Below are 109138 nucleotides of genomic sequence, written 5' to 3'. Positions count from 1 at the left end.
GTTCAGATGTCGCGGGCAGCGTTTGGCCCGCATGCTTTGGGCCTTTGCCTGTCGCCAGCCAGTCCAGCGTTACGCCGCCAGCGTCTGCGATCTGTATGAGCTTCTCCAGCCCAGGCATTGTTCCATTCAAGTACTGCCGGAACGTCGAATCGCTGATTCCCGCCTTTTTCGAAAAAGCGTGAACAGATTCCCCATCAACGATCTGCCCTAATCGTTCTGCGAACGTTGTTCCCATAATTACGTCAACTCTGACCCTGTGCCAGACATAGAAATTTGCCAGCGAAATCAGAAAATGCGCTGTGCAATCAATACGTTGGCTTGGTACTCACGTAATTACGCCAACCAAATAAGTCTGACCGCAAATATTCGCGGTTTTACGTTGACTTATTCGCATAATTACGCGAATATCCGTTGCGACACTGTTTCAACACCTACACCCAAGCCAACCGACCTCTTGCACAGGTCAGAAAACAGGGAGCAACCATGACGAACCCAAAAAAGTGGGACCGTGCAGCGATCAAGGACGAGCTACTGCGGCAGAATAAAACCCTGACCGGAATAGCTCGCGATGCTGGCATGTATCCCGCAGCTTGCCGTGCCGGAATCATTGGAGCCAGTCGGCCTGGAGCGGAAGCGATTGCCGCTGCCCTTGGCGTTCCGTTCCGCGAGATGTTTCCCGACATGTACACGCGCGGTCGTCATGACGGGGTGGATAGTAGCAGCAACAAGTCTGGCGGCGGAAGGCCAAAACGTCACGCGAATGCTGACGGTGCACAGACAGCTGCCTGACGGTTCCGTCAGCCATTTTTACCATCCTGACAATCGAAAGCATCTAACATGATTATTGCTGACATTAACCCGTCGCTCGTGGACGTTTCCGCTGAACACAAGAAGGTGTCGCCAGACGCTTCCTTCGCCATTGCTGAAGACTTCAAGGTTCGCGGCCAACGCCAGCCAATCGAAGTGATCGAACAGAAGAACGGACGCTACCAGCTGGTTTTTGGCGCGAAGCGTCTTGCAGCTGCTGCGCTGCTGAAGACAACCGTAATCGCGGCGATACGCCAGCCGGACGAATTTGCGGACCAGGCTGAAATTCGGCTCACCGGTATTGCGGAGAATTTCTATCGCCACAGCCTAACTGTTCTGGAGCGCAGTGTAGATGTTGCCGATTGGTGCGCGATCTGGCGGGCTGCTCATCCCGTAAAGCGCGGGCCTAAAACACAGGCGCAACCGGAAACGGAGTTTAGTACCAACTTGGTACTTAATTCGACCGACGCTGAAATCATGGAAGAAAGCGAGACGTTTGCGCTGAGCTTTTCCGAGGCAGCGCAGCGCTTCCTGAAGATCGGTCGCAACGAAGTTTTCCGCTCAATCAAGATTGCGGGTATCCCGGCCGACCTGCGGGACCGTATGGCGATATTCGTTCCGCTTTGCGACAATCAGCAAGCGCTTCTGTCCCTTGCAAACGAACCATATGAGCGCGCATCGGCGATCATTGAACTGGTGCTTGATGGCAAGGCGCAGACCGTAACTGAAGCAATTATCCAGATCGATGGTACGCCGAAGCCGAACGAACCGGCCCGTTGGGAAAAGATCGCTGACCGTTTCGCACGGCTGAAGCCTGCTGAGCAGGATCATTTCTTTGCGCTGCATGAAGCGGCGGTGCTGCGCTGGTTCGCAGAGCGGCAGGCTGCACATTAATGACCAAGCGCCGCGACCCTCTCACCAAAGACTTGTTCGAGTGGACGCCTCCCCAGGTGGCAATCCGCTACGAAGAAGGTGTGACCGGTCGCGGCTCGCTCGATAATCAGATTGCCCGGCTTGTAGCTCGCGCTCTTCGCGATGCGCGTGACGACAACAAGGGTCGCTCGGAAATAGCCGCCTCCATGACCCGATATCTGGATCGGTCGATCTCTACCGCTATGCTGGACAAATGGGCATCCGAGGCAAGCGGAGAACACCGCATACCGCTCGATGCCTTCATCGCGCTCGTTCACGCTACTGACGCCAAGGAACTGCTCGGCTTCGTTCCCGGCATGTTCGGCCTGACGGTTATCGAAAACGAATACGCAGACCTGATCGAAGACAGGTTGCTTGAGGATCACATTGAAGAATTGCAGGCGCGACGGCAGGTGCTGTCAGCGAAGCGAAAGGCACGTCGATGAACGAGCTAACCCGTATTATTCCAGCGCCGGTCGCCGCCATGAAGGAATGGCTGACTGCGAAACAGATTGCAGAAGAAAAATTGCCCGGCATTCCGCATTCGGAGAGTGGCGTAATTCGCCATGCGAAGCGGCACAACTGGAGTTCTTACCCTTCATTATGCCGTGGTCGTGCCGATGTCGGCGGCGGTTTGCAGTATCATTATCGTTTACTGCCTACGCTCCCGCAGATTGCCTATGTTCAGCGTTACATGGTCACGGGCCGTGTCGAAGCACTACCGCAGGCCGAGGCAGAAATCCACCCAACAGCACCCTTGAGCGACCGCGCCCAACGTGAGCGGGATGCGCGCCTTGCTGTAGTTGCGGCTTTTGAACTGTTCTTGAAAGGCCTTAATCTGAGCGTTCAAGGCGCTTTGTTCGTATTCTGCGACCGCTACAACGTTGGCATGATCCAGGTGGACCCATGGGTCAAGGAAACCCTGCCGCGCATTTCGCAACGTTCAGTTTTCCGTTGGCGAGCGACCAAGGCAAAAGGCGCGAAAGATGCGCTTGCCGTTGATCGTTCTGAGGCCCGTAAGGGCAAAGGTTTGCTGGAGACCGCCAATAACGGCGAGGTTCGAGCATTCATTCTCGCGTGGCTTGCGTCCAATCCGCACCTGTCCGCCGATATCATCCGTGGATATTGCGAAGACCATTTCGGACCCGAGCTAACCGACCGCAACGGCGAGGTGAAGCCTTTGCCGCCAGTTCGTACCTTCCAGCATTTTATTGCAAACCTGAAGGCGGCTGAAAAGGTGGTCCTGACCAAAATTACGGACCCAGACAAGTTCCGCTCCACGATGAAGCTGTCCGGCACCGGAACCTATCGCCATGTTGATGAACCTAACGCGCTCTGGATGATCGACGCATCGCCCGTTGATGCCCTGTGCGTGGATGGGCGCTATTCGATGTATGCCTGCATCGACATTGCCACACGCCGTCTGGTTATAACCCTATCGAAAACGCCGCGTGCATCGGCTGTTGCCCTGCTGATCCGCAAAGCCATTCTGCAGATGGGTGCCGCCACCGTTATCAAGACGGACAATGGCTCCGATTTCGTAGCCATCGCGACCAAGCGCCTCTTCGACAATCTCGACATCACCGCCGACATTTCGGACGCCTACAGCCCTGAGCAAAAAGGCCATGTTGAGCGCGTTATCAAGACGTTCCAGCACAACGTCTGTCCGCAGCTGCCGGGTTACATCGGGCACTCTGTCGCTGATCGTAAGGCAATCGAAGGCCGGAAGAGCTTCGCACAGCGCCTTGGTGCTGACGAACACGAACTGTTCGAAGTTTCGCTCACTGCCGCGCAGCTTCAGCAGCATATCGATGACTGGCTTGAGTTCGTCTACCAGGAAAGCGCGCATAGCGGCCTGAAGGGGCGGACACCGAACGAAGTCGCCCAGGCTTCCACCACGCCGATCCGCCGCATCGACGAACGTGCGCTCGATACCCTGCTGATGCCAGTCGCTGGTAAGAACGGACTGCGCAAGATGACCAAACAGGGCATCAAGGACAACGGCCTGCATTACGTCTCCGGTACGATCATGGTTGGAACCGAAGTGTTCTGCCGCCGCGATCCGCTCGACATGGGCAAGATGTACGTGTTTTCCGCTGAAGGCGGTGAGTTCCTCGACGTGGCGATCTGCCCAGAGCTGGCAGGCGTCAATCCGCAGGAATTCGTCAAGGCGCAGAAGGACATTGCCGCCGATATCGTTCGTCGGCGTGAACGCGAGATCAAGGCCGATATACGCGAGCTGAAAAAAGGCCCGTCGGGTATCGAGCGCACAATCCGGCTTGCAAAGCGTAAGGCTGCTGAGAAGGCCGGACAGACCGCCAACATCATCCAGTTGCCGAAGCGCGAAGAGCAGCACACCACACCGGCCATCGTCGCCGCCATTGATGCCGCCACACTTCCGCAAGCGGGTATCCAGCCAAAGCCGCTCAACGAAAAGGCGGCAGAGTTGCATGAAGCGATCAAGCGCGAAGCTGAGGATCGGAAGGTATCGACGGTTGTCCACCTCGATCCCGATGCGGGCCTAAGCGCCAATGCGCGCCGCTTCAAATGGGCCATGGACCTCGAAACCAAGATCGCCGCTGGCATCGAACTGGATGCAGACACTGCCGCGCAGCTCGTCCGCTTCCAGGCCACGGCCGCATACCGAACCATCAAAGACACAGCAAAGGATTTTGGACTGGAGCAAGCGCTGAAGATCGCTCGCTAAAAAATAAAACCCCGTTGGCGCGGGGTTTCAGAAAGCACTTCCCAAATGACGAGGTTAAAAAATGACTGGTAGCGAACAATTTGTCAATGGAGGCGACACAGCGCCGATCAAGAATGTGGCTGCATGCCTCACTCTGGTCCGCTCGCTGCAAAATCGTCATCCGTTGCAGCCAAACCTAGGCGTCTTCGCCGGTTTCTCCGGCTATGGCAAGAGCGTGGCCGCGCTCTATGCCATGAACAAGACGGCTGCGGCCTATGTCGAGGTTTCCGACACCTGGACGAAAAAGAAGCTGCTCACCGCCATCCTGTCGGAGCTAGGCCATCCGGATGCACGCGGTACGCTTTCCGATCTGGAAGACGACATCATCGGCATCCTGGCCCGTGACCCGAAGCGTCCGCTCATCATTGATGAATCTGACAAGCTGGTCGATCGGAACATGATCGAGCTGGTGCGCATGATCGCCAAGAAGAGCAACGTTCCGGTGCTGCTGATCGGTGAAGAGCTGTTCCCGAAGAAGCTGGAGCGTGTCGATCGGTTTCGCGACCTCGTTCTGGAATGGGGTTATGCGCAGCCTTGCGACCTGGACGACACGCGCACGCTCGCCCGAACGTTCTGTCGTCACATCGATGTCAGGGATGATCTACTCGATCAGGCGCGCATGGAAGGTGACGGTCGCGTCCGCCGCATCTGTAACACCCTCCATTCCATCGCCAACACCGCCGACGAACTCGGCCTGAAGGAAATCAGCCTTGCGCAGTATCAGGAGCATGGCGCGGGTTATTTCTGCACCGGCGCGGTTCCCTCCCGCAACCGGAGGGCCGCTTGATGGGCATCGTTCTCAAGGTTACCGCCGTTAAGGGCAAAAGCCCCAAGCGTGGCTTCGATCACTACTGGACGGTCATGATGGACTACGCAGTAGCCGACCGCAGCTTTACCGCTCGCGACGTGTTCAATCGTTCAGACGCGACACAATCGGACATCAACGATTTCATGCGGCGTCTGGTGAAGGCAGGCTTTATCGAGCCAGTTGTTTCAGACCGGGATGGTGAGACGTTCAAAGTCGCCATCCGCCAGTCAATGACCCCGAAGGTGCGTCGCGACGGCACCGTGATAGAAGGCGTCAGCAAACAGAAAGCCATGTGGAACCACATGCGCATGAGTGCAGGCGCACAAGGTTTCACTGCGCAGGATATTTCCATCTGGGCTTCGACCGATGAAACTCGCATCGGCATCGAGGCGGCGAAATCTTACATCAAGTTTCTGGCCAAGGCTGGCTACCTGATTGAGATGCAGAAGGGGAAATCCGGCAACCTCGGTATCTATCGGCTTTCGCCGGACATGAACACTGGACCGCTACCGCCGATTATCCTGCGCGCCAAGGGCGTCTTTGATCAGAACCGGCATGAGATTGTCGGCCCGGTTGTCACCGAAGAGGTGCAACCATGATCGCCGCCAAGCTTTCCAACATCGACAAGGCGCGCACCGCCTGGGGAGACATCATCCCGGACTGGATCGTCATTCTGGCGGAAGCCTGTGATCGTGAAAGCCAGTCTGCGATTTCTCGCAAGGTTGGTTATTCGGCTTCCGCCGTCAGTCAGGTTCTCTCCAACAGCTATCAGAACGGCGATATCGGCCGAGTTGAACAAGCTGTTCGTGGGGCTTTGATGGCGGAGACCGTTGACTGCCCGGTCCTCGGCGATCTGCCACGCAACACCTGTGTGCTTTGGCAGCGCAAGCCTTTCGCAACAACCAACGCCCATCGCATCCGCATGTTTCAGGCATGCCGGAGTGGATGCCCGCACAGCCTTATCAAGGAAGGAGCATAACCATGGATGCCGATCTTTATGCCTTGAGTGACACGCTTTTCGCATGGCGTCGGTCGTTCCTGAAGTACGAGACGCAAGGCGTTTTCCTCACTCCGGCTGATGTCCAGAATTTCAACGCAGCGCTCTACGAATGCGGCGCTCTCGCAGTCAAGCGCGAGCATGAGATCAGCCGCCACCGCTGGAACGGCATGGGTCGCAGCGATGACCGAACCAGACAAACCCTGCTGGACCAACTCTACCAGGGCGAAACCAACGTCGTCCTCTTCAAACCCAATTTCACCCTGCGCGCCGACCGCGCTTGAGCCTCCCGAACGCAAGGAAAACGACAATGACAGAAGTAATTGCCACTGCTGCTTTCGCAGGAAACTCCGAACAGGGCGTGACCATGGTTGGCGACAAGCCTTACATGGCCGATGCCAAGGGAAACCTCGTCCCTGTGGAAGCGATCAAGCCCGCTGACAAGCTGGAAGATGAAGTTGTCCGCAAGGTCATGCGATACGCATCCAGCCTTTCAGAACAAATCAGCCGGTTTCGCGGTCACACCATGACCGACCTTGGCGAGTTTGATGCGCTTCTCCAGCAGGAGTACGGCGTCACCAAGGGTGGTCCGAAGGGTAATCGCACTTATCAGAGCTTTGACGGCCTGAAGCGTGTCACAGTCCAGATAGCCGATTTCGTGGATTTCGGGCCGCAACTGCAGGTCGCCAAGCGCCTCCTGGATGAATGCCTGACCGAATGGGCCGCTGACAGTCGGCCGGAAATTCGCGCAGTCATTACGCGAGCCTTCAACACCGACAAGGAAGGCAAGGTTAACCGCTCCGAAATCTTCATGCTGCTGCGGCTCGATATCGATGATCCGCGTTGGCAGGAAGCCATGCGGGCCATCCGCGAGGCGATGCGCATCACCGGCTCCAAGGAATATGTGCGCTTTTACGAGCGAGCATCCATCACCGATCAGTGGCGTGCAGTCACGATCGATATGGCCAAGGCGTGAGGTGCGGCAATGGGCAGTAATTGTTTCCAAACAAAGCACACAGCCATCGGAATGATTATCGATGGCGTATGCATCATTTGCACAGGGGCCGGAATTCAGTTGTTCGCTGTACCTTCAGGCGTCGATGGACGGGAGTTCCTTAAAGAACTCCTCAATCAGCACAATCATTCTCTCGACCAATCGAAGTTCGATATCTGGAGGAAGCGAATTTTCGGAGTGCGCGCCTTTAGCCGCATTTTTCAGCTCTTCGATCAACGCAGCAAGTTCTTCTTGGCGCGGCTGCGTTTCAAGCCAGCGAACCGCAAGCTTCCGAGCCACGATATTGTAAGCCATCGTCCCGGCCATCAAGTCCAAGTTTGCCGTCCAGGTCATCATCATCCCCCTCGATCGAATGTTGAACACATCGCTGAGTCTCGGGATAATCACAAGGCAGGTGCAGCATGAGCAACCGTCCTCAATCCACCACCTGGACCGAAGATCGCAAACTAGTCGTCGCCGAGCTGCTCCGCGAAGGTCTCTCAGCAGGGCAGATGAGCAAGCGCCTCGGTATCAGCCGCAATGCGATCATCAGCGTCATTCACCGCGACAAGATGCTGAGCGAGATCGGGCTTCGGTCCGGTGTAGGCGCCGCGCGCAAGCCGAAGGCGGAATCGTCGCCTTACAAGTCAGGCCGCATGAAAACAGCGGCTCGGTCTCCAGCTCGGCAGGTACAATCTGCACCAGTCGTCGAGCCAATTGCAGAGCCGGAGCTGGTTTTCGTTTGCGACGATATTTCCGAAGTGGAAACGCCCGCTAATCCTCTCGGCCTGCCGTTAGCCGATTTGAACCTTCGTCAATGCCGGTTCGCGGTCAACCACGCTGCCAAGGGCGAACAGCACCTGTTTTGCGGCCATCCCGTCAAAATCGGCTCCAGCTTCTGCGAGCATCACCATCGGCGCGTCTTTGTGCGTCCAATGAAGGCTGGTGTGGCATGAGAGTTTTAATCTTCATAGATTTTGCGCAAGCCATCCTGCCATGCTTTGATTGCTCCCAGTATACGTTTCACCGCTTCGCGAGTTTCTTGCAGAAGAAAGTCGACTTCAGGATCGTATCCGCTGGGAACCATGACAGACTTATCGAAACCATCGGGGATCGTATTGGGAATTTTCTCTCTCAAAGTTGCAATACGAGCTTTCGCGTATCCAATCTGAAGCAGAAGATCACTTGGCAGTTCATTGAACGATGCCTTCACCAATTCATCGTTCAGCGCTTCGCCCATGTAAAAGGCCCCATCGATTGCCATCCAAAATGCTTGACGTTTTGGATAAGTCCATTCGTCCGCATTTTTCGGTCGAACCGTTTGGTACTGGCTAATATAGGCCTCTGTGAAGAAAAAGTACTGCGCGAAGAAATCGTGCAGTCTCTCAGCTGTCACCAACTCGCGCCGAAGTCCCGTAAAAAGCAGCTGTCGGTGCCGCCTCTCCTGGAGCTGATCGGACTTCATCATCTGCAGTACGGTGTATGCAGCTGCGATGACCGCAGCAGTGCCGGCGATGAGGGTTTGGTAGTCGTAGACCCATTTCGCCCAGGCGTCATGGTCCCGGTCATGGAACATGATTGGCAAAAATATAGCCACGGCAAAGATGAACAATCCGAACTTAATACCGTGCTTCATTATGTTTCTTGCCCCTCGCCAGAATCAATTCAAGACCATTCTGCTGGAGGTGTAAGATGAAATCCACCGCCGCCATACACGTCGCAAAAAAGCAGCTGGACCTTGATGACGATACCTATCGCGCGATCTGCATTCGCGTCACCGGCAAGCATTCGTCTGCGACCATGACTGAAGGCGAGCGGCTGAAGCTCATTGATGAGTTTCGTCGTCAGGGCTTCAAGCCCGCTTCAAAAGGCTCTCGAAAGCGCCTTGAAGGCAAGTTCGCCGGAAAGCTCCAGGCTCTGTGGATCGCAGGCTGGAACCTTGGGGTTTTCGATAACCCTGCTGATGAAGCTTTGCTGGCCTTCGTGAAGCGCCAGACGAAAATAGATCATGTCCGTTTCGTTCATGATTGGGCTGATGCGCGCATAGCGATTGAGAGCGTCAAAAAGTGGATCGAACGCGAAGTCGGCCCGGTCTGGCAGGAAGATATGTTCATGCAGGGCTGGAGGCGCGCACACGGCGCGAAAGTTGCGGCAGCGCAATGGAGTGTGCTTTCGCAGCAAGGAAGACTGCCGGAGCCGGGTAGCTTCACCCGATACGTCCGGGCAGTTCTCAGCCTTGATGACCAGTTCGATTTTGAAGAGCTCAAGCCGCAGCAATGGCAACCGGTCATGAATGCGCTTGGCGCAGAGATCAGAAAAACGGCGCGGCCATGATTTTCACGATCCGCGCCACATCAGAAACGACATCAATTCGCCGGGACAAATCCGGGCGGGTGGCGCGGCTATTTGGTGAAGCCATTGTATTCGGCGTAAGCCTTGGTGTTTTTGCAGTAAGTCGACAATTGCTCTGCAGAACCGCCTTCAAGCCTCGGGCGAATGGTAAGGTACAGTCCGGCCATCGTGCGAGAAAATTCCTCCATGCGCGAGACCGGCACAGTAGCGACAACGAACTGGGCCACCGCGCCTTCATCGTATTGAAGCGCGCACAAATCTTTCGCAACCATCAATGCGACCTGATCTGCAGCCTGTTCCTCAAATCCCTTATCGGATGCATGAGCAGCCACGCAGCAGGTGCCTATCAACAGTCCAGCCAGTATCAGTCTCATATCAACCCCCAGAAATTTCCTCCAATAAAGCGCGCCGTGCGCGTTTTGGCAATGGTGAGGGCATGATGATGGTTCAGCAATCCGCACCTCTGGTTAATCTGCCTCTGTTCATCGCGCCAGAATTGGCCGAGATCGAGCGGCTCCAGAATGAGCGCAATACCCTTCAGCGACGTATCCATGCGCTCCGGCCACATTGCCATAAGCGTGTCGAGCTGGAAGCCCGCTTGCGTCTGGTCACCGCGCAACAACTGGCGCTTTCCGCCGAGATCGGGAGGCAACATTGAAGGATCATCGTCTCGTAGCAGAACTGCTCGGTCTGCTTGGTGAGGACGGCCTCATCCGCCTTGCAGAAGAGCATGCAGGTATTCGCCTTTACGTTCCGTCGAATATTGATCGCTCGCAGCTTATCGATAGTGTCGGGATCGATATTGCAAACAAGCTCTCACGTCGCTATGGCGGTGACTACATAAGCGTGCCATTGGTGCGCGATCTTCGCGCGCGCCGCTATCGTGACGACGATGGCTTGTCGAATGCACAGATTGCCCGTAAGTTGGGCATCACTGAAAACGGTGTTGAGAAGCTGTTTCAGCGCTCGCCGGTGAAATACCGCACTAAAAAGACTGACGACCGTCAGATCGATATGTTTCCCTCCGAATAGATAATGGTCGCGCCTTCCTTCTACGGCATGATTAGCAATCGCGTGCCCGCGTAAAACTGTCTTGAACCGGCCAATCACGGCCACGGCAACAGCCAAAGAAGACAGTTTCGCGGAGGGCGTGATGTGACCGACCTTGCATCCCAGATCAATCACACGGTGCTGGCCGCGCTCGCTCCGCGTGTCGCGGTCAAAAAGATTGCACAACAGCAATCCATCATTTCATCGTTTGGACCCTTGCTGCCGGAACTGCTGAAGCGGTTTCAGGTTACGACCTCACTTCGCATCGTCCATTTCCTCGCACAGCTCGCCCACGAGAGCGATGGCTTTTGCGCGATGGAAGAATACGCCAGCGGTGCCGCCTATGAAGGTCGCGCCGATCTCGGCAATACCCAGCCCGGTGACGGCAAGCGCTTCAAGGGCCGTGGCCCGATCCAGTTGACCGGCCGCGCCAATTATCGCGCCTTCGCAATGTGGATACGGCAGTACCACTCTGATGCGCCGAACTTCGAACTGAAGCCCGAACTGGTGGCGACGTGGCCATGGGCTGCATGGGCTGTCATTTATTTCTGGTCCACCCGTAATCTCAACGACCTTGCCGACCGCGATGATCTTGTCGCTATCACCAAGCGCGTCAACGGTGGCACGAATGGTTTGAGCGACCGCGCAGCTTATCTCGCCAAGGCCAAGGACATTGTTGCGGAGATCAGCGCCGACGCTATCGCCTTCCAGCCGGGAGACACCGTGCTGCGTCATGGCATGCGGGGTCTTTCCGTTGCTGATCTCCAGCGCGGCCTTCGTACTGCCGGTTTTTACCATCTGTCGATCGACGGGATTTTTGGGCCGGGAACCGAACAAGCCGTGAAGGCATTCCAGCGCGATCATCGTCTGGTCGCCGATGGCCTGGTCGGGCCGAAGACGATGAACAGCCTTCAGCGATTTATGCCGGAGGATGTGGCATGAGCGAGCCGATCAAGGAACCGGGCTATACTTCCAGCCGCCGCTATCTCTGGGGCAGTTTCTATCTCGCCTGGACTGTCATCATCATTCTGGTCGGCGCTGCATCTGTCGGCTCCGAACAGGCCGTTGCGATTGCTCCGATCGTGGTGCCTTCCATGGTCGCCCTGATCGTCGGCGTTCTCGGCGTCCATCGGGGCTTCGGGTCTGTCGATTATTGGGCGCAGGCAAAGGCTCTGTTCACCGATCGCCGGGAGGACCAGCCATGATTGCAGCGCTCTCGGCATGGTTCGGCAAGTGGACCTCCCAGATTGTTGTTGCCGCCATCATAATGCTGGCAGCAGCGACCTTGGCTTTCGGTGCTGCCCGCGCGCTCCACGATACGATCAGTGATGCGGTTGCAACCGCTGAAAAAGCCCGTGATGCGGATTGGTCTCGACAGATCGCCGAGGCCAATGAAGCTGCCGCGAAAAATATCATTGAGCAGATGAAAGCCTCCCAGGCCGCGCAGGAAAAAGCCCAGGCCGAAATCAACCGCCTCAACAACAAGGTCCTAGAACTGGAGGATGCCAATGCGGCACTTTCTGACACTCCTGGCAGTGGCATCGATGTCGATCGCTCACGGCTGCTCAACAACCAGTTCCTCGGAGGAAAAGCCAATCCTCCGTACTGAGTTCGTCAGGGGCCAAGTGCCGTCTGAAGCGCGCAAGCCATGCGATCCGCCTGTCACTCTGCCTGATCGCGCGCTGTCGGCGAAAGAGCTGACACCACTTTGGGGCAAGGATCGCGCCGCACTCGCCGTCTGTGAACAGCGGCGCGGTGCAGCCATTGCTGCGATCGAAGCGGTGCCAGTTCCTGCGGAGCGGCCAAAGTGATGGAAGCGGGTAACAAGGCACATGAGCTGGCCGATCTGCGCGCCGAGCAAGAGCGGGACGCGGGAATAGCTGCCGCGTCAGCTGCATTGATTGGAGACGGATCGGACATCTGCGTCCGCTGCGGCGAGGAGATCGAGCCGGAGCGGCTTGCAGCCCTGCCATCGGCGCGCCGGTGTGTGGACTGTCAGAGCAAACTTGAACGCGAGCAGTCCAGGGGGCGTCGTTAATGCTGGAGAATATCTCACTCGCCCAGATCGGGCAGCTCATCAATTTCTTGCTGGCGGCTGCGGCCTTCCTCGGCGTGGTTAGCGGATACATCGGTAAGGGCGCGAAAGAGATATCGGCCAAGGTTTCGGATCACGAGCACCGACTGTCGAAGGTCGAGAATGATCTGTCACACATGCCGAACACTGAAACCGTCCATCAACTCCAGCTCGCGATCACCGAGATCAAGGGCCAGATGGGCATAATGGCGAAGTCGTCAGAGGCGACCGAACGGACGACACGCCGTGTTGAAGAATTTTTGATGCAGAAAGGACGTTAGGAATGACGGCGGGTTACAAGGATTTTGTCGATCAGAATGTACGCCTCATTATCCTGAAGGCGCTCGCGATGGAGACGAATGCCAGTCTGAACGACAGCCTGCTTGAACGCGAGCTGGAGGTATTCGGCTACAAACGCACCCGCGAATATCTGCGCAATCAGATGCGCTGGCTTGAAACAGAAGCCGGCGCTGTACGCATCAATGCCGCAGGCACAGCCCTTATCGCCACATTGACCAGGACAGGCCGGGATCATGTCGAGCGCCGCCTCGTCCTCGAAGGCATCCAGCGACCGGGCGACGTGGAGTGATGAGCCATGACAGAGGATAGGCGTGGCCGTTCCAGGCTCGACAGCCTGGAGTTACTACCGGAAGACGCCCAGGACGATGTTGTCTGGGCAATCAGTCAGCTCAATGAACGCCGCCGCAGTCAGGCGGATATTCTTTTTGAGCTGAATGATCGTCTGGAAGTCAAGGGCATCGGACCGATATCGAAGTCGGCTTTCAACCGTAAAGCCATGCGCTTGTCCCGCCGTGCTTCTCAACTGGAAGAGCGCCGTTACATCTACGCTGGCATCGCGGAGAAACTCACGCCCGAGGAAATCAGCAAGTCCGATATTGTTCTCGGCGAGTTCCTCAAAACCCTCATCGATGAGCTGCTCGACGGCGATGGCCTCAATTCCAAGAATGCCATGGAACTGGCGCGCGCCTATAAGGAAACCGTGGTTGCGCAACGCCATTCTGCCGAACATCGTCGCAAGGCCGAGGAAGAAGCCACAGCCAAGCTGGCGAAGGCTGTCGGTGATGCGACCGACGCCGTCGAGAAAGCAGGCCGCAAGGTGGATGGCGAAGAAATCCTGCGCATGATCCGTGAAGCTTATGGGGCATCCTGATGACACAGCCTTTGCTTTACGGTTATCAACGCCGCTGGATCACGGATAAAAGCCGTTTCAAAATCGGCAAATTTGCCCGCCAAACAGGCAAGACGTTCACCACAACACTTGAGTGTGTTGATGACAGTTTTGAGCATGCCGTAAAGAGCCAGCGTACACGATGGGTGATATTGAGCCGTGGGGAACGTCAAGCTCGTGAAGCCATGTTGGAAGGAATATATCCTCACGCCAAGGCTTACGGCATGGCATTTGACGCCAGCGAGTTTGATTGGAAGGGTGACACCGGCAGCTACAAGGCGCTGGAAGTGACATTACCGCATGGCACCCGTATCACGGCTCTGCCAGCAAATCCTGACACAGCGCGCGGGTTCTCTGCCAACGTTTTTCTGGATGAGTTCGCCTTCCACAAAGATAGTAACGCGATCTGGAAGGCGCTCTTTCCGGTAATCTCGGCCAACTGGAAACTGCGTGTCACGTCGACACCGAATGGCAAGAGCGGGAAATTCTTCGAACTGGACACCGCCAATGACGATACCTGGTCACGGCATGTTGTCGATATCTATCAGGCGGTCAGGGACGGCTTGCCGCGCAACATCGAGGAGCTGCGCGCCGGTATTGCCGACGAAGATGCCTGGGCGCAGGAATATGAGCTGCAATATCTCGATGAGGCGAGCGCCTGGCTATCATACGAATTGATCTCATCGGTCGAAGACGACAATGCAGGAAGCCCGGAGGGATATCAGGGCAACGCCTGCTATGTCGGGCGCGATATTGGCCGACGCAACGACCTTCATGTGATCTGGGTATGGGAAGAGATCGGCGATGTCTTGTGGTGTCGCGAAATCATCGAACAGAAGCGCGCCACCTTTGCCGACATGGATGCTGCCTTTGATGACGTAATGATGCGTTATCGTGTGGCGCGGGCCTGCATCGACCAGACCGGCATGGGCGAAAAAGTGGTCGAGGACGCGCAGCGCCGCTACGGTCGTCGTGTCGAGGGCGTCCTGTTTAGCACCGGCAGCAAGCTGATCATGGCGAATGGCGGCAAGGAGCGTTTCGAGGACCGGACCGTTCGCATTCCGATGGGCAATGTTTCGCTTCGCTCCGATTTGCACAAACTGCGCAAGGTCACATCTCCGACCGGCGCGCCGCGATTTGTTGCCGAGAGAGATGACGATCACGCCGACCGGACATGGGCTGCGTTCCTTGGCATCCATGCCGCCAGTACGCCGCATATGGCATACGGGTACGAAACACGCCGCAATGTGCCGTCCGATGGCCGCAGCCGATCCGATGATCGTGAGCGTTCGATTAATCCACAATTGAGAGGTTCGCTCTGATGGCACAGTTGGTCGATCAGTATGGCAATCCGCTGAAGCGGCAGGAAGTCACCAGACCCTATGCCGGGCCGACAACCGGCGGCGTTCGTCCCGTCATATCCGGTCATCCGGCCGAGGGGCTTAACCCACGTCGCCTTTCAGCCATTCATCGCGCAGCTGCTGAAGGTGATCCGCTCTCCTATCTGGAGCTTGCAGAGGACATCGAGGAGCGCGACCTTCATTATTTCGGGGTGATGTCCACCCGCAAGCGTTCCGTGGCGCAGCTCCCGATTACAGTGAAGTCAGCCAGTGACGCGGCCGATCACAAGAAACACGCCGAGTTCGTGCAGTCGTGGATCAATGATGATGTGCTGCGGGCATGTCTGTTCGATATGCTCGATGCGATCGGCAAAGGTTTCTCGGTTATGGAGATCGATTGGCAAACCCGGCTTAGCCGGTGGGAACCGCGCGAGATTACATACCGGCCGCAGCGTTGGTTTACATTTGCCCGCGCAGACGGTGAAACGGTTGTGCTTCGTGATGATCCGGCAGAAGAACCGTTACCGGCTCACAAGTTTATCATCCACCGGCACCCGTCGAAATCGGGGCTGACGATCCGTTCCGGCATTGCCCGCGTGGCATCCTGGGCATGGATGTACAAGAGCTTCACGCTGAAGGACTGGGCGATTTTCGTCCAGAACTTCGGCATGCCGATCCGCATCGGCCGTTACGAAGGTGACGCCAAGGAAGAGGACAAGGATGTCCTGTGGCGCGCAGTGACGCAGATCGCTGGCGATATGGCCGCGATCATGCCCGACAGCATGAAGATCGAGTTTCAGGAAGTGGCTGCGAAGGGCACTTCAATCGACCTTTACGAGCGTCGCGCCGACTGGATGGACCGGCAGGTATCGAAAGCCGTTCTTGGTCAGACGACCACGACCGACGCTGTCGGCGGGGGACATGCGGTTGCTCGCGAGCATCGCCTCGTCCAGGAGGATATCGAGCGCGCGGACGCAATGATGATCACCGCGACCATCATTCGCCAGCTTATTCCAAACCTGATCGCCATGAATTTCGGGCCGCAGGATCATTATCCGATCGTCCGTATCGGGCGTCCGGACGAAGTGATGTTGAAGGAGTTTGCCGAAGCCTTCGACAAGTTTGCCAAACACGGTCTCACGGTTGGCGCATCTTATATCCGCGAACGCCTCGGCGCTCCGGCTCCAGTAGAAGGAGAAGAGGTTATCGGCGGGCGTCAGCCTTCCGTGATGGATCGCTTGTTTGAATCGGACGGGCGTGCGCCTGAGCTTAACTCGATTCGCAAGATGCTGAACGCTCGCGAAACGAAATCGCCGACTGAAGACATTATCGGGAAGCTGACTGACCGGCTTCAGGATGATGCGGCGGGAGCACTTGCGGGCCTTACCGAAGAAATCCGCACGGCGCTGATGTCGGCGGAAACGATTGCCGACGCAGCCGACGAGCTCGCCCGGATGAAACTTTCACCGGATGAGCTTTCACAAGCCATGGCACGCGGAATGGCTTTGGCGCATCTCGCCGGACAGGCCGCTTTGATCGATGACATTGCCGGACGCAAATAAACCGCCACAGACGCGCATCAGCTTCTTTTGTGAAGCGATCCCGCAAAAAATCGGGAATGCGCGTCTATGGCCTTCAAATGGCCTTCAAATTTGATGGTTCGGGAGCTTCCACGATGACAGATACGGTATCGGCCCTCGATCTGCCCTTTGATGAAGCAATCCGCTTCTTATCCGGCAAGACCAACGTCAAGACGCAAGTCTGGACAGATGTTTATGCTACAGCTCATTCGAGAGCTTTCATGGTTGCCGGAGCTGCAACGGATGCGCTGCTCGATGACTTCCGTCGCGAGATCCAACGGGCACTTGAAGAAGGCACCACAATCGAAGAGTTCCGTCAGTCTTTTGATGCAATCGTGGAAAAACATGGTTGGGATTATCGCGGCAAACGGAACTGGCGCACCCGCATTATCTTCGACACCAATTTGCGCACGGCCTATGCAGCCGGTCGCTATGCCAAGCTTACGGAACCCGAAACGCTCGAAGCATTTCCGTATTGGCAATATAACCATTCCGGTTCACTTCATCCGCGCAAGGAACATTTGTCCTGGGACGGTATGGTGTGGCGCGCCGACGATCCGTTCTGGATCACGAACTATCCGCCGAACGGCTGGCGCTGCGGTTGTTTTGTGACGCCGGTTTCCGAAGGTGGGTTGCGCCGCCAGGGCAAGGCTGGCCCTGATCCTTCACCCGATCTCGTCTTTCGCGCCGAGGAAGTCGGCGGGCGCACTGTTCGCGTTCCCCAGGGCGTCGATCCGGGCTTCGAATATAATCCCGGCATGAGCTGGCTCAATGGAGAGGCGGAATGAGCGGAGTTTCCATCAATGTCCAGATCGAGGACAAGGCAGTCCACCAAGCCTTCACCCGGCTGATTACCGTGATGGGCGATACAACGCCGATCATGAGCGCCATAGGTTCCGGCCTGGTTGGGTCGACACATCGCCGGTTCGTCTCCCAGAAGTCCCCCGATGGCGTGGCGTGGAAGACTCTGAACTCCGAATACAAGAAAACCAAGCGCAATAGCCGTATCCTGACGGAAAGCGGCCGTCTGCGCGACAGCATCAATCATCGCGCAGGCCGTGACCAGGTGACGGTCGGAACCAACGCCGTCTATGCTGCCGTTCACCAGCTCGGCGCAACCATCAAGCCGAAAAGTGCTTCACATCTTGTTTTTCGTCTGGCATCTGGCATTGTGCTGGCAAAGTCGGTTACGATACCGGCGCGTCCTTATCTCGGTATTTCCGACGATGATCAGATCATGATCTCCGAGACCGTTTTCAGCGCTCTTCAACGCCGCATTTAAAGCCTCTTAATGGGTGCCCGCCGTTGCGGGCATGATAAGCTTTTGCTGGACGTGGTTTTCTCACGTTCATGAAAAAGCGTCTGACCTCCCTTATGATGAACCTTCCGGCCGTCGATGACGTGTCGGTGACCGCTGTGCCGGAATGGGTGCACCTCATGCCCGCTGGCACGTTCAGCGGGGCAGACGGTCGCGGCCCTTACGTTGCCGGTGATCTCCAGCAGATCGTTGCGCAGTTTCGCAATGCTGGCCGCAAGCTTCCGATCGACATCAATCATTCCACAGACAAGCTTGGAACGCAGGGCTTCGAAAGCCCGGCGCTTGGCTGGATCGTGGACATGGAAGCTCGCGAAGATGGCATCTGGGGCAAGGTTGAATGGAACGCTCGCGGCAACGCGGCCGTCAGTGGCCGCGAATATGGCTACCTGTCGCCAGCGCTCTTCGTGACCGAGGGCAAGCCGCACCGTGTCCTTGAGATCGGCCGGGCCTCGCTCACCAACGATCCGAACCTCAAGCTGAATTCCCTCCATACAGCCAACCTAACCGGAGAACCGGACATGGAAGAAGAACTGCGGAAGGCGCTTGGCCTTCCAGAAGACGCCGACGCGGCTGCGATCCTCGCCGCCGTCACGGAAAAGACCTTGCATTCGGCAACGCTTGCGAAGGTCGTGGAAACTGCCGGTGTCAATATCGATGCCTCCGGCGACCAGATCGTCACCTCGCTTCAGTCCCGCCAGTCGGGCGACGATGCCGAAAAGGTCGAGTTGCGCAAGACGGTCACGGACCTTCAGTCGAAGATTACCACCCTGACCAACGGGGCGGCGCGCGATAAGGCGGAAGCGGTTGTCAATCGCGCTGTCGAAGACGGCAAGGTGGTCCCGGCGCTCCGCGAGCATTTCATCAGCCGTCACATGAAAAATGCGCAGGAAGTCGAGGACGAGATCAAGCTTCTCCCTTCGCTGCATTCGGCAACGCTACGCAACTACAAACCGCAGGAAAGTGGCGATCCGGCACTCTCTCCCGAAGATCAGCAGATTTGCGAGCTGATGGGCATTGATCCTGCCGAGTTCGCAAAGACCAAGAAGTCCCACAAGGAGTTGTTCTGATGGCCGCTACTCGCGATCTCGAAATCCCGAGCCGCGACGGTACCCGGTTCGGCTATCCGGTCAAGGCGGGCATCCGCTTTTTCGGACGGGCTATCGTCGCCGTCACCGCTGCCGGTCTGGCAGTACCCGCAGCCCATGCCGATGCTGTTGCGATCGTTGGGCTGGCAGAACTCCACATCGACAACCGCGACGGAGCTGACGGCGATGTGACCGTTATTGCCATCCGCGACACGCGCGGTTTCGAATTTGAGGCCACTTTCGCCGACATCGGCAAGCCGGTCTACGCCGCCGATGATGCAACTCTCACGCTCGACGCTACGGGCGGCAAGCTGAAGGTCGGCACCATTGCCGGTCTCGGTGACGGCCGCACGTGGGTTTCTGTCGGCGCATAAGGAAAACGACCCATGGATATCACTCCATCCACAATGCGCAGCCTCTATACGGCCATTTCGACGGCCTTCAATACCCGGCTGGAATCGACTTCTACGCACTACAAGACCGTTGCCATGACGGTCAATTCCACCACGTCTGCCAATGAGTATCCACGTATGGACGATCTCCCTGGCATTCGTGAATGGATCGGTGATCGCATCGTTCACGATCTGTCGGCCCAGAACTACCTTATCCGAAACAAGGAGTTTGAGGGAACGATTGGTATCCGCCAGTCCCAGATCGAAGACGACCAGGTCGGCTTTCTTGCGCCCATGGCTGAGCAGCTCGGCCAGGATGCGGCGGAGTTTCCAGATCAGCTGGTGTTCCCGCTTCTCAAAAAGGGCGAAACCACCAAGTGCTATGACGGCCAGAACTTCTTCGATACCGATCATCCGGGTTACGATGAAGACGGCAAGGAAACGTCGGTCTCCAATTTCGCTGAGGGTTCATCTCCGGCTTGGTACCTGCTTGATGACAGTCGCGTCATCAAGCCAATCGTGTTTCAGGATCGCAAAAAGTTCCGCCTTATCCGCAAGGATCAGCCAACCGACGACACCGTGTTTTTCTCCGGCAAGGCCGTCTACGGCGTCGATGGTCGCTGCAACGCCGGTTACGGCCTTTGGCAGCTGATTTACAAGTCCAAGCAGCCGCTCAATGCCGAGAACTACGCTGCCGCCCGCGCCGCGATGACCACCATCCGCAAGCGCAACGGCCAAGTCATCTCCATCAATCCGCGCAAGTTGCTCGTTCCGTCCACACTGGAGGGTGCAGCCCGCAAGCTGCTGCTCAACGAGCTGGCCGCGAATGGAGAGAGCAACGAGTGGAAGGGCACGGCCGAGCCGGTCGTCATCCCGCTGCTGGCCTGATCCAGCGCGTCCCAAGAGTTCCGCCCGCACCGACAGCGGGCGGCGCATACCGGACTACCCCTGTCACTGCACTTGAACCCGGAGTTTTACCATGAGGAAAGTGGGTATTCTTTTCAGCAGCATGTTGGCGATGATGGCCGTCATGGCCTTCACTTCGATTGCCCCGGCATCGGCTGTTGATGTTCCCGCCTATGAGAAAATCCTCTCCAATCCTGTCGATTTCTATCTTGGCAACCACGAAGCGCTCGTGCCCGTCACGGCACTGGTGGCGACCGTCAGTCAGGATGCGAGCCGTCAACCGGCCTCTGGTCTGGCCTTCGTCGCGATGTTGCGACCGACAGATGTGTCGATCCTCGCCAAGTCGAAAAGCATGGATGTGCGCCTGCCACTTCCAGTTCCCCGAACGCTCATCGAATAGCTGATCGAGAAGAACTGAAAAGCACTCCCGCCATAACGGGCGGGAGGGTTTCTCAAAAGGGTCTCAAGGCCCCTTTGAAAAGCCCTGAAGAAACGGAGCAACATGATGGCGAAAGCTGCAAAGCCCACCGAAACCACCACAAAGGTACCCGCTGCCGAGCCGGTTGGTGGCCCTCTGCCAAACACCCCCGACAACACCGGTCACAACGGCGGTGCCGTCCAGGGTGACGCAACGACAACCAATACCTCCCCGGCGACTGCGACCAGTGACGGGACCGGCAATCCGGTCGGTCCCGTCAACGATCACACGGCGGCAGCTTCGGAGATCGACATCGATGCGATTGTCGCTGCATCCGTCCAGGCCGCGAAGGAAGCAGGCTTTGATTTCATCGCAGCTGCTGTTGAAGCCTACGTCGCCAAGCACGGCAAGTTTGCATGTAACGGCATTCGCATCACGGCAAAGGTCGAGGGCATCCGCCGTGGCGGTCGTCGTCACACCGGCACGAATGAATATTCGGTCACCGCATTTGAGCCTTTCCAGCTCAACCAGATTTTGGGCGATCCCGATCTGGTCGCGGAGCTGATCGAACTCGAAGACTAATAACGGGCCGCCGCTGAAACAGGCCATGACCCGGAAGCCGTCGCGGCAGGCGGCTTCCACCCCAACTGGAGAACGGCACTTGTACGCCACAGTCGCAAATATGGTCGAGCGTTTCGGCAACACGGAAATGGTCCGGCTCTCCATGCCGGAAGACCGTGAAACCGAAACCCTTGATCCGGCCAAGATCGAAGTTGCCCTGGCAGATGCCACGGCGCTGATCGACGGTTATCTGCGCGGCCGCTACAAGGTCCCGCTTGCCGAGGTTCCGAAAGACATCGTGCGCGCCGCTTGCGTTCTCGCCCGTTATGATCTTGCGAAGGGTGAGCGTACCGAGCCGACCGAACAGATGCGCCTTGAACGCAAGGAAGTCATTACCTGGCTGGAGAATATTGCCAAGGGGCTGATTTCCATTGAGGCCGCATCGGCCGGAAACTTTGGGAAGTCCAATGGCCCGCGCTTTTCCGGTCGTCCCGCCATATTCTCCGATGAATCGCTGAAGGGCTGGTGAGATGGCTGAACCCGAACTCACCAAAGCGCCGATCCGGGTCATGGAAGCCGCCATCATCGCGCGGCTGCGCCTCGCATTCCCGGAAAAGAAATTCCAGATCGATCGCGTTCCTGCCGTTCTGACCGTCAAGGAATTTGAACGCATCGTTCGCCTGAAGCCTTTCATTGGTCTTGCGTGGATGGGCCTTCAGCCCGATCGGGACCACGGCCGCTTGCTGTCGGGTGCTGCCAACTGGCGGCTTGTCCTGGTCGTGAAAGCATCGAGCAATCTTGATGCCCGCTTCAAGGGCGATCGGTTCGATATCGGCCTTGATGCCATGATCGACGTCTCGAGTGTCCTTTTGAGCGGCTGCACCTTGTCTGACATTGGCACTTGCACGGTCACACGTGCCGAAGCGGTCTATGCGGACGGATGGGCTGACGACGCCACCGTCCTTGCCCAGGTCGATTTCGATGTGCGCTTCACGTCGCCGCTTTCCGCCTTCCAGATCAAGACTGCCGACGATCTGAAATCGCTCGGCATCACCTGGATCACGAACGACGCGGAAGAACCCGTCATCACCGAAACCATCAACCCCGAGGAAAGCCATGCTTGAGAAAAAGCTGAAGCTCGCACCCGGCCGCACCGTGCCCATGGAAGATGGCCGCGACTGGCCTGAAGGCGGCGCGACGGTTCCCGTCACTCTTTATATACGCCGCCGCATCGCGGACGGCGATCTGGTCGAAGTTGGCGGCAAGGCCCCGGCCGCGCCAGTGCCGACCGGCACTGACAGCAGCGCGAACGACGACACGGCCGCGAAGGCCAGGAACGGAGGTAAATAATCATGGCTGACTTCGTTTTTGACGAAATCCCGACCGACTGGCGCTCTCCCGGCACCTATCTTGAGGTCAAGCCGAACTATCGCAACAAGGGGATTTTCGATTATCCGGTGCAGAACCTGATCATCGGCCTGAAGCTTGCGACCGGCACCTTGCAGCCTGGCACCATCACGGAAGTCGTTCGCGACACCGAAGGTCAGGCGCTGTTCGGTATCGGTTCGATCGGCGCCGAACAGGTGAAGGCGTTCCGCAAGGCCAACAAGACCCAAAGCCTCTTCGTCATGGCGATCGCTGACGATGAAGACGCAGTGAAGGCCAGCGGCACCATCACGTTTACCGGTGCTGTCTCGCAGGCTTTTGTCCTTCGCTTCAAGATTGCCGGTCAGCAGGTGCGTTTTACCGCGCAGTCCACTGCCACCGTCGCACAGCTGGCCGCATCGCTCGCCGCTGCGATCAACGAAAACGCCAGTCTGCCGGTTACCGCTGCGGCCGCTGCCGGTGTCGTCACTGTCACCAGCCGCCATGGCGGTGAAGTCGGCAACGATATCGATCTGCGCGTCGACATCGAGACGCAGCCGCTGCCGACCGGCCTCAACGTTGCAATCGGCAAGATGGCGGGCGGGTCTGGCAATCCCGATCTGACGCCTGTGCTCGATGTGATTGCCAACACCTGGTACACGGCGATCCAGCAGCCGTTCAGCGATCCGACCAATATGGGCGTGTTTGCAGACTTCCTGACCAATCGCTTCACCGCGATGTCGAAGCTCGATGCGCATGGTTATGTCGGCAAGAGCGGTACGTTTGCCGATCTCGGCACCTGGGGCCAGCTGACGAATTGCCCGTTCATGACGGCAGTGGGTCTGAATGGCTCTCCGACCAGCTCGTGGGTGTTGTCGGCGGCAGTCATGGGGCTTGCAAGCTTCCACCTTGCCAACGATCCGGCCCGCCAGTTGCGCTCGCTTGTTGTTCCCGGCGTTGACGCGCCGGGTGCTGCCGAGCAGTTCATCGAAACAGAGCGCGATCTTCTGCTGCGCCGTGGTGTATCGACCTTCGAAAGCCTTTCGGACGGTTCGGTCACCATCTCGCGCCTCATTACCACGTACCGGAAATCCAACCTCAACGTGGAGGATGATGCGTGGCTCGACATCATGGTGCCCGCCACCTTGTCGCGCATCCGCTACGACTGGAACTCCTACGTATCGCTGCTCTATCCGCGCGCCAAGCTCACGGATGATGACGACAGCGCGGCATTCGCGACCAATGTCGGCAATGACGAGGAACCCGGTTCATCGGTTGTCACACCGCGCCGTATGCATGCCTCCTGGGCGGGCCGCTGCCGCCGCTATGGCGATCTGGTCTGGATACAGAATGTCGAGGCCACCATCAAACAGAGCGCCTTCCAGCGTTCGCCCAGCGACAAGGACCGCCTCGAAAGCCGACAGCAGATCAACATCGTCGGCAATCTGATGGTGCTCGCCGGTTCGCTGGAATTCCAGGTCTAAAGGTAAGGAACGAGAACCATGGCACAGGTACTTGGCATTGTGGACATTGTCTGGCGGGGCCGAAACATCCCCGTCGAAAAGGGCGCGAAGATCAAGGTGGGTGGCATCAAGAACAATGCCGTCACCTATGGCCGCAAGGTCGGTCGCGCCCAGGAGTTCGAGGCTTCGGAAGTCACCGCAACAACGAACCTCGAAAAGGGACAGCGCTATGGCGGTCTCTGGGATGAGGGCGAAGGCGAATTGCAGGTTGTCTGCGATACCGGCCAGACCTTCATTTTCGCTGACGCCTTTCTGACCGACCATCCGGACATCACCGGCGGCGAAGGCGGCAAGATTGAACTCAAGTGGGCGGGCGGCGCTCCTGAAGAGGTGCTTTAATGGCTAAGAATGTTGTCGATCTCGATCTTACCGACGAAGAGCGTCCGGTCACGGACGCAGTGGTGGACCTGGACAGACCCGTTTCCACCAAGGCTGGCGTGGTCGCCGATGTCGATGAGGACATCGATCCGAATGATCGCCTGCCGGATCATGCCATCCAGAATGACAATGGCTCGGTCACGCTGCCCCTGCTTTATCCTCGGACACTGGAGATCAAGAAGGGCGGGAAAGTACGCGAGGAAAAATATTCCGAGCTGACTTTCCATCGTCTGACCGGCGCTGATCAACGGGCTATTTCCGCCACCTCCGAAGATTCGATGAACGTCGTCGCGTTTTCGCGTTCGACGCGGATCAGCCAGGCCATCATGAACGTGCTCTATGACAGGCTTGATGCGGCCGACATCACCGCATCTGCGCAGGTGCTGTCCTCTTTTTTGGCGAGTGGCCGGAAGACTGGCAAGTAATCCTCGGCGGGATCGCCGATGGATCGGGCTTCTCTGCCGCTGAACTCGACATGATGGATGCGGCAACCGCCACCTTCTGGTGGAACAGCATCATGGCGTATCGGAACAGGATCAAAGAGGCAGAGGGCTAGACCATGGCATCAAAATCAATGGCGCTCGATGTTCTGGTCCGGCTTCGCGATCAGCTCTCCAGTCCGATGCGTCGCCTTACTGGCAACCTTCAGAAATTGACCGGCTTTGCGCGCCGTATCGGGATACTCGGTACGGCGGTTGCCGCTATTTCGTTCATGGGGCCGGTTCAGGAAGCTGCAGCCTTCCAGCAACAGCTGCTCGACATTGCAGGCACCGCCGAACTCTCCGGCAAGGCCGCGTTTGATTTCGCGGCCAAGGCCAAGGTTGAGTATGAAGAACTGGCCCTTGTCATCGGTCAGGCGTCGGAAACGATTGCGGCCGGTGCAGGCCAGATGATTGCTGCGGGCGTAGATCAGAAGCTGATCGACGCCACCATTGGCGATATCGGCCGCGCTGCCACGGCTGCGAATGCGGAATTTTCCGACATGGCTGGCGTTGGCACCGCCATGCTCAACAACCTGAAGCTTCCCGCCGATCAGATGCGCGACAGTCTTGGTGCGCTTGTGATCGCCGGTAAGGAAGGTTCCTTCGAGCTGAAGGACATGGCGCAGCATTTCCCGCGCCTGACTTCGCAGGTGGCAAAGTTCGGCGTGAAGGGCCGCGAGGCTGTCAACTTCCTCGGCTCGGCACTCCAGATCGCCATGAAGGGAACGTCCGATCCGTCGATCGCGGCGAACAATCTTTCGAACTTCCTGTCGAAGGCACTGTCTGAGCGCACCATCAAGAACTTTGCGGGCATGGGCGTCGATATTCAGGCCGTCATGCTGGACGCTGCATCCAAGGGCATCAACCCGCTGGAAGCCATGCTGCAGAAGGTCGGAAAGCTCACCGGCGTCGGCGAAGAGCAGATCGGCAAATACATGAAGGCCGCAGAAAAGAACGGCCTCAAGGGTGCCGAGGCGCTTGCCTATGTTCGCCAGCAGCTGGAAGCGATCGGCGCAGCCAGCAAGGTTTCCGAACTGTTCTCCGATCAGCAGGTTCTGGATTTCATCGTGCCGTTCATGGCGAACGTCCAGGAATACAAGGACATCAAGGAGAAGGTCGCCGCCGCGACGGGTGCAGCGATCGATACCGATTTTGAGACACAAATGGCGGGCATGAACCGGCAGCTGACGATCCTCAACGAAATTGGCACACAGTCCATTCGCGAGGTCGGCTTTGCTTTCGGTGAATGGCTTCCGACCATCAATGAATGGCTGCTCGCCGGTATCCGCTGGGTGCGGCAGATTGATCAGGCAACAGGCGGTTGGATGAAAACCCTGCTGACTGGCGCAGGCGGTGTCGTTCTCCTGGTCACGGCGCTTGGCGCGCTCGGCCTTGTCCTTCCGATTATCGGTGCGGGGCTTGGTGCAATCGGCGCGTTGATCGGCGTGATCCTGTCACCGCTTGGCATTGTGATCGGCCTGCTGGCTGGCGCTGGCGTCCTGATTGCCAAGAACTGGGACAAGGTCGCGCCCAGGCTCATGAAGTTCTGGGACGGCCTGAAGGACCGCGCCTCCAAGGCATGGGAAGGCACGAAGCGTCTGTGGGGACAGGCACAGCCTTATCTTTCCCGCGTCTGGTCGCGCGTGTCGGACGGCGCGGTTCGTGCCTGGAACTATGTCGCGGATGCTGCGCCACGCGCATGGTCGCGGATTTCGAACGGTGCCCGCTCGATCTTCGCCAATATCAATTTTGACAGCCTGAAGGTTAGCAGTTTGAAGGTGCTTCAAAGCGTCTTCAACGGGCTCAAAACGGCCTGGGATGATTTGAAGGAAATCGGTTCCGGCATCGAACCATCACTGGCGCCGATCGGTGAAAGCCTCCGAAGCGCGTTTGCTTCGATGGGCGATACGTGGAACAGCCTGAAGGAACTCGGATCGGCGCTCGGTCTTCTCGGTACGAACCTCATGAAGCTTGCAGGCTTCAAGACGTCAGACGGCTCATTGAAGACGATCGGCAATTTCATTGGTGAGCTTGGCCAGATTGGTGGCAAGGGCATTGAACTGTTTGCAAAGTCGATTTCCATCGTCGTTCAGGGACTAGCCGATCTGGCCAAATGGGCGGCTACCGGCGAAAAGCCAAACTGGATCAGCATATTTCCTGACGCTGCAGGTCAGGCTGTCAATCTTCTTGCCACAGGAGTTGAAAAGCTCTGGAGCCTGTTGACGACACCCATTCAGATACCGGCCCTTGCATGGGACATGCTGTCGAGCGGATTTGACGTTGTGCGAGACAAGATTATGAGCGGCATTGACACCATTCTCGCAAAACTACAGTCGCTAGCAGCGGCAATAAAAAGTCTCTGGAGCGGTGCGACGGTCCAGCCGGGGCAAGCTCTTCCTAACGGAAGCACTTCGAACGGCAACCGGGATAGCACAATGGACGATTACCTGAAGGGGCCGACCTTGCGGCCATCTTCTCCCGCCAACTCCAATGAACCGGAAAAGCGCGCCAGTCTCTCAACGCCAACACGCCTTGCAGCTGTTGCCGGTCCGGCGCAGTCGGTCAATGTCGGTGGCGATATCCGCATCAAGGTCGATGGTCCGGGCAGGCTCGCAAGCGCCACGTCTGACAACAAGAATGTCGGGCTTACGACCGATCGCGGCCGCGTCATCGGCAGGGCATAGGTGTAATCATGATCTTCGACAGCATCAGCGACGTTCTGCCAGGACTGCTTCCAGCTTCATATCGTGGGATTTCGTTCCACGTGCCCGATACCTCAACACAGGTCGGCCGTCGCGTTGCCGAGCATCTGTTTCCCGGTATCGATCAGGCGGCGTATGACGATTTCGGCCTTGCAACCCAAACCGTCCAGGTTGAAGGGCTGATCGTCAGCGATTCCTATATTGCCCAGGCACAGGCTCTGAAGGCCGCGTTCGAGACACCGGGACCGGGTACGCTTATTCATCCATGGCTTGGCCCGATGCAGGTCATCATGGAAGACACGGCCGAGATTTCCTTCGCCGCGCACGAGCTGCGCGTCGTCCGCTTCAGCGCCACCTTCAAGCGCTATAATGGCATGGGACTTTCCGGCTTTGCTTCAACCGCCTCGGCATTGATCGGTGCTGCCCTTTCGCTTGTCTCGCTTGCCGCGTCTCTCACCACATCGACATCGAGGCGAACCCTGTCGCGGCTTCGCACCGACGCCACACAGCGCACCGCCCGACAGGTTGTTTCCTACTGGCAGTCCAGCGCCGGTCGGGCCTCTGCGATGATCTCCGCAGCCCTGCCGCAATCCTTGCCTGCCACGCCTGAAGCCTTGTCCAGCGCTGCCAGCTCGGTAACCGACATGATCGTCAATCTCGTTCCTGATCTCGCCGGAACACCGGCAGTTGCTCCGGCCGCAGAGGTAATCAGCTCCTCCACCGGCCTCTCTGCGCGTCAGGCGCTCGATATCAACGCCAGTGCCGGTGCTGCTTTTGTCGTTCTTGCCGGTGATACCGTATCGCGTCCGGACACGGTGCTGTTGGCCGGAACGGCGGGCGATGCGCTTGCCAAGGCTGGACAGCTTGCGGCCTATGTTGAGTTTGGATCGCGGGCGGAAGCAAGCGCGCTGCGTGATAGCCTGGTTGGTCAACTGGACGCCTATACCGATCTGCTATCCAGTCTTTCCGATTCCGATTTTGCAGCCGAGGCCAGTGCCACCATTCGTGCCACCCGCGATGTCCGCTTGTGCCTGATTGCGGATATCAATGAAGCGATCGGGCGTCTGCCAGCATCTCGGATTATCGAGACCGATCGACCTTCCGACGCTTTCCAGATCGCCAATCATATCTATGGTGACGATCCGTCCACGATCGAGGATGGCTACCTCTCGATCATCGAGCGCAACCGGCCGCGCCATCCAGCCCGCATTCCTGCGGGCCGCGTCGAGGTGACGGAATAATGGCGCGCTCGATCTGGCTGAAGGTGAACGGGCAGATATTCGACCAGTGGACGAATGCCAACATCACCCGCGACCTGAAGGATTTCAGCGGCTCCTTCAGCTTCGAACTGCGCGATTATAGCCGGGCGCTGTCCACCTTCGATTTTGCATCGCCTGCAAATGCGGTGTTCAAGCTGAAGCCCGGTATGGAAGCGGAAGCCTATGTCGAGGATCAGCTCGTCCTGAAAGGCTATATCGAAACCGTTTCGCCCGATATCGATGAAGAGCGCGCCATGGTCTCGATATCCGGCAAGGACAAGGCGGGCGATCTGGTCGACAGCACGGCCGCGCCGACTGGTCCTTCCGAATTTAACAACATCAAACTGGAAGAGGCGGTCAAGCGCATCGCAGAGCCATTCGGGCTATCCGTCCGCTCCGAGATCGATACCGGCGACGCATTCCCGCGCTACGGTATCGATCTTTCCGAAACCGGCTTGAGCGCCATCGACAAGGGTACACGCCAGCGCCATGCCCTTGTCATGTCGGATGGTGTCGGCGGTGTCGTCATCACCCGGACCGGAGCCAATCGCGCTCCGGCAGCACTTTCGCTGCCTGGGAACGTGAAAGGCTCCTCCGGCCAGTTCACCCATAAGGATCGGCATTCCAAGGTTATCGTGCGCGGTCAGTCGGAAAAGGCTGCTACCGTTCGCGACGGTCGTGCGGCACCGCTTCTGGGCGGCAGTGCTCCGATAAAGCCGGAAGACAGGGAAGCAACTGACGGTTCGGCAACTGAACGCGAACGGCGCGGCGTTGTCGCCAGTGGCGAGGCGACTGACGACGAAATCAGGCGCTATCGTCCGATTGTGCATCTGGCCCGCTCCAAGGCCGACGACAAGGGCTGCAAGGATGAAGCCGACTGGCGCATGCGTACCAAGCGCGGCGAGAGCGAGGAAATCTCCTATCGCGTTCATGGCTACAAGGCGAACGGGCGTCTGTGGCGCGTCAATGAAATGGTCGAGGTCTCCGATTCCTTTCAGGACGTGTTTCGCGACATGCTTATTTCCCGCGTGACCTTCCTGCAGCAGGAGGACAGCGGCTGCGAGACCGAAATCGCAGTCACGTCGCCGGAAGCATTCGACAACAAGCCTGTAAAGGGCCGTCGAAAGAACGTTAAGGGCCGCAAGAAGAGCGGCAAAAAGAGCAAGGGCAAGGGATCGGGCGGGCCGCTGGACGGCACTGCATCGGCCCTGTGACTTGGAACAACGTGAGGTCAACCATGGATCATGAAACTGCCAGCAAGGTTCGTGGGATCGTTCGCCGCGTCGTTCTGAAGAACGTCAATGACGATGGCGAAACACAGACCGCCTCTGTGGAAGTTGCTCCTGGCATCTGGCGCGACAAGGTCGAGATCATGCAGCCTTACGGGCTGGCGACCTCGGCACCGGAAGACGGCGCGCTCGCCGTAGCGGTGGCCATTGGCGGCAATGAGGATGACATCGTACTGTTGCCGGTCGGTAATCCATCCGCTCGTATGGGTGGGCTGAAGCCGGGTGAAACGGCACTTTATAATCAGCACGGCGACGGCATTCTTGTAGGTGCAGACGGAACCGTCAGCATTCAGGCCGGAGCGTCGATCGTTCTGAAGGTTGGTGGCGTTACCGTGACGGTCTCGCCGGGCGGTGTTGATATCGATGGCGGAACGATTACCCACGATGGTGTGGTGATAGACAAAACCCACATACACATTGGTGTGGTTCCCGGAAGCGGGACCAGTGGACCTCCCCAAGGTTAATCTGTTTCGTGCCCGCGTCGGTGGGCATGATGGTTTTCGCGCGCGCGCGATAGAACCGGGCCATGTTTTACGATGTGGCACTCATCTATGACCCGGAAACCCGCCGCGCTGATCTGGAGATCGGTGCGGATGGCGATCTCGTCATTGATGAAACCCCGATCACGCCGGTGCTTCTTTCTATCGGCCTTGATCGCCGCGCCAATCCAGACGATCCACTGCCCGAAGGTCGATCACAGTTTCTGACAGGGTCTGGCATCGATGTCCGTCGCGGTGCTGCTGCCGATGCGCTCGATCCCTATGGTGAGCGTATCGGTTCGCGTTGCTGGCTGCTTGATCGCGCCAAGGAAACCGAAACCACCCGCCTTCTTTACCAGAGCTGGCTTGCCGAAAGCCTTGAATGGGTGACCTCCGATACCGGCATTCCAGCCGAGATCGAGACGGAATGGGTCGCGCCGCAAATGCTCGGCTGGCGCGTCCTGGTCGATGATACCGCTCTTTCCGGCCGGAGGACTGCCTGATGCCTTGGCCCGTTCCATCCGCAAAGACCATCGCTGAACGTATCGCCTCGGCCATGGAGTTCAGCATTTCCGTTGTGCGGCCTCTGGTCGATCCACTGGCGATTTCCCGTGCCGTTCGTTCGGCACGCGGAACGCTCGCCATGATCGGCCGCGCCGTCGCACTGGAAGCGCGCGAGATCCACGATCATGTCGCATGGTGGGGCAGACAGTACTTTGTTGATACGGCCGAAGATGAGTTCGTCCCACGGCACGCCGATATCTGGGGCGTTGTCGCTCGGCCCGCGACCTTTGCCGTGGGTAAGGTCGATATTGAAGGTGCGGCAGGCACTCAGCTTCCCGCTGATCTGGAAATCGCCGGTTCGGATGGCACGATTTTCAAGACCACGGAAACAGCGGTAATCGGTGCCAATGGCGGCGTTTCGGTTTCGGTCATTGCAACAGTTGCCGGTCCTTCGGGCAATCTGGAAGCTGGCATCCGGCTGCGCACCGTGACCGCGTTTCCTGAAATCAACCGTATCGCGATCGCTGATGGCGGAATTGCCGGTGGCGCTGAGGCTGAAACGCCAGAAGAACTCGCTGCGGCCACCATGGCCTATATCCGCCAACGTCCACACGGCGGGGCTGGCTTCGACTACCGGATGTGGCTCCGCGAGAAATTCGACGTTCGCGCCGTCAAGCCCGAGACGGACTGGATCGGTCGCGGGTCGGTTGGTGTCATCGTTGCCATGAAGGACAATGCGTCCGCCCGCGCGCCGACTGAATCGGAAATGACCGAGATGCTTGCCTATCTGGGTGGCCCCGGTTCCTCTTCTGGCGTTCGTCCGGTCACGGCTCATGTCGTCATTGTGCCTGCTGAAATGCGGGCCATCCCGATCACCGTCCGCGTTCGGCCCGATACCATCGCAACACGCGCCGCCGTTGAAGAAGCATATGCGGCCTTTATCGCAACGATCGGCGATGAGAGCGACGATCAGAACGACAGCCCGATTGGTGCCCGCATCGAGCCATCACGTATATCCGAGGCGATCTCGGCCGCGTCAGGTGAATACGCTCACGATCTGATCGTCCCGTCAGCACCGTTCACACTGGATCGCGATCAGTATCCGCTTCCAGGTACGATTACATTTGAGGACCCGCAATGACCCGGCCGCAGTCCTCCATCCTTGCCAGTCTGATCGGCAAGCTGCCGCGTGGCTTTGCGCTTGGAAAGCGTGAAGGCGTTCTGGACGCCATCCTCAACAGCATCGCCAAGGTGCTTGTGCAGGCTGAAGCCGATGCGCAAAACCTGATGGATGAGGTCGATCCGCGCACTGCCAATGCCCTGTTGCCGGATTTCGAGCGTGTGCTTGGACCTGATCCCTGCGGGCGCGATCTGGGCAGCCAGACGCTTGAGCAGCGCCAGCGCCGAGCACACCAGCGCTGGATTGCCAAGGGCGGAGCCAGCATTCCCTATTTCGTCAAGCTCGCCGAAAGCCTTGGTCATACCATCGAGATCGAGGAATTCTGGCCTTCCAAGGCCGGAGTACTTCGCGCCGGTCAGGCGCTGATTGCCGATGGTGAGCAGTTCACGTGGCGTGTGAAGCTTCAGCTTATCTCGGAATGGATTTTCCGCGCTGGCGTCAATCAGGCCGGTCAAACGCTCGGCGGTATCGAACTCAGCGATGTCGAATGTGAGCTGCGCCGCCTGAAGCCCGCTCACACGCAACTTGTTTTCTCGTATCTGGAGACCTGACATGGAACGCATCAACGGTGCAGATACCGTCGATATTGGTGGAGGCCGCAGAGGCTTTCGCTCTCAGAATGCGCAGGCTGGCGTCAGCGGCACCGAAGTGACCGACAAGTTTCTCAATGACGTACAGGAGGAACTTTGCAAGGTCATTGAAGCCTCTGGCATCGTCCTGGACGAAGGCAACCAGCAACAGCTTTACGAAGCGCTTCTGCGCATTGTTGCTCCGGGCTTCGGCAATCGTGTCGCGTGGATGCCGGTGAAGTCCCTGACTGTCACTGCACCTCCGGCCGAGCCTGAAGTCGGTGAAGCCTATGTCATTCCAGCCAACGCGACCGGCGCGTGGGCGGGAAAGTCGCAGAGCATCGCTGAATGGACCGGAGCGGCCTGGAATATCTTCGCGGCCCGCAACGGCCACGCCGTGAGCCTTGCTGACGGCCGGGTATTCATGCGCCTCAATGGCGTTTATGCCGAACTGACTGCCAGCAAGACGCTTGCCGGTCTCATCAAGCTTGCCGCCGATCCGATGGATTTCGATGATGACAAGGGGGCCTTGACGCCGTCGGGATTGCGCCAGGCCGTTGTGCCGCCCGCTGGCCTCGACAATCTGATCTTCAATTCGTGGTTCACGCACTCGCGGCGGTTCCCAATTGCCTCCCGTCAAAACTTCACCTGGGCTTCAAACAGCTACTGGTTCGATCACTGGAAAAACGTCACGGGACAGGCCATCACGGCCACATGGGAAGTGAACGGCTTGAGCCAACCGCTTCTGACCTTGCCCGCTGGAGCCAAGATAAAGACCATCCTTGAAGCACCGAATTTTGACGCGGGCGTGCTGTCGGCGCTCGTAACCGAGGGGACCGTGGACATTACTTTTGCCGGTTCGCAGTTAGCGCCGACGACGATCCACCTTGACAAGAATGATGCGCAGTCGGGCCGAAAATACTGTGTTTTCGATTTCTCGAACTCGCCTATCGGCCCGAATCTCGAAATCACCATCGTGGCTGTGACCGCGATCAAGATCGGACGGCTGAAATGTGAGCGCGGGAAGAAGCCCACGCTCTACGCACCTAATCAGCCGTACATCGAGAGCATGATCCTTGATCGCTACTACCAGCGGCTTCGGCGACGCGTCACTTTCACCGCAACTGCGGCCAACCAGTACTTCAGCGACATGGTCATGTCCCGAAACGAAATGATGCAAGCACCACAGATTGGCTGGAATGTCTCGACTTCGTCCAACGCGAAAAGCATCGCTGCGGCCGCGTCCTATCCATCGGGCGTGCAGATTACCTTCCAATCGGTGGCGGCAGGCGATGTCGTGCTGGAATACGAAATCACCCTCGACGCGGACTTCTAGGAGCACTCGATATGAATTTCAGTGAGGCAAAAACGGCGTGGGTCGATGCGGACGGTGCGCTTCAATGGCGTTCAGATACCGGAGGCGGTGTCATTCCTGCAGAGCATCCATCTTTTGATGAAGCCCTTCAGGCGCTCGCCGACGCGGAAGTTGAAGTTGGCGACACTGATCCGGCAGTCACGCTCGACGCCATCAAGGCGGCGTTGAAGGCCGATGTCGATCAGGCTGCGGAAGTGGAACGCCTGAAGTACATTACGCCCGGCGACGGTCAGGCCATGACTTATCAGCAAAAGATTGCCGAGGCGAAGGCATTCAAGACCGCCACCGATCCACAGGCGCTGGATTATCCGCTTCTTTCGTCCGAAGTGGGCATTACCGCTTCGACGCTTGCGGAGGTCGCTGACGTCATTCTCGCTGCCTTCGCACAGTGGCAGTATATCGGCGCTGCGATCGAGAGCGCACGTCTTGGCGCGAAACGTGACATTGATGCTGCGGACGATGAAGTTGCAGCACGTGCCGTTGTCGAGGCTGTTACTTGGCCATCGGTGCAGGTGCAGCCATGACGGCCGTTATCGGTGTTTTGCTGGACGAGCTGCGCGGCCTGATGTCGGTCGAGCATGACGGCACCATCACATGGGATGAGCTTCAGGCGTTGAAGAATGAGCATTTCGGCCCTGACGCTGTTGCGATCGAGGTTTATCCGCCTCACAGCCATGTCGTGAACAGTCTGCCTATGCGCCATCTCTGGAAGCTTGGATCGGGCGAATATTGGCCCGATCTGACAGGCCAAAAGCTGGTCGGCGATCTGACCTTGCGTGATCGGGAAATCCTCACACGAACCGAACTGGAGTTTCTCAGCCAGAAGCCGAGCTAGGGACGGCCACGTCAATTCGTGGCAGCGGGGCAATCCGCCAAGATAGAACCCGCCCGACAGCCGTCAGAGATAACCGTCGCATCCTTGCCCATACGGGCAATTGCTTGTGACCGATTCTCGAAAGAACGTACATGAGCCAGAAGGCTGAATTTATAGCTGTTGATCCGGTTTCCCCACCAGCAGCCTATATCGGTGGCAAGCGTCAGCTTGCACGGCGCATCTGTGATCAGATCGCGTTAGCACCGCACTCTATATATGCGGAGCCGTTCGTCGGCATGGGCGGTGTGTTCTTCAGGCGCACCTCGGCACCTCGAGCCGAGTTCATCAATGACCGCTCTGGCGACGTGGTGAACCTGTTTCGCATCCTGCAGCGCCACTATCCGCAATTCATGGATACGCTGCGCTTCCAAATCACCAGCCGTCAGGAATTCGAGCGCCTGAAGGCCAGCGACCCGGCCACGCTCACCGATCTGGAACGCGCTGCACGCTTTCTGTACCTCCAGCGCCTGACGTTCGGTGGCAAGGTGGCTGGGCGATCGTTCGGTGTGAACCGTGACAGCGGCTCGCGTTTCAACCTCACTACGCTCGCACCACTTCTTCAGGACGTGCATGAACGGCTTTCTTCCGTGGTGATTGAAAACCTCGACTGGCAGGTGTTCCTTGATCGTTATGACCGGCCGGAAACGCTCTTCTATCTCGATCCGCCTTATTGGGGCACAGAGGACTATTACGGGAAGGAGCTATTCAACCGGGACCAATACGAGGTGATGGCCGAGCGGCTGGTGCGCATCAAAGGCCGGTTCATTCTGTCGATCAACGACGTGCCGGAAATCCGATCGATCTTTTCCGCCTTCAACATCGAGGACGTGACGCTGACCTACACGGCTGCTGGCGGCAAGGGCAAGTCGGTACGGGAAGTCATAATCAGCGGCGGCTCTTGACCATCCCTTCAAGCAGCCTTTAACGAGCCTCAAACTCAGTTCTTTGACATCGTAAAACTGTTGCCATCCGATCTTGCGCGCGCTGCCACGCGATTTTGCGCGCTACAGCAAATTACGCTTATCAAGTTTGACTGCTATTTGATTACTAGCATCAATATGGAAAATATGAAGAACAGCTAAATTATTGAAATAACTGGTGCCGCTTAGGTGACTCGAACACCTGACCCCATCATTACGAATTAGATCAGGCGAGTTTCCGGATTTTTCCAGTAGTTTCATATCTAGCTGAAAAACAAGGATAAAATTTGTTTGTCGACCTTTCCTGTTTCTTTCTTTTTCAGCCTGTAATAGGCTTCGGTGGCTACTGGGTGGCTACTAGAACGAAATTGATGGGGTCGGCTGATGCCTGTAATAAAAATAAACCAGAAGACGGTGAAAGCAATTATGACGCCGGAAAAGACGACATTCTACTACGATGAAACACTCGCAGGCTTTGGGATGAAAGTAGCACCGACTGGCACAAAATCATGGATCGTGGAATACCGACCAGGCGCTGGTGGACGCTCCGTGACAAAGAAGCGGATGCGCATCGGTGGAATTGAATTGTCGCCAGATCAAGCGCGAACTGCTGCGGAGAAAGTACTGGCATCGGTATCGCTGGGTGGCGATCCGGCTGCTGACCGGGCTGGCGAGCGGGCCGCACTGAGCGTTGCTGAGATTGCCGATCGCTTCATGCGTGATCACGTCAGGAAGAAGCGGAAAGAGAATAGCGTCGAGGGCTATGAGGGGATCATCGAGACCCACATAAAACCGGCCATCGGAAAGAAGGCCGCCGAAAAGGTGACGCGCGCCGATCTAACGAAGCTTCATAACAGGGTTTCGGAGAAGCGGGCCGATGGCACGGGCGGACCGTATGCCGCCAATAAGATGCTATCTGTGCTATCGAAGATGTTCAATTGGGCGGGCGATCTAGGCTTGATCAAGGAGGGGCTAAATCCAACCCAGAAAATAGAGCGCTTTGATGAAACTCCGCGCGAACGTTTTTTGACCGGCGAGGAACTGGAGCGCTTGGGTGCAGCGCTGATCGAGGCTGAGACAACCGGTATCCCATACGATGTAGAAGGCGACGGGGAGAACAGCCGGCATCGCAAGCAGGGGCATCAACGCCATGTCGTCTATGGCCCTCACATAACTGGCGCCATCCGCCTGCTGTTGCTCACAGGCTGCCGACTGCGGGAAATCCTCCATCTGCGCTGGTCAGAGGTGGACTTCGAGCGCGGCCTACTATTCCTGCCTGACTCCAAAACGGGCCGTAAAACGGTCGTGCTGTCTGACGCGGCGATCGAGGTGATAAAGTCGATATCCCAGGTTGGAGAATATGTTGTGGCCAGCGACAGCGCTGGCCTGCCAGACGAAAAACCGCGCCACGATATCAAAAAGCCATGGGCGATGATTTCCGCGCGTGCTGGTTTGAAGGGACTGCGAATCCACGACTTGCGCCACACATACGCTTCAATTGGGGCTGGAGGCGGTTTGGGGCTGCCGGTCATCGGGAAACTGCTTGGTCATTCGCAGGCATCGACGACACAGCGTTACGCGCATCTCGATGTCGATCCGGTGCGGCGGGCTGCTAGGCTCAGGACTCATTGCTTTCCGAGCCAGAATATAACGGCTGCTGCGAGATCTATTGCTGCACGGAACACGACCGGGCAGCGATCATAACGGGTAGCAATTCTTCGCCAGTCTTTCAGTCTGCCAAACATGATTTCGATACGATTACGCCGCTTGTATCGACGTTTGTCATACTTGATAGGCTTCTTACGGTTTTTGCGACCCGGGATGCACGGCTTTATCTCTTTGTCTTTTAACCGTTTTCTGAACCAGTCAGCATCATAGCCTCTATCGGCAAGAAGCCAGTCGACCTTCGGTAACGCCTCGATTAAGGCTGCAGCTCCGGTGTAGTCGCTGATTTGTCCCGCCGTGACGTGTAACCTGATGGGGCGCCCTTGCGCGTCAGTGACGGCATGCAACTTGGTATTCATGCCACCTTTTGTCCGGCCGATCAGTCGTCCATCGCCCCCTTTTTTAACCGTAGGCTTGAAGCCGTGCGGTGAGCTTTCAAATAGGTCGCATCCATCATGACAGTCTTTCCAACCGACGATTTGGAAGACAGACCTTCTAATATCTGAGCAAATATCCCCTTGTGACACCAACGGTTCCAACGATTATAGAGCGTTTTACAAGGCCCGTATTCCCGAGGGGCATCACACCACCGTAACCCATTGCGAAGAATGAAGATAATTCCACTCAAGACACGTCTGTCATCAACGCGTGGTCGTCCATGGCTCTTGGGAAAAAAGGGGCGAAGGCGTGACATCTGTCCTTCGCTCAGCCAGTAAAGATTGCTCATCGTTCAGTCTCCTCAAGCGAAACTGAATCAGCTCTTCATTCTCAAATCAATGGGTCCTGAGCCTAGATCATTATATGACGCAGCTGCTACTGGATAGCCGCATTGCGAAGCGTCAAGAAACCGTTGGTTTATCGCCTGCCGCCAAGGAGAACATCCGAACAAAGCTGCATCATCTACGAGAGGCGTTGGAACGCTCAGAATGCGACGAGCGTACGCGTGCGCGGCTTCGTGCACGCTTGGATGAATTCGAGAAGGATCTTGAAAAGAGCAGAATAAACATTCTTGCAGTCGCGCGGGTGGCGATAGAAATCCTCGCAGTTCCTGGTGCTTTGGCGGGCACTTATGACGTGTCAGTCAAGATGATTAATCAGATCATGCAGACTATCGGAAAAGAAAAAATTGACGAAGACGAACGCCGACGACTGCCACCAGTCGAAAAACCAGCTGCGCTTATTCCGCCTCGCGCAGAAGAGAAAAAGAAATCAGGCCCTGACTTCGGGCGTGGGTTCAGCCGCGATCTGGATGACGAGATTCCATTCTAGATATTTCATCTATCCGCAAAGATCGCGCCTGGCTTTGCTGGGGCGGTTTTGGCTTACACATAAAGCGTTTCAACGAGGAAGTCGCTACACCATAAAGCACGTGAAGACGAGAGCGGCAATTACGCCGCCCAATACTACGATACGATCTGAACAAGATCAATTTCTTCCCGGAGAGTCTTTTAAATGGGTACTGCTAACAAGCCCAGCCCCCGCTGGGCGGGTCATGAAGCCTTATTCCATGTAAGGTATATCTCCCCACTGAAACAGAACAGCAGGCGGTCCATATTCTCCAACGTGGGGATCTGCTTCGCGGCTCCACGCGACTACACCGACATGTTTGCCTTCCAGCGATTGCGCTGCACGTAACGCACGGCTCTCTGTTTCAAATGCCATGGGTTCGAACGCCGGAACCAACTCGCCGTCTGCATTACGGTCGAATGCTGCAACCACGATAAGCCGCGCATTGGTCATTTAATTTTACTTTCCGTTGGTGTTAAGGTCCAACTCCGGATTATTGTCCGCCTTGGTTTGGCTCTTCTTTTTTGAGAGACTGCCAGTTTTAGGTTCTGCAGGGCGGTCAGGAGTGCTCGTAAACTTAATGGCCATAATCGTTTCAAATCTCCATGAGAAATGTTGCTATTTTGTTCTCGTGACGCGTGTATGTCATATATTTTTGCACATGTCCAACGATTGCTAGAAGCACGGCATTGTTCAACACCAAAAGAGCTCGCGGTGATGTATATGCGCATGAACCTAATCATCCCGGAAATCCGTCAAATATTGCAAATCGGGTCATAACGAAGTTGTGTAAGCTCAACGCTACCGGCTATTGCGCAAGCCCTTTTTTGAGGGTGGCGGCATAATGCTCTCCATCTCTTGGCGTTGTTTTCGCAAGCGCAGCGTCTTGGCAACCCGCTCGTCTGCTTCCGCGTCGAGAATAGTACGCACGGCTTTATTGGTGCGTGAAGCGACCGACTCCCGAGAGGAAGGGACGGGCTTGAAAAGAGTATGTTTCGTAAAGGAGCCGCGTGGATCTTGGGGCAATTGTTGTAATCCTTTTTAAAGGTAAATAAAAAAGGTCGGGCAATGGCCCGACCCTAAGTCAAATTCTTTCGACAGTGCCAGTACATCCGTGGTCAAAGGAAAGAAAATCAGCGATTTAAGCAGCTTGCAGGTTGCAGGCCGACATTTTGCCGGACTTGCGATCCTGCTCCAGATCATAAGTAAGCTTCTGGCCTTCGGTCAGCGAGTACATACCTGCGCGTTCAACCGCAGAGATATGAACAAACGCATCGCCGCCGCCATTCTCAGGCTGAATAAACCCAAAGCCCTTTGCTGTATTAAACCATTTAACTGTGCCGGTGTTCATTGGAACCCCTCTCATAGAAATATTGATAGCTGCATTTGAAACAAACGCAGAGATGAAACGATTTTTTAAAGGGAGTTTTCGTCAACGCACGGCGCTAATCGTGCAGAAAGTTAAGCTCAACAAGAAAATCTCGATGCCATCTTTTAGCAATTTTAATAATGTTTGTCAAATTTTTAATATGGTTCAGCTAATTTAAATTATAAAAATACTTAAATATCTTAACATTCCCGTTGTTTTTACGGGGGGTATAACGATTTCAATTTATTATTTGAGAGGCCCTATTTGGGCCCCACCAAACAATAATGGTTAAGCCGTGCCATAAGCGGAAGACGCTTCCGTCCGCGGACCTGGGATCGTTTGAATGTCGCCCATTACTCCAGCCATAAAACTCTTCAGAATTAACGCTGACTCATTATAATGGGGTCCTGGTAGGGGCTTCATCCTGGACGTGAGATAGCCGGCCTTAATAATCATCTGCTTTAGAATGCGATGGTTTGAGTGAAAATCGCCATTATAGATAATGGAAGACATAGCGTCCTCCTTTCAAATTGCGGGCAAGGGCAATTCAACCCGTGTCAGCGAAGCCCGTAATCAATTAAATCGCTGACAACCCATGGTGGACGGATAGTGCCTGGATAGCAAGCGAACAATTAAGGTGACTTAGGGGCAGTGTATCCAATGTCCTGACGCAAACGCAAGGATTTCGTCCGCGCTGGGCTGACTCTACCTAAAAAGAACCCCGCAGCATCAAGGTGCGGGGTTGGAAGTCATATGTCATCGGCAAGCAAATTTTATTCCTCGAAAGGAGAAAATCAAGCCGCGATTCACTCGCGATGTTTTCTCTCCGCAGCCTCCAAGCGCGCCAAAAGCTCCGAAATCGTGTTTTCATTATTGTTGGAGCATGTCACCGCAAAACCGTCTTTCAACGCCTCTGCTATAGCTTGCGATGGAAGATCACGACGTCTCACGCCGGCAGCAAATCGTCTCACCGAATGGCATAGTTCTGTTTGGTTTGTCATGCACCCAACGCCGCAATCATTTTCAGCATAACGAGCTAGCGGTGGCTATGTTCCAATAACGAGCACACCGAAATATATATTCTGCAAAGCCCGTAAATCTCCCAACCAGTAAGGCCACGCCTGGAAAAGGTGGGTACTAGCAGTGGACGCCTGCTCGGCTCGGAAAATTATGTAGGCATAAAAATTCACTTCGGCGCCGCAAGACAACTCAGAATTAAAATGAATAAAGAATTCGCGCGAAAGTAGATTGCGTTGGTGCTATAATCAAAATCCAACGCATAATTATGTGCGTTCGATCATTGAAGATCGGATACCATCATGAACAAGTTTGAATGGTTAAAGCCCGCACTCGGCGGCGCATCGGTTGGTGCCATTGCAGCAATTGCTATCGGGTTTTCCGTAGGTGGATGGGTCACACAAGGCACTTCTGAGCGCCGGATTGCATCCAACATATCCGACGGTGTGGCGCTTGCGCTGACACCTTACTGTCTTGAAAAATCAAGAAACGATCCGGCTGTTGTGAACATCCTGGCTGAGTTTAAGGCTGCCCCAGCTTACTCTCGCCGTACTCTTATTGAGAAGTCAGGTTGGGCCACACCGTTGGGAGCACAGCAACCCAATACCGCGCTCGCTACTGCGTGCGGCAATGAACTCGCCAAGGCGCTTTAGTGTGGCGGGGAAGCCTAATGAGGAGGCTATCATGAAAAAACAACGTAATCGTAACATTGGATTGGAAACTATTTCTGTACGCCCACGTCACGATGAGGACACGACGGCCAGCAGAAGCGACCTAAGAAACGCTCATGAACAGATGACCTCTCCATCAAAGGATTGGACGCAGCTTGCGAACATTCTTCGGCGTTCTTGCGGTGGATTCTCACGTTCCCGGTCGCCGCGCCATTCTTTACCGAGGAGCAAACGCAATGGATAATGACACCACAGCTCTAGAACGAAAGGTTCTTGCACATGAGCAGATACTTCAGGTTCTCATCGGGCATCTGGCTGAAACTGAACCCAAATTTCTGGATCGACTAAAGGCGGTATTCACGCGACATCATATTCTTGGCTCCAATGAACAGGACTACGTTAATACAGCTCAGTATGCTGAACAATTCATTCATGAAATCGAGAGGATGCAAGAGTATAAGGCGACGCGTTGATTTTCTCCTGATCATGAATAGTTAAAAAATTTTTGAGCGGATTATTTCTAAATACATAAATATCAAATGCCTGCTTGCGCTTTAACTCGAAAAGGCGCACTGTTTATTATCCACAGCTTTTGGAACGGGCGCTGTCGTCGGGAGAGAACAATCTCCGGCCCCAAAAATGAAGGGAGACACGCGATGTCTTCCGCTTCACACCTGCCCTACTTTGGCCCTGAAGACTTCCCTTTGCTTCGCGCTTTTCTGCAACGTTCAGGCTATTCGTTGGAGGGGTGCGAAAAGCCAGAGACCCGCCTGGAAGCCGCCAAACACCTTTGTGAGATATTCAGCGACGGGCGCCACGATCCCGTCCAGATGCTGGACATGCTTTTGGCAATCCGCGCCCAACGGCTATCACAATCCAATCAACGAGAACTGGAAGCCTGGGAGAATGAGGGCGGCTATACGATCCCGCAAGTCACTGCAAAATCCTTGGTCTTGCGATGGCCTCCTCGAAAGCGGCTCCGATTGAGGTTGGCCCATGGCTGATACTTTGCGTTCCCCGATATCAGGCATTGAGGTGAGAGAGCGAAGGATTGGGTCTCGCCGTAACCAGCTCTATCCCGCAATCCGGAATATTGTGCGGATAGAAAACAGGGTCCGCGAACCGTTCAGCGCGAGATGTTTAGCCAAACACATGCCCTCGACGCATATACCTTGGTTGAAAAGCTATTTGAGCTCTCATGCGGCAACGTCGCTTCGGGACCGAGAGGCATATTTCGTGAGGGTATGTCGGGGCTGGTATCGTCTCAATGACACGTGATCAATCTGGCGAGGAGAAACTGTCAGTCCCAAAATCGTTGGATCGTAAAGTGAGCGTGTATCTGATCGCGTTCCTCATAATATGCATCGATATCGGATTGGTCGTCTGGGTGCTCGGCTCCTACGTCTATTAATTACCAAGCAGTCATGCGTGGCGCTAAAACGTATGCTTTCCCACAAGAATGAAGTCTGCACTTCCGTGAATGCCGACGTTTTGTACGTCCACCCTCAGCAAACCATCGCCTTTTTCCGACGATAACTGAACGAGCTCGCTTGAATAAGCCTGCCGGAGCATGTCCATGCTTGCCCACATGACGCCTTTTGTAAACGTCCTCTCGCCTTCCGTGAGTACGGAAATACTGTAGCCAACAGAACCGAGACTTTTACCTTCGCAATACAAATTGCCTATTGAACTAAATGTAGACGTTGGCATGATTGTACCCCCGATAGGGGCTGCGTCTCCTCACCAAGCAAAGTGGGAGACACAGCTATAACTAATGCCGTTTGGTTTTGATCAAGTCATTGGCAGGAGTAGGAAAGCGACCTGAAACAACATCTGTTGACGCAGTTTTCTCCTTGACCTTATCTTTCTTTGGCTTTCTTATTTCTCGGTTACTTCTTTTCTGACCACGGGGCATTTTGAAAACTTCCTGTTTTTGAGGAATTAACTAATTCTTTTACCGGACCAATTCAGTGATGGTTCAAATCACCGCTGGAGATACTTCCACATTATTACGGGCATGTTGCCGAGAAACCTGCGGCATCGCTCACGATGGTGAGCGTCCAGATTGAAATTCCTGAATGAGTAGCCTTGCTGCGGATATGTGAGCGGCACGGTTTTCTGCGGTATCGTAAAGCCGATAGCCGGCGCGTCGCAGTATTTCACGCATCATTCGAAAGTCGGTAGGTCCAAAGTAGGGCTTGATAATTTTGGAAGACATTTCGTCCTCCTTGTATTGGGGCTGGAGTATGCACTCGCAACCGACAGCGCCCGTTTCAAAAGCTGTCGAGACATGCACCATGCGCTTTAAATTTGAGCAAAGCAACTGAGGCTGAATTGCGACGGCAGATCGGCTCAATCATTGCATAAAAAGCTACTTCATGTCCTCCACGGTGATGCGATAGGAAGTTTGCCGAGCCTGTGAATAGACCTCGCGAGCAGCATCGTAGATCAGTTTCCGTGAGGCGTCGAAGGCGGCAAGAAGCGATGATTCCGTCGCTGCAATGACGCCATTCTTCTCCAGGGCGGGCTTATCGATTAGAAATGGGACGGAGGTCATTCCATCGTAGCCGACAAATCGCACGCCCAACTCAAGATCATCGAAACTTCTGCTGGGGTTTGGAAATGAAAGGGCCATTACGTTTCGCTTTTTACTGCGTCGCCTTCGTCATCGCAACGATCGACGGCATTTGCCATTCTTCGATGTTTCTTGATAAATTGTGTCAGGGCGATCTGTAGTCGACCTTCGTCACGTGTTCCCTCCTGAAATCGACGTGTCAGATAACGTGCAGCATCAGTGCGCAAATCTTGTGTGTCGCCGGTTTTACGAGCCTCCCTTAGAAGTCGCGAAATCATAGTGATGTTTCTGGAATTCAACGCGATGGAAGACATTTTGTCCTCCTTTGTTGCGGGCCAGGTATTTGAAGCCTGAACGACAGCGCCCGTTTCAATTACTGTCATGATAATTATGATGCGCCTTCTATGAGACGAAAGCAAATAAGGCTGCAATGGAGCTGCTGTTAACTCGGTCCGGGCTGCGTTGCAAAGGACGGCTCTGCAGTCATATTAACTGCAGCTTTCAACTACGGTTCGTTATCGTCAATGCTAGGAAAACCATCGATACGTTGATAACGCTGCACCAACTTTCAATTCGTGTTCCCCAACTTCTCAGCAATGCGCTCTTGGGCGGCGGCCCTAGTTTAACTTGGCGCAAGTCAAGAACCAGTTATTGATGCTGTCACTGGATTGCAGTGATATGCTTGCAGTTACCGGTTCATTTTTTCCAGCACTGCGAGATACAGTGAGTGTTTCCAGTCCTACAATTGAATCGGCCATTGCAAATGCACCAAGAGCACCGTCTTTCAGCAATTTAAATTCCGTTGTATATGGCTTAATTTCTTTGCTTCTACCAACTACAATGAAACTCTGCTTCGACTCAATGATGTCGAACACTTTCTGCATATTCGCTTCAACAAAGTTCTTGTCTGTGGTTCCTTCATTAGAATTGTTAGTGAAATTGCTCACTGTGCACTTCAGCACATCCCCATTTTCTGCCAATGCGGTAGACGAAGCCAAAATTGCGGCCACGCCGATATAAAAAAATGTACGCATATTTTCCCCCTAGATAACGTCATCCAAACTAGACGCACGGAATAGGGGCGGCAAGGTGAATTGATAAGATTGTGCTCAGGTCACTTTCGAAGCTTAGCAGCTCCCTCACGCTGAGAATCATTAATGAATTCGATGCCAGCGGCAATGAACGCATCTTCAATGGCACGTAAGGTGCTAATCCGAGGATCTGTCTGGCCTTTCTCCAGGTTCTTAACACTCATTTCAGAAACGCCAGAAGCCGCAGCCAAGTCGGTTTGCTTCCAGTTTAAAAGCGCTCTAGCAGCGCGAATTTGGTCAGCGGTTATCATGTCTATTAAATAAACCGATGGCGCTTTATCGGCAAGAAAAATATACGTGACGGTTATTTTATGGTTGACGGTTAGTAAAATGTACCTTACGGTTACTTCCATAAGCGAAATAGATATTCCTGATCGATCGCGGCCACAGGTCCTTTGTAACCCAAGATTTTCACGCCCGACCGATCAGGAACACCACAAGAGGAGCCCACAATGCAGCACATCGTGCCAGCAAACGCCACCGGCTTGCCCGTTGCTAACAATATGACGATACGGGCCAGCCACCATCAGCCGCGCAACCTTTGCGCCATGGTCATCGACGGCGAAGCGGTGTGGGTGGACATTAACCGATATGACGAAACTGGGCGCGCCGTAATCATCGAACACGATGGACGCATTCGCCTGATGGACGTCGAACAGGAATATATCGGTTTTCGTCCCTTCGGCGCCAGGACGGCGCTCGGACAGCGCTTTAAGTCGCCGCACGGCGGCGTGGCTCGCAACAGCGTAATCGTGGTCGGGATGGTTATTGACGCTCCTATTCGCGGCGGCCGGTTGATTGAGGGGGATTTGTCATGACCGGGCTTGAAAGTTACGTGAACGCACTCGAAACGGCCAGACAGACCTTTTTCGAGATGGACGATGCTCTGGACCAGCTTTCATGCGCAATCGACGTGATTGAAGCTCTGACCGAAGGGCACATCGCTAGCAAGGCGACCAACCCGCTGCATTACAATTACCGGCGATTGTGCGAGGCGCTGAGCGATGCATGGCCGACGGTTGTGAAAGCCGCGCCGCCACTTCCGGACTTTGGCGATGACCTCTTCCACGAAGGGGCGACGGTTTTCATGGGCGGCAAGTCCTACGTTCTCGGAAAATACCATCCTGAAATCAAGGCGTGGGATCTGTGCCACGGCGGCGAAAACGAAATCACCCTGCGCGCAGATATCCTGCGCAAGAACATCACCGGCATCAAGTTTAAGGAAGCATCATGAGCCCTCAAGAAAGATTGGTTCAGGCCATCAACGACGCCACGGCTCTTTCGCTGATTATCGGCGATCTGTTCGACAAGGACGACGTGAGGCAGGACTTTCTAGCTCACCAGCTGGTTTCGGCCACTGACCGGATGAACCGAGCCCTTGCGGCCTGGCAGAAGGAACTATCCGAAGACGGCGAGCCGGAACAGGTGGCGGCATGAGTACGGCGGAGAAACGAACACTGAAGGAAAACGTGAAGCCTCCGAAAAAGGAGCCCGCGTACCTGAAAGCGCTGGCAAGCCGCGTGAAGGGGAAGGGGAGGAAGCCATGAGAAAAGGCAGGCCGCTGACGCCAGCCGAGGAGAAGGCGCAGGCCGAATACGAGGCATGGCACGAAGCCAGAATGCAAGACTTGGCAGATGAAGAGCAAGAGAGGCGGGAAGCGCTGCGCAAGGGTATGCTGATTTCCAACACCGAAAACGAGTTTCGGTATGAGTGGATACGAACTCGACGCGGAACGGAAGAAGACTGTGTTCTGAGCGCAACCTTTTATGACGACGGATTGATGATGTCCGCTATCACCGAACATGAAGGCTGTGCCTATGTCGATGGAGAACCTGCCCGCCTTCTGACCGCATGGCTGATCGAGCGAGGCTATGGGCCGAAAGGCGGTGCGACATGATCCCGTTCGATATCACGTTGGCCGACATATTGATGCGCTTGCTCTACGTCAGCATGGGCGCTTCGTGGATGTGGTTAGGGATCAAGCTCGGAGCCATTCGGTCGCCATCCTAATCAACGCAATTTTGCACCGTTTAAAATCAGCAGTTTGCCCGCGTACCGGTGCCGCCTTCTAAGCGGTAAGCCGTAATTGGATGATGCGCGTTCGAATCGCGCCGCGGGATCCAATCCTAGGAAGGCCGGAACACGTTCATCCCCAGCGCGCTCCGGCCAGCAGTTCATACCGCCGCCCCTTTGCCCGGCGATATGTCCACGAGTGGTCCTCACTAAACTAATGGTCCCACGGCGGATGAACACATTAACACGATATACGAGCAATGTATCGCTAATAAACAATCATGTCTTGTGGAGGTTGATGGTCCCGACCGCATCGCGCGCCGGGGGTACGCGTTGCCTGAGAACGCGATGCGGCGGTACCTGCCGTTTGCGGCAGGCCCGCTATACATGTGGGGATGCGGCAACCAATCGGCAATCAGATTTGTGATTGCACATTACGATTAATGGTTCGCAATCGTGCGAACCTCCTAACACATCCTCTGGCGGCTCGTCGCAAGCTTCCAGAGGGTACCGGCGAAGCCCGGCACAGTTTGGATGTCGCGGCGATTGGGCGCGAACTGTGGTGCATTGCTTGCCGTCCCGAGCGGCAAGACGGGAAGCGTGTAAGCGCCCCCATTCCCGGCGGCCTTACGATCCGTTCGGCGGACCAAAACACGAGGAGTCGAAAAAGCCCCTTGGCCTTCGGGCCGAGGGGCAACAAGAAAAAGGACGGCGTTATGCCCGGCACCACCCGTAAGCCGCCGTCCTCCGTACTAGCCAAGGACACGAGGAGACTAAAAGCCACCAACCTTGGCGTTTCTTCCGGGTACCACCCCGGCAACCGGCATATGGCCTTCACCACGCCATGTGTCAATCGCCACCAAAACGAGGTATGACTATGAGTAAAGAACAGAACACACCCATCTTCGATCTTATCAGTATTCCAGCGCGTGCCGGATGCAAGATCACGATCACAACCATTGGCCCGGAAAAGACATCCCCCTTCACGGTCAACGAACACGGCGTCGTCTATATGGATAATGCCAAGGTCGATTACGAAGCTCTCAATAAGGATGTCGGCGAACTGATGCGGTTCCTGGATTCGAGGATCGGCACGCTTCGGCAAGAAATCTTGCGCATGTCAGCTAAGACCAGCGGCGAGCATGCGAGTCACATATCGATGAATTTCTATGTTGGCGAGCCGCGATTGACGGTCGAGCCGACCGATGGCGGCCCGTCCGACTCGCGCAAGCGTGTTGGTGAAACATTCTCCAAAGCCTGCAAAAGCTGGACTGAAAGCATCGCTGAGGCGACGGGTCCGCGATCGGATTTGGCAAAAACTATCGAGCATCTAACGGTTCGTCTCGATCCAGAAGAGCTTTACGACGATCTGGTGAAAAGCCCGGAATTCAAGTCGGTAATTGTAGACGCGCTCCATCGCAGTGCGAATACCGTGCATATCAAGCTGTAAAGAAATGCCCCGCCTGCCAAGTCGGCGGGCGGGTAGCCACGCATTGCCGCAAGTTTCAGTGATCGGTGGCTACTAGGTGGCTACCAGTGTGCAAAACAGGCGCTGGTTACGAAATCGCAAAATCTTAAGAGGCTGATTTTGTTAAGAAAACTGGTGCCGCTTGCGTGACTCGAACACGCGACCCCATCATTACGAATGGTGTTTCCATAAGTTTTCTTATGTTTTCCACATCCGGCGGAAATTTTATTTATCCATATAAAACAGGCATATAGGCATCAAATTAACTTGCTGTTGTTTTCGACCCCCTTCCGCAGTTTACCTTTTTATGGTGACTCTGTGGTGACAAGCACGGAATTTTAATGATGGGGTCGCTGAATGGCGAAGATTACTAAGACAATTATCGACAACGCGGACGTGAGAGACAAGGCATATTTTATTTGGTGTTCTGAATTGCCGGGGTTTGGCGCGCGGATATTCCCGACTGGCAAGAAATCATTTTATGTCGATTACTACAATCAGGCTGGCCAGCGAAAAAGAATGTCCCTTGGCGGGTTTGGCAAGCTCACAGTAGAAGAAGCCCGCAAGATGGCGCGCATTCATCTTAGTGATGCCTTGCGGGGACAGGACCCGGCTTTAGAGAGAAAGACCCAAAGAGCGTCACTCACCATTACCGAACTATGCAGGCAATATTTCGAATTAGCGGATAAGGGCCTGATAATCGGTCGCAAAGGAAAGCCCAAAAAGCAAGCTACGATTGATACGGATCGCAGCATGATAAATGCTCATGCCATTCCTTTAATTGGCAGTAAGCCGGTCCTAGACCTCAAACGGGCGGATATCGTCAAATTCATCCGTGACGTGTCATCCGGTAAAACTGCGAAGGCCAAAGCCCCATCTGGCAAGCTGCGTGGCCGGGTTCGGGTTTCGGGTGGCGCTGGCTCTGCAACTCGCACGGTAGCGGCTCTCGGCTCGGTTCTAACTTATGCCGTTGCTGAAGGGATCATAGACCACAACCCGACGCATGGCGTGAAAAAGCCAGCAATAGGGAAGCGTGAGCGCCGATTGACGCCTCCCGAATATGCAGCATTTGGTGCGGCCCTGAACGAAGCGGAATTAGATGAAACGAAAGCGTGGCAGGGTGTGAATGCCTTACGATTTATTGCCTTGACAGGTTGCCGTCTTGGTGAGGCAATCAATCTGCGATGGGCTGAAGTCGATATCAAAAACAATCTGTTGAAGCTGGAAGATAGCAAGACGGGAAAGTCAGTGCGTCCGCTTGGTGCGCCAGCGGTGGCTTTGCTCAAAAGGTTGGCGGCAGGATCAAACTACGAGTTTGTTTTTCCCTCCGACACCATGGAAAACCGCCCTTATGCTGGTATCAAGCGATTTTACCGCGCATTGTTCAAAGCTGCTGAGCTTGAAGGCGTAACGCCGCACGTTTTGCGACACTCCTTCGCCAGCGTTGGCGCTGATCTGGGATTTTCGGACAGTACCATAGGTTCAATGCTCGGTCATACTGGCAGCGGTATAACGAGCCGATACACGCACCGGCTGGATAGCGTTCTGATTGCTGCCGCTGACCAGATCGCGCATGAAGTCGAAAAGCAAATGGCCGGGAAGGCCCCGGCCAAATGATCAGCGTTCGGAAGTTGAGCGGACGGCAGGCGATAATCGTTCATCGGCCCACTTGTCCAAGTCATCTTTGTGGTAGAGGGGGAACCGGCCTTGATACTGCATCGCTGGACCGCCGCCGACGCTGGCAAGCTTCTCCAACGTTGCATAGGCAATATCGATACCGTGTTTCGTGCGCAAATATTCCGGCACATCCTTCCGGCGAAGGCGAGGGCGATCAATCATGTTTTCCCCTCTCGAACCTTCATGCGATCACGCTGAATGTCTTGGCAGATAACATTCCACACAAACAGCGGTGCGCCACCTATCGACCAACCAAGCTCGCGGGCTTTTGCAAAAACCTCCGCGCGTCCAGTTTCATCAATCAGCTTCTCGATATATTCCGGCGTCATCTTCATTTGCTCTGCCGCACCAAGCGGTGTGACACCAAGAACCCGGTTTATGTCTTCGACTGAAAGAAAGCCAATGCGTTCCGCTTCGGCCTTCAGTGCTGCGCGAGCCTTTTCTCCGCCGTCTCGGTCCAGCTTTGCGCGCGACGGTGCCCCCACGCTTCCTATTTTTCGACAATTGGAAACGTGTTCTTCATACCATCGTAATGCATGTTCCATCACTTCAATCCGAGCGGTGTTGGCTGCAAGGTCAGCAACAATTCCTTTTGCTTTTTCCACGGCTTCAGTCTGATTGCTGGCCCCGATAACGCCCCATAGTTGAGAGAGCGCGGCAACCGCCGTTTGCGCCGCTATGCTGTCAGATGAATACCCTTGTGCCCAATGAGGGCGCAATTTCTCAAGAGCAGTTATAGTTTCGTCTTGCTCCGCTAGAAGTTGCTCAGACTGATGCTGTGACACAACCGGCATCATTCTACGTTCTGGGCAGCATGACAGGAAGCCGCCATCATTGAGCCTCTGCATATCATCGTGCGGATCACGCGCCAAACGCCCGCATCCGTCGCAAACATAACCTTTTGTCAGCAATTCATATTTCTGTGTCATATCAACCCCCTCCAATATCTGAAGGCCGCAACAGCGACCGCAACCAGCACAAAGCCGGTGTTGCAGATGAAAACGAGTGTCCAGAACCGAACCGCGAAACGGTCGGGATGGAGGTAATGTTTATGTTCGGGAATTGGCATATGGCACCGCCACATCTATGTTGAAACTAGATGTACGATACCATAATGGAATAATTTATCAATACCAGTTTGGTATTAAATTTAAGGCTTCCGCATTATCCAAAGCACCTTGCCTATGATCCGAACTGCGTCACCATTAGTAGGCCGATTAAGTGTAATAGGGTCTTGGTGGGCAGGATCATGGCTTTCTGGCCATAATTCATATCCATCTGCCGTACGGCGAAGGCGCTTGGCTGTTCGCTCAATCATTTGGCCTTCAAACCGACTACGTTCCACTATGACAAGATCGCCATCTTCAACTTCAATGCCGGTCTTAGCAATGTCTAGGCATATCAATCTATCGCCGTGGTTCGCGATCTTGTTAAGGCAATTTCCTTCCACCTTTAGCGCGAATTGCAAATCAACGGGATAACCGCTGGCGCTAGGCACGTACTCAATATCATCGTAACCGAAATCCATATCTTCAACGCTAAGCCATGTATTAGCAGCGACCTTACCAGTCACCGGGACCGCCCCGATTGGGGATGCGACCCGCGTAAGGTCCTCGACCGTTGATTGTGGGAAAAGAAGACCCTCGGCGGTCGTTTCTAAGTGTGGCGCTAATCTCTCTGCCCACTCTTTGGTGAGTTTGCGTGCGCCATCCTCTAGCCTTTTGATTTGAGGCTGAGATGTGCCCGCCATCTCTGCAAGCTGAGCTTGGCTAAGCTGCTTCTTCTCTCTAAGTCTGCGGATTTCATTCATTTTTTGAATTTATTCCAGATCGGTATATTGGTCAAAAACCATTATGGTATTTTTTTCTTGCAAATTGATACCGATTTGGTATTTTATGGTTATGGAAAAGTTAAAAGCCTACCTCAAAGACCATGGATTGACGCATAAAGCCTTCGGCGATGCCGTTGGTGTTACGCAAGCTGCCGTCAATCGATATGTCAACGGCGTCAGGTTCCCAACTCGTACTGTCATCATCAAAATCGAAACAGCCACCAACGGAGAAGTAACGGTGGCTGATTGGTATCAGGCACAATCATGAACACCAACTCTGCCGCAGCATGGCCGAGTAAGGCCGGTTCCGGTGTTCTGGCGGACCTGCCGGAACCGGCAACCTTCACGATGCCGACGCCGCCAAGCGCAAATCACCTGTTCAAGAATGTGAAAGGCGTGGGCCGCGTGAAATCGGCTCATTACGATGAATTCATTCGAATGGGTGTTGCCGCGATCCGGCGTCAGGGAGTGAAGCATGTTCCCGGCCATGTGCTGGCAATAATTGGCGTGGAGCGCATGTCTGCGCGCGCCGATATCGATAACAGGCTGAAGGCCACGCTTGACGCAATCGTCAAGGCCGAAGTGATCGAGGATGACCGGTTCGTTACCGGCATCGCTCTGGTCTGGCTTCCGAAGGCAAACGGCCTGTCTCACGTCTCAATTCTTCCGGTCCAGACCTTGGACCTGACGTTTCACCCCTCGCAGGACGGCGCAACAGGTGGCTGGTTTGTAAACAAGGATGACGAATATGTCTGAGATTTGGAAACAGATTGAAGGTTTTCCCGGCTATTCAGTTTCGAGCCACGGACGGGTTTGCGGTATTAAAGGTATCCTTAAGCCTCACGTTTCGGGTGGGAAGCCATACTTGACAGTTGGCCTATATCGGAACCGCAAGCGTCATCCGTTCACCGTTCATCGGCTTGTGATGGATGCCTTCATTGGTTGCCTGCCGGAAGGATTTGACCGCAGCCATATTGATGGCAACCCACAGAATAACCGTCTGGAAAATCTGATTTTCGAAAAGAAGTCAGACAACAATCAGAGAAAAGTTGAACACGGCACAATTCAGCGCGGTGAGAAATCAACGGGCGCAAGATTGTCAAGCAAGCAAGTTTCCTTGATCCGGGCTGACGCTCGCAAATCAACTGAACTTGCGAGAGCGTTCAACTGTTCAAAATCAACCATCAATCGAATTCGCGCCAATTCAATTTGGACGGATACGCCGCGTGCACAAAACGGCGCAGCACGCACGGCATAATCAATGCGCCTTCACTCACAGGAGATAATGACGATGGCTATCAGCCTGTCTAACCTCAAGAAAGTAAAAGCGGACAAGCCGCCGCGTATTCTGGTGTACGGACCGCCCGGCATCGGCAAGACTACGCTTGCAAGCGAGTTCCCGAACCCTGTTTTTCTTCAGGTCGAGGAAGGCACACCTTCGGGCAAGGAACTGGACGCATTCAGCGACCTGAAGTCATTCAGTCAGGTTATGGAAGCGCTTGCCGCCCTCTACACCGAAGAACATGAGTTCAAAACTGTTGTCATCGACAGTGTGACGGCACTGGAAAATCTCATTTTCGCAGAAACTTGCGCACGCGGCGACGAACGTGGCAACCCGAAAGCCAACATCGAAGATTTCGGTTATGGCAAGGGCTATGTGTTCGCAACTCGCGTTGCCGGTGAATTTATTGAAGGGATCAATGCGCTGCGCCGGGATCGCGGCATGGCCGTTGTCCTTATCGCGCATTCGACAGTGCTTCGCTTCGATGACCCGGAAACGGTTTCCTATGACCGTTATGAAATCGCGCTGCGCACGTCCGATAAGCCGAATGCCGATATTCGCGGCATGTTCGAACGCGATATGGACGCGATTTTCCTTCTGAAACAGCCGGTCACGGTCAAGACCGAAGAAGTCGGCTTCAACAAGGAACGCGCCTTGGCCACAGGAGGCGGCACCGTCCTTATCCACGCAGTAGGGAAACCTGCCTACACGGCCAAGAACCGTTACGACATGCCCCCGACCATTCGTTACGACAAGGGGCAGGGCTTTGCTGTCTTGGCTCCTTATTTCCCCACCTTCGCAGAAGAAACCAAACAGGAGGCCGCATAAATGGTTGATATTGCAGGAAGCTATGACCAGAACGCTGAAGCATCATCGTTTGATCCGATCCCGGCAGGTGAATACCGCGCCAAGATCATTGAAGGCGACATTCAGCCTATTTCTAGCCGTGACGACAAGGGCAAATGCCTTGTTCTGACGTGGCAGATTGAAACTGGCCCACACGATGGCCGTCTGATCTGGCAGCGCCTGAACCTGTACGGCAAGAACATGAACAATCTGGACAAGGTGATTAACATTGCCAACTCACAGTTTGCTGAAATCCGGCAGGCTACTGGTAAGCTCACCCCGTCCAATACGCAGGAACTGGAACACATTCCCTGCACGATCCGGGTTGCCGTAGTCACTGACCCATCCGGCCAGTATGAACCGAAAAACGAAATCAAGCGCGTCTCTGCCGTGGGTGGCGCTTCGGCGCAGAACAATGCGCCGCAGAATTCTGCATCCAACGGCAACCAGCAGCAGGCACAACGCCAGCAAGCGAGTAGCGGCGGTAGCTCCGCGCCGTGGAAGTAAGACAGCAGCCGGGTAATCAGACGGCCTAGGAAACCAGATTACCCGGCACCCATCCCGATCAACATTTTTCAACATTGCTCGAAAGGAACCGAGACAATGAACAATATTGCTACGCCTGTAAACAGGCACCCCGTAGACCAGTTGGCGGATATCCGCGCGACCATCAAGGTTCTTGAGGAACGCGAGGCCGAGCTTAAAACCGAGGTTTCCGACATGATGGGCAGCGCTGACGTTCTCGGCGGCGATGAGAATATTGCGCGTCAGACAGTCACGGAACGCGCTGGCGCTATCGATACCAAGGCTATGGCCAAAGACGGTATCGACATTGAGCATTACCGCAAGCCGAAGGTCACTGTCTTTTCCATCCGCACCGAAAAGCGCATTCAGGAGGTTTTGTGATGAGCAAGCTCACAAATTCCACGCGCGAAGCTATCGCCAGAGCCGCAATCGCTTTCGCATTCGACCCGAAGGAAAAGGCATTGGCCGAGGCAGAGAATGTGCTTGCTCGTGAAGCTCACGCACTGCTTTTCCCGAAGAAGGTTGTTGAAACGGCAAAGAGCCTACCGGCAGGATGGATAACGCATCTTTCAGGGATGAACTTCAATGTCGGCGGGCAGAAGATCGAATTGCGATCCAGCGAAGCCTTGCCAGTTCCAGCCTATGACAAAAGCAACAATACCGCGGGATATTACGGTCACCGTGTGGGGACTATCCCCTTTGGTGATTTATGCGACCGCATACAAGGCCACGCTCAGGCAAAGGAAAAATTGAGCGACGAAAAGAGAACCGCTCAGCGCCAAATTGAGGCGATGCTAGCCAAGGTTACTACTGTTAAGAAGCTTGCCGAGGCATGGCCGGAAGGCGAACCATTCTATTCGAAGTATCTTGACCAGCCAGCGCCGCAAGTTCCTGCTCTTCGCGTTGACGAAATCAACGCAATGCTTGGCCTGCCTGTTGAAGCGGAGACTGCGTGATGGTCACCCTTCCGCAAACCGTTTCGCCTACGATTGCCGCTATTGAAGCGGCAGTTGAGGCAGCAGAAAACCGAGACTTCGACCGTGTTATTCGCGGTTCGTCTATCGGTCACCCCTGCGAACGGCATCTTTGGTATCGCTTCCGGTGGGCGCATCTGCCTGAACAATTCGACGGGCGCAAACTGCGCCTGTTCCATACTGGCCATGCGGAAGAAGCCCGCATGGTTGCATGGCTTCGCATGGCTGGTGTCGAGGTCGAGGACGTTGACCCGGCGACTGGCGAACAATGGGAAGTTGTGGCTGTTGACGGCCATTTTAAGGGACATACAGACGGTAAACTGACTGGCGTTATCGAAGCGCCCGTAGTTCAGCACCTTTTAGAGTGCAAGACACACAACGCTAAAAGCTTCGAACAGTTGAAGAAGTACGGGGTTGAGGTTGCGAAGCCTGAACACGTTGCGCAGATGCAGGGCTATATGCATCTTCTCGGCCTGACACGTGCTTTTTATCTGGCCAAGCACAAGGATACGGACGAGCTTTACGCAGAACGCATTCATTACAATGCTGCGCAGGGCGCTGCACTGATCGCCAAGGCGGAACGCATCAAAGATGCCAATTCGGCCCCGGTGCGCGTCAGTGACGATCCGAACTACTTCATGTGCAAGGCTTTCAACTGCGCATCCTATGGCGTTTGCCATGGAAGTTGTTTTGCCCTGCGCAACTGCCGGACCTGCCTCCATTCGACGCCTATCAATGATGGGCAATGGTACTGCCATCGGCACGAGAAAGAGCTTTCGACCGCCGATCAGAAGGCAGGTTGTCCGACGCACCTTTTCCTTCCCTCGCTCGTGCCCGGCGAACAGATCGACGCAGACGAGCAATCCGAAACAGTCATTTACCGGCTTGGCGACGGGTCCGAATGGATCGACGGGCCGAAGGAGGCATAATCATGTCTAAGTCAACTCTCTATATCGAAACGACCGCACGTCATCTGACTTCAGCCCTGAAACTGGCTGGCAAGGTAGTTGAGCGCCGCAATTCTATCCCGGTGCTTTCCATGGTTCTATTCGAGGCCGGGCGCTTGTTCGCCACCGATCTTGATATGGAAATCAGCATCGCATTGCCAGTAACGCAATCTCGCGGAACGGCTGCGCTCGATTATAGCTCGCTTTTCAATCTGGTCAGTCATCTGCCGAAGGACGAAATTGTCAAGGTTGAGGTCAACGATCAGCGGGCCACAGTATCGTTTGAAAACGGGAAATATGAAATCCCGGCGTTGCCAGCTTCTGACTTTCCGCGTCTTTCAATCGGTGAATGGAACACTATCAGCATCGACGGTGACGATCTGAAGAAGGGTATGCAGTTTATCCAGTCGTTCATTTCGACCGAGGAAACACGCTATTACCTCAATGGCATCTGTCTGGATGGGAAAAATGCCGTAGCTACCGATGGGCACCGCCTTGGATGCTACCCACTGAAGTCTGATTTCGAGAAAGCGAAGCGCGTTATCATACCGCGCAAGGTTGTTTCGATCATGTGCGGGCTTCCTGCGCCTAAAACCTTTTCGATTTCCGATAGACCCGCCATCCGTTTCTATTTTGACGGTATCACGATCATTTCTAAGGCTATTGATGGCACTTTCCCAGATTGGCCGCGTGTCGTGCCAGCCTATGAACCAGATGCCATCAAGTCGGTAACGTTTGACCGTGAAACGGTTCGTCGGGCTGTTGGGCGTGTCGCTTCAGTGCTTGGCAGCAGGGAGGTTCAACACGGCTGTTTTGCCTTCGCCAGTAATAAGATTGTCCTGAAGCGCAATCATTCGGAAGTGTCGGGCAGCGAATGTATTTCAGCAGAAACCGCGTCTGAATTGTCGCTTGGCCTGAACCTTGGCTATCTATCGGCGCTTCTTCGCGCAATTCCTTCCAGTGAGAAAATCACATTGCTGGCGAAGGATTGCGGATCGCCAATGAAGTTCATGGTGCCGGGCCGCGATGAATACGTGGTGCTGATGCCTGCGCGTGTTGATGACCGGGTGACCACTGCCGCATTGCTGGAAGCCAAAGCCGGAGGGTTGGCATAATGACCCGGCGCGATATCATTGAACAAAAGATCATGGAGCGGGTCAAAATTGACCCGTCTTCCGGTTGCTGGAACTGGACCGGCCCCACGTCCGGTTCTTCCGGTCGCGGTCATTCGTACCCCCGCATGAGCCTTGATGGGCAGACGGTTGCTGTGCATCGCGTCATGTTCACCAACGTGCATGGCTATGTGCCGGGCCGAAAACAAATCGACCATCTTTGCAAAAATCGCTGCTGCGTGAACCCTGATCATTTGGAAATGGTCACGCAGAAGACGAATTGCGCAAGAAGGGATGGCCGCGCATGATCGAGCTTCGCTATTATCAGAATGACGCTATTGAAGCGGCAATGGATTATTGGCGCGATGGCGGCGGTAATCCCCTTATTGATCTGGCGACCGGCACCGGGAAAAGTGTTGTCATTGGCAAGATGATACAGGACTTGCTCACCCAATATCCTGACATGCGCGTCCTGATGCTGACGCACGTCAAGGAACTGGTGCAGCAAAATTTCATGGCGCTGAAGCGGGTTTGGCCCGACAGTCATGCAGGCATTTACAGTGCAGGTCTGAACCGTCGCGATGTGCATCACCGCATTACGTTCGCCTCTATCCAGTCGGTTTTCAAGAAAGCATCCGCGCTTGGTCGCCGCGATCTGGTCTGCATTGATGAGGCCCATCTTGTTCCAATGTCCGGCGTCGGAATGTACCGCCGCCTTTTGGATGATCTGCATGCAATTCAACCTGACGCGCGCGTAATAGGTTTCACCGCAACACCGTACCGGCTCGATAGTGGGCGGCTCGATGAAGGTTCGACGCGTATTTTTGATAAGGTGGTTTACACGTACGGTATTGCGCAAGGCATTGATGACGGCTTTCTGTCACCGCTTCGCTCGCCTGCGACTGCCATTGAAATCGACGTGTCCAAGGTCGAGCGCCGGGGCGGTGAGTTTGTTCCTGCGTCTCTGGAAATCGCTTCAGATGCAGTGACCGCCGAGGCTGTGGCCGAAATTTGCCAGTTTGGACAGAACCGCCGCGCGTGGCTCGTATTCTGCACCGGCATCAAACATGCGATCAACGTTCGCGATGCGATCCGGGCGGCGGGTTTCTCATGTGAGACTGTCACGGGTGCCACGCCAACCGGCGAGCGCGACAGCATTATTCGACGGTTCCGCAATGGTGAAATCCGCGCGCTGACAAATGCAAACGTTCTGACTACCGGCTTCGACGTTCCGCATGTTGATTTGGTCGCGATGTTGCGCCCCACGCTATCGACAAGCCTTTATGTCCAGATCGTCGGGCGTGGCACTCGAAAGGCTCACGGCAAGGAAGATTGTCTAATTCTGGACTTCGCAGGCAATATTCGCCGCCACGGTCCAGTTGATGCCGTGTCTGTGCTTCCGAAGGGTGGAGACAATGCCAAGGGCAAGGTTTCCGTCACTGACGTTCGGGCGAAGGAATGTCCCGGCTGCAACGAGCTTGTTGCGCTCAATGTGTTTGAATGCAAGTTTTGTGGCCACCAGTGGCCGCGCGACGAAAGACCAAAGCATGATGCTCATGCAGATAAGGGCGTAGGCATTTTATCAACGGAGGCCGTGCCGCCTACAATGCTGCCGGTCGTGGACTGGAAGATTGAACGCTATGAAAAATTCGGTTCCCGCGACAGCGTGCGCGTCACCTTTCTTGCTGGTCTGAATTCATATCCTGAGTGGCTGGCGTTCGAACACGGCGGCAGTGCAACGCAGCGGGCGCAACAGTGGTGGATTTTGCATGGCGGTCAGACGCCTTTCCCGAAGACGACAGATGAAGCTTTAAGCCGATCTGGGGAACTCACTCGGCCTGACACGATCAGCGTCAAGCCGCGCGCCGGAACGAAGTTTCATGACATTGTGCATCGAAACTTTCCGCGTAGGCAGATCGAGGCAGCAGAATGAGCTTTGTTGACCGAACTGAACCCGGCGTCTGCGCCGTCTGCGCCCGCCGAGAAAAAGGCATTGGCTTCACCGACAACCCAAGCCGGAACCATCCTATCATGTGGCTGTGTGATGACCCCGAATGCATCACCATTGCACAAGGAACCTATTCGATGAGACAGGACAACTTTGACCGTATCGAAAGCCTCGCAGCAGGCAAGGGCGGTCAGAAAGCCGGTGCGTTCCTTGAGGAAATCGGCAAAACTGATCTGCAATCGCTTACCGTTGATGAGTGGCACGAATTCTGCCGCCGCATGATTGCCGGCTATCGTGTCTCGCTGAAGGAAGAACTCAAAAACGAGGCACCTTTCTGATGATCGCTGCAAAGGAACATAATCTCGAAACCGCGCTGAAGCTGGCGGCATCCGGTCTGTCTGTGTTCCCATGCTTTGCAGGTGGGGAGCAGGCAAAGAGGCCAATGCCGTTCATCAAATGGCGTGATGTTTCCACGACAGACGTTATGCAAATCAGACAGTGGTGGGCCAAATGGCCCGGCGCTGCAATTGGTCTCGATTTGGCGAAGTGTGGCTTTGTCGTTATCGACTGCGACCGCCACGATGCTGACGCTGACGGCGTGGAAGCGTTCGGCCAACTGGCCGCTGACCATTCGCATGATATTGACGCATCGCCCTTGGTCGCCACACCGAAGGAGGGGAGCCACGTTTATTTCCGTCAGCCAGACGGCAAGAGCTATGGCAATGCTCGCGGCACGCTGCCTGCCGGTGTAGATGTTCGCGGCGCTGGCGGCTATGTCATAGCGCCCGGCACAGTCATGGAGGATGGAAGGGCGTATGAGTTATTCGGCAATCTGTCGGCGGCTCCCGTTCTTCCGCAATGGGTGGCTGACATTATCGATACCGGCGAGGAACAGCCAAAGGCGCAGCCGGTCCCGGTTCCGCGAGAAGCGCATAGCGATGCCCGCGTGAATGCATATTGTGAAGCTGCTATAGCTGCCGAGATTTCAAAGGTTGAGAACGCAGCGAAGGGCGGTCGCAATAACACCTTGAACGAAGCCGCCTTCGCCCTCGGTCAGCTTGTCGGCGCTGGCTGGAAGTCAGAGGCCGAGATTGCGGGCCTGCTCATGAACGCGGCGGCTGCATGTGGCCTGAACCCTGTCGAAAGCCGCAAGACGGTCCAGTCAGGCATTCGGGCGGGTGCAAAAGAACCGCGGCAACTGCCGCCGAGCGAAGGGCCGGAACTGGAAGCGCCTGAAGAACTGGCGCGCATTAACGCCATGATCCTTGCCGCATGGGAAAAGCAGCAGAGGGAGAAAGAGGGCACGCGGCAGATTGTCGAGCAACAGGACGGAACGATTGCTGACGCTGAAACCGGTGAAATCATCGAAACTCCGAGCCTGCCAGTTCAGGCAGAGGGCGGAATTGATTATCCACCTGGACTAGTTGGCGATATTGCGCGCTGGATTGTCGAGACTTCCCGCCGTCCGCAGCCAGAGCTTGCCATAGGCGCAGCGCTAGCTATTGTCGGCACTGTGGCTGGCCGTCAGTTTGCCGGGCCGACGCGATCCGGTACGCATTTATATGTGCTTGGCCTTGCCCCGACCGGAAAAGGCAAAGACCATCCCTTGCAGCAGATATCCCGCATCATGAGTGCGGCTAGCCTTGGCCATCATATCGGCCCGTCAGAATTCATTTCCATGCCTGCCGTTGTCAACTTTCTGACCCGCAAGCCTCTCTCAATCTGCCCGATGGATGAATTCGGCGGCTTTATGAAGCGCATCAATTCCCGGCGCGCAAGCGGGTTCGAAAGCTCGATATCGAAGGTTTTGCGCACCATGTGGTCATCTTCCTTCGCGCCGTATCTGACGCCAGAGTGGGCTAGCAAGCCGAGCGAGACCATACATTCGCCATCCATCACCATTTTTGGCGCTTCGACGCCAGAGCAGTTTTATTCGGCCATGGAGGGGGCGAGCCTTGAGGATGGAACGCTGAACCGCTTTCTTCTCATGTCAGGCCGTTCCAGCGTCAGCGAACGCGACCCATTGCAGGATGCTGCCGTAGTCCCGACCGACATTATAGATCGCCTGCGCCGCATCTATTTCCGGTCTGGCGAATTGGCATCCGCGATCCGCAATGATCCGAATGCAGACCCTTCAACCTCTAACCAGCTTCGCTTGCTGCCGTGGTGTCCAGATGGGGCGCAAACCAGATATGGTGAGTTTTCCCGCGAGATTGAACGTCTGATGGATAAGGATGTGGAGGCGAGCGCGTTCTATGCCCGTACCGTCGAAATGTCGCTTCGTATTGCCACCATCGTTGCAATCGGGCGGCTGGATGATGAGCAGGTTCGCCGGGTTGATATGGAATTCGGTATCGAGGTTGCGCACCAGTCCGCACGGTTCATGGCTTCCGGCGCTGCCGATTACATGGCCGACAATGAGAACCAAGCGAACGCGCAGCGTATCATGCGGGCGATCAAGGGCCGCAAGGGCCGGGCCAGCTATCGTGAGCTTGCTCGATCCCTTCAGAATTCAATTCGTTCTCGCGACCTACGGGATATTTTGCAGATGTTGTGCGATGCGGGACAGTTAGAGCGACAAGAGGTCAAGCCACCACAGGGCGGGCATCCCGTCCTATGGTTTCAGATCGGCAAATGACCCGCTCAGGCGGGTTTTTTGTTGTTTCCTGTTTCTCTCAAGCAGCGCCACGCAACCGAGATTTTACAGCATCAGCTAAATAGGCTGATCTGCTTTGTCCGCGTCTGGATGCGTCTCTATCAACCGAGTCCAGCAAGTTTTCATCTATAGACACGTTGATGCGTACCGATTTCCCCGGAGGGTCAAACGGAACAAGGGCCAACACGCCATCGTGTAAATCGTCGGACAAGCTGGCATCGTCTCTGATTTCAGCAATGGTCCGCAGCATCGGTAGAGGGTCTTTATCTTCTACCATACCTTCAACGTGAAAATTTAATGCCTCTGTACCGCGTCGAATGGCTTCTTCTTCAGATCGCCCAGCGGCAATGCAACCGGGGAAGTCTGGAAAGGAAATGCCGTACTGGCCGTTTTCTTCGTGAATGATTGCGTAAGCTATGGGCACGTCATGCGCTCCTTTTGTTTGGCCGGGACTTACCAGTCCCAACCCGCTTGTATGAATACCGACTTCAAAGTTTTTGTCGGAAATTCCTTCGCTCCCATGTCAACAGTCACCTTTCCTTTTTTGGTTGGGTGAGCGTATTGAACATGATCGCCGGGTCCTTTGCGCTTAATCACCCATCCGTCATCGCGAAGCATCTTAACGACTTCGCGGGGCGTGAGAGGTGTTCGCTTCGGGCTCATATTGTGATCCTTGTTTAATATACACACTTATACACAATACACAACATTGTGTAAAGAGAAAAATTCAATTCGAACCGTCAACCGAAGGGTAATGCCACTTGTATGTTTTTTGGTGACGCTCGTTTTTTTATGGGGTGACGCATGGACGCTTGGTGTGACGCTTGTAAGTACAAAAAATATAATAAAAACAATTAATTAATATCAAGTGTCAATAGTCAACTGAAATTATAAGTCGGTTTTTTGTAGGGGGATATTAGGTAGTATATATAGTATGGTTGACATATGGACACTCGCTATATGTAGTTGCTTCGGCCTTTGAAATCGCATATATTGTGTTTGCCATGCTGTGGCTTTTCCTTCAGGTCCGCCAAACCGAGGAAGCCACATGAAGACCATCACCGTGATAACTACACAGGACGGCCATTATCTGGCCCGTTGTTTGTCGTCTGGCGCTGTTGCCAGCGGTAAGACGCATAGTGCTGCTCTGGAAAATGTTCGCCGCCTGTCTCAAAACGGGGAGGGCGAATAATGGGCAATGATCTAATTCTAAGCCCGGCATATTTCTGGTTTCCGGGGAATATCTATAATCAGGCGATGACGCCTCAACCTGCGCAGTATGACAGCGTACGCTTTTGTGCGTCTCAGTCTGCCAGCTTGCCGGTTACCGTTGATGAGCTTCTCCGGTTGCTTTCAGTGCCCGCAACCAATCCCCTTTTCATTCTGTCGATCTGCGTTTCATTGGTGGCGATTGCAATAGGTGTGGCGTTCGCTGCCATCGAATGGGGGCGGTCATGACCATTCATTGCAAACAGGATCGTGACCGCATTCGCCAACATGCAGTGCGTCAGCGCAAGGATAACGAGCGCATAGCGAACCTTGCCCGTCGCCTTGTCAAAGAATGTCAGCAGGGACGTGCGGCATCTGCCTGCATGATCGATCTGACCAAGATCGTGAAGGGCTGACACCATGGCTCCGTTTCACGTCTATTCATCACGTAACAAGAAGGGCGGTAAGCCGCATCCTGTTGTCTTTCGTCGCAAGGATCGAGCATTGACCATGTGGTGGGAGTATCGAACCGCCGCAGAGATTGCCGAGGAACTGGATATCTCGATTGAGACAGTCCGCCGCTATATCCGCAGTGGACGTAAAGCAGGCGATCCGCGCGCAACCCGAACACGTCCAGCAAAGCGCATTATGGCGGCTGAAGCCCGGCGGAGAAACATCATCGAATTGAAAACGCGAGGTCTGGAAGTGAAGGAGATAGCCAAGGCGCTATCGATCCACCCCCGGCTTGTGCAAATGAGGCTGAAGGAGGCGGCATATGTCTAATGTTGGTAGGCCATCAAAGTATAAACCAGCATACTGTGACCTTGTGATTGAACATATGAGCGAAGGGGCAAGCCTGACCAGCTTTGCCGCAGAAATCGGGGTTGCACGGTCATCCATCAATGAATGGATGGAAAATCACGCAGAATTTTCGGAAGCCGTAAAAATAGGCAAAGCGAAATGCGCTGCATGGTGGGAAAAGGTTGGCCGGTCTAACGCTATCACCGGTGACGGTAATGCCACTCTGGTTATTTTTGGGTTGAAAAACATGGGAGCGGAAGATTGGCGAGACAAGGTTGATCATAGCCATTCTGGCACGCTTGACGTAACGACAAAAGAACAGAGGGATGCAGCCGTTGCAGCAGCAATCCGCGCTGACCGCTGAGGATTTCGCATTCTCACGCCTGATATCGTACGCCGCCTACCAGTGGCCGGGATATCGCGATGCTGCACATCACAGGCTTATTGCGCGGCATCTTGAAGCCGTCGAGCGGGGGGATATAACCCGCCTCATGATTACGATGCCGCCGCGTCATGGTAAATCTATGCTGGCGTCTGAGTTCTTCCCAGCATGGTATCTGGGGCGCAACCCTGACCATTATGTGGTGACGGCTACATATGCGCAAGAACTCGCAGACGATTTCGGGCGAAAGGTTAAAAACCAGATCGAGGATACGGCCTTTCAGTCGATATTCCCCGGTGTCGGTCTTGCTGGCGACAGTAAGAGCGCCAAACGCTTTCATATCGAAGGTCAGGGTGATGGTGGATATGAACACAGTTTGAGGCAGAAGGGCGCGTTCTATGCCGTAGGTGTGGGTGGCCCTCTGACTGGTCGTGGCGCTCACTTGCTGTTGATTGATGATCCGGTAAAAAACCGCGAGGACGCAGAAAGCGAGGTCATCCGCAAGAAAACCAAGGATTGGTATACTTCAACGGCCTATACTCGCTTAATGCCGGGTGGACGCATTGTCATTATCCAAACGCGATGGCATGAGGACGATTTGACCGGCTGGCTTCTTGCCGATCATCAGCACGAGGGTTGGGTTAGACTTGATCTGCCTGCGATCAATGAAGCGGGTGAAGCACTTTGGCAGGAGCAATACCCGGTAGAGGCATTGGAGCGCATTAAGCGGGCGCTCCCCCCGCGCGACTGGTCAGCGCTGTATCAGCAGCGGCCAACCCCGGAAGAAGGGGCATATTTCAAGGAGGCGTGGCTTCACAAATATGACAAGGCCCCGCCGCTTGCCACAATGCGAATTTACGGCGCATCCGACTATGCTGTTACAGCAAATGGTGGCGATTACACTGTTCATATCGTCGTCGGCGTCGATCCTGAAGGGCGTTTATGGTTACTCGATCTATGGCGAGGGCAAACGACATCTGACAAATGGGTTGAAGCATGGTGCGATATCGTTCTGAAATGGAAGCCCTCGCAATGGGGCGAGGAAAGCGGCCAAATCAACGCTGGTGTGGGACCGTTTCTGACGAAGCGCGCGAGAGAGCGCAAAGCATACACATGGCGGCGACAAATACCGTCACGACATGACAAGGCTATTCGTGCACGCGCCATTCAGGGGCGAATGGCTATGGATGGTTTGATGGTGCCCGCTGATGCGCCTTGGTTGTCTGATTTCATTTCTGAACTCGTTTCTTTCCCAAGCGGCAAGCACGACGATCAGGTAGACGCATTGAGCCTTTTCGGACAGCTTCTTGATATGATCCAGTCAGGCAAAGACAAACAGGAAGAAAAACCGAAGCCGAAAGAGCTTGTCTATCAGGTCGGCCCGACCGGCCTAATTCAAGGCAATATGAGCGTGAAAGAAGCGGTCGAGGCCATGGTTAAGCGAAGAAGGCAGAGAGAGTAGGCAAGTCCCTCTCTCTTTCGCGGTGCAATTTATAGCCTGCGAGCATGGAACAGAACCCGACCGCACAGCCTGAATTGACCGGTGAACAGTTGCTCGAAAAGGGCAATAAATGGCTTGAGCGTATCAAGGCGGCGGAAAGCCGCGAAGATGACTGGCGTAAGGATGCCGAGGCGGCGGAAAAGACCTATGCTTGCGATCCGAAGGCGAGACACGGCAAGCTGTACGATTTCAACATTCTGCATTCGAATGTGGAAACGATTGTTCCAGCGATTTACAATTCCACGCCAGTGCCGGACGTGCGCCGACGCTTCACGCTTGCGATAGGTGAACCACCGCAGCCACCACAGCCGCAGCCGGGGCCGGACGGCCAGCCAGCGCAGCCAGACCCGCAGGCGATGGAGCTATTCAAGGCGGAAATGCAGAAGTGGCAGGCGAAGCTAGCGTCTGATCAGGCTGCAAAAGATTTCGGCACCATGATCGAGCGGACGATTACCGTTCTGATCGATGACAACCGGCTTGATAAAGAAGTCGAGAGCGTTTCTCAGGATAGCTTTTTGGGCGGTCGTGGTGTCATACGTTTGGCGTTTGAAGCCACGTTCATTCCTCAGCCCGTCGCCGGAGAAGATGGCCAACCCGCTGTTGATGAGGACGGCGAGGCAGTCACGGAAGACAAGGCCACCGGTGAAACTATCGATTTTCAGGCATGGTCATGGCGTGATTTCCGCATGGGCAAGGCCAAGCGCTGGAAGGATGTTCCGTGGATTGCCTTCCGCCACTGCATGCCACGCGAGGACCTTGAAGATTTTCGCGATGCTGATTTGTATTCATCGCAGGCGCAGGCGACTGATAGCGCCGACGATGACGAAGACGATATTCAGGTTTGGGAAATCTGGGACAAGCGCACAAAACAGGTCTGGTTTATCGACGCGAATAGCGGTCGAGTGCAAAAGATCAGTGAAGACCCGCTTGGATTGCCCGGCTTCTTCCCGACGCCAGAAATTGTCCAGCCTATTACGCTCACCGGCAATATGACGCCGGTTTGCCCTTTTACGGTCTACAAGAAGCTTGCCGACGAACTGGACCTTTGCACCAAGCGCATCAATGCTATCATGAAGGGCCTGAAGGTTCGCGGCATTATCCTTGGCAGTGCCGAGGATATCAAGCGGCTGGCCGACGCTGGCGACAACGAGCTTATTCCTGTTTCTGACGTGGAACAGGTTGTGCAGACGGCGGGGCTTGAAAAGGCGATTGCATGGTGGCCGATCCAGCAAGCGATTGCCGTCCTTCAGCAGCTTTACCAGCAGCGCGGTGAGATTAAGGCCGCTATTTACGAGATTACCGGCATTTCCGATATTGTACGCGGTGCATCGAATGCGAATGAAACCCTTGGTGCGCAGCAGATCAAGACGCAATGGGGATCGCTTCGTATCCAGAAGATGCAGCGAATGATTGAACGCCTTGTGCGCGATGTTTTCGGGATGATGGCTGATATCATCATCACCAAGTTTTCGCCGGAAACGTTGCAGGAAATTACGGGCATCGAGATTACCCCGGATATCATGCAGCTTATGAGCCAGCCGGTTTCGTCGTCTTACCGCGTTGATGTTGAGAGCGATAGCACCGTCAAGGCTGACATGAGCCGTATCAAGGGTGAAATGTCCGAATTCCTGCAAGGTACGGCTCAATTCTTCAACGTCATGGCTCCGGTCATCGGTCAGGCCCCGGAAATGGCCGAACCCATGTCAGAAATCTATGCATCGTTCGCGCGTGCCTTCCACCTTGGCAAGCAGGCCGAGGACGCGATTGACCGCATGTCGCAGGGCGCGAAGGATGCTGCGAAGCAAGACAAACCCGATCCAGCACAGGAAGCCGCGCAGAAGAAGCTTGAGCTTGAGGCAAAGAAGCTGGAACTTGATTTCCAGAAGGCCCAGACCGAGTTGCAGATTAAGCAAGCTGAACTGCAACTGAAGATGCGCGAGCTTGGCATCAAGGAACAGGAAGTGCAGCAGAACGGGCAATTCCGGGCCGCTGAACTCTCCCTTGAGGCGCAGCAGGGCAGGCCGGTTCTAGTAGGTGCTTAATCAAATCCCTCTTTCTTTCGCACGAATAATCCGAGGCTGTGACTGTCTTTAAAGGAGGCAGTTTTGGGCGCGTACGTCTGGCGAAATGGTGCATTTGTAGACAAGCAGACCGGTGAGGCGATGCATAAGCCTTTTGCTGGTCAGGTTTGTATGCCGACCGTCATTTCAGACATTCCGGAATATCGCTCCCCAATCGACGGCAAACCTATCACTTCGCGTTCCGCGCGCCGTGAAGACCTGAAGCGCAATAACTGCGTGGAATATGAGCCGTCCCTGTCTCCGACAAAAGGAAAGATCAGAAACAAGGCCTTTGCCGACAAACGCGGACTGAAGGTTTCAGAGGAATTCCTATGACTGTCGAAAACGCACAAATTTCATCCCCCCAGATCGAGAGCGCAGCGCCACCGGTCGAGCAGGCCAATATTGGCGGCGAAGGCGGCGAGCTTTCCGAAGATGACGCTATGGGCGCAATCTTCGACCGCCTGTCTGCTGAAGGCATTCAGGATCGCGGCGAGGACGGCAAGTTCAAAGCCAAGCCCGGTGAAGGTGGGGAAGAAGGCCAAGCTTCGCTGGAAGGCGAGGAAGGGGCCGAGGTTGAGCAGCCGGGTTCGACAGCCGAGCAATTTACTTCGGCCCCTGCACATATGCCGCAGGCCATCAAAGACCAGTGGGCCAATCTGACACCGGAAGCACAGAAGGCAATCGCCGCCCATCAGGCGGAAATTGATCGGAAGTTTGGCGAGTATGGCCGGTTCATGGGCGAAAACAAGCCTGTGATTGACCGTTTGGCCACGGCCCGGCAGCAAATGCCCGAACTATTCGACGGTATGACGCCGGAACAGCTTGCGCAGGGTGCGCTTGAGCTTGGAGCCGTACAGGTCAACCTCAATCGCGACCCAGTGGGCACAATCCTACAGATCGCGCAGACATATGGTGTCCTTGGTGGCGTGGCGCAGGCCCTGACAGGCCAGCAGCCGACCGGGGATCAGCAATTGGTGCATGGGTTGCAAAGAGAGATAGCGAGCCTGAAAGGCCAGCTTCAATCCCTTGGTGATCCGGCAGCAATAGACATGCATATCAATGCCACGTTGGCGCAGAAGGACGCCGAGAGGATCATAGGCGATTTTGCCAAGAGCAAGCCGCACTATGCTGAAGTCGAGGCCAGCCTTCCAGCGTTCATAGACGTTGCATTGAAGACCAAGCCGGGTTCGTCCCTGCCGGACGTACTTGAGGCCGCATATGACATGGCAGTCAACGCAATACCGGAAGTCAGGGAAAAGATACGAGCATCCGAAGCTGAGGCAACAGCCAGAGCGACGGTAGCCAAGTCGGACCCGAAGCGGACCGAGGCAGCGCGGAAAGCCGCATCCATCAACGTGAAATCAAACTCGAACGGTCGCGATAAGCCAAGGAGCGAAGAAGAAGCCATGGCAGATGCGTATGACCGCGCGATGAATAGCTAACAGGAAAAGTAGATGGCTACTCCCTCACAGGTATTCACGGAAATGGTGACGACTACGGACCGCAACTGGTCCACGAAGGTCACCGACAACGTGAGCAAGCACAATGCCCTTTCGAACATTCTGAAGAAGAAGGGTAAAATTCTCACCGAAAGCGGCGGTTATGAAATCGCTCGCCCGCTCGAATATGCGGAAAACGGCACCTATCAGCGCTATTCTGGCTATGACGGCCTCAATACGAATGCGTCTGACGTGCTGACGACTGTGAAATACGACTTCCAGCAGGTAGCGCTACACGTCACCGCGTCGGGCCGTGAAATCCGTATGAACATGGGTTCGAAAGAGCGCATGATCAATCTTGTCAAGGCGCGCAAGGATAATGCGCTGAAGACGGCAGCAAACGGGTTTTCGACCGATATCTATTCGGACGGTTCGTTGCTCAACCAGATTGGCGGCTTGGCCCAGATCATCCAGATCAACGGTCAGGGCGTGGTGGGTGGCATCGACAGTGCTACTTGGACTTTCTGGCGCAACAAGTTCCGCGAAATCACCGGCGCTGACGCCTACACCCCGCAGACGTTGAAGGGCGAATTCAACAAGCTCTGGCTTCCGCTTAATCGCGGTGCTGACAAGCCTGATTTGATTGTCCTCTCTCACGATTTCTATTCGGTCTACGAGAGCGGCGAACAGCAGCTTCAGCGTTACATGGATGCCGATCTGGCGAAGGCTGGCTTTGTCGGCCTGAAGTACAAGACGGCTGATGTAATCTTTGATGACAACACCAACTTCGCGACCAATGCCGAGAAGGGATACTTCCTGAATACGGATTATCTCTATGTCGTGCAGCACAAGGAAGCGCAGTGGACGCCGGACGATGAAAAGCGCCCGACCAATCAGGATGCCGTTGTGGTGCCGATCTACTGGATGGGCAACATGGTGTGCACGAACCGGTCGCTTCAGGGCGTCCTTATCGATCAGGCGTAAGGAGAAAATCTGATGCCTTATCCAATCACTCCCTTTGTCGGCATGAAGCCCGGCGAAAAGAACGATCAGGCCAGCAAGGTGAAGCTCGGAACGACTTTCACCGGTGATGACGGTCACGTCTACATTTACGCCAAGGCATCGGCAGCAATTGCCGCTTCCACGGTGTCGGTGCTGACAGAACCAGCCATGACCATGGCTGGCGGTGCTGGTGACTGGACTTCTCCCGCCTTCGCACTCGCGAACGGTGATGAAGCTTGGTTCATGAAAACCGCGATCTGACGAACGGGCGGGGTTTCGGCCCCGCTCTCTGCCTTCCAACGATAGAGGAATAGAGAAATGGACGCTCCGACGATCCGGGTTATCGGGTTCAAGACTGAATATCTTTTCAACCCGAAGACCAAGAAGAATGACCGCGAGGTTGAGCTTGTCGAGTATGCCCCTGTGCATGCAATCATGACTTCGCGCATCACCGACCGCGTGGCCAATATGATGCCCCCTGACGCCATCGACAACGACGATGACGGCAAGAAGCTTGGCTTCATGCGCGCGCGTTGGGAAATGATCGAGCCAGCCTATAGGGCTTGGAAAGATGGCCGCGAAATGCCGCTGGACGGTACGCCGCTTGCAGTCTGGCCGGGTGTGACAGCGGAACAGGCGGAAGCCTTGCGCCGGGTTGGGCTGCGAACCGTTGAAGACGTGGCAACCCTGACGGATAGCGTCATGGGCAAGGTTCACCTTCCGAACGTCCGCGATCTTGTCACGCAGGCAAAGGCCTTCCTTGAAGCCGCTGACCGTAGTGTTGTTGCTGACCAGATGGCGAAGCAACAGGACGAAATTGACGCGCTGAAGGACCAGCTTGCCGCCGCTATGGAGCTTCTCGAAGAAGCAAACAAGCCTAAGCGTGGCAAGGCCAAGGCCGAAGTTGAAGACGAACAGGAAGAAACCGAGGAAACGGAGAAGGCCTAATGGAAAAGGGGCTTGAATTCCTTGGTTTTGCACTCAGCGCCAGCATTTTTGCTGCCGTCTTTCTCGTGGGGGTCATCGTCTATGGCGGTGACTTCTCGCGGGCGGTCGCGCTGATTGCTGCCTTTCTGGCCGCTGCATCGCAGTTTGTCGGGCAGGATCGCCAGTATTGGCGGTTCTCCATCAAGCTTGCGTATGGCTCGTTTGCCCTCGGTCTGTTCGCTCTGCTTGCAATGATCGGGGGCAAGTAATGGTCAAGGTGTCGGAACTCATGAACCGGGCCGCGCGCGAGTGCAAATTGAAAGCACCGGGCGCATGGGTTCCGGCCACCGATCTTTCATACATGGACATGAAGGATTATCTCAGCGACACAGTTGAGGAATTGCTTCAGCGTCTGGACTGGCCCAACCCGATCACTATTGATTTGCCCGTCATCGGCACAGGTGTCGAGAATTACAATCTTCCGGCTGATTTCCTGCGCGTCACTCGCGACGAATTGGCCGTTTACGAGCCGACCACAACACGCCGGGACTGCATTCCCATCACCAGCAACGGTGCATGGTCGCACCTGAAGCAGTTAGGTTCTGCCGGTGGCAATCGCTATTACCGAATTCAGGGCAGCGACGGTGCCTATAACATTGGCTTCTATCGCCCGCTTGAAGCAAATCAGCGCGTCATAGTTTCCTACGTCTCGAAGAACTGGAACGTTGCCGCAGGCGCTTACAAGAGCGAATGGACGGTCGAGGAAGCAGAATGCCTATTTCCTGCCGATCTGGTGCGCCTTGGCGTGGTCTGGCGCTTCCGGCGCGCAAAGGGCATGCCATATGCTGACCGGCTCAATGAGTATGAGGGCCGCTTGTCCCGCCTGATAAACGATGCGCGCGGTATTCGCTCAATCAGCTTTGGCGAACCTCCTTCTATGCGCAGCCCATTTGATATTCCGGTTCCCGATTTCATCCCGCCAGCGTGAGGATAGGCCATGTTCTTTAGCCGTATAGGCTCACCGCCTACCGCCGATGTGCAGGTGTCGCAAACCAAGATTTTCCCTGCTCCACGGCGGGGGTTGATCCAAAATGACAGCTTGGCAGTTCCGCAGGGTGAAGGTGCCGAGGTCATGGATAATTGGTTCCCGACGCCGCAAGGCGCACGCATGCGCCGTGGCAGTACCAAGCGTGCCGATGTTGGTTCGGAAGATATCCGCACTTTCATGAGCTATGAGACTGGCGGGGCAAAGAAGCTGTTTGCGGCAACTCCGACCGGCATTTTCGACGTGACAACGCCGCCTGATCCTGAAACGGAACTTTCCCCGGTGTTGTCTGGTCTATCCAGTGGCAAATGGTCAAGCGTCATGTTTTCGAACAGTGCGGGCAGTTCCTCCCTTATTGCTGTGAATGGCTCTGACCCTATGAAGCGCTATGACGGCACTGCGTGGACCGATATCACGGACACTTCAACGCCCGGCATCAACGGCGTCCAGACCAACAAATTATCAGCCGTTTGGGCATATCAGAACCGTCTATTTTTTGTTGAGGGCGGCTCAATGTCAGCTTGGTATCTGCCGACGCTATCTTATGGCGGCGCAGCCAAGGAATTGCCGATGGGCAGTACCTTCCCTAAGGGCGGGGCGCTTCTATTCGGCGGCACATGGTCAACTGACAGCGGTAGCGGCATGGATGATATGTGCGTCTTTGTCACCGATATGGGCGAAGTTGCCGTGTTCCAAGGAACCAACCCCGATACTGTAGACACATGGTCCAAAGTTGGCACTTACGTGATTGGCCGACCGCTCGGCAAGAATGCTTTTTTCAAGACTGGCGGTGACATAGCTATCATCACCGATGACGGTATTGTCAGCGTTTCGCAGATCATGCAGAAGGATCGGGCCGGGCTTGCATCGGTCGCAATCACCTTTCCTATCGAAACGCTTTGGCGCGATGTTGTTTTCTCGCGCGCATTCGCCGGGTATGACTTCAGCGCGATAGTGTGGCCGACAGAAAGCCTTTTGCTTGTCGTTGTGCCTGCATTCGCTGGCGGTATGAAATATAGTCTGGTTGCGAATGCAAAGACCGGCGCTTGGTGTCGATATACGGGATGGGATGCCCGTTGCGCCATTGTGTTCGATGACAAGTTATATTTTGGCACGAGTGACGGACAGGTAATTCAGGGCGAAACAGGCGGCTCAGAATGTGGCATCCCATATGCAGCAGCCGTATTGCCACGTTTTGATAATATGGGGTCACCGGTGAGCAAGAGCGCCGTTCATGCGCGATGCGTCATGCGCTCGAACAACAAGTTTGAGCCTATCATGTTCGCCAATGCTGATTATCAGGTGGATATTCCAAATGCTGGTATCAGCTATGGCGATGCGAGCGGCAATGTCTGGGGCGGCGCGATCTGGGGAGAAAGTACCTGGGGGAAGGCTGAAAGCAAGAAGTTCCTCAGTGAATGGCAGTCTGTCGCTGCGAACGGTGAGGCATTGTCTGCTGGTGTCGTTGTGACCACTGGCCGCGTTTCACCGCCAGAGCTTGAACTGATCGCCGTTCATCTTTTGTATGAGGCGGGCAGCGTAATATGAATATTGTATGGGGCGACAGTAGCAATCCGCTTTTGCGCGCTCATCTATGCGCCTTTGTTGATAAGCAGATTGGCGGCTCTGGCCTTGGTTTCGGTGATAGCGCTGTTGCCATGGGTGTGAGTGAGGATGACGGGCGCTTGGCCGGGGCAGTTGTTTTCCACAATTACGAGCCGCGCGCCGGTGTCATTGAAATGTCCGCCGCCTCATTGTCTCGCCGGTGGCTGAACCGGCCAGTTCTACAGCGCATGTTCGATTATGTCTTTGACGATGCCGGTTGTCAGATGGTCGTTATGCGTGTTTCAGAACGCAATGCACCGATGATCCGCATTGCACGCGCATACGGCTTTTCCGAAGTCCTCATTCCCCGGCTGCGCGGCAGGGATCATAACGAATTCATATTCACCCTGACGGATGATGACTGGAAAGCAAGCCGCTTCAATCGCAAGTGCCTCAGTCTTTCGCACTAAAAATTTCATTCTTCGGTCATGTGATGAACTGGCCGGAGAATATGCCGTGGGTAAGAGCAAGGCTCCAAAATCCCCTGATCCGAAGGAAACGAGCGCAGCCCAGACCGGCACCAACATTGGAACGGCGGTTGCAAACTCGTATCTGAACAATATCAATCAGGTCACGCCGGACGGCTCTTTGACGTACAGCCAGACCGGCATGCAGAAGTATTATGATCCATACACCGGGAAAACTTACGATATCCCACAGTTTACGGCTACGCAGCAGCTTTCACAGCAGCAGCAGGCTATCAAGGATCAGGAAGACGTTACCAATCTCAATCTTGGCAAGCTCGCTAATTCTCAGTCGTCGCGCCTGAATGATCTACTTGGGAAGCCGTTTGACTTAGGCGGCGCACCGGCAGCGGGGAATGCTGGCAATATGACTGCGCCGCAGTACCAGCAGTACACAGGTGGGCCACAGCTACAAACCAGCTATACCGACGATTTCAGCGCCGACCGGCAGAAGGTTGAAGACGCGCTTATGTCACGCATCAACCCGCAGCTTGAACAGGATCGGTCAGCACTGGAACAGCGTTTGGCCAATCAGGGCATTATGCCGGGTTCGAAGGCGTTTGAAACTGCCATGAACCAAAATGCGCAGGCGTCGAACGATGCCCGCATGCAGGCCATTCTTGCCGGTGGGCAGGAACAGAGCCGCCTTGCTGGCTTGTCTCGTGATCAGGCTACATTCGGCAACAATGCCAATCAGCAGATGTGGAATAACCAGTTTCAGGCTACGCAGGGCAACAACGGCCTTGCCGGGCAGCAGTTTGCCGATCAGCAGACTATGTTCAATGCGCAGAATGCACAGCGCAACCAGTGGCTTCAGGAGCAGTATCAGCAGCGCAACCAGCCGATTAATGAAATCTCGGCGCTTCTTTCCGGTGCGCAGGTCACCGGGCCGAATTTCGTTAACTCGGCAAATAGCCAGATCGCAACCACTGACGTGGCTGGTATCATCAATCAAGATTATCAGAACCGACTTGGCGCTTGGCAGCAACAGCAGGCCCAGACGGGCGGTATTCTCGGCGGTCTGTTTGGCTTGGGCGGCAAACTCATTGGCCTGTCTGACGTTCGGTCGAAAGAGAATATCCGCCGCGTCGGCGTGCTTGATAATGGCCTGCCGGTCTATGCCTACAATTATAAGGGCGACGGTATGACACATATCGGCCTGATTGCTCAGGAAGTCGAGCAGGTGAACCCTGATGCGGTGAGCCGTATCGGTGACGTTCGTATTGTCGATTACGACAAAGCCGTGGAGGCTGCATAATGGTTGGCTTTATCTTCGGCGGCGACACTGGCGAAACACCTGAAAGCATCAAGCGAAAGCGGGAAATCGCAATGGCCTTGCTTGGCCAGAACCGTGCACCGCGTACGATTGGCGAGGGCATCAATGCTCTTGGTGACGGCATCGTTGCAAATGTCATGAACCGGCGCGCAAATGCTGGCGAGAAGGCCGGACGCGAAAGCGCTGATCAGGCCTTTGGCGGTATCGACTTCAGTTCGCTTTTCGGCGGCGGTGGCGCTGCCTATCCATCGGCTGTTGCTGGCGGCGCTTCTCCTACAAGCGGCGCGGCAACCGGCACAACGCCCGACACAGGCGCTACGGTTGATCTTTCTGGCGACAAACAGAAATTCATTGATACGCTTTTGCCAGCAGCAATTGAGCATGGGCAGCGTATCGGCGTTGATCCACGTATCATCGTCGCGCAGGCCGCGCAGGAAACCGGATGGGGAAAATCTGCGCCGGGCAATAATTTCTTTGGCATCAAAAGCCACGGTCAGGGCGGCGGTCAGAACCTTACCACGCACGAGGTTATCAACGGCCAGCGGGTCAAGATCAATGACAGTTTCCGCACCTTTGCCAGCCCACAGGATAGCGTTGCCGGGTATGCTGATTTCATCGCGAGCAATAAGCGTTATCGTCCTATGCGGGAAGCACAGGGTCTGGACGCTCAGTTGCAAGCGCTCGGCGCTTCTGGTTATGCAACAGACCCGAACTATTCACGCTCTGTCGGCGCAATTGCTCGCTCCATCAACCTGCCACAGCAACCGCAGGGCACGCAGGTTGCCAGCCTTGATCCGTCTATCGGAATGTCACCGGCTGTACAGAGTGATTTTACACCGATCCCGGCGCAGCCGATGCCTGACACTACAAACGGGGCAGCGATTGACCCACGGCAGGCATTGCAGCCCATGGCCAACCAGCAGCTGGCTGCGCCTGCCGTTGCACCTTACGACTTTACGGGGAACCCGCAGCTTTCGGCAGGTGCTGGCATGCCGTTTCAAGGTGGTCAGCCGCAGCCTCAACAGATGGCATCTGTGCAGCCACAACAGCAAAACGACCCGAAAGCCGCGATCCGTGATGCGCTGTTGCGTCAGAATGATATGATGCTTGGTGGGGCGCTTGCGCCTCAGGGTCAGGCACCGCAGCAGGTTGCCGACGCTTCCGGCGTTTTCCCGCCTGCGCCGACCGGTCAGCCTTTCGCAAACCAGCAGGGCGGCGACACTCGCGGCGCTATGGTGCAGAAGCTTATGCAGGCGGCGCAAAATCCATGGTTGAACGATAATCAGCGCGCCATGGTCAATGCACTGCTGCAAAAGCAGATGGAGCAAGGCGACCCGATGCGACAGCTTCAGATGCAGAAGCTTCAGCAGGATATCACGCGCGGCGGTCAGACTTCGGACTGGTCCAAGCTAGATGACAACCGGCTGTTTAATCAGCGCACCGGCGAAATCCGCGACCTTCCTACGAACCCTAATGCGCCTTCCGGTGATCTTGGCCTTAATCCGCAATACGGCTTAGACAAGGACGGCAACCCTGTTCTGTTGCAGTTGGGTAAAAACGGCAAGGTTGTTCAGTCGCAGATGCCAGAAGGTGTCACTTTGTCGAAAGAACCGATCAAGCTAGATGCTGGCACGCACTTCGTACTGATAAATCCCATTACTCAGCAACCCATCGGCACAATTCCGAAGGACGTTGCAGGCGCAGCATCTGAAGGCGCAGCAGGCAAAGCGCAGGGCGAAGCATCGGCAAACCTGCCGGTAGTAGAAGCGAACGCTAACGCTATCCTCGGCATGATTGATAGTCTGGATACTGATCCATACCTTGACAGCATGGTAGGGCCGGTCAGCAGCAGACTGCCGAACGTCTCGGCAGAAGCCGCACGTGTTCAGTCGAAAATGGATCAGATCGGCGGTCAGGCATTTTTGCAGGCCTTCAATTCTCTCAAGGGCGGCGGTCAGATCACAGAGATTGAAGGCCAGAAGGCCACCCAAGCTATTGCGCGCCTGAATGCTGCCCAGAACCCGGCTGACTACCGTCAGGCTCTTGGGGAGCTTAGGCAAATCGTCATGACCGGCGTTCAGCGCGCCCGGCAGCAGGCTGGTGGCGGTGCGTCGGGTCAAGCCGGACCAGTCCTGCAACCACAAGCGCCCGCTGGCGGTTCTATAGATGATCTTTTGAAAAAGTACGGCGGTTAAAATGGCGACAATAGATCAACTTGAACAAGCACTGCGTAATGCTGACGCCGCTGGTGATACGGCGGCGGCTACCGCTTTCGCGAATGAAATTCGCCGGGTTCGTTCCTCTCAGTCATTTACGAATGATGGAACTGTCGGCCCAACCGTCGCGCGCGGGGGCGCAAAACTGCCTGACCCTCGCAACGAAGATGGTACATATGGTCAGCCGCCTGAAGGAATGGTTTTCAACCCTGAAACTGGCCAAATGGAGGACCTGCGCAGTTCTGCCAATCCGAATATCCCACAAGGGCGCGCGACGGCGGCAGGCATCGGCGCTGGTCAGGGTGCAGGCTTTGGGCTTCTTGACGAGGCGTCCGCCGCTCTCACTGTGCCATTTGGAGGCGATTACAATTATAATCTTGGCAGAATGCGTGAAGCAGAACGCCGTGCGGTTGAGGACCATGCAGGTTCATATTACGCTGGCCAGATTGGCGGTGTCTTAACAGGCGCAACTGGACTAGCGAAAGGTGGGCTTTCTCTAACCGCTAATGCAGCAAATTCAGGTGCGGGGTTGAACAGACTTGCCGCTATGTCAGCGATTGACGGCGCATTGATGGGCGGCGCGTATGGATTTGGTAGCGGCGAGGGCGGCATGGGTCGCCTAAACGAGGCTGGCAAGGGGTTGGTTCTTGGCGGCGCGACAGGTGCGGCAGCGCCCTACGCCATTGCAGGAATTTCCGCCGCGACAAAACCATTGATCGCCCCCATTGCGGCGCGTCTTCAGCCACAAAAATATGCTGATGCTGCAATAGATACGGCATTACAGCGGGCTGGTACAACGCCTGACAAGGTTTCCCGCGCGCTGGAAAACGCAGCCGCTGACGGGCAAGATATGTTCACTGTAGCGGATGCGATGGGTTTGAATGGCCGTCGCCTGCTATCCACAGTCGCGCGCACCCCGAACGATGCTCGGCAGGAAGTTATTGAAGCTCTCGTGCGCCGACAAACTGGACAAGGTGACAGGCTGGCTAATGCCGTTGCTGAAGGCTTCGGGGCGACCGATACCGCCGCGCAGCGCGCAACCAGTCTTACCGCTGCGCGTGATGCCTTGGCAGACACAAACTATGCAGTAGCCCGAAACAGCGCAGGCTCGGTAGACCTGTCGTCTGCTATCCAGCATATCGATGATACTATTCGCCCCGGCGTTCAGCAGATTGTTTCCCCGGCTGACGATATTGCAGGTGATAGCATTGAACGCGCTCTGACAGGTTTTCGTGCCCGCATGACCGATGACAAATCGGTACTGTCAGATTTCAACCGGGTATTGACGCTCAAAAAGGATGTTAGTGATGCTGTTGAGGCAGCGAAGCGGGCGGGACAGGGGAACCGCGCGCGTGTTCTCGGTCAGTTGAATTCTCAGCTTGATGCCGCGCTTGAAAGCGCTTCGCCAGCATATCGGGCCGCGAACGACACATTCAAAAGCCAGAGCAAGGTTATAGACGCAATAGATACCGGCACGCAGGCTGCATCCAGTCGGGCACGTGCCGCTGATAATATCGGTGTTTTCAATGACCTCTCTGCTGGCGAACAGTCTGCTTTCCGCTCCGGCTATGCCGATCCTTGGATTGCCCGCATTGAAAGTGCGTCTTCAGCACCCACCACGAACAAGGCGCGCATGCTGATATCAGAAAAGACCGGACAGGAATTCCCTGCCTTTGCCATGCCTGATAGAGCGCAGCAGATGGGCCGCAGGATCGCGCGGGAACAGAAAATGTTCACAACCGCAAACGAAGCCATGGGTGGTTCGAAGACTGCCGACAATTTGGCAGACATGGCAGACATGGCTAAGTTTGATCCCTCAATCATGGCGGGTCTTATGCGCGGCAGTGTAAAAGATGCAATGGTAGCCGCTGCCACAAAGGTTCTGACCGAGGCGAAAGGCACGCCGCCTGCCGTGGTCGAGCGGGTGGCCAAGATCATCATGGAAACCAACCCGCAGCGTGCTGCGGAAGCCCTGAACCGTGCCACGCTCAAGGGTGTCAGTGACGCCAATCGGCGTGCGCTCATCAATACTATAATGAATTTGGGTGTCGCGGCAGGAGGAAACCGGGCGCTGAATTAGCGTCGGGTTTTCCAACTATCTGGAACGCGGTTTCCAGTCTTGTCTATTGCCCATGAAGCTAATATACCCATGCTAAGCGCTCCAAGAGCAATTGATGCCCAATCAATTTGCCGGAAGCTCAGATACCAGAGCCAGCCCAGACCGACGACAAGCCACGCTGCCCACCATGGAAATGGGCGACGATCAATCTTTGGCTCATAAGGGTCGTGGTCTATGTCGTTCATCAATAACAAGTCGTGTTGATTGTTGTGCCATAACCACGCGATGACGTGCAGTTTACTGGCCTATTCATCGCAGCGTTACGTTGCATGTTTGCACCAGCTTCGCTCATTGCTTCACCAAATGCAATCTGCCGCTGCCTATTTGCAACGCGGGTTGACTGCTCCCGGCTAATCTCCTGACGGATACATATATCGTATTCTCGCGTGTTAGGTTTGACGCCTTGGGCATAGCAGCGCTTCTGAATTTCTCCGGCGAGCGTTTTGACTTCAGTATAGCTCATTTGTTCAATGGGCTTTGTTTGACAGGCTGTTAGCGAAAGAACGCCAAGACAAATAGCAATGATAAGCTTCATGAAATCCCCCATAGTCATTTGAATCCTGCCAGAACATAAGGGGAAAATAAAGCCCCGAAAGCGCAAGTCCCTCTCTCTTTCGCGGGTATTTTTCAACAATCCGACCAGAGATTTAATCTGGAAGGAAGCCCATGCCCCGCAACGGACAAGGCGTTTACTCGCTGCCGCCAGTCTATGAGGCGGTTACTGGCGAAACAATCGAAGCGCAGCAGCATAATGTACCGTTGGAAGATATTGCGGCGGACTTGAATGCGGCGCGCTCTGTTGCGACAGGCGGCACAGGCGGTCAGAGCGCTACGCAGGCTCGTGAAAATCTAGATGTTTACAGCAAGGCCGAAAGCATCCAAGCGATTGGGGATATCGCTGCAAAGGAAACACCTGTTGATGCTGATAGCGTGGTTATCGTTGATAGTGCGGATGGCAATAAGCCCAAAAAAACGCTCTGGACAAAAATAAAGGCGCTCATAAACACTGGAAGCGTAGGCGCAGCGATTGCGGCAGCAAATGGCAAGGCAACGCCAGCCGATGGAGATTTCTTCTCCGGCGTCGAGGCTGGCGGCTCTACCATGTTCAAATCGACATGGGGCAACATTAAGACTGCGCTGGCAGCGATCCATTATAGTAAAACCGAAGTCAATAATATTGTCGCTGGCAATATGGCGGGCCGCGCTTATCCGCGTCGGCAAGATGGTAGCGCTCTGAATTTTATCGGTGGCGACGTAACTCCCGGTCAGCCACCTGCATTGATCGGTGGCGGTTGGGACGGGAATTTCAACAATTTCTATTATTATTCCACAACCACTCTGAATGTTGGGTATGCTTCTCAGGCTGGATATGCCGCGAATGCTGAGCGCGTTGGCGGTTATGCTTGGGCTGATATTCTCAATCAACTCAACTGGCGTGTAACTGACACGCGCTTCTCAGGCTTTATTCAAGCGTCCATCCCCATTCCAGTTTCGGGCGGCATTCCTAACAACGTTATGGAAGCAAATGGGTATGTCCACACGTCCACGTGGGGGGCGGCTGGCAGTGACAGAAATTTATATTTCGGTATGCGTCAGCCTCAGATTTTCATTCCTAATGTGGGCTGGCGCGCCTTGGGAGGTTGGTAATGAAAAACTTTGGTAAAATGACCGCGGCCCTAGAGCCTATTATTCTCAAAGGCCCACAAATCGGGGTGAACGAAGACGGATCGCCTGTTTTTGCTCCCGACCAGCAGTACAATGTTCTGTTCTTTCGCAATGAAGATGGTGTAGATATCGTTGACCTTGCGAAGGAGTTTCCACATCAGTTTTACATCGCGGTTGATGCTTCAGGGGCGATCATCTCTATGACTAACGATATCGAGCAGTCCCAAATTGCAGGGGTCGATATCATTGGTATTGATAGCGATTTTGGCTTTACATATGGCCCCGGTGGCAATGTGTACGGAAAGATTTGGGATGGCGCGGCAATTGTTGAACCAAGCCCATCGTCTGAGCCGATCCCCGACGAAATCAGCCGACGCCAGTTCTTCCAGTATTTGGCCGCTATCGGGATCATCAGCAAGGATGAAGCTCTTGCTGCAATGCAAGGCGGCGTTATTCCCACACCGTTGCAAGCCATTATCGATCAGCTTCCGACAGAAGATGACAAGTTCAATGCGCAAATGTTCGTAGTGGGTGCTCAGAACTTCAATCGTTTACATTGGTTAACTGACGCGGTGCGGCAAGCGATGCAATGGACAATCGAGCAAAGGAATGATTTTTGGCGCAGTGCCAGCAAAATATAGGCAAGTCCCTCAGTCTTTCGCCTCTCAAATGAAAATCTGTAGCCGTCCTTCGGGGCGGCTTTTTCATTTGGCGGAAGGCAAGTTTATGGACAAGACAGTCCCGGCAGGAGCCGCAATTCTTCTCGATTTCATTGGCGATATCGAAGCACCGCGCGGTTATGACGTGATCTATGGCAACAATCAGAACAAGTTGCCCACGCCGATCACCAAGATGACCATTGGAGAGCTTATCGATGCGCAGGCTTCCTTTACCAAGCGCTTCAAGTCTTCGGCCTCTGGCCGATACCAGTTCATGCGCGCCACACTGCAAGACTTGTCACGCGAGCTTGGGTTGCGAGGAACGCAGGTATTCGATGCCAATTTGCAGGATCGGCTTGCATTCCATCTGCTGAAGCGGCGCGGCTATGAAGACTTTGTTTCTGGCGAGATCAGCCGCGCAGAGTTTGGCAAGCGTTTGGCTCAGGAATGGGCCTCTCTGCCAGTGCTGACCGCAGTCAAGGGCGCGCACCGCGACCTGAAGCGCGGCCAGAGCTATTATGCTGGCGATCCGCTCAACAAGTCGCTTGTCTCGCCGGAAAAGGTTGAGGCGGTGCTTGATCGGGTGAAGGCCGCACCAAGCAATGTGACTTCAATTCCAGTCGGCGCGCCGGTTCCACAGATTGAGACCGGCTTTTGGGCATCTGTGTTCGCCGCCATTGCAGCGTTGTTCGGTGGGGGCAAGTGATGGATATCGCCCTTCTTATCCCGATCATTCGGCAAATCCTTCAGGTTGTCGGCGGCATGTTGATTGCTCGCGGCTGGCTGGATGACGGCGCAGCCGATGCCCTTATAGGCGTCATCGTGAATGGCATCGTGTTTGTCTGGTGGCTGTATGACCGCCACCGGATCAACAAGAAAGCTCGCCTTCTGCGATACAAGGTTGGAGAGACCGACCATGCTTGAAGCAATCATTGGCCTTATCGCCGCTTCGAATGGATGGGTAGCTTATATAGGCCTCGCCATCGCGGGGGCGCTCGGCCTGTACCTGAAGGGGCGGTCAGACGGCAAAGGCGCTGAAAAGACCCGGCAGCAAGATGAAAGCTCTGCCGCTCGATCAGTTGCGGACGAAATTGACGCAGCGGTGGCGGGCCGCGATCCGCAGCAAAATCGTGAAAGGCTGTCGAAATGGTCAAGGTGATTGCACTGGCCGCTCTATGTGCGCTTTCAGCCTGCGCCAGCCCGCAAGGCTCATTCTGTTTAGTTTCGGCTCCTATGCGCCCTTCGCCTGCCGCTCTGGCTGTTATGACTGATCAGGAAGTATCCGCCATGCTTTCTCACAATGAGAAGGGCGCAAAGCTCTGTGGATGGAAGGCATGACGCCGATGGACAAAGAAGCGCCCACAGTTAACCGCATGGTCGAACTTCCAGACCGGACGAAAGATTTTCTTTCGAAGCTGGACGAAGACGATATCGATAATTTGGAAGACGCCATCAAGTTTTATGCGACCGTCCGCACCATGGGCCATGTCGTGAAGTGGCTCGCGATAACCGTTCTTGCAATCATTGTTGGCATCGCATCGTTGTACGAAAACACGCTCAAAATCTGGGGCTGGTTTCATAAGTGAGTGGAAATCGTGTAGCGCGCTTCCAAGTGAATTTGCGCGCTGACCCATTCTATACCCACGAGCCACCGAGGCATATGCACTCGTGGTGACACTTTGGTGACACGAGATTATATGAAGTGTTGAGAACAAGTGCTAAATACTTGATTTTATTGGTGCCGCTTAGGTGACTCGAACACCTGACCCCATCATTACGAATGATGTGCTCTACCAACTGAGCTAAAGCGGCCCGGAACATTGCGTTCCAATTTCCCGAAGGAAGCCAACCATTTCTGGCTGGACGGTGCGCTGATAACCAAAAGCATGGAGGAAAGCAAGGCCCAAATCAAACAATATGTATGTTTGTTCAAAAGGTTTCACGCCATGCCTATCGCGAGAGCCTGACACTGCGCAAGCGAGCCGGTTTTGCGAGATGGAAGTTATGGTAGTTTCGTCGGGCATATGGAGTGCTGACACCGCGCCGGCCGTCGAAGCCGACGCGGTGTCGTGAAAATCAGAGAATCACGCGCCCGCGCAAAGGTGCTGGCGAGCCTCCCTATATTCACGCTCGAGCCGGTCGATCAGTTGTCCGGCAGGAGCCACTTCGCGGATAGCGCCGATGCCCTGACCGCAGCCCCAGATATCCTTCCAGGCCTTGGCGCCGTCCTGCTGCGCCTTGTCGAAGTCCATCTTGGAAGGATCAGCCTTCGGAAGGTTGTCCGGGTCGAGGCCCGAATTAGCGATGGACGGCTTCAGGTAGTTGCCTCCAATGCCCGTGAAATAGTTGGAGTAGACGATGTCGGATGAATTCGAGTCGACGATCATCTGTTTATAGGCATCTGTCGCACGCGCTTCTGTCGTGGCGATGAAGGGCGAGCCGATATAGGCAAGATCGGCGCCCATGGCCTGCGCCGCAAGGATGGAGCCGCCATTGGCGATGGCGCCGGAAAGGAGCAAGGGTCCATCGAACCAGGAGCGGATTTCCTGCACAAGTGCGAAGGGCGATAGCGCGCCCGCATGGCCGCCCGCACCGGCAGCAACTGCGATGAGGCCGTCCGCACCCTTGCGGATTGCTGAATTGGCGTGGCGGTTGTTGATGACGTCATGAAGGACGATGCCGCCATAGGAATGGATCGCGGCATTCACTTCCGGCACTGCACCGAGCGAGGAAATGACAATCGGCACCTTGTACTTCACACAAAGGCCGAGATCGTGCTCAAGCCGCTTGTTGGAACGGTGCGCGATCTGGTTGACCGCGAATGGCGCGGATGGCCGGTCGGGATTGGCCTTGTCGTAAGCGGAAAGGCCTTCCGTAATCTCTGCCAGCCATTCATCAAGCTGCGCTTCGGGGCGGGCATTGAGCGCAGGAAAAGAGCCGACGACACCTGCCTTGCACTGCGCCATCACCAGAGCCGGGTGGGAAATGATGAATAGGGGAGCACCAACCACCGGGATGCGCAGTCTGCTTTTCAGAATATCCGGCAAGGCCATCTTCAACTGTCCTCCTTGATTGACGTTTGCGTAAACGTAATAGTTTTAGCAGCTCTTTGTCCAACGGCAATATCAAAAGCGTGCGAGCCAGCTTGTCGATAGGGTCTGCCCCGCTGTTGTTGAAAAGCTTGACAAGGCGTGTCGAAAGCCAGCCGATTTGCATGTTTTGGAAGCATAGGGGCGCTGCCTCTGCCGAAAATGCCTATTGGGAGGGAATCGCCTGCACACTTCAGGATGTTTTGCTCACCCGCAACGGGCGCAGTTTGATCCTGTAACGCTATACGGATGGGGGAAAACCGCATTCAGAGTTAATATTAGGTGTCTCCGACATGCTTATCAGCTAGTCAAAGCGGGTGATGAACAGGTAAATGCCTTGATTCAGACGTTAATTTCGCTGAGGCTTATGAAATCGTCTGTATCGGGGACCGCTTGCTCCTGTTGGGGGCGTGACAAGATGGCGGGAAGAACGAACAAGGGAAGAGCAGCCTTTGGAAAGTATTGAGCGCGCGATCAGGAATGCATTTGCCAAGGCGGATGCGCATAATCCGGCGACCCGCCAGCGAATTTATGAATCCGCCTGGGGTGCGCATGAGCGCGCTCTTGCGACGAACACCGCGCTCAGCGATGCGCAAAAGGAAGAGCGTCGTCAGAAACTGAAGGATGCAATCTCTCGTATTGAACAGGAATTCAAGACCGGCAGCAGCACGGAAGATCGTCGCGAGCCGTCGCACGGCGCTTCGTTCAGAGAAGACCCGGTGCTTGGCGGCAGGGCGGAAGAAGCATCGCCCGCACTCGACACCGGCGATATTCGTGCGACCTCGCGGCAGAAGAAGCGCAGCAATGCCGACCTTGGCTATGAGGGCGGCGTCTCGCGCAAGGACCGCAGGAAAAAGAAACGCCATTCACCTTTCTACAGCTACGGCATACCGGCGCTCGTACTGGCTGTCGCCGCTTTCATCGGTTATTCGCTCTATAACAGCTTTATCGATTTGAGCCGTGGGCCGGCGAACAATCCGCTGCATAGCGATGGCAATATTGCGCCCTTGAAAGAAGGCGAGGAGCCGGGCGGACTAAAGTGGATAACCATCTTCCAGCCGTCCGAGGCGACACGCATGTCGGTCAAAGGACGTGCGACGGCTGAAATCAGACAGGAAGGCACACGCAGTTTTGCTCGCATCCAGTCTTCCGGTGCGGAAGATACGGTCACATTCGATGTTGGCGAAGGCATTTTGAACCAGCTGGAAGGCAAAAAGGCGACCTTCGACATCGTGGCACGCGCTGACGACGGCAAGACGACCCAGATGTCGGTCAATTGCGATTTCGGGGGACTTGGCGATTGCGGGCGCAGGCGCTACGACGTGCGCGATTCCGTGAGCGACTTCCTTTTCGATATGGATATTCCGTCCGGCCAGAAGGCAGGTCGCGCAGGTACCATCACGGTCAATTCGGATTTGAGCGGTTCCGGCAAGCCGGTCAACATTTACGAAATTCGCGTATCGACGGCAGTTGATTAGAGCGCATCCCGAAAAGTGTGAAACGGTTTTCGGATAAGATGCGCGTAAAAACAAAAGCTTAGAGCGCCTTTCGATCTGCTTCAATCAGATCGGCGCTCTCGTCAGGTCAGCAGCTTTTCCAGCATTTCAAGCCGGTCCGCTTCGCGGGGCGGCTTGTCCCAGCGTAGTCGTGAAAACCGCGGAAAGCGCATGGCGACACCTGATTTGTGGCGCGTGGAACGGTTGAGGCCTTCGAAAGCGACTTCTACCACAAGCCCATGATCGGGTTCGGCGCGGACAGACCGGACCGGCCCGAAGCGCTCGGTGGTATTTTCGCGCACAAACTTGTCCAGCAATTTCAGTTCTTCGTCTGTAAAGCCGAAATAGGCCTTGCCGACCGGTACCAGCACCGGCTCGTCTTCTGGTCCCGTCCAGACGGCAAAGGTGAAATCCGAATAATAGCTGGAGCGCTTGCCGTGCCCACGCTGGGCATAAACGATCACAGCGTCGACGGTGAAGGGATCGCGCTTCCACTTGAACCATGGCCCCTTGGGGCGTCCGGGCACATAGGTACTGTCGTGACGCTTCAGCATCACACCTTCGATGACGGGATGGGGCGGATTGGAGCGAAACTCCGCCAGTTCCTGAAAGTCGCCAAAGGGCAGGACGGGTGAGAGATCAAAGCGGCGCGGATCGAGCCCGCCGACGAAATTTTGCAGGCGGGCGCGGCGCTCGGAAAAAGGCAAGGTGCGCAAATCGCTGCCTGTTTGCTGGTTTCCTTCCTGCAACAGATCGTAGGCGCGCACGAAAGCCGGATAGTCGCGTAACTGCTTCGCGCTCACGGTCTTGCGGTTCAGCCTTTGCTGGAGATCGGAAAAAGTGGCTGTTTCTATGCCAGTTTCGCCGTGATGACCGACGAGCAGTTCGCCGTCGATTGCGCCTTCGAAATCCATAGCTTCCAGAATATCCGGAAATGCGCCGGAAATATCGTCACCGGTGCGCGAATAGAGGCGGCGCACGCCACCTTCCGAAACCGCCTGCACGCGAATGCCGTCCCATTTCCACTCTGCACTGTAGGCAGACGCATCGAGCGAGGAGAGGTCAGCTTCATCAAGGGCAGTTGCCAGCATGACGGGGCGAAACGGTGCGGCTGCGGTGGCGGCAGGCTTTTCACAACGGCCTTCCAGCCAGGCGAAAAGCGCCTCATAGGGCGGTGATTGGCCGTGCCAGAGTTCCTCGATTTCTATGATGTCGACGCCACCAAAATCAGCAAGGGCCTGTTTGGCCAGACGGGCTGAAACCCCGACGCGCAAACCGCCGGTGACGAGCTTCAACAGTGCATACCGTTCGGAAATGCCGAGCAGATCAAGCCATCCGGCGACGAGCATGGGACCTTCGCGGCGGGAGGCATGCTGCAGTTCATGCACGACGATACCAAGCGGCAGATTTGCCCCCGGGGCGGTTTCGCTCGGGCCGGGCCAGATGAGCGAAATCGTTTCGGCAAGATCACCGACATAGTCGTAGGAATAGGCAAAAAGTGTCGGATCGGTCCGCTCGGCAATGAGCGCCCGCAGCATGGCCGGTTTCACACTTTGCAGTTCCAGATCGCGTGTGATGGCCGCGAGCGCCAGCCCACGGTCGGGATCTGGCGTGGTGCGGAAATAGTCGACAAGCAGCCGAAGCTTGCCGTTGCGCTGCGGTGTCAGAACCAGCCGGTCAAGAAGTTCGGCGAAAGCACGCATCAATCACCTTCATCTTCGTAGCCGACGAGATGGAGCGGCTTTGCCGGTATGTTCTGCAACTCGCACCAGCGAACGAGCGCTTCTTCCCGTCCATGCGTGACCCACACTTCGGCGGGTGCAATTTCCGTAATTGTCGCCGTCAGTTCATCCCAGTCGCAGTGGTCGGAAATGACGAGTGGCAGCTCTACCCCCTGTTGCCTGGCGCGCTGGCGGATGCGCATCCAGCCGGAGGCGAAAGCCGAAATGGGATCGGGAAAACGCCGTGCCCAGCGGTCGGAGAAAGCCGATGGAGGACCGACGATGATCTTGCCTGCAAAATCCGGCTGTGCTTCGTCACGTTCCAGAGTGGCTGGTTCCAGCGGACCTAGATCGATGCCTTGTGAGTGGTAATAATCGCAGATATTTTCCAGTGCCCCGTGAATATAGATCGGTTCCGAGTAGCCAGCATTGCGTATGAGTTTGATAACCCGCTGTGCCTTGCCCAGTGAATAGGCACCGACGAGGTGCGCGCGTTCGGGAAATTGCCGGGCTGATTTGAGAAGTGTTGCGATCTCGTGTGAAGCATCAGGGTGACGAAACACCGGCAGCGCAAAGGTTGCTTCGGTGATGAAGACATCACAGGCGATAGGTTCAAAAGGCGCGCAGGTCGGATCGGCTGCGCGCTTGTAATCGCCGGAAGCGACAATGCGGGTTCCCGCCTTCTCCACTGCGATCTGGGCAGAGCCGAGCACGTGGCCTGCGCCATGAAAACTCACCCGGACACCGTTGATCGTAAGGGTTTCACCGAGACTTATCGGTTGGGTCGTTTCGGCGAAGTTTGCGCCGTAGCGCAGCGCCATGATGTCGAGCGTTTCGGGCGTTGCCAGCACATGGGTGTGGCCGGAGCGGGCATGGTCGGAATGCCCGTGGGTGATGAGCGCACGTTCCACCGGGCGCACGGGGTCGATGTAGAAATCGCCGGGCGGGCAATAAAGGCCTTTGGGAGAGGAACAGAGAAGCTGGTTGAAACGCATGGTTTCAAGATAGGTCATGAAGTTTGCGCCGAAAAGGGAGGGAGCCCTTTGCTACTGACAAAATGAGAACAAAAGTGAACAAATGCCTTGGCGACCCGCTTTGCTGCGATTAGATTGACGGCGTGACACTGAACCTGAAGCCCGCCGCCGCGTCTGCCGCTTTCCCCTTGCCGGACCGTTTTCTCGAATGGTTTGCGGCCAAGGGCTGGTCGCCGCGCGCGCATCAGCTTGAGCTCCTGGCGCGTGCCGAACAAGGGCAATCCACGCTCCTGATTGCGCCCACAGGGGCTGGCAAGACGCTGGCCGGGTTTTTGCCAGCGCTGGTGGATTTGGAAAAGCGGCAGAGCAAAGCAATTCCAGGAAAAGTGGGAACCGGTTTTCCGTCCGGAATTGCGTCACAATCCAAAAGAGGTGTTCACACGCTTTATATCTCGCCGTTGAAGGCTCTGGCCGTCGATATCCATCGCAATCTGACGGTGCCGGTCGAGGAAATGGGTCTCGACATCTCAATCGAGACCCGGACCGGCGATACGCCTGCGCACAAACGCCAGCGGCAGAAGCTGGCACCACCTGATATCCTGCTGACCACGCCAGAGCAGCTTGCACTGTTGATCGCTTCCAAAGGCGCGGAACAATTCTTCAAGGGTTTGTGCTACGTGGTGCTGGACGAATTGCACTCGCTGGTGATTTCCAAGCGCGGACACCTTCTGGCGCTCGGGCTGGCGCGGCTGCGCCGTCTGCAACCGCAATTGCAGACGATCGGCCTTTCCGCCACGGTGGCTGAGCCCGATGAACTGCGCCGCTGGCTGGTGGAACAGGACGGCACCGGGCCCATGGCCGGCCTTGTGACGGTCGATGGCGGTGCCAAGCCGGAAATCACCATTCTCGATTCCGATGAGCGAGTGCCATGGTCTGGCCATTCCTCGCGCTATGCGATTCCCGATATCTATGAGGCGATCCGCCAACACCGCACGACGCTTCTGTTCGTCAATACGCGCAGTCAGGCGGAAATGCTGTTTCAGGAGCTCTGGCGGGTCAATGAGGACACGCTGCCGATTGCTCTGCATCATGGCTCGCTCGATGCCAGCCAGCGCCGCAAGGTCGAGCAGGCCATGGCTGCCAACACTTTGCGGGCTGTGGTCGCGACCTCGACACTTGATCTCGGGATCGACTGGGGCGATGTCGATCTGGTCATTCACGTCGGCGCACCGAAGGGGGCGAGCCGCCTTGCGCAGCGCATCGGTCGCGCCAATCACCGCATGGACGAGCCAAGCCGGGCCATTCTCGTGCCCGCCAATCGCTTCGAGGTGATGGAGTGTCGTGCCGCACTCGACGCCAATTATCTGGGCGCGCAGGATACGCCGCCCCTGATCGACGGGGCGTTGGATGTGCTGGCGCAACACGTGCTCGGTATGGCCTGTGCCGAGCCTTTCAACGCCGATCAGCTTTATCGTGAGGTGCAGAGTGCGGCGCCTTATTCGAGCCTTCCGCGAGATACATTCGACCGCATTTTGGATTTCGTGGCGACCGGCGGTTACGCGCTCAAGACCTATGAGCGATTTGCGAAAATCCGCAAGACTGTGGACGGCACGTGGCGGGTGTCCAATCCGCGTATCGCGCAGCAATATCGGCTTAACATCGGCACGATTGTCGAGGCACCGGAATTGAACGTCCGGCTGACACGCGGCGGTAAGAAAGCCAGCGCTTATGGCGGACGTGTTCTTGGTCGTATCGAGGAGTATTTCCTTGAGACGTTGACGGCTGGCGACACTTTCCTGTTTGCCGGAAAGGTGCTGCGGTTTGAAGGCATCCGCGAGAACGAATGCATCGCTTCCAACGCCGCCGGGCAGGATGCCAAAATTCCTGTCTATGCAGGCGGCAAGTTTCCACTTTCCACCTATCTCGCCGCGCAGGTGCGCGCGATGCTCGCCGACCGCACGCGCTGGCAGTTTTTGCCGCAACAGGTGCGGGAATGGCTGGAAGTGCAGCAGTGGAAATCCGTGCTGCCAGCAACGGACGAGCTGTTGATCGAAACCTTTCCGCGCGGCAATCGCTTCTACATGGTCGCCTATCCGTTTGAAGGCAGGCTGGCGCACCAGACGCTCGGCATGTTGCTGATACGCCGTCTGGAACGCATGGGCGCGCATCCGCTTGGCTTTGTCGCTACCGATTATTCGCTGGGTCTCTGGGGTCTCAAGGATATCGGCGCGCTGATCAGCACCGGAAAGCTCAATCTCACCCGCCTGTTCGACGAGGATATGCTGGGGGACGATCTCGAAGCCTGGCTCGATGAAAGTTACCTTTTGAAACGCACTTTCCGCAATTGCGCCGTGATTTCAGGGCTTATCGAGCGCCGTCATCCGGGGCAGGAGAAAACAGGCCGTCAGGTTACGGTTTCCACCGATCTGATCTATGACGTGCTGCGGACCCATGAGCCGGACCACATATTGCTGCAGGCGACGCGCGCTGATGCGGCGACGGGGCTTCTGGATATCAAGCGTCTTGGCGACATGCTGGCGCGTGTGAAAGGTCATCTGCTGCACAAGCCGCTCGACAGGATTTCTCCGCTGGCGCTGCCTGTGATGCTCGAAATCGGACGTGAGCGTGTGGCAGGTGAGGGCGATGAAATGCTGCTTGAAGAGGCCGCGGACGACCTGATCAGAGAGGCTATGCAATGAAGACTGCAGTGTGGGGAAATGGTGAAGCTTACAGTCTGGCCCATACGCAAGTGCGTGGTGTCGCGACTGTGTGCGATCCATCCGGCGCGCTGTTCCTGCCCGACCTGCATATGCTCATCGTTTCCGACCTGCATCTGGAAAAAGGCTCATCTTTTGCCCGACGCGGCCAGCTCATCCCGCCCTATGACACCGCAGCGACGCTTGACATGCTGGCGCTGGCAATCGCGCGCTATCAGCCGCGAACCGTCATCAGCCTCGGTGACAGTTTTCACGATGCGACGGCCAGCGAGCGCCTGCCGTCGCTTTATGCCATCCGTCTGAAATCGCTGATGGAGCATCGCGACTGGTTCTGGATTACCGGCAATCACGATCCGGATCGCCCGGTTGACCTGCCGGGCGATTGTGTGGAGGAACTGGCAGTCGGGCCGCTTGTTTTCAGGCATGAACCATCGCGCAAGGCCGGGCAGGGCGAGATTGCAGGCCATCTTCACCCGGCGGCCCGCATCGTGCGACGGGGACGGTCGGTGCGCCGCCCCTGTTTTGTGAGCGACGGCGAAAGGCTCATCATGCCGGCTTTTGGAGCCTATACGGGTGCGCTGAATATTCTGGATCGCGCCTTTCGAGGGCTGTTCGCCGACGAGACGCTGCGTGCCTATATGCTGGGGCAGGGCAAGGTCTACCCGATAGCGCGCAGTGCGCTTTATGGGGGTTAGAGCGGTTCCGGTTAAACGGAATCAATAGAACGGAACCGCTCTAACTGTCTGTTTTGGCGCGCATCTTATCCGAAAACCGTTTCACACTTTTCGGGATGCGCTTTAATCCCTCCGGAACAGAATGCGCCCGAACCAGCCGGTGAAAACGGCAAGGAAAACGGCAAACAGGCCGTAGAGAAAGCTGTTCTGGTGGGCGGCGTTGTAGATGCTCTGTTCAAAACCTGCCTTGACGATTTCAAGACTGGCATTGGCTTCCCGCAGAAAAACGCCGTTGCGGAACAGAAGCGCACGGGCCTTGTGGCGCCCGACCGGCACGTTGGCGGGCAGGTTCAACGTGGCGCGAAACAGGGTGCGGGAAATGAACTCCACGCCACCAATCCGTTGCGTATAGAGGCCTTGGCGAATTTTCATCTCGCGCAGTTCGTTGCCGAATGTCGGGATATTGCCTGACAGGCTGCCCGCATCTTCCGGGACGAGATAGAAGTTGCGCACGCCAACCGAAAGCTGCCGATAGATTTTCTCTTCGGTAATGTCCTGCAGATTGCGGGTGGAGGCCAGCGAATAGGAGAGTGGCACGCCCATAAAGGTTTCCGAATCCGCATTGACCCAGACACCGAGATAACGGTCCTTCTTGCGCACCACGAGGTCGCGCGAAGGGCCTTGCAGCACGACGATGATGTCGTAACGGCCCTGCCGCTGGATCATCGGGTCAGCATTGTCGAGCGCACCGAATATGGTGAGATCGGTGCCGCCAAAATTCGATGTGATGGCGATGGTTTCGGTTGAGAGCCCGATTTCGATGGTTTCATCGGCGGGGTTCTGCAATTGCGGAACCGTGTTGCCGTTACCGCTGGAATCGACCTGCGCCGTGGCAGTTCCCGCCAACAGGAGCATGAACAATGCGGAGAACAGCGTGAGGCTCCGCATGTCAGATATCCGCAATCGAGATGGAAAACAGATTGTCGGGTCGTACAAACAGGCCAAAGGCAAGACGCAGGCCAACGGCAAGCACCAGAAGCGCCAGCAAGAGCCGCAACTGTTCGCCGCGCAGCTTTTGTCCTGCGCGTGCGCCATATTGCGCACCGATAACGCCGCCAACCATCAGCAGGAAGGCGAGCACGATGTCTATGGACTGGTTGGTCGTTGCCTGCAGAACGGTCGTGACCGCAGTGACAAAGGTGATCTGAAACAATGAGGTTCCGACAACCACATTGGTCGGAACATGCAGCAGATAGATGAGGGCCGGCACCATGATGAAGCCGCCGCCGACACCCATCACGGAGGAGAGAAGGCCGATGAAGAAGCCGATGCCGAGAACCGGAATGATGCTGACATAGATGGTGGATGCCCGGAATCGCATCTTGAATGGCAGTCGGTGTATCCACGTGTGCTGGCCGGACCGTCGCACGGCACCAGCCTGCCCCTTTTTTACGCGGCGGAGCGCTCGCAGGCTTTCCACCAGCATCAAGCCGCCGACAGTGCCGAGAAAGAAGACGTAGAGTATGGAAACGATCAGGTCCAACTGGCCGAGATCGCGCAGCCATGAGAATACGAAGATACCAACGAGCGAACCCAATATACCGCCTGCCACAAGAAACAGGCCGAGCTTGATATCAAGCGTTCGACGTTTGAAATGCGCCAGCGCGCCGGAAACGGACGAGGCTATGACCTGATTGGCACCGGTGGCGACTGCGATTGCGGGTGGAATGTTATAAAAGATCAAAAGCGGCGTGATCAGAAAGCCGCCGCCGACGCCGAACAATCCGGAGAGAAAACCCACGGCGGCGCCCATGCCGAGAAGAACCAGCATGTTGACCGATAATTCCGCAATGGGAAGGTAAATACCCAATTCCGAACCCGGCTTTCACCAACGCATGACACACAGCTGCTTGCGGTCGCGCTTCTCCGCAAGATGTTGCACCCTACTAAAACATCTCCGGCAAAATTATGAAACTGTTCTGCGTGCGGAAATGCATGAAAACAAGTAGTTAGGCTTAACTTCACACGTAAGTTTCAGCCCAGCCACTCCTGATAATGTCTTGCTCTGTCGCCGCCGCGAAGTCAAACGCCGATTGCCGATAAACTTATCTCGTGGAACTCTATTCGATGAAAAATGCGGGGTGTTGTTTAAGAACAACAAAAAGAGCTCTGAAGAGTGCTGAAAACCACTATTTCAGGTATAATCCCATAAAATATATAGGAAATACATGAACGTATGCTGGTCGCGATGCACTGTGGCTCAGTCGGTAGCGTTCTGGCGATTACTGATGATGATATTGATATCTTCTTTCGGCGTGATGACGGAGTAGCCAGACGATGGATAAAATTGCGCACGGATCGAAATGTTGTCGGACATTTTACTGTCGGTCAGGCTGCCGTTTTTGATGACATAAAGATAGGGATTGGTCAGGCTCACGCTGAAGCTCCCGGCAAAGCGGCTGCTGGACTTGAAACCGAAGCAGTTCATGCTTTCGGCATAGTAATTGCCATTCATTACATTCCATTCTTCCGTGGGGCTGGACCGTGTCAGGCAGATCTTTTTGCCCTCTGGAGTGGTGAAATTCGCATTGAACGACACGGCTAAGAAGATATTCTTCAGCTCGAAACTGCCGGATAGGACTTTGAAAATGGATTTGTAGGGATGAATATCCTCCGCCGGGATAAGATGTTTGTCGCCGGACGAAATCTCGAAATCGATCGCATCCCCCTGGAAATTTTTGATATCCTTGTCGAGCGCGAGGGGAATTTTCGCGATGATACCGTTTTCCATGTCGTTGTTTACGTGCAAGAGCATCGTTTATCCCCTCGTTGATAGGAGGTAGATAATAAGCCTCGACGAGTCGATTCAACCTGTCACTTTTTTCAGACGCCTGTGATTGAAACGAGAAAGGGCAGCATGTGCTGCCCTTCGAAATCCAAGTTGCTTCAATGCGTTATTTATTCTTCTCAAGAAGAAGCTGAACCAGTTTCTGGTCAACGTCGCCGGTAGGCGTCTGCCCATTTGCCTTCTGGAAGGCAGCAATCGCGGCGCGAGTCTTGCCGCCCATTAAACCATCGGCGGTGCCGACATCGTAGCCGTTCTTCTGGAGAATGAGCTGGATGTTGCGAACAGCCTTCTTCATATCCACCGAGCCGGTAGTAAGCGGTTTGCTCTCGGCCCATGCATCCGGTACGTCAATGGAATTGGTTGCCTGGTCGAGCGGTTTGGCCTTCCAGAGCTTGACCGTGTCCTGGGCGCGTTCGAGCTGTTCCGGCTTCAGGGCCTTGGCAATCTGGTCACGCTTGTCGGCAGCATCCTTGTCACCGGCATTGGCGGCGAGCGAGAACCACTTGTAGCTCTCTTCCAGATTGGCTGGCATTCCCAGCCCCTTGGCAGCAAGGATGCCGAGGTTGAACTGGCTGTCCTTCACACCGAGTTCTGCAGCGTCGGTGAACCAGCGCACTGCGGAAGTATTGTCCGGGTTGCCATTGGCACCGGTTGCGAAAAGGACGGCAAGATTATGCATCGCGCTTGCGTTGCCCTGCTGCGCCGAGAGCTGATACCAGGTCTTGGCCCTGTCGAGGTCGCGAGGCATGCCAAGGCCCTTTTCATTGAAGTTGCCGAGGCGATATTGCGCCGGTGCGAAACCCTGACTTGCGGAAATCTCGTACCATTTCGCCGCCTTGGCAAAGTCGGCGGCAACGCCGCGGCCTTCCATGTAGCGGTTACCGACTTCGAAGAGGGCGCGAGCATCGCCCTTGGCTGCAGCTTCGCGAAGTGCTGCCGGACCGGCTTCTTCCGGCACGGGCGGAATAGCGCCCTGAGGCTGTGCGGCAGCTTCGGTCGATGCCGCCGTTTCAACGGGCTTCACCGGATTGGCGACTGTTGCGGCAGGCTGTTCAACCTGTGTCGGGATTTCCACCGCAGCCTGCTGCTGCTCATCTGCTGGTGCCGGGGTTTCTTCCTGCGCAGCTTTCTCCGAGCGTGGCTCCGTAACCGGAGGCACAGTTGTGGGGGCGGACTGCTCGAGCGCGGGTGTCGTGTCCGATGCGATCTTCGCGGCGATTTCGTCGGCTGGTGCAGGCGTGTTGTCGGTGGCAGTGGTGTCGATCTGCGGCGGTACTGTATCGATTGCCGTGTCCACCGGCTCGTCACGGTTCAGGAAGGCAGAGCCGATCTGCAGACCGGCCATGGCAATCATCACGGCACCGATTGCCATCAGGATCGGCTTGCGCTGACGCTGGATCATGTCGCCGACTGACGACTTCTTTTTACCGGTGCGCTTGGTCGCGCCTTTCTGAAGCTGTTCGGATTCGGCGGCGGCAAGCTGCGCGGCACGCCGGGCTGCTGTGATGAAGTCCACCTTGCCATTGGCGGCAAGGGCTGCATCGGCAGCATCTTCGCGCTGGCGACGCTCTTCGCGCACCCGCTTCATAATCGAATTGAGATCCGGCATGCCTTCGCCTTGAGGGCGAGGGGATGGGATCGTTTCCAGCTCCGGTTCTTCGCGGGTGATCGGCTCGATGGCGGCAAGATCACTTTCGAAGGCTGGCGCATCAATTGTCGTGTCGAAAGCGCTGGCTTCGAGCGTTTCGTCGTTCTTTCCAGCGGACGTATCGGCCCGACGACCGCGTATTGCCTTGGCAAAACCACCGAAAATCGATGACTTTCCAGCCGTGTCACTCGCCTGCATATTGACAGGACCGGCTTCGCTCTGAACGGTCGCGAATGCCGCTTCCGCAGCAGCCGCAGCCGGTGAACGCGGTGCCGATGGGTGCGGTGATCCAGCGTTGGGGCTGGTGAAAACCGGATTTTCGGTGTCCGGTGTATCTGATTTACCCGCGACGTCTTGCTCAAGCCTGGCCAGACGGTCAACGATCTTGACCAATGTGTCGTGGACGGTCTCGAATGTCTTGCCATTGCGCTCGTCGGAATTACGCGCCAGGGCTTCCAGCGATTTCATGTCGTCGGCGAGTTGCCGGGCGATCACGCTGTCGCCATGCGAACCGTGCTGCAGAACCCGCGTGACCGCACTTTCGGCGGCTTCACGCGCAGCATCCAGCACTGTTTCGCGATTGGAGGCGATGGAACGTTCGATGGAATCGAGACGCGGCTTCAGCTCTGCGATTTCGGCGACGGGCTGGGCCAGATGATGGGCGATATTTGCAATCTGATCTTCAAGGCTGCGGATCGCCTTCATGTCCAGGCCCGGACCTTCATAGGTCGGCGCCTGAAGAAGACCCAGTGAAATCTGCTGCGAGAGATCGTCCAGACGGCCTTCCAGCGTGTGGATCGCGCTGTTGTCGACATGCTGCGTGGCGTATTGCGTGTCGAGACGCTCAGTCAGTTCTGCAAAGCGGCGGTCGATCGTGTCCAGAACGGCAGGATGTGGTTCTTCGGCTCTGCGTTCGGCGGCTTCGAGTTTTTCGCCGATGGCTTCAAGGCGTGCCTCAACAGCCTGATAGTCGGACTGGCTCAGATTCTCCATGACTTTGCCAACCTGATTGGCAAGCAGGTTGATCTGGTGTGCGAGTTGGTCGATGACGCCGTCCGGCAGCGCCGAGCCGCCTGAAAGGCCATCGATGCGCGAGGAAAGTTCGCCAAGCTTGCGATAAAGCGTGTCGGAATTCTGCTGCGTTGCCGAAGTGGCGAGTTGTTCTGCGAGCTCCGCCAGACGGTTTTCGATGCGCTCCAGACGGCGCGCACCGTCCTGGTCCGGGCGCTGGGCGCGGCTTGTGGCAATGATGGCGCGGCTGATCTCGTCCAGCCGCTCATCAATCTGCTGCAGGCGGTTCTGCTCCAGCGACGACACATGTTGCGGGCTGAGCGACTCCTCGATAGAATTTGCGAGCTGGCCGATGCGATCTTCGATTGCGCTCAAGCGGTTGAACTGGGGCAGGGTGCCTATGGCGTCGCGTACCTGTTCAAGCCGCGAGCCGATTGCATCCAGCGCCGGATCGACGGCGTTGTGACGCTGCTCGAACGCTTCAAAACGGGCGTCGAAGCGATCCCAGCGATTGTTCAGGCGGTGCAGAGTTTCTTCGCGGGCAAGGCTTTGGACCGTGCGGCTGAGCTCTTCGAGCTGGCGGCGGAGGGCCTGCGCATTGGCTTCGCTGCTGCGGTCCGCGAGAAGGCGTACACTGTCGTTGATGCGGTCGAAGTCTTCGCTCATCCGCTGTGAAAAGCCTTCTTCACTCGCTGCGCGTTGAAGACGGGTCATCTCGCGGCTGGCCCGGCTGACTTCGGTGCTCGATGCATAATTTTGTTGTGGCTCTTCATGGCTTCCGCGCATGCGGCGCAGGTTCTCGGCAATCTCGGCAAGACCGGTGACTGTTTCGTCCGGATGGTGAACCGGCTGACGTTCCGAGCGCAGAATATTGCGCATGTCGGGGGTATCGCCCTGTTCGAGATCCATCAGGCGCTTTTCAAGGCTCGCCAAAGTGCGGTTGAGTTCTTCCATGGCTGGCGAAGGCGCTCGGCGCTCGCGGCGGGCGTTCAATTCGTCAATGATGGATCGTGAACCTGACGCCAGATCTGGGTTTGCCATGAGAAATTCACTTTTTCCAATGATAGAGATCGCCGGGAGCAAATTTTACCGACGCAACAGGCAAGAATTTGCTCTGCTTACATTTGTACAAACGTGGTAAACAACTCGTTAATATATGCGGCTAAGTGAGTGCTTTAGTGGGCGCAGAAAGGCATCCCATGGTTGAGCGGGCTAAATTCGGTTGCTGAAGGCAGTCTGGCATGAAAGGCGGACTTATCGGGTATGGAAGATGCGTGAATTGCGGCGGCAAATGTAAATCGAAGCTGCAGCACTGACAGCAATGTCAATGTGGCTGTCATCAACAGTGGTTCCATCGCGCGAATGTGCGGTGACCGGGCGTTTCCGGGGGCGGAAACAGGGTAGAACATGATTAAACAGACAAACGCGCCGGGGCAGGTAGCAGATATAGCGATTGCAGATCTTTTGACCGGTGCAAGCGGGAATGCTCGAAAGGAAAATCAGTCAGGCGGTCAGCTATACCGGATCGGCGATCTGGCCGAAGAGTTCGACCTGACGTTGCGGGCCTTGCGCTTCTATGAAGACAAGGGATTGCTCAATCCGCGCCGTGCGGGCGTGACGCGGCTTTACGATTACAACGACCATACACGCTTGCGTCTCATCCTGTTTGGACGGCGCATTGGCTTCACGTTGAGCGAGATGGGGCAGTTGATCGACGTTTGGGAAAAAGGGACGACAGAAGCTGCGGAGATCGAGAAATTGCGCAAGCGCTTCAAGCAAAAACTCATCGAGCTCGAGAAGAAAAAGGATGAGGTCGACAGGTCTGTCGAAGAGCTTAGGGCTATTCTGGCACGTATGGCTAGAGCCTCGGTGTGATTTCCTGCAATTGAACCTCTATTAGAGCACGTTTCACTTCGGTCGGATTGTACTCAAAAAAATGGCTGCCCTTGTCTGCTCCGATCGGACAGATAAGGGCAGCCTCGATAGTTCATTATCCCTTGAAGTGAGTAACGAAAGCTACCTGTTCGTTCGTAATGAAAAATGTAATTGAAAATCAACGGCACCGAAACGCAACAGCAGCCTGAGCGCCGACACAAGCGGAAGCGGAACCGCCGCTTCTTCCCTTCGGCTTTTTACAGACCGCTTTTGCGTTTTCTCTCGCTTCTTGACAGGCTTTGTCGTGATCGACAGCTATTGCCGAAGACGACGTCGCTAGCGGGGCAGCGAGGGAGAGCACCGAAATAGTATGCTTCATATTTAAAAAATATCCTCGTTATCGAAACAAGGTCATCTTACTTGGTTTTAGATCGATCTTAAATAGCAACTTGCTGGGTAAACGTCTTTAATCAGATTTTGCTAATATACTGTTGACTGAATAATATACTCTGTTTCAAGTATAATAAAATTTATCTATGAATGGGCTTGATGGATTCTCTGTTTGAATTCGATACGCTGGAATTTTAAGTCCAGGGGGTGAATTGGCAGATTTGGAGTTTGTTTGTAATTTAAAGAATTCCGATCGTAATTATTGGGGCTTTCTTTTTTCATGGGATGTATTTTCCCACTGTTGAATATAACGCTTTCAAATTGCCGCAGTTGTCGCGGCTGCAGGAAGGCATGCATATTCAAGCCGGAATGTTTCAGCCTGTCGCATGAAGTGTGCTTGTGGAAGGGAACCATAGAGCTTCAGTCCGGTTATCACAGCCTTGCGACTTAACGCGAAAGTGAGGCTGAAAATGAAAAGAGCTCTTGTTCTGACCGTAGCGGCGGTTATCGCCAGCTCCGGTTTTGCGCTGGCGCAGGATCGAGTGCTTATTGAAGTGCCTCAGGCAGCGCGCGATTATGTCATCGCTAATCCATCAGATCCTGTCGTCATAGAAGGGGAGATCAGTGATGGATATGTACTTCCCGACGCGGTGGCGGTTCATCCGATCCCCGACAATCCGGACTTTGGCTATATCTATGTCAATGGTGAACCGGTGATCGTTTCCATGCAGAATCGTCAGGTCGTCTATTACGTCGAAGAGCCGAATGCGGGGCCGCTCGTACCAAAGGAAATCGTGACCTATATCGAAACCAACCCGGTTGCCCCGGTCACGATCGAAGGAGATCTGGCGGAAGGCACGATTATTCCGGAAGATGTGCCGCTCGTAGCTGTCCCTGACCAGCCGACATATTCCTATGTCTATGTGGAGGATCGCCCGGCTTTGATTGATACGCAGACCCGCCGTGTGGTTTGGGTCAAGTAAGTCCCAGGCGGCAAACAGATTGAAGAAAGGCGGCAATTCTGCCGCCTTTCTTCTAGGTTACATATGGTGCATGGATGCCGGACCGACGAAATCGGCGTGATCATCGCCGTTCAGATTACTCTGCCAGTCAACGACGACCCGTTCGCCAGACCGTACATTCGGATGATAAGGCGGATAGAGTTCGAAGCTCCGACCGTTGGTCAAGGTGACGACTTGGCTCGCCGGATTGTAGGACCTCAGCGTTCCTATGGTGAAATCTTCCGCATGGGCGGCAAATGAGAACAGCGAAATACCTGCCGCGAAGGCAGCCATAAGGTGGTACCGCATTTCAATCTTCTCCCGAATAGCGCAAATCGGGCTGCGCTCCTCCGTGGGATCGTCAACTCGCATATTCATTCAGCTATGCCGGGCCGATCCCCACATATTGAGGTAGCGATGAATTCGTCAGGTTCCATAGTGGACCTGATCAATACGGTTCACGCCTGATCACAGCTCCGCGACTGGAACTCCGGAACCGAACTATCGCCAAAGCGGTATAATAAAAGGATAGAATGGAGAAAATTTTGAGACCAGCGCAAAAAGATTTTTTTGTTAAATCTGGAAGCGACCTCAAACTAGGAAAGAATTTTATAGGATTCGAGAATTGAAATTAAAAAATAAAATCGTCTAGAACCCTTGTAGATCGTGATGTAAGGGTATACCTATTAAATATCGATTTTGTCATCGAACGACGCGGCGTATATAACGCTCGGATTTTTCTTTCAATATCGTAAAAATCGCGGCGAGCAGTGGCTTGTTATTAATCAACCATACGAATTGAAAGGAATTCATTATGGCAGAAGGTACAGTAAAATTTTTTAACGGCGGCAAAGGCTTTGGATTTATTCAGCCTGACGACGGTTCGCCGGATGTGTTTGTTCACATCTCTGCTGTTGAGCGTGCAGGTTTGCATACGCTCAATGAAGGTCAGAAGGTAAGCTTCGAGCTGGTAGCGGATCGTCGCTCCGGCAAGAAGGCTGCCGATAATCTTCAGGCGCTTTAACTCGAGCGCAAAGATATCGTTTCCGATCTTTGACCACGGATGTACTGGCACTGGTTGTTGAGATGATTGAAAGGTCGGGTTTCTCCCGGCCTTTTTTATTTTGGATTGCATTGTGAAAAGTGTGAAACGGCTCTTTTCCAGGGAGTAGGTGGAATGCTCGAACAAAAATCGGCGGACCTGACCAAGGATACGCTGTTCAAGAAGCCGCTTTCGCGCATGGAGGCCAAGAGCGCCATAACCGACAAGGCGGCAAAGGCCATCCTTCAGCATGAAAAAGCCGCAGTAGATGCCAAAACCGAACGATTGAGAGCTGCGCGCCTTGCGCGTGATAGGCGCGACCCATAGTCGGCTCGCGCATTCGCACATAACGAATGAATGAAGAGCGGTCGCAGCGGTGCGATGAAACGATAGCGTTTTATCAGTTTGTCCGCTGGGCCAAGAAAGGAGCTAAGTTGCAAGTACTGGTAAGAGACAATAATGTTGATCAGGCGCTGCGTGTGCTCAAAAAGAAAATGCAGCGCGAAGGAATTCTCCGTGAATTGAAAGAGCGCAGGGCTTACGAAAAGCCTTCGGAAAAGCGTGCCCGCGAGAAGGGTGAAGCTATTCGCCGTGCGCGCAAGGATGCAAGAAAGAGGGCGCAGCGCGAAGGTTTGCTGCCGAAGCCGAAAAAGAAGGTTGCTCCCACGCGGTCGAGAACCCCGGTCGCTCCTGCAGCGACAACCTCTTCTGCGGCCTAATATCTTTCCCGAAACTCTCGGGTCTAGAAACTATTCAAGACGGACCGTCGGATCGAAAGCGCTCCGGCGGTTTTTTGCTGGCAGCGGATAATACCAAACCTCAATGAGCTAGTTTCATCGAGGTTTGATTAAGCTCGTGCGGCAATTGAGCATTTTCAGGGCATGATGCGTCAGCATCTTGGCGCCTTGGTTAGTGTGGCGAGGCCTGTTTCGCATTGCTGTGTTACGCTTCCGATCCGCTAGGCAGAACATTTCCCCATCCCGCACGAACTTGTGTAATTTTTGACGTTTACGGAAACGTCAAAGTAGTTTAGCTTCTGCTCCGAATTGACTGGTCGTGCGCAGAATCCGTGATACGGTTGGTCAAAAAGGCGGCAAAAATGGCTGTTTTTCGCAGAAAATCGTCCTTTTTGTTGCAACATGCGCGCTGTCACAACGTTTCGCTATAATGTGGCATGCAGGCATGAAACGCGGTTACGGGCTCGTTCCAGCCATCGCGGAACGGCTCAGGTGGTGAATTTGGAGGATTTCTATGCCGAGCTATCGCGCGCCAGTTGAGGATACCAATTTCGTTCTCAACGACGTTCTGAATTATCAGCGCTACAACAACCTGCCGGGCTTTGCCGACGCGTCGCCCGATGTCGTCGAGGCAATCCTGTCTGAAGGCGCGAAGCTCGCCGAAGGCACCCTGTTCCCGGTCAATCAGACCGCTGATCGCGAAGGCTGCAAGCGTCATTCGGACGGTTCGGTGACGACGCCGAAGGGCTACAAGCAGGCTTATGATCTGTATCGTGAAGGCGGCTGGCTTGGTCTCGCCGTGCCCGAACAATATGGCGGACAGGGGCTTCCCTATCTCCTGCACACGGCTGTCGGCGAATATATGTCGTCGGCCAATATGGCGCTCACCATGTATCCGGGCCTGACACAGGGCGCGATTGCCGCGATCCTGACCCACGGCACCGATGAGCAGAAGGATACCTATCTGCCGAAGATGGTGGAAGGCACCTGGACCGGCACGATGAACCTGACCGAACCGCATTGCGGTACGGATCTGGGCCTGCTGCGCACCAGCGCCACGCCACAGCAAGACGGCAGCTACAAGATTTCCGGCCAGAAGATTTTCATCTCGGCCGGCGAACACGATATGTCGGAAAACATCATCCATCTGGTGCTGGCCCGCATCGACGGTGCGCCCGAAGGTGTGAAGGGCATTTCGCTGTTCATCGTGCCGAAGTTCATTCTTGACGCGGAAGGCAATCCGGGCGAGCGCAATGGCGTTTCCTGCGGTTCCATCGAAGAAAAGATGGGCATTCACGGCAATGCCACCTGCGTCATGAATTATGATGACGCAAAGGGCTTTCTGATCGGTGAGGCGCATAAGGGCCTGCGCGCCATGTTCACCATGATGAACGAAGCGCGTCTTGGTGTGGCGCTTCAGGGCCTTTCGATCGCCGAAACCGCTTACCAGAATGCCGCGATCTATGCGCGTGAGCGCATTCAGGGTCGTGCGCTTTCGGGTGCCGCAGCACCGGACAAAAAGGCCGATCCAATCATCGTGCATCCGGATATTCGCCGCAACCTCATGAATATCCGCGCTTTCAACGAAGCCGGTCGCGCGCTTATCCTCTGGACGGCACTCAATTCCGATATTGCCCATCGTGCAGGCGATGAAGCGGAACGTCAGGCGGCAGATGATCTCGTCGGGCTTCTGACGCCGGTTCTGAAAGGCGTTCTGACCGACAAGGGTTTTGAACACGCCGTCATGGCGCAGCAGGTCTTCGGCGGTCACGGCTATATCGAAGAACACGGCATGAGCCAGTATGTGCGCGATGCGCGTATTGCCATGATCTATGAAGGCGCAAACGGCATTCAGGCGCTCGATCTCGTCGGTCGCAAGCTGGCACTGAATGGCGGTCGCGCGATTACGGCCTTCTTCAAGGAAGTGGGCGAATTCTGCGAGGCCAATCGCGAGAACGAAAAGCTTTCCTTCTTCACCAAGCATCTGAAGAAGGGTCTTAACGATCTTCAGGCCGCTACCATGTGGCTGATGCAGAATGCGATGGCCAAGCCCGACAATGCTGGTGCAGCCTCCAATGACTATATGCATCTCTTCGGTCTGGTGGCGCTCGGCTTCATGTGGGCGCGCATGGCCAAGATCGCCGAAGAAAAGCTTGGCAGTGGTGAAGGCAACAAGGCTTTCTTCGAAGCCAAGCTTGTCACCGCACGCTATTATTTCGAGCGGATCATGCCGGAAAGCGCAGCACATCTCGCACGCATCCAGTCGGGTGCGGATTCGATGATGGCGCTCAACGCGGACACATTCTGAGTTAGGGATTGAGCTAAATTTCGAATTTAGCGGGAAGGAGTCAACATGGCTGAGGCTTATATTTACGATCACGTGCGCACACCGCGCGGCCGTGGCAAGAAGGATGGCAGCCTGCACGAAGTGCCTGCCGTTCGTCTGGGCGCGAAGGTCCTGGAATCCCTGCGCGACCGCAACGGCATCGACACTGCAAAGGTCGATGACATTATTTTCGGCTGCGTCGATCCGGTCGGCGAAGCTGGCGCGGTGATTCCGCGTTCTGCCGCCTTTGAAGCCGGTTACGACTTCAAGGCGCCGGGCATCCAGATTTCGCGCTTCTGCGCTTCGGGCCTCGATGCGGTCAATCTGGCGGCAGCCAAGGTCGCCTTTGGTTCCGACGATCTGGTGATCGCGGGCGGCGTGGAAAGCATGTCGCGTGTCGGCATGGGCATGTCGGGCGGCGCCTGGTACATGGACCCGTCGGTTGGTTTTCCCGGCTATTTCATGCCGCAGGGCGTTTCCGCCGATCTGATCGCCACGAAATACGGCTTCAGCCGCGATGATGTCGACGCCTATGCGGTCGAAAGCCAGAAGCGCGCCGCCAAGTCGTGGGAAAAGGGCTACTTCAAGAATTCGGTCATTTCGATCAAGGACCAGAATGGCCTGACCATTCTCGATCATGACGAGCATATGCGCCCGACGACCGACATGCAGGCTCTGGGCCAGCTCAATCCGTCCTTTGTTATGCCGGGCGAAATGGGCGGCTTCAATGCGGTCGGCATTCAGGCCCATCCGGAAATCGAAACCGTCAATCACGTCCACCATGCCGGTAACTCGTCGGGCATCGTCGATGGTGCGGCTGGCGTTCTGGTTGGCTCCAGGAAGGCTGGCAAGGCCTTCGACATCAAGCCGCGTGCGCGCATTCGTGCTTTTGCGAATATCGGTTCCGAACCGGCGCTTATGCTGACCGGTCCGGTCGATGTGACGGAAAAGCTGCTCAAGCAGGCGAAGATGAAAATCTCCGATATCGACCTGTTCGAACTCAACGAAGCCTTCGCCGCTGTGGTGCTGCGCTATATGCAGGCTTTCGACATTCCGCACGACAAGATCAACGTCAATGGCGGCGCGATTGCCATGGGCCATCCGCTCGGTGCAACCGGCGCAATGATCCTCGGTACGGTGCTGGATGAACTGGAACGCCGCGATCTCAACACCGCGCTGGTGACCTTGTGCATCGGTGCCGGCATGGGCACGGCGACAATCATCGAGCGCGTTTAAGACGAGGGAGGTTCTACGAATGGCTTACACGAATTTCAAAGTTGAAACCGACGTCGATGGCATCGCTCTCGTTACCTGGGACATGCCTGAAAAGTCGATGAATGTCTTCACCGTCGAGGCGATGCAGGAATTGAATTCCATCATCGATGCGGTGACCGCTGACGACAAGATCAAGGGTGTCGTTATAACATCCGGTAAGGATACCTTCTCCGGTGGCGCCGACCTGACCATGCTGGAAGGCATGTTCAAGGAGTTTCAGAAGCAGAAGGCCAAGGACCCACAAGGCGCGGTCCAGACCCTGTTCGACAATGTCGGCAAAATGAGCGGCCTTTTCCGCAAGCTTGAAACCTGCGGCAAGCCTTGGGTTTCGGCCATCAACGGCACCTGCATGGGCGGTGCGTTTGAAATGTCGCTCGCCTGCCATGCCCGCGTGGCATCCGATGCTCCGGGCGTGAAGATGGCCCTGCCGGAAGTGAAAGTCGGCCTGTTTCCGGGGGCTGGCGGTACGCAGCGCGTTCCGCGCCTCGCCAACCAGCAGGATGCGCTCCAGATGATGACGACGGGTTCCAGCCTGACGGCGCAGCGCGCCAAGGCGATG

At 55.5% G+C, this 109138-nt stretch carries 132 protein-coding genes and 1 tRNA gene (2 of these 133 only partly in view); 104 read left to right on the top strand and 29 right to left on the bottom strand.

The features are described 5' to 3' along the window. Window positions 1-235, bottom strand: partial view of an XRE family transcriptional regulator gene (locus MKS82_RS22340; RefSeq protein WP_240579293.1) — the 5' portion only. It extends 437 nt beyond the left edge of the window; the window shows 235 of its 672 coding nt (coding positions 1-235); its start codon is at window positions 233-235; its stop codon lies beyond the left edge, outside the window. Window positions 236-483: 248 nt separating this feature from the next. Between MKS82_RS22340 and MKS82_RS22335 the strand changes: the two genes are divergently transcribed. The 9 genes from MKS82_RS22335 to MKS82_RS22295 all read left to right on the top strand — a co-directional run bounded on the left by MKS82_RS22335 (window position 484) and on the right by MKS82_RS22295 (window position 7246). After that, window positions 484-789: a helix-turn-helix domain-containing protein gene (locus MKS82_RS22335; protein ID WP_094543766.1), complete on the top strand. Its 306-nt coding sequence runs from the start codon at window positions 484-486 to the stop codon at window positions 787-789. Window positions 790-837: 48 nt separating this feature from the next. Further along, a complete protein-coding gene (locus MKS82_RS22330; RefSeq protein WP_240579292.1) occupies window positions 838-1701 on the top strand; it encodes a ParB N-terminal domain-containing protein in 864 nt (287 codons plus the stop codon). Then, window positions 1701-2165: a hypothetical protein gene (locus MKS82_RS22325; RefSeq protein WP_240579291.1), complete on the top strand. Its 465-nt coding sequence runs from the start codon at window positions 1701-1703 to the stop codon at window positions 2163-2165. Before MKS82_RS22330 ends, MKS82_RS22325 begins: the two co-directional genes overlap by 1 nt. Continuing rightward, window positions 2162-4426, top strand: coding sequence for a DDE-type integrase/transposase/recombinase (locus MKS82_RS22320; RefSeq protein ID WP_240579290.1), 2265 nt, complete (start codon window positions 2162-2164; stop codon window positions 4424-4426). The genes MKS82_RS22325 and MKS82_RS22320 overlap by 4 nt, the downstream gene beginning before the upstream one ends. Window positions 4427-4487: 61 nt before the next feature. Continuing rightward, on the top strand, window positions 4488-5252 hold the full coding sequence (locus MKS82_RS22315) for an AAA family ATPase (RefSeq protein ID WP_094543393.1): 765 nt from the start codon (window positions 4488-4490) through the stop codon (window positions 5250-5252). Further along, window positions 5252-5872: a hypothetical protein gene (locus tag MKS82_RS22310; protein ID WP_094543762.1), complete on the top strand. Its 621-nt coding sequence runs from the start codon at window positions 5252-5254 to the stop codon at window positions 5870-5872. The genes MKS82_RS22315 and MKS82_RS22310 overlap by 1 nt, the downstream gene beginning before the upstream one ends. Continuing rightward, window positions 5869-6252 (top strand): transcriptional regulator, encoded by a 384-nt coding sequence (locus MKS82_RS22305; RefSeq protein WP_094543761.1) that lies wholly within the window; start codon window positions 5869-5871, stop codon window positions 6250-6252. Before MKS82_RS22310 ends, MKS82_RS22305 begins: the two co-directional genes overlap by 4 nt. A gap of 2 nt (window positions 6253-6254) precedes the next feature. Beyond that, window positions 6255-6554: a hypothetical protein gene (locus MKS82_RS22300; RefSeq protein ID WP_240579289.1), complete on the top strand. Its 300-nt coding sequence runs from the start codon at window positions 6255-6257 to the stop codon at window positions 6552-6554. An 83-nt stretch (window positions 6555-6637) separates the two neighbouring features. Beyond that, entirely contained in the window at window positions 6638-7246 is a 609-nt protein-coding gene (locus MKS82_RS22295) for a DUF3164 family protein (RefSeq protein ID WP_076771973.1), read from the top strand. 114 nt (window positions 7247-7360) lie between these two features. Here the strand turns inward: MKS82_RS22295 and MKS82_RS22290 are convergent, their stop codons facing one another. Further along, window positions 7361-7618: a hypothetical protein gene (locus MKS82_RS22290; protein WP_240579288.1), complete on the bottom strand. Its 258-nt coding sequence runs from the start codon at window positions 7616-7618 to the stop codon at window positions 7361-7363. A 68-nt stretch (window positions 7619-7686) separates the two neighbouring features. On the opposite strand from MKS82_RS22290, the gene MKS82_RS22285 reads away from it, so the two are divergent. Continuing rightward, entirely contained in the window at window positions 7687-8220 is a 534-nt protein-coding gene (locus tag MKS82_RS22285) for a GcrA family cell cycle regulator (RefSeq protein ID WP_240579287.1), read from the top strand. 5 nt (window positions 8221-8225) lie between these two features. Here the strand turns inward: MKS82_RS22285 and MKS82_RS22280 are convergent, their stop codons facing one another. Continuing rightward, the gene (locus MKS82_RS22280; RefSeq protein WP_240579286.1) at window positions 8226-8900 is read right to left on the bottom strand and encodes a hypothetical protein; all 675 of its coding nucleotides are present in this window, start codon (window positions 8898-8900) and stop codon (window positions 8226-8228) included. A 56-nt stretch (window positions 8901-8956) separates the two neighbouring features. Between MKS82_RS22280 and MKS82_RS22275 the strand changes: the two genes are divergently transcribed. Then, window positions 8957-9598 (top strand): phage protein GemA/Gp16 family protein, encoded by a 642-nt coding sequence (locus MKS82_RS22275; protein ID WP_240579285.1) that lies wholly within the window; start codon window positions 8957-8959, stop codon window positions 9596-9598. Window positions 9599-9666: 68 nt separating this feature from the next. Here the strand turns inward: MKS82_RS22275 and MKS82_RS22270 are convergent, their stop codons facing one another. Both MKS82_RS22270 and MKS82_RS22265 read right to left on the bottom strand, forming a co-directional pair. Then, a complete protein-coding gene (locus MKS82_RS22270; RefSeq protein WP_240579284.1) occupies window positions 9667-9990 on the bottom strand; it encodes a hypothetical protein in 324 nt (107 codons plus the stop codon). Then, window positions 9987-10271, bottom strand: a complete 285-nt coding sequence (locus tag MKS82_RS22265) for a hypothetical protein (RefSeq protein WP_240579283.1) — start codon at window positions 10269-10271, stop codon at window positions 9987-9989. The genes MKS82_RS22270 and MKS82_RS22265 overlap by 4 nt, the downstream gene beginning before the upstream one ends. Between MKS82_RS22265 and MKS82_RS22260 the strand changes: the two genes are divergently transcribed. From MKS82_RS22260 to MKS82_RS22085, 36 genes are all read left to right on the top strand, one after another. Next, window positions 10271-10648 (top strand): hypothetical protein, encoded by a 378-nt coding sequence (locus MKS82_RS22260; RefSeq protein WP_240579282.1) that lies wholly within the window; start codon window positions 10271-10273, stop codon window positions 10646-10648. The genes MKS82_RS22265 and MKS82_RS22260 overlap by 1 nt on opposite strands. 123 nt (window positions 10649-10771) lie before the next feature. After that, complete coding sequence (locus MKS82_RS22255; protein WP_240579281.1) at window positions 10772-11608, top strand: peptidoglycan-binding protein; 837 nt, start codon at window positions 10772-10774, stop codon at window positions 11606-11608. Then, window positions 11605-11871, top strand: a complete 267-nt coding sequence (locus MKS82_RS22250; protein ID WP_240579280.1) for an NAD(P)+ transhydrogenase beta chain — start codon at window positions 11605-11607, stop codon at window positions 11869-11871. Before MKS82_RS22255 ends, MKS82_RS22250 begins: the two co-directional genes overlap by 4 nt. Beyond that, window positions 11868-12275 carry a hypothetical protein gene (locus tag MKS82_RS22245; protein ID WP_240579279.1) on the top strand — a complete coding sequence of 136 codons (408 nt, stop codon included), beginning with the start codon at window positions 11868-11870 and terminating at the stop codon, window positions 12273-12275. Before MKS82_RS22250 ends, MKS82_RS22245 begins: the two co-directional genes overlap by 4 nt. Window positions 12276-12291: 16 nt before the next feature. Next, window positions 12292-12477: a hypothetical protein gene (locus MKS82_RS22240; RefSeq protein ID WP_240579278.1), complete on the top strand. Its 186-nt coding sequence runs from the start codon at window positions 12292-12294 to the stop codon at window positions 12475-12477. Continuing rightward, window positions 12477-12704 (top strand): TraR/DksA C4-type zinc finger protein, encoded by a 228-nt coding sequence (locus MKS82_RS22235; RefSeq protein ID WP_076773857.1) that lies wholly within the window; start codon window positions 12477-12479, stop codon window positions 12702-12704. The genes MKS82_RS22240 and MKS82_RS22235 overlap by 1 nt, the downstream gene beginning before the upstream one ends. Continuing rightward, on the top strand, window positions 12704-13021 hold the full coding sequence (locus MKS82_RS22230) for a DUF2730 family protein (RefSeq protein ID WP_083699691.1): 318 nt from the start codon (window positions 12704-12706) through the stop codon (window positions 13019-13021). Before MKS82_RS22235 ends, MKS82_RS22230 begins: the two co-directional genes overlap by 1 nt. Window positions 13022-13023: 2 nt before the next feature. After that, window positions 13024-13329: a VpaChn25_0724 family phage protein gene (locus MKS82_RS22225; protein ID WP_240579277.1), complete on the top strand. Its 306-nt coding sequence runs from the start codon at window positions 13024-13026 to the stop codon at window positions 13327-13329. A 6-nt stretch (window positions 13330-13335) separates the two neighbouring features. Then, window positions 13336-13911, top strand: coding sequence for a phage protein Gp27 family protein (locus MKS82_RS22220; protein WP_125335787.1), 576 nt, complete (start codon window positions 13336-13338; stop codon window positions 13909-13911). Then, window positions 13911-15251, top strand: coding sequence for a terminase large subunit domain-containing protein (locus tag MKS82_RS22215; protein ID WP_240579276.1), 1341 nt, complete (start codon window positions 13911-13913; stop codon window positions 15249-15251). The genes MKS82_RS22220 and MKS82_RS22215 overlap by 1 nt, the downstream gene beginning before the upstream one ends. Continuing rightward, complete coding sequence (locus tag MKS82_RS22210; protein ID WP_240579275.1) at window positions 15251-16831, top strand: DUF935 domain-containing protein; 1581 nt, start codon at window positions 15251-15253, stop codon at window positions 16829-16831. Before MKS82_RS22215 ends, MKS82_RS22210 begins: the two co-directional genes overlap by 1 nt. Before the next feature lie 113 nt (window positions 16832-16944). Continuing rightward, a complete protein-coding gene (locus MKS82_RS22205; RefSeq protein ID WP_240579274.1) occupies window positions 16945-17637 on the top strand; it encodes a phage minor head protein in 693 nt (230 codons plus the stop codon). Beyond that, entirely contained in the window at window positions 17634-18131 is a 498-nt protein-coding gene (locus tag MKS82_RS22200) for a phage virion morphogenesis protein (RefSeq protein ID WP_240579273.1), read from the top strand. Before MKS82_RS22205 ends, MKS82_RS22200 begins: the two co-directional genes overlap by 4 nt. A gap of 68 nt (window positions 18132-18199) precedes the next feature. Further along, entirely contained in the window at window positions 18200-19234 is a 1035-nt protein-coding gene (locus MKS82_RS22195; RefSeq protein ID WP_240579272.1) for a phage protease, read from the top strand. Further along, window positions 19234-19626, top strand: coding sequence for a hypothetical protein (locus tag MKS82_RS22190; protein WP_240579271.1), 393 nt, complete (start codon window positions 19234-19236; stop codon window positions 19624-19626). Before MKS82_RS22195 ends, MKS82_RS22190 begins: the two co-directional genes overlap by 1 nt. A gap of 12 nt (window positions 19627-19638) precedes the next feature. After that, complete coding sequence (locus MKS82_RS22185; protein ID WP_240579270.1) at window positions 19639-20532, top strand: Mu-like prophage major head subunit gpT family protein; 894 nt, start codon at window positions 19639-19641, stop codon at window positions 20530-20532. A gap of 91 nt (window positions 20533-20623) precedes the next feature. After that, a complete protein-coding gene (locus MKS82_RS22180; protein WP_240579269.1) occupies window positions 20624-20950 on the top strand; it encodes a hypothetical protein in 327 nt (108 codons plus the stop codon). Window positions 20951-21055: 105 nt separating this feature from the next. Further along, the gene (locus MKS82_RS22175; RefSeq protein ID WP_240579268.1) at window positions 21056-21550 is read left to right on the top strand and encodes a hypothetical protein; all 495 of its coding nucleotides are present in this window, start codon (window positions 21056-21058) and stop codon (window positions 21548-21550) included. A gap of 79 nt (window positions 21551-21629) precedes the next feature. Continuing rightward, on the top strand, window positions 21630-22058 hold the full coding sequence (locus tag MKS82_RS22170; protein ID WP_094543818.1) for a gp436 family protein: 429 nt from the start codon (window positions 21630-21632) through the stop codon (window positions 22056-22058). A 1-nt stretch (window position 22059) separates the two neighbouring features. After that, window positions 22060-22653 (top strand): hypothetical protein, encoded by a 594-nt coding sequence (locus tag MKS82_RS22165; RefSeq protein ID WP_125335768.1) that lies wholly within the window; start codon window positions 22060-22062, stop codon window positions 22651-22653. After that, window positions 22646-22879, top strand: a complete 234-nt coding sequence (locus tag MKS82_RS22160; protein WP_240579267.1) for a DUF2635 domain-containing protein — start codon at window positions 22646-22648, stop codon at window positions 22877-22879. The genes MKS82_RS22165 and MKS82_RS22160 overlap by 8 nt, the downstream gene beginning before the upstream one ends. A 2-nt stretch (window positions 22880-22881) precedes the next feature. Next, window positions 22882-24378, top strand: coding sequence for a phage tail protein (locus tag MKS82_RS22155; RefSeq protein ID WP_240579266.1), 1497 nt, complete (start codon window positions 22882-22884; stop codon window positions 24376-24378). A gap of 18 nt (window positions 24379-24396) precedes the next feature. Further along, the gene (locus MKS82_RS22150; RefSeq protein WP_094543814.1) at window positions 24397-24756 is read left to right on the top strand and encodes a phage tail tube protein; all 360 of its coding nucleotides are present in this window, start codon (window positions 24397-24399) and stop codon (window positions 24754-24756) included. Next, on the top strand, window positions 24756-25220 hold the full coding sequence (locus tag MKS82_RS22145; RefSeq protein WP_094543729.1) for a hypothetical protein: 465 nt from the start codon (window positions 24756-24758) through the stop codon (window positions 25218-25220). Before MKS82_RS22150 ends, MKS82_RS22145 begins: the two co-directional genes overlap by 1 nt. 134 nt (window positions 25221-25354) lie before the next feature. Beyond that, window positions 25355-27961, top strand: coding sequence for a phage tail tape measure protein (locus MKS82_RS22140; protein ID WP_240579265.1), 2607 nt, complete (start codon window positions 25355-25357; stop codon window positions 27959-27961). A gap of 8 nt (window positions 27962-27969) precedes the next feature. Then, the gene (locus MKS82_RS22135; protein ID WP_240579264.1) at window positions 27970-29220 is read left to right on the top strand and encodes a DNA circularization N-terminal domain-containing protein; all 1251 of its coding nucleotides are present in this window, start codon (window positions 27970-27972) and stop codon (window positions 29218-29220) included. Beyond that, the gene (locus tag MKS82_RS22130) at window positions 29220-30452 is read left to right on the top strand and encodes a phage baseplate assembly protein (RefSeq protein ID WP_240579263.1); all 1233 of its coding nucleotides are present in this window, start codon (window positions 29220-29222) and stop codon (window positions 30450-30452) included. Before MKS82_RS22135 ends, MKS82_RS22130 begins: the two co-directional genes overlap by 1 nt. A gap of 23 nt (window positions 30453-30475) precedes the next feature. Then, entirely contained in the window at window positions 30476-30991 is a 516-nt protein-coding gene (locus MKS82_RS22125) for a phage baseplate assembly protein domain-containing protein (RefSeq protein WP_094543809.1), read from the top strand. Window positions 30992-31053: 62 nt separating this feature from the next. Next, the gene (locus MKS82_RS22120) at window positions 31054-31509 is read left to right on the top strand and encodes a phage GP46 family protein (RefSeq protein ID WP_240579262.1); all 456 of its coding nucleotides are present in this window, start codon (window positions 31054-31056) and stop codon (window positions 31507-31509) included. After that, window positions 31509-32651: a baseplate J/gp47 family protein gene (locus MKS82_RS22115; RefSeq protein WP_240579261.1), complete on the top strand. Its 1143-nt coding sequence runs from the start codon at window positions 31509-31511 to the stop codon at window positions 32649-32651. The genes MKS82_RS22120 and MKS82_RS22115 overlap by 1 nt, the downstream gene beginning before the upstream one ends. Next, window positions 32648-33241 (top strand): putative phage tail protein, encoded by a 594-nt coding sequence (locus tag MKS82_RS22110; RefSeq protein WP_240579260.1) that lies wholly within the window; start codon window positions 32648-32650, stop codon window positions 33239-33241. Before MKS82_RS22115 ends, MKS82_RS22110 begins: the two co-directional genes overlap by 4 nt. 1 nt (window position 33242) lies before the next feature. Further along, window positions 33243-34595 (top strand): DUF2793 domain-containing protein, encoded by a 1353-nt coding sequence (locus MKS82_RS22105; RefSeq protein WP_240579259.1) that lies wholly within the window; start codon window positions 33243-33245, stop codon window positions 34593-34595. Window positions 34596-34606: 11 nt separating this feature from the next. Beyond that, window positions 34607-35158 (top strand): hypothetical protein, encoded by a 552-nt coding sequence (locus tag MKS82_RS22100; protein WP_240579258.1) that lies wholly within the window; start codon window positions 34607-34609, stop codon window positions 35156-35158. Beyond that, window positions 35155-35469 carry a DUF7694 domain-containing protein gene (locus tag MKS82_RS22095; protein WP_240579257.1) on the top strand — a complete coding sequence of 105 codons (315 nt, stop codon included), beginning with the start codon at window positions 35155-35157 and terminating at the stop codon, window positions 35467-35469. Before MKS82_RS22100 ends, MKS82_RS22095 begins: the two co-directional genes overlap by 4 nt. Before the next feature lie 131 nt (window positions 35470-35600). Further along, on the top strand, window positions 35601-36410 hold the full coding sequence (locus MKS82_RS22090) for a DNA adenine methylase (RefSeq protein WP_240579256.1): 810 nt from the start codon (window positions 35601-35603) through the stop codon (window positions 36408-36410). A gap of 402 nt (window positions 36411-36812) precedes the next feature. After that, window positions 36813-38132: a tyrosine-type recombinase/integrase gene (locus MKS82_RS22085; RefSeq protein ID WP_240579255.1), complete on the top strand. Its 1320-nt coding sequence runs from the start codon at window positions 36813-36815 to the stop codon at window positions 38130-38132. Here the strand turns inward: MKS82_RS22085 and MKS82_RS22080 are convergent. Continuing rightward, a protein-coding gene (locus MKS82_RS22080; protein ID WP_100652673.1) for an IS5 family transposase occupies window positions 38054-38820 on the bottom strand; the annotation gives its coding sequence in 2 pieces (ribosomal slippage) (window positions 38054-38497 and window positions 38500-38820; 765 coding nt in all). The genes MKS82_RS22085 and MKS82_RS22080 overlap by 79 nt on opposite strands. 74 nt (window positions 38821-38894) lie before the next feature. Here MKS82_RS22080 and MKS82_RS22075 point away from each other — a divergent pair. Beyond that, on the top strand, window positions 38895-39362 hold the full coding sequence (locus MKS82_RS22075; RefSeq protein ID WP_240579254.1) for a hypothetical protein: 468 nt from the start codon (window positions 38895-38897) through the stop codon (window positions 39360-39362). Between the two features lie 231 nt (window positions 39363-39593). On the opposite strand, the gene MKS82_RS22070 is transcribed toward MKS82_RS22075, so the two are convergent. Together MKS82_RS22070 and MKS82_RS22065 are read right to left on the bottom strand one after the other, a co-directional pair. Continuing rightward, window positions 39594-39833, bottom strand: coding sequence for a hypothetical protein (locus MKS82_RS22070; protein WP_109989349.1), 240 nt, complete (start codon window positions 39831-39833; stop codon window positions 39594-39596). 688 nt (window positions 39834-40521) lie between these two features. Further along, the gene (locus tag MKS82_RS22065; protein WP_010661715.1) at window positions 40522-40731 is read right to left on the bottom strand and encodes a cold-shock protein; all 210 of its coding nucleotides are present in this window, start codon (window positions 40729-40731) and stop codon (window positions 40522-40524) included. Window positions 40732-42068: 1337 nt separating this feature from the next. Between MKS82_RS22065 and MKS82_RS22060 the strand changes: the two genes are divergently transcribed. The 3 genes from MKS82_RS22060 to MKS82_RS22050 all read left to right on the top strand — a co-directional run bounded on the left by MKS82_RS22060 (window position 42069) and on the right by MKS82_RS22050 (window position 43441). Further along, window positions 42069-42419, top strand: coding sequence for a hypothetical protein (locus MKS82_RS22060; protein WP_109989351.1), 351 nt, complete (start codon window positions 42069-42071; stop codon window positions 42417-42419). Window positions 42420-42673: 254 nt separating this feature from the next. Then, entirely contained in the window at window positions 42674-42910 is a 237-nt protein-coding gene (locus MKS82_RS22055; protein WP_109989352.1) for a hypothetical protein, read from the top strand. A gap of 183 nt (window positions 42911-43093) precedes the next feature. Further along, a complete protein-coding gene (locus MKS82_RS22050) occupies window positions 43094-43441 on the top strand; it encodes a hypothetical protein (RefSeq protein WP_109989353.1) in 348 nt (115 codons plus the stop codon). A 1040-nt stretch (window positions 43442-44481) separates the two neighbouring features. Here the strand turns inward: MKS82_RS22050 and MKS82_RS22045 are convergent. The 5 genes from MKS82_RS22045 to MKS82_RS22025 all read right to left on the bottom strand — a co-directional run bounded on the left by MKS82_RS22045 (window position 44482) and on the right by MKS82_RS22025 (window position 46456). Beyond that, window positions 44482-44655, bottom strand: coding sequence for a hypothetical protein (locus tag MKS82_RS22045; protein WP_181394330.1), 174 nt, complete (start codon window positions 44653-44655; stop codon window positions 44482-44484). 153 nt (window positions 44656-44808) lie between these two features. Beyond that, on the bottom strand, window positions 44809-45072 hold the full coding sequence (locus MKS82_RS22040) for a DUF1488 family protein (RefSeq protein ID WP_109989354.1): 264 nt from the start codon (window positions 45070-45072) through the stop codon (window positions 44809-44811). Then, window positions 45072-45326: a hypothetical protein gene (locus MKS82_RS22035; protein ID WP_146206498.1), complete on the bottom strand. Its 255-nt coding sequence runs from the start codon at window positions 45324-45326 to the stop codon at window positions 45072-45074. The genes MKS82_RS22040 and MKS82_RS22035 overlap by 1 nt, the downstream gene beginning before the upstream one ends. 303 nt (window positions 45327-45629) lie before the next feature. Next, a complete protein-coding gene (locus tag MKS82_RS22030; RefSeq protein WP_109989356.1) occupies window positions 45630-46046 on the bottom strand; it encodes a hypothetical protein in 417 nt (138 codons plus the stop codon). An 80-nt stretch (window positions 46047-46126) separates the two neighbouring features. Further along, window positions 46127-46456 (bottom strand): helix-turn-helix domain-containing protein, encoded by a 330-nt coding sequence (locus tag MKS82_RS22025; RefSeq protein WP_240579253.1) that lies wholly within the window; start codon window positions 46454-46456, stop codon window positions 46127-46129. Between the two features lie 99 nt (window positions 46457-46555). On the opposite strand from MKS82_RS22025, the gene MKS82_RS22020 reads away from it, so the two are divergent. The 6 genes from MKS82_RS22020 to MKS82_RS21995 all read left to right on the top strand — a co-directional run bounded on the left by MKS82_RS22020 (window position 46556) and on the right by MKS82_RS21995 (window position 51201). After that, complete coding sequence (locus MKS82_RS22020) at window positions 46556-46921, top strand: hypothetical protein (RefSeq protein WP_109989357.1); 366 nt, start codon at window positions 46556-46558, stop codon at window positions 46919-46921. Then, on the top strand, window positions 46918-47337 hold the full coding sequence (locus MKS82_RS22015; protein WP_109989358.1) for a hypothetical protein: 420 nt from the start codon (window positions 46918-46920) through the stop codon (window positions 47335-47337). The genes MKS82_RS22020 and MKS82_RS22015 overlap by 4 nt, the downstream gene beginning before the upstream one ends. Next, window positions 47334-47540 (top strand): hypothetical protein, encoded by a 207-nt coding sequence (locus MKS82_RS22010; RefSeq protein WP_109989359.1) that lies wholly within the window; start codon window positions 47334-47336, stop codon window positions 47538-47540. Before MKS82_RS22015 ends, MKS82_RS22010 begins: the two co-directional genes overlap by 4 nt. A 106-nt stretch (window positions 47541-47646) precedes the next feature. Further along, on the top strand, window positions 47647-48000 hold the full coding sequence (locus MKS82_RS22005) for a hypothetical protein (protein WP_109989360.1): 354 nt from the start codon (window positions 47647-47649) through the stop codon (window positions 47998-48000). A 993-nt stretch (window positions 48001-48993) separates the two neighbouring features. Next, window positions 48994-49566 carry a hypothetical protein gene (locus MKS82_RS22000; RefSeq protein ID WP_109989362.1) on the top strand — a complete coding sequence of 191 codons (573 nt, stop codon included), beginning with the start codon at window positions 48994-48996 and terminating at the stop codon, window positions 49564-49566. 375 nt (window positions 49567-49941) lie between these two features. Further along, on the top strand, window positions 49942-51201 hold the full coding sequence (locus MKS82_RS21995; RefSeq protein ID WP_240579252.1) for a tyrosine-type recombinase/integrase: 1260 nt from the start codon (window positions 49942-49944) through the stop codon (window positions 51199-51201). Here MKS82_RS21995 and MKS82_RS21990 read toward each other — a convergent pair whose 3' ends face one another. The 3 genes from MKS82_RS21990 to MKS82_RS21980 form a co-directional block, all read right to left on the bottom strand. Further along, entirely contained in the window at window positions 51202-51423 is a 222-nt protein-coding gene (locus MKS82_RS21990) for a hypothetical protein (protein WP_240579251.1), read from the bottom strand. After that, window positions 51420-52058, bottom strand: coding sequence for a hypothetical protein (locus MKS82_RS21985; protein WP_240579250.1), 639 nt, complete (start codon window positions 52056-52058; stop codon window positions 51420-51422). Before MKS82_RS21985 ends, MKS82_RS21990 begins: the two co-directional genes overlap by 4 nt. A gap of 353 nt (window positions 52059-52411) precedes the next feature. Further along, entirely contained in the window at window positions 52412-53071 is a 660-nt protein-coding gene (locus MKS82_RS21980; protein WP_240579249.1) for a helix-turn-helix domain-containing protein, read from the bottom strand. Window positions 53072-53162: 91 nt separating this feature from the next. Here MKS82_RS21980 and MKS82_RS21975 point away from each other — a divergent pair, with 91 nt between their 5' ends. The 13 genes from MKS82_RS21975 (at window position 53163) to MKS82_RS21915 (ending at window position 63364) form a co-directional block, all read left to right on the top strand. After that, entirely contained in the window at window positions 53163-53360 is a 198-nt protein-coding gene (locus MKS82_RS21975) for a helix-turn-helix domain-containing protein (protein WP_240579248.1), read from the top strand. Then, window positions 53357-53848 carry a RusA family crossover junction endodeoxyribonuclease gene (locus MKS82_RS21970; protein ID WP_240579247.1) on the top strand — a complete coding sequence of 164 codons (492 nt, stop codon included), beginning with the start codon at window positions 53357-53359 and terminating at the stop codon, window positions 53846-53848. The genes MKS82_RS21975 and MKS82_RS21970 overlap by 4 nt, the downstream gene beginning before the upstream one ends. Then, a complete protein-coding gene (locus tag MKS82_RS21965) occupies window positions 53841-54350 on the top strand; it encodes an NUMOD4 motif-containing HNH endonuclease (RefSeq protein ID WP_240579246.1) in 510 nt (169 codons plus the stop codon). The genes MKS82_RS21970 and MKS82_RS21965 overlap by 8 nt, the downstream gene beginning before the upstream one ends. Before the next feature lie 33 nt (window positions 54351-54383). Further along, the gene (locus MKS82_RS21960) at window positions 54384-55202 is read left to right on the top strand and encodes an ATP-binding protein (RefSeq protein WP_240579245.1); all 819 of its coding nucleotides are present in this window, start codon (window positions 54384-54386) and stop codon (window positions 55200-55202) included. Next, window positions 55203-55727 carry a DUF669 domain-containing protein gene (locus tag MKS82_RS21955; RefSeq protein ID WP_240579244.1) on the top strand — a complete coding sequence of 175 codons (525 nt, stop codon included), beginning with the start codon at window positions 55203-55205 and terminating at the stop codon, window positions 55725-55727. It begins immediately after the preceding gene. A 96-nt stretch (window positions 55728-55823) separates the two neighbouring features. Next, entirely contained in the window at window positions 55824-56126 is a 303-nt protein-coding gene (locus MKS82_RS21950) for a hypothetical protein (RefSeq protein ID WP_240579243.1), read from the top strand. Further along, on the top strand, window positions 56126-56701 hold the full coding sequence (locus MKS82_RS21945) for an Nmad5 family putative nucleotide modification protein (protein WP_240579242.1): 576 nt from the start codon (window positions 56126-56128) through the stop codon (window positions 56699-56701). The genes MKS82_RS21950 and MKS82_RS21945 overlap by 1 nt, the downstream gene beginning before the upstream one ends. Further along, window positions 56698-57648, top strand: coding sequence for an oxidoreductase (locus MKS82_RS21940; protein ID WP_240579241.1), 951 nt, complete (start codon window positions 56698-56700; stop codon window positions 57646-57648). The genes MKS82_RS21945 and MKS82_RS21940 overlap by 4 nt, the downstream gene beginning before the upstream one ends. A 2-nt stretch (window positions 57649-57650) precedes the next feature. Further along, window positions 57651-58781 carry a DNA polymerase III subunit beta gene (dnaN, locus tag MKS82_RS21935; RefSeq protein ID WP_240579240.1) on the top strand — a complete coding sequence of 377 codons (1131 nt, stop codon included), beginning with the start codon at window positions 57651-57653 and terminating at the stop codon, window positions 58779-58781. Beyond that, complete coding sequence (locus MKS82_RS21930) at window positions 58778-59086, top strand: HNH endonuclease signature motif containing protein (protein WP_240579500.1); 309 nt, start codon at window positions 58778-58780, stop codon at window positions 59084-59086. The genes dnaN and MKS82_RS21930 overlap by 4 nt, the downstream gene beginning before the upstream one ends. Beyond that, a complete protein-coding gene (locus tag MKS82_RS21925; protein WP_240579239.1) occupies window positions 59083-60711 on the top strand; it encodes a DEAD/DEAH box helicase in 1629 nt (542 codons plus the stop codon). The genes MKS82_RS21930 and MKS82_RS21925 overlap by 4 nt, the downstream gene beginning before the upstream one ends. 152 nt (window positions 60712-60863) lie before the next feature. Beyond that, window positions 60864-61064 (top strand): DUF6511 domain-containing protein, encoded by a 201-nt coding sequence (locus MKS82_RS21920; RefSeq protein ID WP_151647241.1) that lies wholly within the window; start codon window positions 60864-60866, stop codon window positions 61062-61064. Further along, complete coding sequence (locus MKS82_RS21915; RefSeq protein ID WP_240579238.1) at window positions 61064-63364, top strand: bifunctional DNA primase/polymerase; 2301 nt, start codon at window positions 61064-61066, stop codon at window positions 63362-63364. The genes MKS82_RS21920 and MKS82_RS21915 overlap by 1 nt, the downstream gene beginning before the upstream one ends. Window positions 63365-63401: 37 nt before the next feature. On the opposite strand, the gene MKS82_RS21910 is transcribed toward MKS82_RS21915, so the two are convergent. Next, window positions 63402-63806 carry a type II toxin-antitoxin system HicB family antitoxin gene (locus MKS82_RS21910; protein ID WP_240579237.1) on the bottom strand — a complete coding sequence of 135 codons (405 nt, stop codon included), beginning with the start codon at window positions 63804-63806 and terminating at the stop codon, window positions 63402-63404. Window positions 63807-63835: 29 nt separating this feature from the next. Further along, a complete protein-coding gene (locus MKS82_RS21905; RefSeq protein ID WP_276313421.1) occupies window positions 63836-64045 on the bottom strand; it encodes a type II toxin-antitoxin system HicA family toxin in 210 nt (69 codons plus the stop codon). Window positions 64046-64430: 385 nt separating this feature from the next. Here MKS82_RS21905 and MKS82_RS21900 point away from each other — a divergent pair, with 385 nt between their 5' ends. Then, window positions 64431-64574: a hypothetical protein gene (locus MKS82_RS21900; RefSeq protein ID WP_240579236.1), complete on the top strand. Its 144-nt coding sequence runs from the start codon at window positions 64431-64433 to the stop codon at window positions 64572-64574. Between the two features lie 112 nt (window positions 64575-64686). Here MKS82_RS21900 and MKS82_RS21895 read toward each other — a convergent pair whose 3' ends face one another. Continuing rightward, window positions 64687-65013 carry a hypothetical protein gene (locus tag MKS82_RS21895; protein ID WP_240579235.1) on the bottom strand — a complete coding sequence of 109 codons (327 nt, stop codon included), beginning with the start codon at window positions 65011-65013 and terminating at the stop codon, window positions 64687-64689. Here MKS82_RS21895 and MKS82_RS21890 point away from each other — a divergent pair. The 16 genes from MKS82_RS21890 to MKS82_RS21815 all read left to right on the top strand — a co-directional run bounded on the left by MKS82_RS21890 (window position 65012) and on the right by MKS82_RS21815 (window position 81392). Then, a complete protein-coding gene (locus MKS82_RS21890) occupies window positions 65012-65374 on the top strand; it encodes an HTH domain-containing protein (RefSeq protein WP_240579234.1) in 363 nt (120 codons plus the stop codon). The two genes, MKS82_RS21895 and MKS82_RS21890, sit on opposite strands and share 2 nt — an antisense overlap. Before the next feature lie 55 nt (window positions 65375-65429). After that, the gene (locus MKS82_RS21885) at window positions 65430-65756 is read left to right on the top strand and encodes a DNA-packaging protein (protein ID WP_240579233.1); all 327 of its coding nucleotides are present in this window, start codon (window positions 65430-65432) and stop codon (window positions 65754-65756) included. Next, complete coding sequence (gene terL, locus MKS82_RS21880; protein WP_445558092.1) at window positions 65719-67236, top strand: phage terminase large subunit; 1518 nt, start codon at window positions 65719-65721, stop codon at window positions 67234-67236. The genes MKS82_RS21885 and terL overlap by 38 nt, the downstream gene beginning before the upstream one ends. Before the next feature lie 44 nt (window positions 67237-67280). After that, a complete protein-coding gene (locus MKS82_RS21875; RefSeq protein ID WP_240579231.1) occupies window positions 67281-69317 on the top strand; it encodes an OmpH family outer membrane protein in 2037 nt (678 codons plus the stop codon). Window positions 69318-69380: 63 nt separating this feature from the next. Further along, window positions 69381-69671 (top strand): hypothetical protein, encoded by a 291-nt coding sequence (locus MKS82_RS21870; RefSeq protein WP_176588862.1) that lies wholly within the window; start codon window positions 69381-69383, stop codon window positions 69669-69671. Next, window positions 69668-70780, top strand: a complete 1113-nt coding sequence (locus MKS82_RS21865) for a hypothetical protein (protein ID WP_240579230.1) — start codon at window positions 69668-69670, stop codon at window positions 70778-70780. Before MKS82_RS21870 ends, MKS82_RS21865 begins: the two co-directional genes overlap by 4 nt. Window positions 70781-70792: 12 nt before the next feature. Further along, window positions 70793-71761: a phage major capsid protein gene (locus MKS82_RS21860; protein ID WP_240579229.1), complete on the top strand. Its 969-nt coding sequence runs from the start codon at window positions 70793-70795 to the stop codon at window positions 71759-71761. Between the two features lie 12 nt (window positions 71762-71773). Then, window positions 71774-72040 carry a hypothetical protein gene (locus MKS82_RS21855; protein WP_008936504.1) on the top strand — a complete coding sequence of 89 codons (267 nt, stop codon included), beginning with the start codon at window positions 71774-71776 and terminating at the stop codon, window positions 72038-72040. Window positions 72041-72097: 57 nt separating this feature from the next. Then, window positions 72098-72727 carry a hypothetical protein gene (locus MKS82_RS21850; protein WP_240579228.1) on the top strand — a complete coding sequence of 210 codons (630 nt, stop codon included), beginning with the start codon at window positions 72098-72100 and terminating at the stop codon, window positions 72725-72727. Then, window positions 72727-72975 (top strand): hypothetical protein, encoded by a 249-nt coding sequence (locus MKS82_RS21845; RefSeq protein WP_240579227.1) that lies wholly within the window; start codon window positions 72727-72729, stop codon window positions 72973-72975. Before MKS82_RS21850 ends, MKS82_RS21845 begins: the two co-directional genes overlap by 1 nt. Continuing rightward, complete coding sequence (locus tag MKS82_RS21840; protein WP_240579226.1) at window positions 72975-73694, top strand: phage adaptor protein; 720 nt, start codon at window positions 72975-72977, stop codon at window positions 73692-73694. The genes MKS82_RS21845 and MKS82_RS21840 overlap by 1 nt, the downstream gene beginning before the upstream one ends. Before the next feature lie 9 nt (window positions 73695-73703). Next, window positions 73704-75299 carry a hypothetical protein gene (locus MKS82_RS21835; protein WP_240579225.1) on the top strand — a complete coding sequence of 532 codons (1596 nt, stop codon included), beginning with the start codon at window positions 73704-73706 and terminating at the stop codon, window positions 75297-75299. Then, window positions 75296-75766: a GNAT family N-acetyltransferase gene (locus tag MKS82_RS21830; RefSeq protein ID WP_240579224.1), complete on the top strand. Its 471-nt coding sequence runs from the start codon at window positions 75296-75298 to the stop codon at window positions 75764-75766. Before MKS82_RS21835 ends, MKS82_RS21830 begins: the two co-directional genes overlap by 4 nt. A 46-nt stretch (window positions 75767-75812) precedes the next feature. After that, window positions 75813-77078, top strand: a complete 1266-nt coding sequence (locus MKS82_RS21825) for a tail fiber domain-containing protein (RefSeq protein ID WP_240579223.1) — start codon at window positions 75813-75815, stop codon at window positions 77076-77078. Beyond that, the gene (locus MKS82_RS29675; RefSeq protein WP_445558091.1) at window positions 77078-79291 is read left to right on the top strand and encodes a glycoside hydrolase family 73 protein; all 2214 of its coding nucleotides are present in this window, start codon (window positions 77078-77080) and stop codon (window positions 79289-79291) included. The genes MKS82_RS21825 and MKS82_RS29675 overlap by 1 nt, the downstream gene beginning before the upstream one ends. Before the next feature lies 1 nt (window position 79292). Further along, a complete protein-coding gene (locus MKS82_RS21815; protein WP_240579222.1) occupies window positions 79293-81392 on the top strand; it encodes a hypothetical protein in 2100 nt (699 codons plus the stop codon). 223 nt (window positions 81393-81615) lie between these two features. On the opposite strand, the gene MKS82_RS21810 is transcribed toward MKS82_RS21815, so the two are convergent. Continuing rightward, window positions 81616-81966: a hypothetical protein gene (locus tag MKS82_RS21810; protein WP_240579221.1), complete on the bottom strand. Its 351-nt coding sequence runs from the start codon at window positions 81964-81966 to the stop codon at window positions 81616-81618. A gap of 131 nt (window positions 81967-82097) precedes the next feature. On the opposite strand from MKS82_RS21810, the gene MKS82_RS21805 reads away from it, so the two are divergent. From MKS82_RS21805 to MKS82_RS21780, 6 genes are all read left to right on the top strand, one after another. Further along, window positions 82098-83078 (top strand): hypothetical protein, encoded by a 981-nt coding sequence (locus MKS82_RS21805; RefSeq protein ID WP_240579220.1) that lies wholly within the window; start codon window positions 82098-82100, stop codon window positions 83076-83078. Further along, window positions 83078-83737: a hypothetical protein gene (locus MKS82_RS21800; RefSeq protein WP_240579219.1), complete on the top strand. Its 660-nt coding sequence runs from the start codon at window positions 83078-83080 to the stop codon at window positions 83735-83737. Before MKS82_RS21805 ends, MKS82_RS21800 begins: the two co-directional genes overlap by 1 nt. An 85-nt stretch (window positions 83738-83822) precedes the next feature. After that, a complete protein-coding gene (locus tag MKS82_RS21795) occupies window positions 83823-84461 on the top strand; it encodes a hypothetical protein (protein ID WP_240579218.1) in 639 nt (212 codons plus the stop codon). Beyond that, entirely contained in the window at window positions 84461-84679 is a 219-nt protein-coding gene (locus MKS82_RS21790; protein WP_008936516.1) for a Pam3-gp28 family putative phage holin, read from the top strand. Before MKS82_RS21795 ends, MKS82_RS21790 begins: the two co-directional genes overlap by 1 nt. Then, entirely contained in the window at window positions 84672-84914 is a 243-nt protein-coding gene (locus tag MKS82_RS21785) for a hypothetical protein (protein ID WP_240579217.1), read from the top strand. Before MKS82_RS21790 ends, MKS82_RS21785 begins: the two co-directional genes overlap by 8 nt. 184 nt (window positions 84915-85098) lie before the next feature. Beyond that, window positions 85099-85341 (top strand): hypothetical protein, encoded by a 243-nt coding sequence (locus MKS82_RS21780; RefSeq protein WP_176588232.1) that lies wholly within the window; start codon window positions 85099-85101, stop codon window positions 85339-85341. A 150-nt stretch (window positions 85342-85491) separates the two neighbouring features. Here MKS82_RS21780 and MKS82_RS21775 read toward each other — a convergent pair. Beyond that, window positions 85492-85567 (bottom strand) — tRNA-Thr (locus MKS82_RS21775). A 272-nt stretch (window positions 85568-85839) separates the two neighbouring features. Then, window positions 85840-86808: an NAD(P)H-dependent flavin oxidoreductase gene (locus tag MKS82_RS21770; protein WP_109989363.1), complete on the bottom strand. Its 969-nt coding sequence runs from the start codon at window positions 86806-86808 to the stop codon at window positions 85840-85842. Between the two features lie 488 nt (window positions 86809-87296). Here MKS82_RS21770 and MKS82_RS21765 point away from each other — a divergent pair, with 488 nt between their 5' ends. After that, complete coding sequence (locus tag MKS82_RS21765; RefSeq protein WP_109989365.1) at window positions 87297-88322, top strand: hypothetical protein; 1026 nt, start codon at window positions 87297-87299, stop codon at window positions 88320-88322. A gap of 101 nt (window positions 88323-88423) precedes the next feature. Here MKS82_RS21765 and MKS82_RS21760 read toward each other — a convergent pair whose 3' ends face one another. Both MKS82_RS21760 and MKS82_RS21755 read right to left on the bottom strand, forming a co-directional pair. Continuing rightward, window positions 88424-90043 carry a cisplatin damage response ATP-dependent DNA ligase gene (locus MKS82_RS21760; protein ID WP_109989366.1) on the bottom strand — a complete coding sequence of 540 codons (1620 nt, stop codon included), beginning with the start codon at window positions 90041-90043 and terminating at the stop codon, window positions 88424-88426. Further along, a complete protein-coding gene (locus MKS82_RS21755) occupies window positions 90043-91056 on the bottom strand; it encodes a ligase-associated DNA damage response exonuclease (RefSeq protein WP_109989367.1) in 1014 nt (337 codons plus the stop codon). The genes MKS82_RS21760 and MKS82_RS21755 overlap by 1 nt, the downstream gene beginning before the upstream one ends. Before the next feature lie 122 nt (window positions 91057-91178). Here MKS82_RS21755 and MKS82_RS21750 point away from each other — a divergent pair, with 122 nt between their 5' ends. Together MKS82_RS21750 and pdeM are read left to right on the top strand one after the other, a co-directional pair. After that, window positions 91179-93734, top strand: a complete 2556-nt coding sequence (locus tag MKS82_RS21750; RefSeq protein ID WP_109989368.1) for a ligase-associated DNA damage response DEXH box helicase — start codon at window positions 91179-91181, stop codon at window positions 93732-93734. After that, the gene (pdeM, locus tag MKS82_RS21745; RefSeq protein ID WP_109989369.1) at window positions 93731-94447 is read left to right on the top strand and encodes a ligase-associated DNA damage response endonuclease PdeM; all 717 of its coding nucleotides are present in this window, start codon (window positions 93731-93733) and stop codon (window positions 94445-94447) included. Before MKS82_RS21750 ends, pdeM begins: the two co-directional genes overlap by 4 nt. 102 nt (window positions 94448-94549) lie before the next feature. Here pdeM and MKS82_RS21740 read toward each other — a convergent pair whose 3' ends face one another. The 4 genes from MKS82_RS21740 to MKS82_RS21725 all read right to left on the bottom strand — a co-directional run bounded on the left by MKS82_RS21740 (window position 94550) and on the right by MKS82_RS21725 (window position 100974). Beyond that, window positions 94550-95374 (bottom strand): TIGR02186 family protein, encoded by an 825-nt coding sequence (locus tag MKS82_RS21740; protein WP_176038608.1) that lies wholly within the window; start codon window positions 95372-95374, stop codon window positions 94550-94552. Window position 95375: 1 nt separating this feature from the next. After that, complete coding sequence (locus tag MKS82_RS21735; protein WP_029926549.1) at window positions 95376-96257, bottom strand: sulfite exporter TauE/SafE family protein; 882 nt, start codon at window positions 96255-96257, stop codon at window positions 95376-95378. A 429-nt stretch (window positions 96258-96686) separates the two neighbouring features. Next, complete coding sequence (locus MKS82_RS21730) at window positions 96687-97241, bottom strand: hypothetical protein (RefSeq protein ID WP_109989371.1); 555 nt, start codon at window positions 97239-97241, stop codon at window positions 96687-96689. 139 nt (window positions 97242-97380) lie between these two features. After that, the gene (locus MKS82_RS21725) at window positions 97381-100974 is read right to left on the bottom strand and encodes an SEL1-like repeat protein (RefSeq protein ID WP_109989372.1); all 3594 of its coding nucleotides are present in this window, start codon (window positions 100972-100974) and stop codon (window positions 97381-97383) included. A 366-nt stretch (window positions 100975-101340) separates the two neighbouring features. Between MKS82_RS21725 and MKS82_RS21720 the strand changes: the two genes are divergently transcribed. Together MKS82_RS21720 and MKS82_RS21715 are read left to right on the top strand one after the other, a co-directional pair. Continuing rightward, entirely contained in the window at window positions 101341-101808 is a 468-nt protein-coding gene (locus MKS82_RS21720; RefSeq protein WP_109989373.1) for a MerR family transcriptional regulator, read from the top strand. 860 nt (window positions 101809-102668) lie between these two features. Continuing rightward, window positions 102669-103181: a DUF1236 domain-containing protein gene (locus tag MKS82_RS21715; protein ID WP_240579216.1), complete on the top strand. Its 513-nt coding sequence runs from the start codon at window positions 102669-102671 to the stop codon at window positions 103179-103181. Window positions 103182-103238: 57 nt separating this feature from the next. Here the strand turns inward: MKS82_RS21715 and MKS82_RS21710 are convergent, their stop codons facing one another. Beyond that, the gene (locus tag MKS82_RS21710) at window positions 103239-103508 is read right to left on the bottom strand and encodes a hypothetical protein (protein WP_146206499.1); all 270 of its coding nucleotides are present in this window, start codon (window positions 103506-103508) and stop codon (window positions 103239-103241) included. Between the two features lie 505 nt (window positions 103509-104013). Between MKS82_RS21710 and MKS82_RS21705 the strand changes: the two genes are divergently transcribed. The 6 genes from MKS82_RS21705 to MKS82_RS21680 all read left to right on the top strand — a co-directional run. Beyond that, complete coding sequence (locus MKS82_RS21705) at window positions 104014-104223, top strand: cold-shock protein (protein WP_109989376.1); 210 nt, start codon at window positions 104014-104016, stop codon at window positions 104221-104223. A gap of 153 nt (window positions 104224-104376) precedes the next feature. Further along, window positions 104377-104568, top strand: a complete 192-nt coding sequence (locus MKS82_RS21700) for a hypothetical protein (RefSeq protein WP_109989377.1) — start codon at window positions 104377-104379, stop codon at window positions 104566-104568. 107 nt (window positions 104569-104675) lie between these two features. Continuing rightward, window positions 104676-104960 (top strand): 30S ribosomal protein S21, encoded by a 285-nt coding sequence (gene rpsU / locus MKS82_RS21695; protein WP_109989386.1) that lies wholly within the window; start codon window positions 104676-104678, stop codon window positions 104958-104960. 532 nt (window positions 104961-105492) lie between these two features. Then, entirely contained in the window at window positions 105493-107286 is a 1794-nt protein-coding gene (locus tag MKS82_RS21690) for an acyl-CoA dehydrogenase C-terminal domain-containing protein (RefSeq protein WP_109989378.1), read from the top strand. A gap of 45 nt (window positions 107287-107331) precedes the next feature. Beyond that, window positions 107332-108540 carry an acetyl-CoA C-acetyltransferase gene (locus MKS82_RS21685; RefSeq protein ID WP_061346912.1) on the top strand — a complete coding sequence of 403 codons (1209 nt, stop codon included), beginning with the start codon at window positions 107332-107334 and terminating at the stop codon, window positions 108538-108540. 19 nt (window positions 108541-108559) lie between these two features. Continuing rightward, window positions 108560-109138, top strand: partial view of an FAD-dependent oxidoreductase gene (locus MKS82_RS21680; RefSeq protein WP_109989379.1) — the 5' end (the start) only. The gene runs 1638 nt beyond the window's last position; only the first 579 of its 2217 coding nucleotides appear in the window; the start codon lies at window positions 108560-108562; its stop codon lies off the right edge, out of view.

The organism is Ochrobactrum sp. A-1 (assembly GCF_022488005.1).
GTDB lineage: Bacteria > Pseudomonadota > Alphaproteobacteria > Rhizobiales > Rhizobiaceae > Brucella.
This window is presented reverse-complemented; position numbering and strand designations above follow the sequence as displayed.

Coding starts and splice junctions, on each gene's coding strand:
- MKS82_RS21875 (WP_240579231.1), top strand. CDS start 67,281: ATGGAACAGAACCCGACCGCACAGCCTGAATTGACCGGTGAACAGTTG.
- MKS82_RS21980 (WP_240579249.1), bottom strand. CDS start 53,071: ATGAATGAAATCCGCAGACTTAGAGAGAAGAAGCAGCTTAGCCAAGCT.
- MKS82_RS22270 (WP_240579284.1), bottom strand. CDS start 9,990: ATGAGACTGATACTGGCTGGACTGTTGATAGGCACCTGCTGCGTGGCT.
- MKS82_RS29675 (WP_445558091.1), top strand. CDS start 77,078: ATGGTTGGCTTTATCTTCGGCGGCGACACTGGCGAAACACCTGAAAGC.
- MKS82_RS21755 (WP_109989367.1), bottom strand. CDS start 91,056: ATGCGTTTCAACCAGCTTCTCTGTTCCTCTCCCAAAGGCCTTTATTGC.
- MKS82_RS22115 (WP_240579261.1), top strand. CDS start 31,509: ATGCCTTGGCCCGTTCCATCCGCAAAGACCATCGCTGAACGTATCGCC.
- MKS82_RS21855 (WP_008936504.1), top strand. CDS start 71,774: ATGCCTTATCCAATCACTCCCTTTGTCGGCATGAAGCCCGGCGAAAAG.
- MKS82_RS22090 (WP_240579256.1), top strand. CDS start 35,601: ATGAGCCAGAAGGCTGAATTTATAGCTGTTGATCCGGTTTCCCCACCA.
- MKS82_RS21985 (WP_240579250.1), bottom strand. CDS start 52,058: ATGATGCCGGTTGTGTCACAGCATCAGTCTGAGCAACTTCTAGCGGAG.
- MKS82_RS22235 (WP_076773857.1), top strand. CDS start 12,477: ATGGAAGCGGGTAACAAGGCACATGAGCTGGCCGATCTGCGCGCCGAG.
- MKS82_RS22200 (WP_240579273.1), top strand. CDS start 17,634: ATGAGCGGAGTTTCCATCAATGTCCAGATCGAGGACAAGGCAGTCCAC.
- MKS82_RS22130 (WP_240579263.1), top strand. CDS start 29,220: ATGGCGCGCTCGATCTGGCTGAAGGTGAACGGGCAGATATTCGACCAG.
- MKS82_RS21785 (WP_240579217.1), top strand. CDS start 84,672: ATGCTTGAAGCAATCATTGGCCTTATCGCCGCTTCGAATGGATGGGTA.
- MKS82_RS22305 (WP_094543761.1), top strand. CDS start 5,869: ATGATCGCCGCCAAGCTTTCCAACATCGACAAGGCGCGCACCGCCTGG.
- MKS82_RS21770 (WP_109989363.1), bottom strand. CDS start 86,808: ATGGCCTTGCCGGATATTCTGAAAAGCAGACTGCGCATCCCGGTGGTT.
- MKS82_RS22050 (WP_109989353.1), top strand. CDS start 43,094: ATGTCTTCCGCTTCACACCTGCCCTACTTTGGCCCTGAAGACTTCCCT.
- MKS82_RS21740 (WP_176038608.1), bottom strand. CDS start 95,374: ATGCGGAGCCTCACGCTGTTCTCCGCATTGTTCATGCTCCTGTTGGCG.
- MKS82_RS21690 (WP_109989378.1), top strand. CDS start 105,493: ATGCCGAGCTATCGCGCGCCAGTTGAGGATACCAATTTCGTTCTCAAC.
- MKS82_RS22210 (WP_240579275.1), top strand. CDS start 15,251: ATGGCACAGTTGGTCGATCAGTATGGCAATCCGCTGAAGCGGCAGGAA.
- MKS82_RS22000 (WP_109989362.1), top strand. CDS start 48,994: ATGAGTAAAGAACAGAACACACCCATCTTCGATCTTATCAGTATTCCA.
- MKS82_RS22320 (WP_240579290.1), top strand. CDS start 2,162: ATGAACGAGCTAACCCGTATTATTCCAGCGCCGGTCGCCGCCATGAAG.
- MKS82_RS22205 (WP_240579274.1), top strand. CDS start 16,945: ATGACAGATACGGTATCGGCCCTCGATCTGCCCTTTGATGAAGCAATC.
- MKS82_RS21975 (WP_240579248.1), top strand. CDS start 53,163: ATGGAAAAGTTAAAAGCCTACCTCAAAGACCATGGATTGACGCATAAA.
- MKS82_RS22230 (WP_083699691.1), top strand. CDS start 12,704: ATGCTGGAGAATATCTCACTCGCCCAGATCGGGCAGCTCATCAATTTC.
- pdeM (WP_109989369.1), top strand. CDS start 93,731: ATGAAGACTGCAGTGTGGGGAAATGGTGAAGCTTACAGTCTGGCCCAT.
- MKS82_RS21995 (WP_240579252.1), top strand. CDS start 49,942: ATGGCGAAGATTACTAAGACAATTATCGACAACGCGGACGTGAGAGAC.
- MKS82_RS22225 (WP_240579277.1), top strand. CDS start 13,024: ATGACGGCGGGTTACAAGGATTTTGTCGATCAGAATGTACGCCTCATT.
- MKS82_RS22060 (WP_109989351.1), top strand. CDS start 42,069: ATGAACAAGTTTGAATGGTTAAAGCCCGCACTCGGCGGCGCATCGGTT.
- MKS82_RS22030 (WP_109989356.1), bottom strand. CDS start 46,046: ATGCGTACATTTTTTTATATCGGCGTGGCCGCAATTTTGGCTTCGTCT.
- MKS82_RS22110 (WP_240579260.1), top strand. CDS start 32,648: ATGACCCGGCCGCAGTCCTCCATCCTTGCCAGTCTGATCGGCAAGCTG.
- MKS82_RS22075 (WP_240579254.1), top strand. CDS start 38,895: ATGACGCAGCTGCTACTGGATAGCCGCATTGCGAAGCGTCAAGAAACC.
- MKS82_RS21725 (WP_109989372.1), bottom strand. CDS start 100,974: ATGGCAAACCCAGATCTGGCGTCAGGTTCACGATCCATCATTGACGAA.
- MKS82_RS21865 (WP_240579230.1), top strand. CDS start 69,668: ATGACTGTCGAAAACGCACAAATTTCATCCCCCCAGATCGAGAGCGCA.
- MKS82_RS22310 (WP_094543762.1), top strand. CDS start 5,252: ATGGGCATCGTTCTCAAGGTTACCGCCGTTAAGGGCAAAAGCCCCAAG.
- MKS82_RS21830 (WP_240579224.1), top strand. CDS start 75,296: ATGAATATTGTATGGGGCGACAGTAGCAATCCGCTTTTGCGCGCTCAT.
- MKS82_RS22135 (WP_240579264.1), top strand. CDS start 27,970: ATGATCTTCGACAGCATCAGCGACGTTCTGCCAGGACTGCTTCCAGCT.
- MKS82_RS21735 (WP_029926549.1), bottom strand. CDS start 96,257: ATGCTGGTTCTTCTCGGCATGGGCGCCGCCGTGGGTTTTCTCTCCGGA.
- MKS82_RS22265 (WP_240579283.1), bottom strand. CDS start 10,271: ATGTTGCCTCCCGATCTCGGCGGAAAGCGCCAGTTGTTGCGCGGTGAC.
- MKS82_RS22280 (WP_240579286.1), bottom strand. CDS start 8,900: ATGAAGCACGGTATTAAGTTCGGATTGTTCATCTTTGCCGTGGCTATA.
- MKS82_RS22015 (WP_109989358.1), top strand. CDS start 46,918: ATGACCGGGCTTGAAAGTTACGTGAACGCACTCGAAACGGCCAGACAG.
- MKS82_RS22055 (WP_109989352.1), top strand. CDS start 42,674: ATGGATAATGACACCACAGCTCTAGAACGAAAGGTTCTTGCACATGAG.
- MKS82_RS22250 (WP_240579280.1), top strand. CDS start 11,605: ATGAGCGAGCCGATCAAGGAACCGGGCTATACTTCCAGCCGCCGCTAT.
- MKS82_RS21895 (WP_240579235.1), bottom strand. CDS start 65,013: ATGGTGTCAGCCCTTCACGATCTTGGTCAGATCGATCATGCAGGCAGA.
- MKS82_RS22020 (WP_109989357.1), top strand. CDS start 46,556: ATGCAGCACATCGTGCCAGCAAACGCCACCGGCTTGCCCGTTGCTAAC.
- MKS82_RS22315 (WP_094543393.1), top strand. CDS start 4,488: ATGACTGGTAGCGAACAATTTGTCAATGGAGGCGACACAGCGCCGATC.
- MKS82_RS22285 (WP_240579287.1), top strand. CDS start 7,687: ATGAGCAACCGTCCTCAATCCACCACCTGGACCGAAGATCGCAAACTA.
- MKS82_RS21955 (WP_240579244.1), top strand. CDS start 55,203: ATGGTTGATATTGCAGGAAGCTATGACCAGAACGCTGAAGCATCATCG.
- MKS82_RS21900 (WP_240579236.1), top strand. CDS start 64,431: ATGAAGACCATCACCGTGATAACTACACAGGACGGCCATTATCTGGCC.
- MKS82_RS22325 (WP_240579291.1), top strand. CDS start 1,701: ATGACCAAGCGCCGCGACCCTCTCACCAAAGACTTGTTCGAGTGGACG.
- MKS82_RS21815 (WP_240579222.1), top strand. CDS start 79,293: ATGGCGACAATAGATCAACTTGAACAAGCACTGCGTAATGCTGACGCC.
- MKS82_RS22330 (WP_240579292.1), top strand. CDS start 838: ATGATTATTGCTGACATTAACCCGTCGCTCGTGGACGTTTCCGCTGAA.
- MKS82_RS22100 (WP_240579258.1), top strand. CDS start 34,607: ATGAATTTCAGTGAGGCAAAAACGGCGTGGGTCGATGCGGACGGTGCG.
- MKS82_RS21780 (WP_176588232.1), top strand. CDS start 85,099: ATGGACAAAGAAGCGCCCACAGTTAACCGCATGGTCGAACTTCCAGAC.
- MKS82_RS22040 (WP_109989354.1), bottom strand. CDS start 45,072: ATGGCCCTTTCATTTCCAAACCCCAGCAGAAGTTTCGATGATCTTGAG.
- dnaN (WP_240579240.1), top strand. CDS start 57,651: ATGTCTAAGTCAACTCTCTATATCGAAACGACCGCACGTCATCTGACT.
- MKS82_RS21700 (WP_109989377.1), top strand. CDS start 104,377: ATGCTCGAACAAAAATCGGCGGACCTGACCAAGGATACGCTGTTCAAG.
- MKS82_RS21720 (WP_109989373.1), top strand. CDS start 101,341: ATGATTAAACAGACAAACGCGCCGGGGCAGGTAGCAGATATAGCGATT.
- MKS82_RS22105 (WP_240579259.1), top strand. CDS start 33,243: ATGGAACGCATCAACGGTGCAGATACCGTCGATATTGGTGGAGGCCGC.
- MKS82_RS21890 (WP_240579234.1), top strand. CDS start 65,012: ATGGCTCCGTTTCACGTCTATTCATCACGTAACAAGAAGGGCGGTAAG.
- MKS82_RS22290 (WP_240579288.1), bottom strand. CDS start 7,618: ATGACCTGGACGGCAAACTTGGACTTGATGGCCGGGACGATGGCTTAC.
- MKS82_RS22220 (WP_125335787.1), top strand. CDS start 13,336: ATGACAGAGGATAGGCGTGGCCGTTCCAGGCTCGACAGCCTGGAGTTA.
- MKS82_RS22160 (WP_240579267.1), top strand. CDS start 22,646: ATGCTTGAGAAAAAGCTGAAGCTCGCACCCGGCCGCACCGTGCCCATG.
- MKS82_RS21760 (WP_109989366.1), bottom strand. CDS start 90,043: ATGCGTGCTTTCGCCGAACTTCTTGACCGGCTGGTTCTGACACCGCAG.
- MKS82_RS22295 (WP_076771973.1), top strand. CDS start 6,638: ATGGTTGGCGACAAGCCTTACATGGCCGATGCCAAGGGAAACCTCGTC.
- MKS82_RS22065 (WP_010661715.1), bottom strand. CDS start 40,731: ATGAACACCGGCACAGTTAAATGGTTTAATACAGCAAAGGGCTTTGGG.
- MKS82_RS21840 (WP_240579226.1), top strand. CDS start 72,975: ATGGTCAAGGTGTCGGAACTCATGAACCGGGCCGCGCGCGAGTGCAAA.
- MKS82_RS21850 (WP_240579228.1), top strand. CDS start 72,098: ATGGACGCTCCGACGATCCGGGTTATCGGGTTCAAGACTGAATATCTT.
- MKS82_RS21835 (WP_240579225.1), top strand. CDS start 73,704: ATGTTCTTTAGCCGTATAGGCTCACCGCCTACCGCCGATGTGCAGGTG.
- MKS82_RS22185 (WP_240579270.1), top strand. CDS start 19,639: ATGGATATCACTCCATCCACAATGCGCAGCCTCTATACGGCCATTTCG.
- MKS82_RS22275 (WP_240579285.1), top strand. CDS start 8,957: ATGAAATCCACCGCCGCCATACACGTCGCAAAAAAGCAGCTGGACCTT.
- MKS82_RS22150 (WP_094543814.1), top strand. CDS start 24,397: ATGGCACAGGTACTTGGCATTGTGGACATTGTCTGGCGGGGCCGAAAC.
- MKS82_RS21710 (WP_146206499.1), bottom strand. CDS start 103,508: ATGCGGTACCACCTTATGGCTGCCTTCGCGGCAGGTATTTCGCTGTTC.
- MKS82_RS21945 (WP_240579242.1), top strand. CDS start 56,126: ATGAGCAAGCTCACAAATTCCACGCGCGAAGCTATCGCCAGAGCCGCA.
- MKS82_RS22165 (WP_125335768.1), top strand. CDS start 22,060: ATGGCTGAACCCGAACTCACCAAAGCGCCGATCCGGGTCATGGAAGCC.
- MKS82_RS22245 (WP_240579279.1), top strand. CDS start 11,868: ATGATTGCAGCGCTCTCGGCATGGTTCGGCAAGTGGACCTCCCAGATT.
- MKS82_RS21970 (WP_240579247.1), top strand. CDS start 53,357: ATGAACACCAACTCTGCCGCAGCATGGCCGAGTAAGGCCGGTTCCGGT.
- MKS82_RS22120 (WP_240579262.1), top strand. CDS start 31,054: ATGTTTTACGATGTGGCACTCATCTATGACCCGGAAACCCGCCGCGCT.
- MKS82_RS22125 (WP_094543809.1), top strand. CDS start 30,476: ATGGATCATGAAACTGCCAGCAAGGTTCGTGGGATCGTTCGCCGCGTC.
- MKS82_RS22005 (WP_109989360.1), top strand. CDS start 47,647: ATGAGAAAAGGCAGGCCGCTGACGCCAGCCGAGGAGAAGGCGCAGGCC.
- MKS82_RS22045 (WP_181394330.1), bottom strand. CDS start 44,655: ATGTCTTCCAAAATTATCAAGCCCTACTTTGGACCTACCGACTTTCGA.
- MKS82_RS21965 (WP_240579246.1), top strand. CDS start 53,841: ATGTCTGAGATTTGGAAACAGATTGAAGGTTTTCCCGGCTATTCAGTT.
- MKS82_RS21845 (WP_240579227.1), top strand. CDS start 72,727: ATGGAAAAGGGGCTTGAATTCCTTGGTTTTGCACTCAGCGCCAGCATT.
- MKS82_RS22175 (WP_240579268.1), top strand. CDS start 21,056: ATGGCGAAAGCTGCAAAGCCCACCGAAACCACCACAAAGGTACCCGCT.
- MKS82_RS22025 (WP_240579253.1), bottom strand. CDS start 46,456: ATGGAAGTAACCGTAAGGTACATTTTACTAACCGTCAACCATAAAATA.
- MKS82_RS22140 (WP_240579265.1), top strand. CDS start 25,355: ATGGCATCAAAATCAATGGCGCTCGATGTTCTGGTCCGGCTTCGCGAT.
- MKS82_RS21915 (WP_240579238.1), top strand. CDS start 61,064: ATGATCGCTGCAAAGGAACATAATCTCGAAACCGCGCTGAAGCTGGCG.
- MKS82_RS22145 (WP_094543729.1), top strand. CDS start 24,756: ATGGCTAAGAATGTTGTCGATCTCGATCTTACCGACGAAGAGCGTCCG.
- MKS82_RS22215 (WP_240579276.1), top strand. CDS start 13,911: ATGACACAGCCTTTGCTTTACGGTTATCAACGCCGCTGGATCACGGAT.
- MKS82_RS21810 (WP_240579221.1), bottom strand. CDS start 81,966: ATGAAGCTTATCATTGCTATTTGTCTTGGCGTTCTTTCGCTAACAGCC.
- MKS82_RS21905 (WP_276313421.1), bottom strand. CDS start 64,045: ATGAGCCCGAAGCGAACACCTCTCACGCCCCGCGAAGTCGTTAAGATG.
- MKS82_RS21860 (WP_240579229.1), top strand. CDS start 70,793: ATGGCTACTCCCTCACAGGTATTCACGGAAATGGTGACGACTACGGAC.
- MKS82_RS21950 (WP_240579243.1), top strand. CDS start 55,824: ATGAACAATATTGCTACGCCTGTAAACAGGCACCCCGTAGACCAGTTG.
- MKS82_RS21800 (WP_240579219.1), top strand. CDS start 83,078: ATGAAAAACTTTGGTAAAATGACCGCGGCCCTAGAGCCTATTATTCTC.
- MKS82_RS21960 (WP_240579245.1), top strand. CDS start 54,384: ATGGCTATCAGCCTGTCTAACCTCAAGAAAGTAAAAGCGGACAAGCCG.
- MKS82_RS22095 (WP_240579257.1), top strand. CDS start 35,155: ATGACGGCCGTTATCGGTGTTTTGCTGGACGAGCTGCGCGGCCTGATG.
- MKS82_RS21920 (WP_151647241.1), top strand. CDS start 60,864: ATGAGACAGGACAACTTTGACCGTATCGAAAGCCTCGCAGCAGGCAAG.
- MKS82_RS22035 (WP_146206498.1), bottom strand. CDS start 45,326: ATGTCTTCCATCGCGTTGAATTCCAGAAACATCACTATGATTTCGCGA.
- MKS82_RS22180 (WP_240579269.1), top strand. CDS start 20,624: ATGAGGAAAGTGGGTATTCTTTTCAGCAGCATGTTGGCGATGATGGCC.
- MKS82_RS22335 (WP_094543766.1), top strand. CDS start 484: ATGACGAACCCAAAAAAGTGGGACCGTGCAGCGATCAAGGACGAGCTA.
- MKS82_RS21685 (WP_061346912.1), top strand. CDS start 107,332: ATGGCTGAGGCTTATATTTACGATCACGTGCGCACACCGCGCGGCCGT.
- MKS82_RS21715 (WP_240579216.1), top strand. CDS start 102,669: ATGAAAAGAGCTCTTGTTCTGACCGTAGCGGCGGTTATCGCCAGCTCC.
- MKS82_RS22190 (WP_240579271.1), top strand. CDS start 19,234: ATGGCCGCTACTCGCGATCTCGAAATCCCGAGCCGCGACGGTACCCGG.
- MKS82_RS22195 (WP_240579272.1), top strand. CDS start 18,200: ATGAAAAAGCGTCTGACCTCCCTTATGATGAACCTTCCGGCCGTCGAT.
- MKS82_RS21925 (WP_240579239.1), top strand. CDS start 59,083: ATGATCGAGCTTCGCTATTATCAGAATGACGCTATTGAAGCGGCAATG.
- MKS82_RS21805 (WP_240579220.1), top strand. CDS start 82,098: ATGCCCCGCAACGGACAAGGCGTTTACTCGCTGCCGCCAGTCTATGAG.
- MKS82_RS21885 (WP_240579233.1), top strand. CDS start 65,430: ATGAGCGAAGGGGCAAGCCTGACCAGCTTTGCCGCAGAAATCGGGGTT.
- MKS82_RS21795 (WP_240579218.1), top strand. CDS start 83,823: ATGGACAAGACAGTCCCGGCAGGAGCCGCAATTCTTCTCGATTTCATT.
- terL (WP_445558092.1), top strand. CDS start 65,719: ATGCAGCCGTTGCAGCAGCAATCCGCGCTGACCGCTGAGGATTTCGCA.
- MKS82_RS21790 (WP_008936516.1), top strand. CDS start 84,461: ATGGATATCGCCCTTCTTATCCCGATCATTCGGCAAATCCTTCAGGTT.
- MKS82_RS22085 (WP_240579255.1), top strand. CDS start 36,813: ATGCCTGTAATAAAAATAAACCAGAAGACGGTGAAAGCAATTATGACG.
- MKS82_RS21730 (WP_109989371.1), bottom strand. CDS start 97,241: ATGCTCTTGCACGTAAACAACGACATGGAAAACGGTATCATCGCGAAA.
- MKS82_RS22070 (WP_109989349.1), bottom strand. CDS start 39,833: ATGACCAATGCGCGGCTTATCGTGGTTGCAGCATTCGACCGTAATGCA.
- MKS82_RS22300 (WP_240579289.1), top strand. CDS start 6,255: ATGGATGCCGATCTTTATGCCTTGAGTGACACGCTTTTCGCATGGCGT.
- MKS82_RS21705 (WP_109989376.1), top strand. CDS start 104,014: ATGGCAGAAGGTACAGTAAAATTTTTTAACGGCGGCAAAGGCTTTGGA.
- MKS82_RS22010 (WP_109989359.1), top strand. CDS start 47,334: ATGAGCCCTCAAGAAAGATTGGTTCAGGCCATCAACGACGCCACGGCT.
- MKS82_RS21990 (WP_240579251.1), bottom strand. CDS start 51,423: ATGATTGATCGCCCTCGCCTTCGCCGGAAGGATGTGCCGGAATATTTG.
- MKS82_RS22155 (WP_240579266.1), top strand. CDS start 22,882: ATGGCTGACTTCGTTTTTGACGAAATCCCGACCGACTGGCGCTCTCCC.